The sequence below is a fragment of the Burkholderia sp. 10_S31 genome (genome assembly GCF_056930375.1).
Map to the genome: position 1 here is coordinate 57,672 of NZ_JBXOWK010000001.1, position 113,377 is coordinate 171,048.

At 66.0% G+C, this 113,377-nt stretch carries 103 protein-coding genes and 4 pseudogenes (2 of these 107 only partly in view); 56 read left to right on the forward strand and 51 right to left on the reverse strand.

Annotated features, from left to right (window positions below; all coding sequences use genetic code 11):
- Positions 1-69, reverse strand: the beginning of a protein-coding gene (locus tag AC1Z3W_RS00250; RefSeq protein WP_057925676.1) for an alpha/beta hydrolase. The gene continues 792 nt to the left of window position 1, outside the view; the window shows 69 of its 861 coding nt (coding positions 1-69); the start codon lies at positions 67-69; its stop codon lies beyond the left edge, outside the window.
- A 173-nt stretch (positions 70-242) separates the two neighbouring features.
- Here AC1Z3W_RS00250 and ceoR point away from each other — a divergent pair, with 173 nt between their 5' ends.
- From ceoR to AC1Z3W_RS00270, 4 genes are all read left to right on the forward strand, one after another.
- Complete coding sequence (gene ceoR, locus AC1Z3W_RS00255) at positions 243-1,247, forward strand: putative multidrug efflux transcriptional regulator CeoR (protein WP_057925675.1); 1,005 nt, start codon at positions 243-245, stop codon at positions 1,245-1,247.
- Between the two features lie 406 nt (positions 1,248-1,653).
- On the forward strand, positions 1,654-1,950 hold the full coding sequence (locus tag AC1Z3W_RS00260) for a DUF4148 domain-containing protein (protein WP_057925674.1): 297 nt from the start codon (positions 1,654-1,656) through the stop codon (positions 1,948-1,950).
- Between the two features lie 675 nt (positions 1,951-2,625).
- Positions 2,626-3,237 carry a M35 family metalloendopeptidase gene (locus tag AC1Z3W_RS00265; protein WP_244104918.1) on the forward strand — a complete coding sequence of 204 codons (612 nt, stop codon included), beginning with the start codon at positions 2,626-2,628 and terminating at the stop codon, positions 3,235-3,237.
- A gap of 13 nt (positions 3,238-3,250) precedes the next feature.
- Positions 3,251-4,009: a hypothetical protein gene (locus tag AC1Z3W_RS00270; protein ID WP_483506594.1), complete on the forward strand. Its 759-nt coding sequence runs from the start codon at positions 3,251-3,253 to the stop codon at positions 4,007-4,009.
- A gap of 111 nt (positions 4,010-4,120) precedes the next feature.
- Here AC1Z3W_RS00270 and AC1Z3W_RS00275 read toward each other — a convergent pair whose 3' ends face one another.
- Positions 4,121-5,200, reverse strand: coding sequence for a purine-nucleoside phosphorylase (locus AC1Z3W_RS00275; RefSeq protein WP_483506595.1), 1,080 nt, complete (start codon positions 5,198-5,200; stop codon positions 4,121-4,123).
- Between the two features lie 381 nt (positions 5,201-5,581).
- Complete coding sequence (selD, locus tag AC1Z3W_RS00280) at positions 5,582-6,646, reverse strand: selenide, water dikinase SelD (RefSeq protein WP_483506596.1); 1,065 nt, start codon at positions 6,644-6,646, stop codon at positions 5,582-5,584.
- Between the two features lie 115 nt (positions 6,647-6,761).
- Between selD and AC1Z3W_RS00285 the strand changes: the two genes are divergently transcribed.
- Positions 6,762-7,598, forward strand: coding sequence for a DMT family transporter (locus AC1Z3W_RS00285; RefSeq protein ID WP_124832692.1), 837 nt, complete (start codon positions 6,762-6,764; stop codon positions 7,596-7,598).
- A gap of 101 nt (positions 7,599-7,699) precedes the next feature.
- On the opposite strand, the gene pdxR is transcribed toward AC1Z3W_RS00285, so the two are convergent.
- A complete protein-coding gene (gene pdxR / locus AC1Z3W_RS00290) occupies positions 7,700-9,208 on the reverse strand; it encodes a MocR-like pyridoxine biosynthesis transcription factor PdxR (RefSeq protein WP_057925670.1) in 1,509 nt (502 codons plus the stop codon).
- A 126-nt stretch (positions 9,209-9,334) separates the two neighbouring features.
- Between pdxR and AC1Z3W_RS00295 the strand changes: the two genes are divergently transcribed.
- The 6 genes from AC1Z3W_RS00295 (at position 9,335) to AC1Z3W_RS00320 (ending at position 15,021) form a co-directional block, all read left to right on the forward strand.
- Complete coding sequence (locus AC1Z3W_RS00295; RefSeq protein ID WP_483506598.1) at positions 9,335-10,618, forward strand: 4-aminobutyrate--2-oxoglutarate transaminase; 1,284 nt, start codon at positions 9,335-9,337, stop codon at positions 10,616-10,618.
- Positions 10,619-10,707: 89 nt separating this feature from the next.
- Positions 10,708-12,177 carry an NADP-dependent succinate-semialdehyde dehydrogenase gene (gene gabD / locus AC1Z3W_RS00300; protein ID WP_057925668.1) on the forward strand — a complete coding sequence of 490 codons (1,470 nt, stop codon included), beginning with the start codon at positions 10,708-10,710 and terminating at the stop codon, positions 12,175-12,177.
- A 732-nt stretch (positions 12,178-12,909) separates the two neighbouring features.
- A complete protein-coding gene (locus AC1Z3W_RS00305; RefSeq protein ID WP_124832690.1) occupies positions 12,910-13,446 on the forward strand; it encodes a PAAR domain-containing protein in 537 nt (178 codons plus the stop codon).
- 4 nt (positions 13,447-13,450) lie between these two features.
- Positions 13,451-14,098, forward strand: a complete 648-nt coding sequence (locus AC1Z3W_RS00310) for a M35 family metalloendopeptidase (RefSeq protein WP_124832689.1) — start codon at positions 13,451-13,453, stop codon at positions 14,096-14,098.
- A gap of 70 nt (positions 14,099-14,168) precedes the next feature.
- A complete protein-coding gene (locus AC1Z3W_RS00315) occupies positions 14,169-14,549 on the forward strand; it encodes an OmpA family protein (RefSeq protein WP_124832688.1) in 381 nt (126 codons plus the stop codon).
- A 25-nt stretch (positions 14,550-14,574) separates the two neighbouring features.
- Positions 14,575-15,021 carry a hypothetical protein gene (locus tag AC1Z3W_RS00320; protein WP_124832687.1) on the forward strand — a complete coding sequence of 149 codons (447 nt, stop codon included), beginning with the start codon at positions 14,575-14,577 and terminating at the stop codon, positions 15,019-15,021.
- Between the two features lie 70 nt (positions 15,022-15,091).
- Here AC1Z3W_RS00320 and AC1Z3W_RS00325 read toward each other — a convergent pair whose 3' ends face one another.
- Positions 15,092-16,636, reverse strand: coding sequence for a methyl-accepting chemotaxis protein (locus AC1Z3W_RS00325; protein ID WP_124832686.1), 1,545 nt, complete (start codon positions 16,634-16,636; stop codon positions 15,092-15,094).
- Between the two features lie 398 nt (positions 16,637-17,034).
- Positions 17,035-18,579: a methyl-accepting chemotaxis protein gene (locus AC1Z3W_RS00330; RefSeq protein WP_483506600.1), complete on the reverse strand. Its 1,545-nt coding sequence runs from the start codon at positions 18,577-18,579 to the stop codon at positions 17,035-17,037.
- A 288-nt stretch (positions 18,580-18,867) separates the two neighbouring features.
- Between AC1Z3W_RS00330 and AC1Z3W_RS00335 the strand changes: the two are divergent.
- Positions 18,868-19,014, forward strand: a pseudogene (locus tag AC1Z3W_RS00335) (2-thiouracil desulfurase family protein); the annotation flags it as partial.
- 99 nt (positions 19,015-19,113) lie between these two features.
- Here AC1Z3W_RS00335 and pcaF read toward each other — a convergent pair.
- Entirely contained in the window at positions 19,114-20,316 is a 1,203-nt protein-coding gene (gene pcaF, locus AC1Z3W_RS00340) for a 3-oxoadipyl-CoA thiolase (RefSeq protein WP_124832683.1), read from the reverse strand.
- 227 nt (positions 20,317-20,543) lie between these two features.
- Between pcaF and AC1Z3W_RS00345 the strand changes: the two genes are divergently transcribed.
- The gene (locus AC1Z3W_RS00345) at positions 20,544-21,332 is read left to right on the forward strand and encodes an IclR family transcriptional regulator (RefSeq protein ID WP_057925726.1); all 789 of its coding nucleotides are present in this window, start codon (positions 20,544-20,546) and stop codon (positions 21,330-21,332) included.
- 278 nt (positions 21,333-21,610) lie between these two features.
- On the opposite strand, the gene AC1Z3W_RS00350 is transcribed toward AC1Z3W_RS00345, so the two are convergent.
- Both AC1Z3W_RS00350 and AC1Z3W_RS00355 read right to left on the reverse strand, forming a co-directional pair.
- Positions 21,611-22,726: a succinylglutamate desuccinylase/aspartoacylase family protein gene (locus AC1Z3W_RS00350; protein ID WP_175826397.1), complete on the reverse strand. Its 1,116-nt coding sequence runs from the start codon at positions 22,724-22,726 to the stop codon at positions 21,611-21,613.
- A 45-nt stretch (positions 22,727-22,771) separates the two neighbouring features.
- Positions 22,772-23,554: a transporter substrate-binding domain-containing protein gene (locus tag AC1Z3W_RS00355; protein WP_483506602.1), complete on the reverse strand. Its 783-nt coding sequence runs from the start codon at positions 23,552-23,554 to the stop codon at positions 22,772-22,774.
- A gap of 136 nt (positions 23,555-23,690) precedes the next feature.
- On the opposite strand from AC1Z3W_RS00355, the gene AC1Z3W_RS00360 reads away from it, so the two are divergent.
- Positions 23,691-24,611 carry a LysR family transcriptional regulator gene (locus AC1Z3W_RS00360; RefSeq protein ID WP_124832679.1) on the forward strand — a complete coding sequence of 307 codons (921 nt, stop codon included), beginning with the start codon at positions 23,691-23,693 and terminating at the stop codon, positions 24,609-24,611.
- A 34-nt stretch (positions 24,612-24,645) separates the two neighbouring features.
- On the opposite strand, the gene AC1Z3W_RS00365 is transcribed toward AC1Z3W_RS00360, so the two are convergent.
- Both AC1Z3W_RS00365 and AC1Z3W_RS00370 read right to left on the reverse strand, forming a co-directional pair.
- On the reverse strand, positions 24,646-25,977 hold the full coding sequence (locus AC1Z3W_RS00365) for an MFS transporter (protein WP_057925662.1): 1,332 nt from the start codon (positions 25,975-25,977) through the stop codon (positions 24,646-24,648).
- Positions 25,978-26,033: 56 nt separating this feature from the next.
- Positions 26,034-27,224 carry a M20 aminoacylase family protein gene (locus AC1Z3W_RS00370; RefSeq protein ID WP_057925661.1) on the reverse strand — a complete coding sequence of 397 codons (1,191 nt, stop codon included), beginning with the start codon at positions 27,222-27,224 and terminating at the stop codon, positions 26,034-26,036.
- Between the two features lie 229 nt (positions 27,225-27,453).
- Between AC1Z3W_RS00370 and acuR the strand changes: the two genes are divergently transcribed.
- The 3 genes from acuR to AC1Z3W_RS00385 all read left to right on the forward strand — a co-directional run bounded on the left by acuR (position 27,454) and on the right by AC1Z3W_RS00385 (position 29,785).
- Complete coding sequence (gene acuR, locus AC1Z3W_RS00375) at positions 27,454-28,092, forward strand: acrylate utilization transcriptional regulator AcuR (protein WP_057925660.1); 639 nt, start codon at positions 27,454-27,456, stop codon at positions 28,090-28,092.
- A gap of 45 nt (positions 28,093-28,137) precedes the next feature.
- A complete protein-coding gene (acuI, locus tag AC1Z3W_RS00380; RefSeq protein WP_057925659.1) occupies positions 28,138-29,121 on the forward strand; it encodes an acrylyl-CoA reductase (NADPH) in 984 nt (327 codons plus the stop codon).
- An 85-nt stretch (positions 29,122-29,206) separates the two neighbouring features.
- A complete protein-coding gene (locus AC1Z3W_RS00385) occupies positions 29,207-29,785 on the forward strand; it encodes a peroxidase-related enzyme (RefSeq protein WP_483506605.1) in 579 nt (192 codons plus the stop codon).
- 130 nt (positions 29,786-29,915) lie between these two features.
- Here the strand turns inward: AC1Z3W_RS00385 and AC1Z3W_RS00390 are convergent, their stop codons facing one another.
- Positions 29,916-30,791 (reverse strand): SDR family NAD(P)-dependent oxidoreductase, encoded by an 876-nt coding sequence (locus AC1Z3W_RS00390; RefSeq protein WP_483506607.1) that lies wholly within the window; start codon positions 30,789-30,791, stop codon positions 29,916-29,918.
- A gap of 188 nt (positions 30,792-30,979) precedes the next feature.
- Entirely contained in the window at positions 30,980-31,558 is a 579-nt protein-coding gene (locus tag AC1Z3W_RS00395) for a TetR/AcrR family transcriptional regulator (protein ID WP_057925656.1), read from the reverse strand.
- A gap of 203 nt (positions 31,559-31,761) precedes the next feature.
- On the opposite strand from AC1Z3W_RS00395, the gene zwf reads away from it, so the two are divergent.
- Positions 31,762-33,237: a glucose-6-phosphate dehydrogenase gene (zwf, locus tag AC1Z3W_RS00400; protein WP_124832676.1), complete on the forward strand. Its 1,476-nt coding sequence runs from the start codon at positions 31,762-31,764 to the stop codon at positions 33,235-33,237.
- Between the two features lie 143 nt (positions 33,238-33,380).
- Here zwf and AC1Z3W_RS00405 read toward each other — a convergent pair whose 3' ends face one another.
- Positions 33,381-34,325 carry a LysR substrate-binding domain-containing protein gene (locus tag AC1Z3W_RS00405; RefSeq protein WP_057925654.1) on the reverse strand — a complete coding sequence of 315 codons (945 nt, stop codon included), beginning with the start codon at positions 34,323-34,325 and terminating at the stop codon, positions 33,381-33,383.
- Between the two features lie 109 nt (positions 34,326-34,434).
- Here AC1Z3W_RS00405 and AC1Z3W_RS00410 point away from each other — a divergent pair, with 109 nt between their 5' ends.
- From AC1Z3W_RS00410 to AC1Z3W_RS00445, 8 genes are all read left to right on the forward strand, one after another.
- Positions 34,435-35,637 (forward strand): MFS transporter, encoded by a 1,203-nt coding sequence (locus AC1Z3W_RS00410; RefSeq protein ID WP_057925653.1) that lies wholly within the window; start codon positions 34,435-34,437, stop codon positions 35,635-35,637.
- Between the two features lie 29 nt (positions 35,638-35,666).
- Positions 35,667-35,990: a MoaF-related domain-containing protein gene (locus tag AC1Z3W_RS00415; RefSeq protein ID WP_483506610.1), complete on the forward strand. Its 324-nt coding sequence runs from the start codon at positions 35,667-35,669 to the stop codon at positions 35,988-35,990.
- A 16-nt stretch (positions 35,991-36,006) separates the two neighbouring features.
- Positions 36,007-36,969 carry an LLM class oxidoreductase gene (locus AC1Z3W_RS00420; protein WP_483506612.1) on the forward strand — a complete coding sequence of 321 codons (963 nt, stop codon included), beginning with the start codon at positions 36,007-36,009 and terminating at the stop codon, positions 36,967-36,969.
- A gap of 148 nt (positions 36,970-37,117) precedes the next feature.
- Positions 37,118-37,924 (forward strand): 2,5-didehydrogluconate reductase DkgB, encoded by an 807-nt coding sequence (dkgB, locus tag AC1Z3W_RS00425; RefSeq protein WP_483506614.1) that lies wholly within the window; start codon positions 37,118-37,120, stop codon positions 37,922-37,924.
- Between the two features lie 69 nt (positions 37,925-37,993).
- On the forward strand, positions 37,994-39,109 hold the full coding sequence (locus AC1Z3W_RS00430; protein WP_124832671.1) for an alkene reductase: 1,116 nt from the start codon (positions 37,994-37,996) through the stop codon (positions 39,107-39,109).
- A gap of 20 nt (positions 39,110-39,129) precedes the next feature.
- A complete protein-coding gene (locus AC1Z3W_RS00435; protein WP_483506615.1) occupies positions 39,130-40,092 on the forward strand; it encodes a cyclase family protein in 963 nt (320 codons plus the stop codon).
- Positions 40,093-40,132: 40 nt separating this feature from the next.
- A complete protein-coding gene (locus AC1Z3W_RS00440; protein WP_483506617.1) occupies positions 40,133-41,137 on the forward strand; it encodes an aldo/keto reductase in 1,005 nt (334 codons plus the stop codon).
- Between the two features lie 255 nt (positions 41,138-41,392).
- Positions 41,393-42,175 (forward strand): SDR family oxidoreductase, encoded by a 783-nt coding sequence (locus tag AC1Z3W_RS00445; RefSeq protein WP_057925646.1) that lies wholly within the window; start codon positions 41,393-41,395, stop codon positions 42,173-42,175.
- 80 nt (positions 42,176-42,255) lie between these two features.
- Here AC1Z3W_RS00445 and AC1Z3W_RS00450 read toward each other — a convergent pair.
- Positions 42,256-42,582 (reverse strand): annotated as a pseudogene (locus AC1Z3W_RS00450) (O-methyltransferase); the annotation flags it as partial.
- A gap of 592 nt (positions 42,583-43,174) precedes the next feature.
- Between AC1Z3W_RS00450 and AC1Z3W_RS00455 the strand changes: the two are divergent.
- From AC1Z3W_RS00455 to AC1Z3W_RS00470, 4 genes are all read left to right on the forward strand, one after another.
- Positions 43,175-44,563: an NCS2 family permease gene (locus tag AC1Z3W_RS00455; RefSeq protein WP_057925645.1), complete on the forward strand. Its 1,389-nt coding sequence runs from the start codon at positions 43,175-43,177 to the stop codon at positions 44,561-44,563.
- Positions 44,564-45,055: 492 nt separating this feature from the next.
- Positions 45,056-45,976 carry a LysR substrate-binding domain-containing protein gene (locus AC1Z3W_RS00460; protein WP_057925644.1) on the forward strand — a complete coding sequence of 307 codons (921 nt, stop codon included), beginning with the start codon at positions 45,056-45,058 and terminating at the stop codon, positions 45,974-45,976.
- Between the two features lie 226 nt (positions 45,977-46,202).
- Positions 46,203-46,985, forward strand: a complete 783-nt coding sequence (locus tag AC1Z3W_RS00465) for an ABC transporter substrate-binding protein (RefSeq protein ID WP_057925643.1) — start codon at positions 46,203-46,205, stop codon at positions 46,983-46,985.
- A 258-nt stretch (positions 46,986-47,243) separates the two neighbouring features.
- A complete protein-coding gene (locus AC1Z3W_RS00470) occupies positions 47,244-48,359 on the forward strand; it encodes a succinylglutamate desuccinylase/aspartoacylase family protein (RefSeq protein WP_057925642.1) in 1,116 nt (371 codons plus the stop codon).
- Positions 48,360-48,495: 136 nt separating this feature from the next.
- Here the strand turns inward: AC1Z3W_RS00470 and AC1Z3W_RS00475 are convergent, their stop codons facing one another.
- Positions 48,496-49,302 carry a MetQ/NlpA family ABC transporter substrate-binding protein gene (locus AC1Z3W_RS00475; protein WP_483506618.1) on the reverse strand — a complete coding sequence of 269 codons (807 nt, stop codon included), beginning with the start codon at positions 49,300-49,302 and terminating at the stop codon, positions 48,496-48,498.
- Between the two features lie 307 nt (positions 49,303-49,609).
- Between AC1Z3W_RS00475 and AC1Z3W_RS00480 the strand changes: the two genes are divergently transcribed.
- From AC1Z3W_RS00480 to AC1Z3W_RS00495, 4 genes are all read left to right on the forward strand, one after another.
- Positions 49,610-50,764, forward strand: a complete 1,155-nt coding sequence (locus AC1Z3W_RS00480) for a porin (RefSeq protein WP_057925640.1) — start codon at positions 49,610-49,612, stop codon at positions 50,762-50,764.
- A 217-nt stretch (positions 50,765-50,981) separates the two neighbouring features.
- Positions 50,982-51,242 carry a DUF2866 domain-containing protein gene (locus tag AC1Z3W_RS00485; protein ID WP_011548992.1) on the forward strand — a complete coding sequence of 87 codons (261 nt, stop codon included), beginning with the start codon at positions 50,982-50,984 and terminating at the stop codon, positions 51,240-51,242.
- Between the two features lie 123 nt (positions 51,243-51,365).
- The gene (locus tag AC1Z3W_RS00490) at positions 51,366-51,749 is read left to right on the forward strand and encodes a DUF6232 family protein (protein WP_483506620.1); all 384 of its coding nucleotides are present in this window, start codon (positions 51,366-51,368) and stop codon (positions 51,747-51,749) included.
- A gap of 70 nt (positions 51,750-51,819) precedes the next feature.
- Complete coding sequence (locus AC1Z3W_RS00495; protein WP_057925725.1) at positions 51,820-52,047, forward strand: hypothetical protein; 228 nt, start codon at positions 51,820-51,822, stop codon at positions 52,045-52,047.
- Positions 52,048-52,339: 292 nt separating this feature from the next.
- Here AC1Z3W_RS00495 and AC1Z3W_RS00500 read toward each other — a convergent pair whose 3' ends face one another.
- Positions 52,340-52,951, reverse strand: a complete 612-nt coding sequence (locus AC1Z3W_RS00500; protein ID WP_057925638.1) for a trimeric intracellular cation channel family protein — start codon at positions 52,949-52,951, stop codon at positions 52,340-52,342.
- Positions 52,952-52,959: 8 nt separating this feature from the next.
- A pseudogene (locus AC1Z3W_RS00505) lies at positions 52,960-53,496 on the reverse strand (penicillin-binding protein); the annotation flags it as partial.
- Between the two features lie 391 nt (positions 53,497-53,887).
- Between AC1Z3W_RS00505 and AC1Z3W_RS00510 the strand changes: the two are divergent.
- On the forward strand, positions 53,888-54,682 hold the full coding sequence (locus AC1Z3W_RS00510; RefSeq protein WP_483506621.1) for an aminoglycoside phosphotransferase family protein: 795 nt from the start codon (positions 53,888-53,890) through the stop codon (positions 54,680-54,682).
- A gap of 105 nt (positions 54,683-54,787) precedes the next feature.
- Here AC1Z3W_RS00510 and AC1Z3W_RS00515 read toward each other — a convergent pair whose 3' ends face one another.
- The 5 genes from AC1Z3W_RS00515 to AC1Z3W_RS00535 form a co-directional block, all read right to left on the reverse strand.
- Complete coding sequence (locus tag AC1Z3W_RS00515; protein WP_057925635.1) at positions 54,788-55,624, reverse strand: bifunctional allantoicase/(S)-ureidoglycine aminohydrolase; 837 nt, start codon at positions 55,622-55,624, stop codon at positions 54,788-54,790.
- 708 nt (positions 55,625-56,332) lie between these two features.
- On the reverse strand, positions 56,333-56,773 hold the full coding sequence (locus AC1Z3W_RS00520) for a hypothetical protein (RefSeq protein WP_057925634.1): 441 nt from the start codon (positions 56,771-56,773) through the stop codon (positions 56,333-56,335).
- A gap of 376 nt (positions 56,774-57,149) precedes the next feature.
- The gene (locus tag AC1Z3W_RS00525; RefSeq protein WP_483506623.1) at positions 57,150-57,809 is read right to left on the reverse strand and encodes a methyltransferase family protein; all 660 of its coding nucleotides are present in this window, start codon (positions 57,807-57,809) and stop codon (positions 57,150-57,152) included.
- 166 nt (positions 57,810-57,975) lie between these two features.
- The gene (locus AC1Z3W_RS00530) at positions 57,976-58,140 is read right to left on the reverse strand and encodes a hypothetical protein (RefSeq protein WP_162840550.1); all 165 of its coding nucleotides are present in this window, start codon (positions 58,138-58,140) and stop codon (positions 57,976-57,978) included.
- Between the two features lie 255 nt (positions 58,141-58,395).
- Complete coding sequence (locus tag AC1Z3W_RS00535) at positions 58,396-58,815, reverse strand: HIT family protein (protein ID WP_124832667.1); 420 nt, start codon at positions 58,813-58,815, stop codon at positions 58,396-58,398.
- Positions 58,816-59,100: 285 nt separating this feature from the next.
- Here AC1Z3W_RS00535 and AC1Z3W_RS00540 point away from each other — a divergent pair, with 285 nt between their 5' ends.
- Both AC1Z3W_RS00540 and AC1Z3W_RS00545 read left to right on the forward strand, forming a co-directional pair.
- Positions 59,101-60,279: an NHL repeat-containing protein gene (locus AC1Z3W_RS00540; protein WP_175826405.1), complete on the forward strand. Its 1,179-nt coding sequence runs from the start codon at positions 59,101-59,103 to the stop codon at positions 60,277-60,279.
- A gap of 206 nt (positions 60,280-60,485) precedes the next feature.
- Positions 60,486-61,889: a serine hydrolase domain-containing protein gene (locus AC1Z3W_RS00545; RefSeq protein WP_483506625.1), complete on the forward strand. Its 1,404-nt coding sequence runs from the start codon at positions 60,486-60,488 to the stop codon at positions 61,887-61,889.
- A 64-nt stretch (positions 61,890-61,953) separates the two neighbouring features.
- On the opposite strand, the gene AC1Z3W_RS00550 is transcribed toward AC1Z3W_RS00545, so the two are convergent.
- From AC1Z3W_RS00550 to AC1Z3W_RS00565, 4 genes are all read right to left on the reverse strand, one after another.
- Positions 61,954-62,577, reverse strand: coding sequence for a glutathione S-transferase family protein (locus AC1Z3W_RS00550; RefSeq protein ID WP_483506626.1), 624 nt, complete (start codon positions 62,575-62,577; stop codon positions 61,954-61,956).
- A 141-nt stretch (positions 62,578-62,718) separates the two neighbouring features.
- Complete coding sequence (locus AC1Z3W_RS00555) at positions 62,719-63,189, reverse strand: DUF2269 family protein (RefSeq protein ID WP_057925629.1); 471 nt, start codon at positions 63,187-63,189, stop codon at positions 62,719-62,721.
- Positions 63,186-64,439, reverse strand: a complete 1,254-nt coding sequence (locus AC1Z3W_RS00560; RefSeq protein ID WP_057925628.1) for an SDR family oxidoreductase — start codon at positions 64,437-64,439, stop codon at positions 63,186-63,188. Before AC1Z3W_RS00560 ends, AC1Z3W_RS00555 begins: the two co-directional genes overlap by 4 nt.
- Positions 64,440-64,580: 141 nt before the next feature.
- Positions 64,581-65,114 carry a GbsR/MarR family transcriptional regulator gene (locus AC1Z3W_RS00565; protein WP_006760784.1) on the reverse strand — a complete coding sequence of 178 codons (534 nt, stop codon included), beginning with the start codon at positions 65,112-65,114 and terminating at the stop codon, positions 64,581-64,583.
- A gap of 204 nt (positions 65,115-65,318) precedes the next feature.
- Between AC1Z3W_RS00565 and fabV the strand changes: the two genes are divergently transcribed.
- On the forward strand, positions 65,319-66,521 hold the full coding sequence (gene fabV / locus AC1Z3W_RS00570) for an enoyl-ACP reductase FabV (protein ID WP_124832664.1): 1,203 nt from the start codon (positions 65,319-65,321) through the stop codon (positions 66,519-66,521).
- A gap of 55 nt (positions 66,522-66,576) precedes the next feature.
- Here the strand turns inward: fabV and AC1Z3W_RS00575 are convergent, their stop codons facing one another.
- Positions 66,577-67,281: an SDR family oxidoreductase gene (locus AC1Z3W_RS00575; RefSeq protein ID WP_057925626.1), complete on the reverse strand. Its 705-nt coding sequence runs from the start codon at positions 67,279-67,281 to the stop codon at positions 66,577-66,579.
- Between the two features lie 338 nt (positions 67,282-67,619).
- Here AC1Z3W_RS00575 and AC1Z3W_RS00580 point away from each other — a divergent pair, with 338 nt between their 5' ends.
- On the forward strand, positions 67,620-68,204 hold the full coding sequence (locus AC1Z3W_RS00580) for a TetR/AcrR family transcriptional regulator (RefSeq protein WP_483506628.1): 585 nt from the start codon (positions 67,620-67,622) through the stop codon (positions 68,202-68,204).
- A gap of 42 nt (positions 68,205-68,246) precedes the next feature.
- On the opposite strand, the gene AC1Z3W_RS00585 is transcribed toward AC1Z3W_RS00580, so the two are convergent.
- Both AC1Z3W_RS00585 and AC1Z3W_RS00590 read right to left on the reverse strand, forming a co-directional pair.
- Complete coding sequence (locus AC1Z3W_RS00585; RefSeq protein WP_057925624.1) at positions 68,247-68,825, reverse strand: hypothetical protein; 579 nt, start codon at positions 68,823-68,825, stop codon at positions 68,247-68,249.
- 187 nt (positions 68,826-69,012) lie between these two features.
- Entirely contained in the window at positions 69,013-69,543 is a 531-nt protein-coding gene (locus tag AC1Z3W_RS00590) for an N-acetyltransferase family protein (RefSeq protein WP_483506629.1), read from the reverse strand.
- Positions 69,544-69,739: 196 nt separating this feature from the next.
- Between AC1Z3W_RS00590 and AC1Z3W_RS00595 the strand changes: the two genes are divergently transcribed.
- From AC1Z3W_RS00595 to AC1Z3W_RS00605, 3 genes are all read left to right on the forward strand, one after another.
- Positions 69,740-70,117, forward strand: a complete 378-nt coding sequence (locus AC1Z3W_RS00595; RefSeq protein ID WP_057925622.1) for an ArsR/SmtB family transcription factor — start codon at positions 69,740-69,742, stop codon at positions 70,115-70,117.
- Positions 70,080-70,565 carry an SRPBCC family protein gene (locus AC1Z3W_RS00600; protein WP_057925621.1) on the forward strand — a complete coding sequence of 162 codons (486 nt, stop codon included), beginning with the start codon at positions 70,080-70,082 and terminating at the stop codon, positions 70,563-70,565. Before AC1Z3W_RS00595 ends, AC1Z3W_RS00600 begins: the two co-directional genes overlap by 38 nt.
- Positions 70,566-70,697: 132 nt before the next feature.
- Positions 70,698-71,174, forward strand: coding sequence for an SRPBCC family protein (locus tag AC1Z3W_RS00605; RefSeq protein WP_057925620.1), 477 nt, complete (start codon positions 70,698-70,700; stop codon positions 71,172-71,174).
- Positions 71,175-71,211: 37 nt separating this feature from the next.
- On the opposite strand, the gene AC1Z3W_RS00610 is transcribed toward AC1Z3W_RS00605, so the two are convergent.
- The 4 genes from AC1Z3W_RS00610 to AC1Z3W_RS00625 form a co-directional block, all read right to left on the reverse strand.
- Entirely contained in the window at positions 71,212-72,336 is a 1,125-nt protein-coding gene (locus tag AC1Z3W_RS00610) for an amidohydrolase family protein (protein WP_057925619.1), read from the reverse strand.
- Between the two features lies 1 nt (position 72,337).
- Positions 72,338-73,645: an MFS transporter gene (locus AC1Z3W_RS00615; protein ID WP_483506631.1), complete on the reverse strand. Its 1,308-nt coding sequence runs from the start codon at positions 73,643-73,645 to the stop codon at positions 72,338-72,340.
- 81 nt (positions 73,646-73,726) lie between these two features.
- On the reverse strand, positions 73,727-75,076 hold the full coding sequence (locus AC1Z3W_RS00620) for a CaiB/BaiF CoA transferase family protein (RefSeq protein WP_483506632.1): 1,350 nt from the start codon (positions 75,074-75,076) through the stop codon (positions 73,727-73,729).
- Positions 75,073-76,059 (reverse strand): hydroxymethylglutaryl-CoA lyase, encoded by a 987-nt coding sequence (locus AC1Z3W_RS00625; protein ID WP_175826410.1) that lies wholly within the window; start codon positions 76,057-76,059, stop codon positions 75,073-75,075. Before AC1Z3W_RS00625 ends, AC1Z3W_RS00620 begins: the two co-directional genes overlap by 4 nt.
- 174 nt (positions 76,060-76,233) lie before the next feature.
- Between AC1Z3W_RS00625 and AC1Z3W_RS00630 the strand changes: the two genes are divergently transcribed.
- Positions 76,234-77,055, forward strand: a complete 822-nt coding sequence (locus AC1Z3W_RS00630) for an IclR family transcriptional regulator (RefSeq protein ID WP_057925615.1) — start codon at positions 76,234-76,236, stop codon at positions 77,053-77,055.
- 139 nt (positions 77,056-77,194) lie between these two features.
- The gene (locus AC1Z3W_RS00635) at positions 77,195-77,833 is read left to right on the forward strand and encodes a 2-hydroxychromene-2-carboxylate isomerase (protein ID WP_057925614.1); all 639 of its coding nucleotides are present in this window, start codon (positions 77,195-77,197) and stop codon (positions 77,831-77,833) included.
- An 18-nt stretch (positions 77,834-77,851) separates the two neighbouring features.
- On the opposite strand, the gene AC1Z3W_RS00640 is transcribed toward AC1Z3W_RS00635, so the two are convergent.
- Positions 77,852-78,835, reverse strand: a complete 984-nt coding sequence (locus AC1Z3W_RS00640; RefSeq protein WP_057925613.1) for a LysR family transcriptional regulator — start codon at positions 78,833-78,835, stop codon at positions 77,852-77,854.
- Positions 78,836-78,935: 100 nt separating this feature from the next.
- Here AC1Z3W_RS00640 and AC1Z3W_RS00645 point away from each other — a divergent pair, with 100 nt between their 5' ends.
- Together AC1Z3W_RS00645 and AC1Z3W_RS00650 are read left to right on the forward strand one after the other, a co-directional pair.
- Complete coding sequence (locus AC1Z3W_RS00645) at positions 78,936-80,168, forward strand: MFS transporter (RefSeq protein ID WP_057925723.1); 1,233 nt, start codon at positions 78,936-78,938, stop codon at positions 80,166-80,168.
- A gap of 427 nt (positions 80,169-80,595) precedes the next feature.
- On the forward strand, positions 80,596-81,291 hold the full coding sequence (locus AC1Z3W_RS00650) for a phosphatase PAP2 family protein (RefSeq protein WP_483506634.1): 696 nt from the start codon (positions 80,596-80,598) through the stop codon (positions 81,289-81,291).
- 136 nt (positions 81,292-81,427) lie between these two features.
- Here the strand turns inward: AC1Z3W_RS00650 and AC1Z3W_RS00655 are convergent, their stop codons facing one another.
- The 9 genes and pseudogenes from AC1Z3W_RS00655 to AC1Z3W_RS00695 all read right to left on the reverse strand — a co-directional run.
- Positions 81,428-82,087, reverse strand: a complete 660-nt coding sequence (locus AC1Z3W_RS00655) for a glutathione S-transferase family protein (RefSeq protein ID WP_124832654.1) — start codon at positions 82,085-82,087, stop codon at positions 81,428-81,430.
- A gap of 128 nt (positions 82,088-82,215) precedes the next feature.
- Positions 82,216-83,286, reverse strand: a complete 1,071-nt coding sequence (locus tag AC1Z3W_RS00660; RefSeq protein WP_057925610.1) for an MBL fold metallo-hydrolase — start codon at positions 83,284-83,286, stop codon at positions 82,216-82,218.
- Positions 83,287-83,893: 607 nt separating this feature from the next.
- A complete protein-coding gene (locus tag AC1Z3W_RS00665; RefSeq protein ID WP_124832653.1) occupies positions 83,894-84,703 on the reverse strand; it encodes a hypothetical protein in 810 nt (269 codons plus the stop codon).
- A 329-nt stretch (positions 84,704-85,032) separates the two neighbouring features.
- On the reverse strand, positions 85,033-85,293 hold the full coding sequence (locus AC1Z3W_RS00670; protein WP_124832652.1) for a PAAR domain-containing protein: 261 nt from the start codon (positions 85,291-85,293) through the stop codon (positions 85,033-85,035).
- A 17-nt stretch (positions 85,294-85,310) separates the two neighbouring features.
- On the reverse strand, positions 85,311-85,709 hold the full coding sequence (locus AC1Z3W_RS00675; protein WP_124832651.1) for an alpha/beta hydrolase family protein: 399 nt from the start codon (positions 85,707-85,709) through the stop codon (positions 85,311-85,313).
- Positions 85,710-85,728: 19 nt separating this feature from the next.
- Entirely contained in the window at positions 85,729-87,423 is a 1,695-nt protein-coding gene (locus AC1Z3W_RS00680) for a type VI lipase adapter Tla3 domain-containing protein (protein ID WP_483506636.1), read from the reverse strand.
- Complete coding sequence (locus AC1Z3W_RS00685; RefSeq protein WP_483506638.1) at positions 87,420-89,759, reverse strand: DUF3274 domain-containing protein; 2,340 nt, start codon at positions 89,757-89,759, stop codon at positions 87,420-87,422. The genes AC1Z3W_RS00680 and AC1Z3W_RS00685 overlap by 4 nt, the downstream gene beginning before the upstream one ends.
- A 19-nt stretch (positions 89,760-89,778) precedes the next feature.
- Positions 89,779-92,565, reverse strand: a complete 2,787-nt coding sequence (locus AC1Z3W_RS00690) for a type VI secretion system Vgr family protein (RefSeq protein WP_483506640.1) — start codon at positions 92,563-92,565, stop codon at positions 89,779-89,781.
- A 306-nt stretch (positions 92,566-92,871) separates the two neighbouring features.
- A pseudogene (locus AC1Z3W_RS00695) lies at positions 92,872-93,476 on the reverse strand (DNA adenine methylase); the annotation flags it as partial.
- A gap of 54 nt (positions 93,477-93,530) precedes the next feature.
- Between AC1Z3W_RS00695 and AC1Z3W_RS00700 the strand changes: the two are divergent.
- From AC1Z3W_RS00700 to AC1Z3W_RS00715, 4 genes are all read left to right on the forward strand, one after another.
- Entirely contained in the window at positions 93,531-93,887 is a 357-nt protein-coding gene (locus tag AC1Z3W_RS00700) for a hypothetical protein (RefSeq protein ID WP_483506642.1), read from the forward strand.
- Positions 93,888-94,375: 488 nt separating this feature from the next.
- On the forward strand, positions 94,376-95,425 hold the full coding sequence (locus AC1Z3W_RS00705) for a tyrosine-type recombinase/integrase (protein ID WP_483506643.1): 1,050 nt from the start codon (positions 94,376-94,378) through the stop codon (positions 95,423-95,425).
- Between the two features lie 72 nt (positions 95,426-95,497).
- The gene (locus AC1Z3W_RS00710; RefSeq protein WP_175826412.1) at positions 95,498-96,403 is read left to right on the forward strand and encodes an HTH-type transcriptional regulator ArgP; all 906 of its coding nucleotides are present in this window, start codon (positions 95,498-95,500) and stop codon (positions 96,401-96,403) included.
- Positions 96,404-96,562: 159 nt separating this feature from the next.
- A complete protein-coding gene (locus AC1Z3W_RS00715) occupies positions 96,563-96,775 on the forward strand; it encodes a DUF1059 domain-containing protein (protein WP_057925608.1) in 213 nt (70 codons plus the stop codon).
- Between the two features lie 114 nt (positions 96,776-96,889).
- Here AC1Z3W_RS00715 and ltaE read toward each other — a convergent pair whose 3' ends face one another.
- Entirely contained in the window at positions 96,890-97,903 is a 1,014-nt protein-coding gene (ltaE, locus tag AC1Z3W_RS00720) for a low-specificity L-threonine aldolase (RefSeq protein ID WP_124832648.1), read from the reverse strand.
- Positions 97,904-98,022: 119 nt separating this feature from the next.
- Between ltaE and AC1Z3W_RS00725 the strand changes: the two genes are divergently transcribed.
- The 4 genes from AC1Z3W_RS00725 to AC1Z3W_RS00740 all read left to right on the forward strand — a co-directional run bounded on the left by AC1Z3W_RS00725 (position 98,023) and on the right by AC1Z3W_RS00740 (position 102,148).
- Positions 98,023-99,075 carry an RNA-guided endonuclease InsQ/TnpB family protein gene (locus AC1Z3W_RS00725; protein WP_124832647.1) on the forward strand — a complete coding sequence of 351 codons (1,053 nt, stop codon included), beginning with the start codon at positions 98,023-98,025 and terminating at the stop codon, positions 99,073-99,075.
- Between the two features lie 460 nt (positions 99,076-99,535).
- Positions 99,536-100,957: a cytochrome ubiquinol oxidase subunit I gene (locus AC1Z3W_RS00730; RefSeq protein ID WP_124832646.1), complete on the forward strand. Its 1,422-nt coding sequence runs from the start codon at positions 99,536-99,538 to the stop codon at positions 100,955-100,957.
- Between the two features lie 29 nt (positions 100,958-100,986).
- The gene (cydB, locus tag AC1Z3W_RS00735; protein ID WP_057925604.1) at positions 100,987-101,994 is read left to right on the forward strand and encodes a cytochrome d ubiquinol oxidase subunit II; all 1,008 of its coding nucleotides are present in this window, start codon (positions 100,987-100,989) and stop codon (positions 101,992-101,994) included.
- The gene (locus AC1Z3W_RS00740) at positions 101,966-102,148 is read left to right on the forward strand and encodes a hypothetical protein (RefSeq protein WP_057925603.1); all 183 of its coding nucleotides are present in this window, start codon (positions 101,966-101,968) and stop codon (positions 102,146-102,148) included. Before cydB ends, AC1Z3W_RS00740 begins: the two co-directional genes overlap by 29 nt.
- A 91-nt stretch (positions 102,149-102,239) precedes the next feature.
- Here AC1Z3W_RS00740 and AC1Z3W_RS00745 read toward each other — a convergent pair whose 3' ends face one another.
- The 4 genes from AC1Z3W_RS00745 to AC1Z3W_RS00760 all read right to left on the reverse strand — a co-directional run bounded on the left by AC1Z3W_RS00745 (position 102,240) and on the right by AC1Z3W_RS00760 (position 106,003).
- A complete protein-coding gene (locus AC1Z3W_RS00745) occupies positions 102,240-102,527 on the reverse strand; it encodes a helix-turn-helix domain-containing protein (protein WP_057925602.1) in 288 nt (95 codons plus the stop codon).
- A 15-nt stretch (positions 102,528-102,542) separates the two neighbouring features.
- A complete protein-coding gene (locus tag AC1Z3W_RS00750) occupies positions 102,543-103,859 on the reverse strand; it encodes a type II toxin-antitoxin system HipA family toxin (protein WP_483506645.1) in 1,317 nt (438 codons plus the stop codon).
- A gap of 102 nt (positions 103,860-103,961) precedes the next feature.
- Positions 103,962-104,156, reverse strand: coding sequence for a YqaE/Pmp3 family membrane protein (locus tag AC1Z3W_RS00755; RefSeq protein ID WP_014900862.1), 195 nt, complete (start codon positions 104,154-104,156; stop codon positions 103,962-103,964).
- A gap of 170 nt (positions 104,157-104,326) precedes the next feature.
- Positions 104,327-106,003 carry an alkaline phosphatase family protein gene (locus AC1Z3W_RS00760; protein WP_124832643.1) on the reverse strand — a complete coding sequence of 559 codons (1,677 nt, stop codon included), beginning with the start codon at positions 106,001-106,003 and terminating at the stop codon, positions 104,327-104,329.
- 251 nt (positions 106,004-106,254) lie between these two features.
- Here AC1Z3W_RS00760 and AC1Z3W_RS00765 point away from each other — a divergent pair, with 251 nt between their 5' ends.
- Positions 106,255-106,476 (forward strand): hypothetical protein, encoded by a 222-nt coding sequence (locus AC1Z3W_RS00765; RefSeq protein ID WP_057925599.1) that lies wholly within the window; start codon positions 106,255-106,257, stop codon positions 106,474-106,476.
- 65 nt (positions 106,477-106,541) lie between these two features.
- Here AC1Z3W_RS00765 and AC1Z3W_RS00770 read toward each other — a convergent pair whose 3' ends face one another.
- Entirely contained in the window at positions 106,542-110,351 is a 3,810-nt protein-coding gene (locus tag AC1Z3W_RS00770; protein WP_483506647.1) for a DUF748 domain-containing protein, read from the reverse strand.
- A 152-nt stretch (positions 110,352-110,503) separates the two neighbouring features.
- Complete coding sequence (locus AC1Z3W_RS00775) at positions 110,504-111,943, reverse strand: DUF1254 domain-containing protein (protein ID WP_124832639.1); 1,440 nt, start codon at positions 111,941-111,943, stop codon at positions 110,504-110,506.
- 378 nt (positions 111,944-112,321) lie between these two features.
- Between AC1Z3W_RS00775 and AC1Z3W_RS00780 the strand changes: the two genes are divergently transcribed.
- A protein-coding gene (locus AC1Z3W_RS00780; RefSeq protein WP_175826812.1) for a heavy metal translocating P-type ATPase crosses the window boundary here: on the forward strand, positions 112,322-113,377 show its 5' end (the start). Its footprint extends 2,007 nt past the window's final position; the window shows 1,056 of its 3,063 coding nt (coding positions 1-1,056); it begins with the start codon at positions 112,322-112,324; the stop codon falls past the right edge of the window.

The following is a 113,377-nucleotide window of genomic DNA, read 5'->3' on the forward strand; positions in this document are numbered from 1 at the left end:
TGCCGCGCCTGCTCTGGCTTCGGCGGGCAATGCGGCTTTCAGGAATTTGCTGAATTCAGAAGCGTCCATGACGATGCAGCATCCATTTCGAGATGGAACGAATTCTGGGTCCGGCAGACATTGGGATAAATGCCTATAATCCGGCAACACAATTCAACGCCCCCGAACAATCGCAGGCTGCGTCGCCTACAAAGCGACGCAGCCTCTTTGTTCCGGCGGCTCATTAGATTGCGGAGGTTGTGATGGACCGGCTTCAGGCCATGCAGGTGTTTACTCGCGTCGTCGATACAAGCAGCTTCACCAAGGCAGCGGAAACGCTCAGCCTGCCGCGGGCGTCCGTCACGACGATCATCCAGAATCTCGAAGCATTCCTCGGCGTGCGCCTGATGCACCGGACCACGCGCCGGCTGTCGCTCACGCCCGACGGCGCCGCGTACTATGAACGGTGCGTGCGGATCCTCGCCGATGTCGAGGAAACCGAAGCAAGCTTCCAGAACAACAACCGGAAGCCGCACGGAAAGTTGCGTATCGACATGCCGGGCTCGATCGGGCGGCTGCTCGTGATTCCGTCGCTGTGCGAGTTCCACACGCGCTATCCGGACATCGACCTGCAGCTCGGCCTGTCCGACCGGCCTGTCGACCTGCTGCAGGAAGGCGTCGACTGCGTGATCCGCGTCGGCGCGCTGCAGGATTCGTCGCTCGTCGCGCGCCGCGTCGGCCTGTTCGAGTGCGTGTCGGTAGCGGCACCCGCGTATCTGGAGAAGTACGGCGAACCGCACACGATCGAGGACCTGAGCGAGCACAAGGCCGTCAACTACTTCTCGAGCCGGACGGGCCGCACGATCGACTGGACGTTCCTGACCGACGGCAAGGAAGTCGAGGTCAAGATGAACGCGATCGTGTCGGTCAACGACGCCGATGCGTACGTGACGTGCGGGCTCGAAGGCTTCGGGCTGATCCAGCCGCCGCTGTTCATGGTGCTGCCGCACCTGCGCGACGGCCGGCTCAAGGAAGTGCTGCCCGGCCTGAAGCCGCTGCCGATGCCGATCTCGGTCGTTTATCCGCACAGCCGGCACCTGTCGCCGAAGGTGCGCGTGTTCGTCGACTGGATCGCCGAAGTGTTCGACCGCTGTCCGCTGCTGAGCGGCAAGGGCAGCCTCGACGCGACGTGCAGCAAGCGCACGTTCGAGGAAGCCGAGCGCGCACCGGCGCTCGACACGCCGGTCATCAACGAGTGGGTCGCTTGAGCCTCTGAACCGCCTCTGAACCGCGGCGCGCGGGCTGTCCGGCCCGCGCGCCGTCCCGCCTTCGTGCCGCCTGCGCCTCCGCGCGCAAGCGTCTTTCCTGAATCCGCATCACACCTTTTCACCACGCGCGGCAATCGTCCGTGCGCATCGTCGCGCGTCGCCCCTCATCGCCGCGAGCCCCGCCGCAGGCGGCTTTGCGCGAATCTCGAATACCCCTGCCGACGTTACGGAGGGCGATTGTTCCTCGATCGTGACTATTCAATTCGCGTCAGCCGCATTTATCGCGACGGAACAGACACCTAGAGTAAACCCTGTCGCGCACCTCGTTGCGCATCGAACAGCCCCCGTTTGACGGGACCGGAGCACGCGCTCATGCGCCGACTCCGACCAACACAGGAGTTACGTCATGAACCGCCGCCATCTTCTCTCCGCCGTCGCCCTCGCACTCGCCGTGTCCGCACCGGCCTTCGCCGATACGAACGCTCCGCACGCGGGCGAATACGGCAACACGTCGTGGTACACGCAGCACAGCAACGGCCCGCGCACCCGCGCCGAAGTCCGCGCGGAAGTCGAGCAGGCCCGTCGCGACGGCACGCTGGCCTGGCTGCGCAAGGCAAATTCGTATCCGCAAGGGCTCGAACTCGCGCAAGGCCCGTATCGCTCGATGCCGGAGAGCAACCAGCTCGCAGGCGGAGGCCGGTAAACGTGCAACGCCGCGCATCGGATGATCCGGTGCGCGGCGTCGCGATACCGCTGTCGAACACTCTATTAGTCAGTTAGTTGCAGGAGCCTGTGATGAACGATCAACTTCCTTCGCCGCTCGATCATTGGGACGACACGACGCCCGTCTGGACGCCGTTCCGTTCCATGCCGCAATCGCACTGACCCGTGCGTTGACCCGTCGACGGGATCGTCCGGCCATCAACGGCGCGGCACCCCGTCGCGCCATTCGCTCCAGTACGTGACGATGCCCTGTACCAGGGGCGATGCCGCCGGCCAGTACGGCATATCGTGCGTTAGTTGCAGCAATGGGCGTAGCGGCACAATTGGCAACGTTCTCCGAAGTAAATCCAGTGGACGAGTCCCATCAGGGACGGTCACATCGATTGACACCGGCCAATAACTCAGCCGCGTTGCGCTCGCCATCATTCCCGATGTTCCATTGGCCACCGTGCCCAAGCTGTTTCAATCTCGATCGTTCACGCCGGTTGAGCAGGCGCAAGAACACGTGTGCGCCACGAAAAACCGCGGCCTTTCCCACCTCTCCTTCACACTTCCCAATATTTGTTCGTTCCGTCCACCGCAATTGGGCGCATCATCGGGCCGCTTCGGGCACTTAGCATCGGCACTCCAAAGGATGTCCCTATGGAGCGTGCCTATGAATGCGTCGCCACAGCTCGATGTATCGCTCGACGAACCGCCAATCTGCCCGAACATGACGGATTCTGCGTTCAGGAAACGGTTGCTTGAATTGCGGGACGAAGCCGTCGAGATCACACTGCAACGGCGCCGGGAACTGATGCGATGGAATCCAGCCACCGAAGCTCGAGTCATCGAGTGGTTCGGCTCGGCAAACATGGATACACGACGCAAACTCACGACGGGGCTCGACGCCCTTGCCAGAGTAATGGCTCGCCTCGGCCCAAGGAACTTCGTCCGCGTCGGTTCCGATGCCGACCGAGCAACAGAATGTCTGCCGAACATGGAAAATGTCGACATCGAGGTTGCGCATGTCTGTCGCCCCGACACGGCAACTCATACGATCGCCATCAGTCTCCCGTTCTGCTCGCTACCAGAGCGATCGGCTGGAAACCTCTCCTCGCAGCAACTAACGATTGTTCATGAATGCGCCCATTTTGCGGACACCTTCGACGCCGGGGATCACCCGGCGGCATACGGTCGCCGGGCCTGCGCCCAGTTCGCCAAACGCTATCCGGGCATGGCGATCGGCAACGCAGACAACATCGCGTGGTTCATTCTGGCGCGGTGAACTGGAGCGACCGATGAAACATGCCCTCGCCGTCATACTCGGCGCCTTCCTGTCACTTCCGATCCAGGCCGATGCGTGCAAGGTCTTGTTGACCGACAGCATGGAACTGCCACTGAATTCGGCCGAGATCGCCAATAGCGACAGGCTCGCCGTCGCCAGGCACTACCTGACCGCCCGAGAATGGACTCGCGAAGGGGCGACGGCCTCGATCGACGCGGCCGCCTACGATTGGGAAAACCGGCCCAAGGAGCTCGCGCGACAACGCGGTGCGCAGATGAAATCCTTTCTCGTGCAACTCGGTATGTCGCCCGATGACATTTATGTCGACGAGCGAATCGTATCGGGCAGGAACGGCAGGCTCGATTCCGACGACAAAAAGCAGCTTTGGATCCAGTTCGTCCCGAAATGCCCGCCAGCAGGCTGTCAATATCTCTGCAGCTCGGCAGGTACACCGGGTGTCGCGAGTCATGCACTGACACCAGCAACGCCCGGGCCTGAGCCCGACTCGATCCGCTTTTCGTGCGGCGACATCCGAGAGCCCGCACCGGCACGTTTTGTGACGATGGAACGCTGGACTGCACGCACACGCAATCAGACATTGCTTTTTCGTGATCGAGACCGGAAGCCGTTGATGCACACCTGCTACCGGGTCAGCACCAGTGCAACGCAATACATCGGTATGACGGACGAGCACGGCGAAACGGCGACCATGCAGTTATTGGGCCCCGAATACACGCGCATCGAACTCAAGCTGGCCCAACCCGGGCGGTGATCCTCAGCACGGTTCCCACAAGCCTCAATCCGATCGCTCCGGGCAATATCGACGCGCCCGGAGCCCCGCTATGCGTGGATGACGGAATAACTTCGGCGCGTCGCCACACCGTTACCGGCGCGGCACCCCGTCGCGCCATTCCCCCCAGTGCGTCACGATGTCCTGCACCAGCGGGTTGCCTGCGCGATAGAGGTTTTCGGTTGCCGGGGCGAAGCCACCCTGATCCGCGTAGTTCAGCAGGTTGTCGGCACTCGTCTGCCCCGCATACGGCCGATCGAAATCGGAACCCGTGCGCAGCACCGCGACGCGCGACAGGTCGACCCGCTTCACGCTCGCCGCGCGCTTGAGCGCTTCATACGTCGCGTTGTCTTCCTGCGCGGTCATGCAGTAGGTGCCCTTGCCGTCAGTCAGGATCTTGGTCCACTGGCGCGCACGCTCGCCGATCAGCGTACCCGAGAACCATGTATTGCCCGACGACGTGTCGCACTGGATCACCGTCGGCGGCCGGTTCGCCGGCGCATACGTGAACTTCGCGCGTGCGGCCTGGGCCTGCGCACTGTCGGCAAGCACGACGTTGCGCGACAGCGCATATGCGGCATCGGTCAGTTGCGGATTGAGCTGGAACACTTCGGTGCGATAGTCGAGCGGCGGCTTGTCGTTCGGGCTCTTCGTATTGATGCCGAGATAGCCGGTGTTCCAGCCGGCCGGAATCTCGCGCGCATCGAGCTCCCACTGCAGGCTGAAGTCGACCAGGTATTTCGACCATGCGGCGGAACCGACCGTGCCTTGCGCGGGGTCGACGCCCGCGATGCCGGACACGAGGAAGTACGTGCGGCGCAGGTCGAAGCGCTGCGAGAACGTGAGTGCCATGATCGTCGCCGACGCGTTCGCGTAGCCCATGCCGGTCGTCACCACGCACACGTCCTGCTTGTTGCAGTGAACGGCCGGATAGTCGGGCGACAGGCCGGGCACGGTGATGTCGCGCCACGGGCCGAGCCGGTCGAGCCACGCCTGGCCTTCCGGACCGAACATCGTGACGATCATGACCTTGACCGGGCAGCCCGGTGCACCGGTCTCGGCAAATGCCGCATTGCCCGCATTGCTGCCCTGGTTGTCCTGCGCGATCGACGGCGCGGTCGCACAGGCGGCAAGCGAGAATGCGGCTGCGGAAAGAATGGAGCGAGTCAGCATCGGCGTTCCTTGTTTCGGTGATGTTGGGTGAGAACGGCTCTCGGAGACTGCGCGAGGGAGTATAGAACGCACGTACTGGATGCGGAACCCGACTACGAAACGGCCGGAGCGGTGTTCGAGTGTGCCTGTGGCACGCATGAATGCACGACGGCATCGACATGCGCGTCGCGCAATAACATCAGGAATACTATTGGATCGACCGACATACACGCCGATGTCGGCACACGCACCGTCGACGTGAATGACTCGATATGGACACGACGCGCATCGCCTGGTTCGCGATCAGCGGCACGAACAGGCAATCGTTCATTGGTCGTCGATGCCTTCGGGGAAAGGCATCGACTTTGGCCACCGACAGCGATCCGGCGTGAGAAAGCCGCGTCAGGCGACGTCGACGCGCGAAGGCCCGTCCACCATCTCGCCGATCACGGCCGCGCGGTCGAAACCGTCGGCGCGGAAGCACGCGAGGACTTCGTCGACCGCTTCCGGCGCGCACGCGACCAGCAGGCCGCCGGACGTCTGCGGATCGGTCAGCAGCGCCTGCGCGACAGGTGGCAGGTTATCGGCGAGCCGCACGTCGGTGCCGTACGCGGCCCAGTTGCGCCCCGATGCGCCGGTAAACACGCCGTCGGCGACGAACGCCTCGACGCCCGCGAGCCACGGCAGCGATGCGTAATGCACGCGTGCGGTGAGGTTCGCGCCGCGTGCGAGCTCGAGCGTATGGCCAAGCAGCCCGAAGCCCGTGACGTCGGTCAGCGCATGCACGCCCGGCAGCGCGGCAAGCTCGGCGCCCGGCCGGTTCAGCTTGGTGGTCGTCGCGACCATCTGCGCGTAGCCCGCATCGTCGAGCTGGTTCTTCTTCAGCGCGGCCGACAGCACGCCCACGCCGAGCGGCTTGCCGAGCACCAGCACGTCGCCCGCACGCGCGGCTGCGTTGCGCTTCACGCGCGACGGATGCACGACGCCGATCGCCGCGAGCCCGTAGATCGGCTCGACCGAATCGATCGAATGGCCGCCCGCAACCGGAATGCCCGCATCCGCGCACACCGATTCGCCGCCGCGCAGCACGGCCGCGATCGTCTCGTGCGGCAACACGTTGATCGGCATCCCGACCAGCGCGAGCGCGAGAATCGGCTTGCCGCCCATCGCGTAGACGTCCGACAGCGCATTGGTTGCCGCGATGCGGCCGAAGTCGAACGGATCGTCGACGATCGGCATGAAGAAGTCCGTCGTCGCGACGATCGCCTGCTCATCGTTGAGCCGATAGACGGCCGCGTCATCGGAGGTCTCGGTGCCGACCAGCAGATCCGGGAACAGCGCCGGCGGCGTCGCCCGCTTCAGCAGCTCGGACAGCACGCCCGGCGCGATCTTGCAGCCGCAGCCGCCCCCGTGCGACAGGCTCGTGAGGCGCGGAACGGCGGGCGGGGTGGGGGTGGCTTCGGTCATCGTCGGCATCCGGTGAATAACAACGTTCCATTATCGACAATTCCGCGCGAATCTGCCCGATACCCACATAATTGACGGCGCTTGCCCGCTCCCGCCTTCGCCCGCACCTTCATTGATGGACCATCTCTTCATCGGCCTCGTGCTGTGCTCCGCCCTGCTGCACGCGATCTGGAACGCGTTCCTGCATGTCAGCGAGGACCGGCTCGTCCAGCTCGGCACGATGTCGCTGCCGTATCTCGCGTTCGGCGCGGCGGGCGCCGCGCTGCTGCCCGCGCCGGTGCCCGCCGCGTGGCCGTACATCGCCGCGTCGGCCGTGCTCGAGGTCGCATACTGCTTCACGCTCGCGCGCGCATACCGCAGCGGCGAGTTCGGACAGATCTATCCGATCGCGCGCGGGATATCGCCGCTGCTCGTATCGGTGCTCGCGCTGGCGATGCTGCACGAGCAGCCGACGCCGTTCGGCTTCGCGGGCATCGCGCTGGTGTCGTTCGGGATCATGTCGCTCGCGCTGCGGCGCGGCTTCCGGTTCTCCGCGGAAGGCGTGCCGTATGCGCTGCTCACCGGCGTGTTCATTGCCGCGTATTCGATCTGCGACGGGATCGGCTCGCGCGTGTCCGGCAGCGCGCTCGGCTACATCGCGTGGGTGTACCTGCTGTGGAGCGCGCCACAGCTCGTGCTCGTCTGCGCGGTGCGCGGCGGCCCGCGCGCGGTGCTCGGATCGCGCGCGGCGCTCACGCAGGGTGCGATCGCCGGCACGATCTCGCTCGCCGCATACGGGATCGTGATCCTCGCGTACCGGCACCTGCCGGTCGCGACCGTGTCGGCGCTGCGCGAGACGAGCTCGATCTTCGCGGTCGCGATCGGCTGGTTCGTGATGCGCGAGCGGCCCGGCGCGCAGCGGCTCGTCGCGTGCGCGCTGGTGGTCGCGGGTGCGGCGTTGATCCGGCTGTAACGCACGCGAATGCCTGGCTCCGCATCGCGGAGGGAGCCGATCATCCTTTCCCCTGTCGACCGCGCGCATCGCATCGCGGTCACGCCGTCGCCCCCTTCCCGTCAAACCGTCGCCACGACCTTGTCGAACGCGCGCTCGTCGATCGCTTCCGCGAGCGTCGCGAACGCCGTCGCGATCTCGTCCTCCGGCACGCACGCATAGCCGAGCAGCAAGCCCGATGCCGCGCGTTCGCGCTCCGCGTAATAGCCGGACAGCGGGCGCACGACGATGTTGCGTTCGAGCGCGGCCTGCGCGACCGCGCGATCGTCGACACCGTCCGGCAGCCGCGTGACGAGATGCAGCCCCGCATCGCTGCCGAGCGCCTGCAGCGTGTCACCATAGCGGCGCGCAACCGCATCGAGCAGGACCTCGCGGCGCTGCCCGTACAGCGTGCGCATCTTGCGGATATGCGACACGAAGTGCCCTTCCGCGATGAATTCGGCGAGCACGGCCTGCTGCAGCAACTGCCCTTCGCGATACAGCTCGGCGCTCGCGGTCGCGAAACTCTCCGCGAGCGGTTCCGGCGCGACCAGATACCCGACCCGCAGCCCCGGAAACAGCGTCTTGCCGAAGCTGCCGACGTAGATCACCTGCCCGGCCGTGTCGAGCCCCTGCAGCGACGCGAGCGGCCGGCTGCCGTAGCGGAATTCGCTGTCGTAGTCGTCCTCGATGATCCAGCAGCCGTGCTGGCGCGCATATTCGAGCAGCATCCGGCGCCGCGCGAGGCTCATCACCATCCCGAGCGGATACTGGTGCGACGGTGTGACGAGCATCAGCTTCGGCGGCTCGGCGAGATCGGCGGCCGACGGCGCGATCCCTTCGTCGTCGACCGGAATCGGCCGCGTGGTCAGCCCCGACACGTTCAGCACGCTGCGCACGCCCCAGTAGCACGGATCCTCGGTCCAGATCGCGTCGCCCGGATCGGTCAGGAGCCGCACCGCAAGGTCGATCGACTGGTGGATCCCGGTCGTGATCACGATCTGCTCGGGCGTGCAGCGCACCGAGCGCGACGTGCGCAGGTAGTCGGCCAGCGCCTCGCGCAACAGCGCGAGCCCGCCGCCCGGCGCGTAGGTCAGCAGGTCCGGGCGCAGGCGCCGCCAGTACTTGTTGTGCAGCCGCGTCCACACGCGCGCCGGAAAGCGCGACACATCGGGCACGCCGGGCATGAACGCGCCGCCCTGACGCTTCGACACGCCCGCGCCTTCGACGAGCCGCGTGCCGCGCGCGGACAGCCGCCGCGCGGGCGACGGCACGACCGCCGGGCCGGCCGCCGGGTCGGTCGGCGCGCCGACGATCTCGTCCGGTGCGCTGTCGGCGACGAACGTGCCGCGCCCCGTCGCCGAGTTCACATAGCCCTCTAGCGCAAGCTGTTCGTAAACCTGCGTGACCGTGTTGCGGGCGATCCCGAGCTCGGCCGCGAGCAGCCGCGACGACGGTACGCGCGTGCCGGCCGGCAGTTCGCGCGACAGGATCGCCTGCTGCAGCAGCCGGTGCAGCTGCCGGTAGATCGGCTGTTCGCCGCCGCGCACGAGGCGCTGCGCCAGCCAGTCCGACAACACGCTTGCGCGCATGATTGGCTCCTGAATATTTATTGAAATGGCTCTGATTGCCAGAGCCAAATGTGATTATAGTCGCCTCCATGGGCTGCCAATGCGGCCGATTTTTATCCCACCGGACAGAACATCAAGGAGATGACCGTGAAGAATGCCGACCTGCAGGCCCGCAAGAACGCCGCCACCCCGCGCGGCGTCGGCGTGATGTGCGATTTCTACGCAGCCCGCGCCGAGAACGCGGAGCTGTGGGATGTCGAAGGCCGCCGCTTCATCGATTTCGCCGCCGGCATCGCGGTGCTGAACACGGGCCACCGTCACCCGAAGATCGTCAAGGCGATCGCGGACCAACTGAACAGCTTCACGCACACCGCTTACCAGATCGTCCCGTACGCGTCGTACGTCGAGCTGGCGGAAAAGATCAACGCGCGCGCGCCGGGCGACTTCCCGAAGAAGACCGCGTTCTTCACGACCGGCGCCGAAGCCGTCGAAAACGCGATCAAGATCGCGCGTGCCGCGACCGGCCGTCCGGGCGTCATCGCGTTCTCGGGCGGCTTCCACGGCCGCACGATGATGGGCATGGCGCTGACCGGCAAGGTCGCCCCGTACAAGCTGAACTTCGGCCCGTTCCCGGGCGACGTGTTCCATGCGCCGTACCCGAACGCGCTGCACGGCGTGACGACGGCCGACTCGATCAAGGCGATCGAGATGCTGTTCAAGGCCGACATCGATCCGAAGCGCGTCGCTGCGATCATCTTCGAACCGGTCCAGGGCGAAGGCGGCTTCAACCCGGCGCCGGCGGAATTCGTGCGCGCGCTGCGCAAGATCTGTAACGAGCACGGCATCCTGCTGATCGCCGACGAAGTGCAGACGGGCTTCGCGCGTACCGGCAAGCTGTTCGCGATGCAGCACTACGACGTGCTGGCCGACCTGATCACGATGGCGAAGAGCCTGGCAGGCGGCATGCCGCTGTCGGGCGTCGTCGGCCGCGCGGACGTGATGGACGCAGCAGCCCCCGGCGGCCTCGGCGGCACCTACGCGGGCAACCCGCTGGCCGTCGCGTCGGCACACGCGGTGCTCGAGATCATCGACGAAGAGAAGCTGTGCGAGCGCGCGACGCAACTCGGCGACGTGCTGAAGGCGAAGCTGAACTCGCTGCAGGCCGACGTGCCGCAGATCGCCGACGTGCGCGGCCCGGGCGCGATGATCGCGGTCGAATTCCTGAAGTCGGGTTCGGGCGAACCCGATGCCGAGTTCACGAAGCGCGTGCAGGCGCGTGCGCTCGAGCGCGGGCTGCTGCTGCTCGTGTGCGGCGTGTACTCGAACGTCGTGCGCTTCCTGTTCCCGCTGACGATCCCGCAAGCCGTATTCGACGAAGCGCTCGTGATCCTCGAGGAAGTGCTGAAGGAAACGGTCGGCGTGCCGGCCTGAGTTCCCGTCACCTTCCACTGAATGCGCCGCCGCCGTCTTCATGACGGCGGCGGCCGTTTCATCCGTCCTTTTCAAAGCAGGTGATTCACATGAGCACTGTTCAGGAAACCCTGGCACTGAAAGATCCGTCGCTGTTCCGCCAGCAGGCGTACGTCAACGGCGAATGGCAAGGCGCGGCGAACGGCGAGTCGTTCGACGTCCGCAACCCGGCAACCGGCGGCCTGCTCGGCACCGTGCCGGCGATGGGCACGGCCGAGACGCGTCATGCGATCGAAGCCGCGAACGCCGCATGGCCGGCATGGCGCAAGAAGACCGCGAAGGAACGCGCGGTCATCCTGCGCAAGTGGCACGACCTGATGATGGAAAACGCCGACGACCTCGCGCTGATCCTCACGACCGAGCAGGGCAAGTCGCTGGCCGAAGCAAAGGGCGAGATCGGCTACGCGGCGTCGTTCCTCGAGTGGTTCGCCGAGGAAGGCAAGCGCGTGTACGGCGACACGATCCCGACGCCGGCGAGCGACAAGCGCATCGTCGTGACGAAGGAAGCGATCGGCGTGTGTGCGGCGATCACGCCGTGGAACTTCCCGGCGGCGATGATCACGCGCAAGGTCGGCCCGGCGCTCGCCGCAGGCTGCCCGATCGTCGTGAAGCCGGCCGAAGCGACGCCGTTCTCGGCACTCGCGATGGCCGTGCTGGCCGAGCGCGCGGGCGTGCCGGCCGGCGTGTTCAGCGTCGTCACGGGCGACCCGAAGGCGATCGGCGGCGAACTGACGTCAAACCCGATCGTGCGCAAGCTGTCGTTTACCGGCTCGACGCCGATCGGCCGCTTGCTGATGTCGCAATGCGCGGCGACGGTCAAGAAGGTGTCGCTGGAACTCGGCGGCAACGCACCGTTCATCGTGTTCGACGATGCCGATCTCGATGCGGCCGTGCAGGGCGCGATCGCGTCGAAGTACCGCAACAGCGGCCAGACGTGCGTGTGCACGAACCGCTTCTACGTGCACGAAGCCGTGTACGACCAGTTCGCGCAGAAGCTCGCGGCAGCCGTCGGCCAGCTGAAGGTCGGCCGCGGCACGGAGCCGGGCGTGACGCAGGGTCCGCTGATCAACGAAGCGGCCGTGCTGAAAGTCGAGGCGCACATCGAGGACGCGCTCGCGAAGGGTGCGACCGTCGTGACGGGCGGCAAGCGCCATGCGCTCGGCCACGGCTTCTTCGAGCCGACCGTGCTGACGGGCGTCACGCCGGCGATGAAGGTCGCGAAGGAAGAGACGTTTGGGCCGCTCGCGCCGCTGTTCAAGTTCGGCAGCGACGACGAAGTGATCCGTCTCGCGAACGACACCGAGTTCGGTCTCGCCGCATACTTTTACAGCCGCGACATCGGCCGCGTGTGGAAGGTGGCCGAAGCGCTCGAATACGGGATGGTCGGCGTGAACACGGGCCTGATCTCGAACGAAGTCGCGCCGTTCGGTGGCGTCAAGCAGTCGGGCCTCGGCCGCGAAGGCTCGCACTACGGCATCGACGATTACGTCGTGATCAAGTACCTCTGCCTGGCCGTCTGACGGTTCGGAGCCTGGCGCCGCTTTGGTGACAGGCCCTGACCGCCCGGCCGGAACCGGGCGGTCACGACGCGGGCCGGTGCCCCTCTCCGCCGTGCCCGCGTCATCTCTACGCATCCGAGCCGACGTCGGCACATTCCGAGTGCGTAACTGCGATGCTCCCTTCTGCCGAACGACATCGCGCACGCGAACGTCGTTCAAGTCTCATTTCTCGTTCCGCCTCGATCCGGTTTGCCCGCACATGAGCACTTCACCGCACGGCCCGGTACGCGAAGACCCTGCGCGCACCGGCGCCGATGCAGCCGGTACTGACTCGACGCCCGTCATCGGTCACCGCCACGACGCATGAGCCGACGACCTCCCGGTCGCGCATGTGCCGTCTCCTTGCATATTCAGCGAAAAACACGTTCGTCGCCTCCACCGCCACATCACCTATTGCTCCGGGTGTCTCCGACGCCACTACCCTCCGCTCGCCTCCTCTCCTCGATCTCGCTGATCGCATCAAAGCTTCTTCTTAAGTTGGAATCCGAATTAAAAATCATAATCATCCTATATACAAAGTTAATCTTGCCGGCCACTGTCTATGACTCATCCATGCACAAGATATCTGAGTCGAGTCATTGGCGTGCAGGCCGCCGACCATCGCCATTGAAGATGCCGTGATCGATCAATGCGCGGTTTATGACCCGGAGTCAGTCGCTTGGGTACTTTCCAACTTCGATCGAGAACATGATCATGAGCCGACGAGCGATCAGGAACGGCGACGCAACGACAACAGGTGGAATCGTCATCGCGGGCACCGCAAGCATATTCGTGAACAACAAGCACATTGCCTTGGACGGTGACAAAGCGACATGTGGAAATTGCGAGGGCACGTTTCCGATAGCAGGAAGCGCAACATCCGTCGTCGGACGCGGACGTGCCGTAGCGGTGGAAGGTGACGCGGTACTTTGTCCATGCGGGCAAAACCATTTAGTCGCGGGAAGCGACTGTACGTTTTTCATCGGAGGGGGCGGCGGCCATTGCTCGGCGAATCCCTTCCCCAGATATTCGGGCCTCGCACCGACGCGATACGCGCCGGCGTCGGACATTCATGACGATCAATTTGTGATCCGCGACGTGAGGACAAAACAGCCGTTAAGCAACGTGCGCTATTGGATCAAGGATCGATCCGGTAACGTGCTTGCATCTGGCGTTAGTGATCGGCGCGGCTGTACCGTGCGCGTGCGGACCGACTGCGCACAGACATTGACGCTTGTAGTCGAGGACTGAAACGATGGCAAACCAAACGACTGTCGCCGAGACGACAACAAATACCGTCGCAGGATCGCAGACATTCGCGGATGTTGACTTGCGACCGATCTGCGAAAACATGACCAACTCGGAATTCCGCAAGGTTTTTGCAGTGGCGCAAGGACGAGCGGTTGACCGATTGACGACCCGCATTGCTGATTTGCAAAAGTGGTCGAAGGTTGATAAGGATCGGGTATTCAAGTGGTTCGGTCGAAACGACGAGCGCACGCGTATGCACCTACTCACCGGCCTGACGAAAGTGCTTACCGTGGTTCGCGCATTCGACGAAAACAACGTAGTTCGAAGCGGCAGCGCTGGCGATCTTGCGACGGGTTGCACCCCTCACCCACGAGGAACGACAAACGAAGCCGCCCACGTATGCGCGCCGGACACGGCAACACATACCATCGCCATCAGTGAACGATTCTGCACGATGCGCCCATGGACGGCGAACGCTGATTCGCACGTGTCAACTATCATTCACGAAGCCACTCATTTTCACGACACGATGTCGTCAACCGATGACCAATACACGATTACACCGTTGCTCCCCGGTTGGGGCCGATCAAACCCTGACTTGGCAATCAACAACGCCGACAGCATCGCGGGGTACGTCATTGACATTGACTAAGTTCATAACTGCCATCACGCTCGCATTGAGCTGCGCACATACGGCGTCCGCATGTGATGGTCCGTCGAACATGCCCGGTTGGGATTTTGATGTTCGATTCGACAACAACTCAAGCGACATATCTACCGCCGAATTGGCGAAGCTCTCCGTATGGTCAAACGACATGCGCGATCGCTTCCCCATTGTCGATGTGGTGTCGATCGTTGGACTAGCGGAACCAACAGAGAGAAAGCCGGCAGCTCTTGCGCACCAACGTGCTGCGAATGTTAAGGCCGCGTTAGATCAATTTGCGATTCGAGGCGAACGCAACTCCATGATCGCGCGCATCTACAAGTTACCGTTTCCCGCGAGCGAATTTGACGATACAGGGCGGCGTGTCGAAATCACGTTCGGCCCAGGGTGCCCTAATCACTGTTGCCCGAACCTAAACCCGGTGCCGAAGGCGCAGTGACGTAACGCGGAGTACGTTGTCAACGGTGACCAAGCTCCTAACAGCCGCCGCGCTCGCATTGAGCTGCGCACGCGTGGCATTCGCATGCGACGGCGCGTCGAACATGCCGGCCCATTACATCGCTATTGTTTTCGACGCAAATTCAAGCGCGATTTCTTCGACCGAACTGTCGCGGCTGTCGGCATGGTCGAACGATATGCACAAGCGCTTTCCGATCATTGATACGGTGTGGCTTATCGGACTGGCCGAACAAGCCGAACGCGGCGCGCAACAGCTTGCAACGCAACGAGCGGAAAACGTGATGGCGGTCCTGAATCAGTATTCGATCCGTGGCGAGAAAAATGCCTTGGCGGGGAAGATCTTCAAGCCGGACGAATTCGGCCAATCGGGGCGACGCGTCGAAGTGAACGTCAGTCCGGGATGCCCGGACCACTGTTGCCCGAACCTGAATCCCATACCCAAGGCGCAATGACGTAGCAGCCATCCCCTCGCCGGCCCGCACAATGCGGGCCGCCCTCCTCTACCTCACCCGTTCCCGCCCTTCACCGAAACACGTTCACCGCATCCACCAACCGCGTCGCCTGCTGCTTCAGGCTTTCCGATGCCGCCGCACTCTGCTCGACCAGCGCCGCGTTCTGCTGCGTGATGTTGTCCAGGTGCACGACCGCCTGATCGACTTGTGCGACACCGGTGCTCTGCTCCGCCGTCGACGAGCTGATCTCCGCGATCAGGTCCGACACGCGCTTTACCTGCGTGACGATGTCCTCCATCGTCTTGCCGGCACCGTCGACGATCCGTGCGCCCGATTCGACCCGTTCGACGCTCGCGCCGATCAGCGTCTTGATCTCCTTCGCCGCGTTCGCGCTGCGCTGCGCGAGCGCCCGCACCTCGCCCGCGACCACCGCGAAACCGCGCCCCTGATCGCCCGCGCGCGCCGCTTCGACCGCCGCATTCAACGCGAGGATGTTGGTCTGGAACGCGATCCCGTCGATCACGCCGATGATGTCGGCAATCTTGCGCGAACTCGCCGTGATGTCGTTCATCGTCGTGACAACCTCGCTCACCGCCTGCCCGCCGCGCTCGGCCGCGTCGCTCGCGGACACCGACAACTGGTTCGCCTGCAGCGCCGTCTCCGCATTGCTCGACACCGTGGCCGTCATCTCGGCCATCGACGCGGCCGTCTGCTGCACGCTGGTCGATGCCTGTTCGGTGCGCGCGCTCAGGTCGTTGTTGCCTTGCGCGATCTCGTTGCTCGCGCGCTGCACGTTGTGCACCTGCTCGCTGACGTCATCGACGAGCCAGCGGAACATCAACCCGAGCTGGTTGATCGTGCGCAACGTCATGCCGATCTCGTCCACCCGGTTCATCGCGACGCCGGTGCGGCTTTCGCCGGTCGCGACGCGCAACGCCTGGTCGCGCAATTGCGTCAGCGGACGCGCGATCTGCGCATCGAGCCACAGCCCGGCCGCCACCGACACGCCGGCCGTCGCGGCAGCGAACGCCGCAAACCCGCCGCCGGCCAGCCCGCACGCCCAGCCCGCGCCGACGACGGCCGGCGCCAGCACGCACAGCGTCGAATGCAGCCGCGCGCGCACCGACATCGTCTGGAACAGCGACACGACGCGCAGCAGCCCGGTCCTGACAATCAACCCCTTGTGGAAACGGCGGTTACCCGCCTTGCCTTCGCGGAACGCGCAGTACAGCGCATCGGCGGCCGCGATCTCGTCGCGCGATGCCTTCGTGCGTACCGACATGTAGCCCGTCGGCTGCCCGTTGCGCATCACCGGCACCGTATTCGAGCGCACCCAGTAGTGATCGCCGTTCTTGCGGCGGTTCTTCACGAGGGCCGTCCACGGCTCGCCGCTCTTCAGCGTCGCCCACATGTCGGCGAACGCCTCCTTCGGCATGTCCGGATGCCGCACGACGTTGTGCGGCTGACCTTCGATCTCTTCGGGGGAAAATCCGCTGACCTGGATGAATGCGGCGTTCGCGTACTTGATGTAACTGTTCGCGTCGGTGGTCGACATCAGCGTTGCGTCGTCGGGAAACTCGAATTCGCGTTGCGTGACAGGCTGGTTATTGCGCATGGTGTGGAGTTCCGGGTTGCGGATCTTGCGTCCGCTTGTGGATTGGATCGGGACCGTCCGCATCGCGGTCGGCCCGCATGCGTTCGATCACACTCCTGCGCTTTCGGCAAATTCGGCGAAAACATTATGCCGCCAACAGGTAAATATGCATTAATTTTGCATCATCTTGATCTATCTGAAAACTTTGTTCATGGATGAATGGAAATCGGTTTTTATCAAATATCCGGGCGACAATTCCCTGATTATTCGACACGATTTTTTTGGCCAGATTGGCGAGTCAATCCGGAATCGTGAATGCGAATTCCTGTCATTCGATTCGTCGAATCGAACCCGCTCGGAACCGGAGATTCGCCGCCTCGCTCCGACGGGGCGCGCAAGCTCGCGCGCGCTCCCGGCGATTACCGAAACACGTTGACCGCATCCACCAACCGCGTCGCCTGCTGCTTCAGGCTTTCCGATGCCGCCGCACTCTGCTCGACCAACGCGGCGTTCTGCTGCGTGATGTTGTCCAGGTGCACGACCGCCTGATCGACCTGCGCGACGCCGGTGCTCTGCTCCGCCGTCGACGAGCTGATCTCCGCGATCAGGTCCGACACGCGCTTCACCTGCGTGACGATGTCCTCCATCGTCTTGCCGGCGCCGTCGACGATCCGCGCACCCGACTCGACCCGGTCGACGCTCGCGCCGATCAGCGTCTTGATTTCCTTCGCCGCATTCGCGCTGCGCTGCGCGAGCGCCCGCACCTCGCCCGCGACTACCGCGAAACCGCGCCCCTGTGCGCCCGCGCGCGCCGCTTCGACCGCCGCATTCAACGCGAGGATGTTGGTCTGGAACGCGATCCCGTCGATCACGCCGATGATGTCGGCAATCTTGCGCGAACTCGCCGTGATGTCGCGCATCGTCGTGACGACTTCGCTCACCGCTTGCCCGCCGCGCTCGGCCGCGTCGCTCGCGGACACGGCGAGCCGGTTCGCCTGCAGCGCGGTCTCCGCATTGCTGTCGACGGTGGCCGTCATCTCGGCCATCGATGCGGCGGTTTCCTGCACGCTCGACGCGGCCTGTTCGGTACGCGCGCTCAGGTCGTTGTTGCCTTGCGCGATCTCGTTGCTCGCGCGCTGCACGTTGTGCACCTGCTCGCTGACATCATCGACGAGCCAGCGGAACATCAACCCGAGCTGGTTGATCGTGCGCAACGTCATGCCGATCTCGTCCACCCGGTTCATCCGCACCCCGCGACGACTCTCGCCGGTCGCGACGTTCAGCGCCTGGTCATGCAACCGCTTCAGCGGACGCACGATCTGCGCATCGAGCCACAGCCCGGCCGCCACCGACACGCCGGCCGTCGCGGCGGCAAACGCCGCGAGCCCGCCGCCTGCCAGCCCGCACGCCCAGCCCGCGCCGACGACGGCCGGCGCCAGCATGCACAGCGTCGAGTGCACACGCGCGCGCACCGACATCGTCTGCGGCAGCGACGCGATACGCAGCAGCCCGGTCCGGATGATCAAGCCCTTGTGGAACCGGCGCTGACCCGCCTTGCCTTCGCGGAACGCGCGATACAACGCGTCGGCGCCCGCGATCTCGTCGCGCGGCGCCTTGGTGCGCACCGACATGTAGCCGTGCGATGCGCCGTTACGCATCACGGGTATCGCGTTCGCGCGCACCCAGTAGTGATCGCCGTTCTTGCGGCGGTTCTTCACGAGCGCCGTCCACGGCTCCCCGTTCTTCAGCGTCGCCCACATGTCGGCGAACGCCTCCTTCGGCATGTCCGGGTGCCGCACGACGTTGTGCGGCTGGCCGACGAGTTCGTCGGTCGAGAAGCCGCTCACATATGCGAACGTCGTGTTCGCGTACGTGATGATGCTGTCGGCATCGGTGGTCGACATCAGCGTGACGTCGTCGGGAAATTCGAATTCTTGTTGGGTGACAGGCTGGTTGTTGCGCATGCAGGGCTCCGAAAGGCGGATCCGGATGCTGGATCCGCGCGGCGCGGAAATCACGCTCAGTAGCCGAAAAACGGTTTATCGCTTTACGACGGTCTCGCCCCTGCTGTCGGCAATTTCCGGGAAAACCTTAATCCGGGAGCACATAAAATATCGAATTCGGTCGTCGGGATGATTTCGATCAAATAATCGGCCGATAATCGAGCCCGGCGCTTTGCGGATGAAGCCCAATGCTTTATGGGATTACGCCAGACGACGTGCCAATCCAGGCGGCCGTTGCACGCGGCGAAACTCTACGACGGAAGTTTTGCGGGCCGTCGGCATGCCGGCACGGGCGTGACGGCGGCGCTACTGCCCCAGCATGGCGTCGAGGTATTCGCACACACCGAGATCGACGCACTCGCCGCGCGCCTCGCGCAACATTCGCAGGCTGAATGACAATATGGCCGGCACGAAGCGCTCGTGCCGGCCATATCGCCCGGAAGGGAACACGGCGAAGCGGCGCGCATCCCGCGCACGCTTCACCGCATGACGCGATCAGACGCGTTCGATTGCGATCGCGATGCCCTGACCGACGCCGATGCACATCGTGCACAGCGCGAAGCGGCCGTTGGTGCGATGCAGCTGGTACATCGCGGTCGTCACGAGGCGCGCGCCCGACGCACCGAGCGGATGGCCCAGCGCGATCGCGCCGCCGTTCGGATTCACGCGGGGATCGTCGTCGGCAACACCGAGCATGCGCAGCACCGCGAGGCCTTGCGATGCGAATGCTTCGTTCAGCTCGATCACGTCGAACTGGTCGATCGTCATCCCGAGCCGCGCGAGCAGTTTCTGCGTGGCGGGCGCCGGGCCGATGCCCATCACGCGCGGCGCGACGCCGGCCGTCGCGATGCCGAGCACGCGCGCACGCGGCGTCAGGCCGAAGCGCTTCGCGGTGGCCTCGTTCGCGAGCAGCAGCGCGGCCGCGCCGTCGTTGACGCCCGACGCGTTGCCGGCCGTCACCGAGCCGTCCGGGCGCACGACGCCCTTCAGCTTCGCGAGCGTCTCGAGCGACGTTTCGCGCGGATGCTCGTCACGCGAAAAGACGACCGGATCGCCTTTCTTCTGCGGAATCGTGACCGACACGATTTCCTCGGCAAGCGTGCCGTCCTGCTGCGCACGCGCGGCCTTCTGCTGGCTGCGCAGCGCGAACAGGTCCTGGTCGGCGCGGCTGATGTTGTAGTCGACCGCGACGTTCTCGGCCGTCTCCGGCATCGAATCCACGCCATGCAGCTTTTTCATCAGCGGATTGACGAAGCGCCAGCCGATCGTCGTGTCGTGGATGTCGGCCTGACGCGCGAACGCGCTCGCGGCCTTGCCCATCACGAACGGCGCGCGCGTCATGCTTTCGACGCCGCCGGCCACCATCAGCGCGGCCTCACCCGACTTGATCGCGCGCGCGGCCACGCCGACTGCGTCCATCCCGGAACCGCACAGGCGGTTGATCGTCGAACCCGGCACGCCTTCCGGCAGGCCCGCGAGCAGCGCCGACATGCGCGCGACGTTGCGGTTGTCCTCGCCGGCCTGGTTCGCGCAGCCGTAGATCACGTCGTCGATCGCCGTCCAGTCGACGTCGCGGTTGCGCTCGACGAGCGCCTTGAGCGGCACCGCGCCGAGGTCGTCGGCGCGCACGCCAGACAGCGCGCCGCCGTAACGGCCGATCGGGGTACGAATCGCATCACACAGAAAAGCTTCGGTCATCAGTGTCTCCGGTCTCATGCAAGGCTGGGAAGTGAAGAAAACGCGCCCCTTGCATTGCCCGCCGGGATGCGCTTAAATGTTCTATATACGAACATAAGATCGTGTATCGAACGTTCAACGCATCATAGGGAGTGCGGGGACGACCTGTCAAGCGCCCGGTCCGCGGGGCGGTTGGCGTGTCAGGCCCCATGCGCTATCTTCTCGGCTGCACGACAATCCGACCGTTCATGACAACCGAAGACATCCAGACGAAACCCGGCGACTCCTATGTGCAGTCGTTCGCGCGCGGCCTCGCGGTGATCCGCGCGTTCGACGCCCAGCGCCCGGAGCAGACGCTCACCGAGGTCGCGTCGGCCACCGGACTCACGCGCGCGGGCGCGCGCCGGATCCTGCTGACGCTGCAGACGCTCGGCTACGTCGAGGCCGACGGCCGGCTGTTCCGGCTCACGCCGAAGATCCTCGAGCTCGGCTTCGCGTATCTCACGTCGATGCCGTTCTGGAATCTCGCCGACCCGGTGATGGAGCAGCTGTCCGCGCAGATCCACGAAAGCTGCTCGGCCGCCGTGCTCGACCGCACCGAGATCGTCTACGTGCTGCGCGTGCCGACCCACAAGATCATGACGATCAACCTGTCGATCGGCAGCCGCCTGCCCGCGTACTGCACGTCGATGGGCCGCGTGCTGCTGTCCGCGCTCGACGACGCCGCGCTCGACGAAACGCTCGCGCAAAGCGGCATCCGCGCGCACACGCCGCGCACGATCACCGACCTCGGCGAACTGAAGGCGACGATCGCACAGGTGCGCCAGCAGGGCTGGGCCGTGGTCGATCAGGAACTCGAAGTGGGCTTGATGTCGATCTCCGCGCCGATCCGCAACCGGCGCGGGCAGGTGATCGCCGCGATGAACATCAGCGGCAATGCGCAGCGGCACACCGCGAAGCAGATGGTGAAGGAGTTTCTCGGGCCGCTGCAGCAGGCCGCGCAGACGGTGTCGGAGCTGGTGGCGCGACGCGGGTGAGGGGCAGGCCGGCGGACCAGCAGCAGCCGGCGGCTGGGCATTCTCCCCAAAGCCGGCGCGCCGCGGCGTCAGCTTCGATTGTCGTGTCGGCGATACGATAATTCACGCATAAAAAGACGGGCGGCACCGGGCCGCCCGCTCAACTCTGACTCTGCTGTAACGCCTTCTCACGGAACGCGGAGCGAACTCCGCACCGCTCAATTTAGTGACGCGGCACAGCCCGGTCAATTTGACGAGAACGAAATTGCACGGCGCCTCTCGGACACCGTACCCGCTGCTCACGCGCCGAGCAGCATCCCCTTGCGCACCGGCACCATGCCCGTCACGCGGCCGAGCGGCGCGCCGGCCGTCACGAAGCGGATCGCGCGGCGCATGTAGAACACGCCGTCGGTGCCGCTCGACACCGTCGTGATCGCGTCGGTCAGCGGATCGACGATGTCGAACAGCGGATCGCCGGCGCGAATCGTCGCGCCGATCGCCGCGCGGTGCACGAGAATCCCGCTCACCGGCGCGTAGAACTGCTCGCTGCCCGCGAGCGGCGTGGCCGGCGCGGCGAGCGGCGGCAGCGGCGGGCGCTCGCCACGCACCGCGCCGCACCACACCAGATAGTCGACGAGCGCATCGGCGTCACGCGCCGCGTATTCATGCGTCACGTCGCGCTGGCCGCGGCATTCGACAGTCACGGCCACCGTGCCCGCCGCCATCGGCGTGCGTTCCGGCAGATGCTGCCGCAACTGCGTCCACAGCAGGTGATGCGCATCGTCGAACGCGTGGCCGCCGGAATCCTCGGCGAGCAGCGACACCTCCGCGCCGAGATAGCGCGCAAGCGGCTCGACCTGCGGCCACGCGGTGTCGCTCGTGTACAGATGCATCACCGCTTCGAGCGAGCAATGCAGGTCGATCACGATATCGGCGTCATGCGACAGCTTCAGCAGCGCCAGCTGCAACGCATCGAATTCGGTGCGCGGTGCGATCTCGTCGAGCGCCGCGCCGACGCATTCGCGCACGATCGCGCGATTGCGTTCGGGATCCGCGCCGAGCCGGTCGCGCGCCCGCGCGGCGATGTCCGCGAGCGGCAGGAAGCCGCGATTGAAGTTGCGCCCGCTCGCGAGATCGAACCGGCCGATGAATTGCCCGAGCAGATGGTGATTGAGACCGACCGGGTTCGCGACCGGCACCAGCACGACCTCGGCCGCGAGCCGGCCGTCCGCGTCGAGCCGCGCGAGACGCTGTTTGAGCACGACGGCGGCAAGCATTGCGGGCGTCTCGTCCGCGTGCAGCGCGGCTTGCAGGTAGATCTTGCGGCCGGCGTCGGCCGGCCCGAAATGAAAGCTCGTCAGCGTGCGCTGCGTGCCGATCGATGGCGACAGGAGCGGCGTGGTGCGAATCTGCATCGGTGGTCTCGAATAAAGGAAACGGGGAGAAGCGGCGCGCGCGGCTCAATCGCCGTACGGGTTGAAATCGAAGTACTGCTTCGCGATCCGGTCGTACGTGCCGTCCTTCAGCATCGATGCGATCGCGCCGTCGATCGACGCCTTGAGCGCCGTGTCCGACTGGCGCATCCCGATGCCGACGCCGCGATCGCCCATGTCGAGCGGTGCGCCGACGAACGCGAAACCCTTGCCCTTCGGCTGGCGCAGGAATCCGTAATCGGCCTCCACCGAGCCGAGCAGCGCGGCGTCGAGCCGGCCGTTGACGAGATCGGCGAACACGTCGTCCTGGCTCTTGTACGGCATCACGCTGACGCCGGCCGACGCCCAGTGCGCGAGCGCCCACGATTCGAACTGCGTGCCCGACTGCACGCCGACGCGCTTGCCGGCCAGCGACGCGGTCGTGCTGCCGAGCCCGCGCTCGGGACGCGCGACGAGCCGCGACTTGAAGCGGAACAGCTTCGACGAAAACAGGATCTGCTTCTCGCGCTTCTCGGTGATCGCCATCGACGACAGGATCGCGTCGATCTTGCGCGCCTGCAGCGCCGGAATCATCCCGGAGAACTCGAGCTCGACCCACTGGCAGCGCAGCTGCGCGCGGCGGCAGATCTCGTTGCCGAGATCGACGTCGAAGCCCTTCAGGCTGCCGTCGGGCGCCTTCGAATCCATCGGCGGATAGGTCGGATCGATGCCGAGGCGCACCACATGCGCGTCGAGCGCATGCGCGGACGTCGCCGCGAAGCCGATGCACAGGGAAACCAGCGGAACGAAGAAGCGGCGGAAGCGTTTCATGGTCGACGAAAGGCAGGAAGAGGGGCAAACGGCATGAGCCGGACTGCCTGCGATCGTAGTGCGCGCGCGCCGCCGCCGGAATCGCCCGCTGCCTTATCATGATCAGTATTTCCGATCACCGGCCTCGCGCTCGATCATGGCGTTCACGCTGTCCCAGCTCCGCATCTTCCAGGCCGTCGTCGAACACGGCAGCCTGCGCGCCGCCGCACGCGCGCTCGATCTCGCGCAAAGCGGCGTCACGCAGCAACTGCAGAGCCTCGAGGCGACGCTCGGCGCGACGCTGTTCACGCGCACCAATCGCGGGATCGTGCCGACCGCCGTCGGCCAGCGGCTGCTCGCGCGCTCGGGTGCGATCCTCGGCGAATGCGAGCAGGTCGAGCACGAGATCCGCCAACTGAGCGGCGCCTTCGAAGGCACCGTCACGCTGGGCCTCGTGACCGAACCGCTGATCGATGCGTTCGCGCCCGTGCTGAGCGCGTTCCGCGCGCGTTTCCCGAAGGTCGACGTGCACCTGCGCACCGGCACGTCGCGAATGATGATCGGCTGGCTGCGCGAAAACGCGGTGGATTTCGCGATCGCGCTCGTCGCGAAGCAGACCGACACGACCGATCTCGCGGTCACGCCGCTGCATGCGTCGGCGCCGGTGGTCGTGTGCCGCAGCGACCATCCGCAGCGGCACGCGCAATCGCTTGCCGAGCTGGCCGACTACGCGTGGGTGTCGACGCGTTCGCCGAACCTGAGCGCCGATCCGGTCGTCAACCGGCTGCTCGCGTACTTCGACGCGCACGGCCAGCCGGCGCCAAAGATCATCGCCACCGTCGAAGGCATGTTCGAGACGCTGCAGCTCGTCACGCAGACCGACTGTCTCGCGCTCGAATCCGAAGCCGTCACGCGGCACGGGCCGTTCGCAAGCGCACTCGCGAAGGTGCCGGTGCGCGAGCAGGCGGAATCGCAACAGGTCTGCCTGCTGCAGCGCGCGGCCGTGCCGTTGACGCCGGGCGCGCAGGAACTGGCGACGATGCTCGCGTCGTACCTGCGGACCGTGCGCGGGCGGTAATCCCGGTGCAGATCGCCGCACGCGGCGCGGCCCGTCAGTCCATCGACTCGCGCGCCGTCTCGCGCAGCCTCGCGACCGCGATCAGCGACAGCACCACGCACGCGGCCACGTAACCGGCCGGCGCGAGCTTGCTGCCCGTCGTCTTCACGAGCCAGGTCGCGATCAATTGCGCGGTGCCGCCGAAAATCGTCACCGCGAGCGCATACGCGATCGAGATGCCCGTCGCACGCACGTGGCGCGGCAGCGATTCGCACATCAGCGCCATCTCGGATGCCGACCCGAGCGAATAGAACAGCAGCATCAGCGCGGTCAGCGGCAGGATCACCGACAGCGTCGGATGATGGTTCATCAGCCAGAACGCCGGGAACAGCAGCAGGACGAGCACGCCGCGCCCGACGAAGATCGGCATGCGCCGGCTGCCGAGGCGGTCCGACAGCCAGCCGAACAGCGGACACGTCACCAGCATCACGCAGCCCGACGCGACGCCAACGAACATCGACAGCTTCATCGGCAAGCCGAGCGTATGGATCGCATAGGTCGGCATGTAGAAGGTCAGGATGTAGGTCGACACCGTGCCGCCCATCACCGTCAGCATCAACAGCAGCACCGTGCGCGTGTGCCGCGAGAACAGCTCGCGCAGCACGCCGCGCTCGATGCCGTGATGGCTGTCGCCGGGCGCATCGTCCGCGAGCCGGCGGCGCAAAACCATACCGACGGGTGCGATCAGCACGCCCACAAGGAACGGCAGGCGCCAGCCCCAGCTCTCGAGCGCATCCTTCGTCAGCGTGTTCGACAGCAGCGCCGCGAAACCCGAGCCCATCAGCGCGGCGCCGCCCTGCGTCGCGAGCTGCCAGCTCGCGCGAAACGCGCGGCGCGATGTGCCGCCCTGCTCGATCAGCGTGGAAGTCGCCGCGCCGAACTCGCCGCCCTGCGAGAAGCCCTGCATCAGCCGCGCGCAGACGACCAGCAACGGCGCGGCCACGCCGGCCTGCGCATAGGTCGGCGCAATCGCGATCAGGCCGGTGCCGAGCGCCATCAGCATGATCGTCAGGTTCAGCGCGGCCTTGCGGCCCTTGCGGTCCGCATACACGCCGAGCACGACGCTGCCGAGCGGCCGCGTGAAGAAGCCGGCGGCGAACGTCGCGACCGACAGCAGCAGCGACGTGGTCGGGTCGCTCGACGGGAAGAACAGCTTGCCGATCAGCACCGCGAAAAAGCCGTACACGGTGAAATCGAAGAACTCCAGCCAGTTGCCGATGACGGCCGCCGCGATCGCGCCGCGCTTCGTGACGGCCGGCGCGGCGCGCGTGTCGGTTTCGACGGCCTCCGTCGACGCGGGGTGCAGCGCGAGATGGTCTTTCTGCATCGTTCGTTTCTCCTCTCAATGCGGCCGGAAGCGCCGGCCGCGCGCCGCTGCGGGGGTTACTGCCCGAGGTAACGCTCCACGAGACGCGTCCAGAACGCCGCGCCGATCGGCAGGTTGCGATCGTTGAAGTCGTACTTCGGGTTGTGCACCATGCAGCCGTCCTCGCCTTCGCCGTTGCCGAGCCGCACGAACGAGCCGGGCCGCTGCTGCAGCATGAACGCGAAGTCCTCGCTGCCCATCAGCAGGTCGGCCTGCTCGACGACATGCGCGTCGCCAACCAGCTCGCGCGCGACCTGCGCGGCGAAATCCGTTTCGGCATCCGTATTGACGACGACCGGATAGCCTTCGATGTATTCGACATGCGCGGTCGCGCCGTAGCTCGCGGCCTGCGATTCGGCCAGCTCGACGATACGGCGCTTGAGCAGCGCGCGCACGTCGGGGCTGAACGAGCGCACGCTGAGTTCGAGGCGCGCGCCGTTCGGGATCACGTTGTTCGCGGTACCCGCGTGCATCGAGCCGACCGTGACGACCGCCGGCTGCGACGGGTCGACGTTGCGCGCGACGATCGTCTGCAGCGCCATCACGATGCTCGCGGCGACGACCACCGGGTCGACCGTCAGATGCGGCCGCGCCGCATGGCCGCCGACGCCCTCGATCGAGATGATCGCCTTGTCGCCGGCCGACATGAACGGGCCGCGCCGCGTGAGGAACACGCCGGGCGCCGCGCCCGGATGGTTGTGCATGCCGAACACCGCATCGCACGGAAAGCGTTCGAACAAGCCGTCGTCGATCATCTTCTTCGCGCCGCTGTCGACGCCGTGCTCTTCCGCCGGCTGGAAATACAGGTGCACGGTGCCGGAGAAGTTGCGCGTCTTCGCGAGGTGTTGCGCGGCGCCGAGCAGCATCGTCGTGTGGCCGTCGTGGCCGCATGCGTGCATCTTGCCGTGCGTGCCGCTCGCATACGGCAGGCCGGTCGCCTCGAGGATCGGCAGCGCGTCCATGTCCGCGCGGATGCCGATGCTGCGCGTGCCGTCACCGACGCGCAGCGTGCCGACCACCCCCGTCTTGCCGACCCCGCGCGTCACCTGCCAGCCCCATTGCTCGAGCTTGTCCGCGACGAGCGCGGCCGTCTCGTGCTCCTCGTACGCGAGTTCCGGGTGGTGGTGAATATGATGGCGAATCTCGCGCAGCCCGCCGGCGGCGGGCATCAGATCCTCGATTTCGGTGAATCGGACGTCGGTGGTCATCAAGCGGCTCCTGCTGATCGTCAGCGTGTCAGCCGCACGCGGACGATTGCGTGCGGGAAAGCGAGCCACTATAGCGAGCCGATATCGGTTCAATAAGATGCGGAATTTTTCACCGCGATAAGCTTTGTTAATCAGGGTTAATACGGTCACGGGTCGCCGGCATGCGTTCGTCCGACGCACTCGCCGCGCGAACCCTTGATTTTTGAGACGAACGGTCTATTATTCGCCCATGGACGTTCGAACTGATCCGCCTCGCCGCCGCGGCAGGCCACCGAAGCAGCACGAAGACCTCGTCGCGACGCGGGACATGCTGTTGCGCACCGGGCTGGAAGTGCTCACCGAGAAGGGCTTTTCGGCCACCGGGCTCGACGAGATCCTCGGGCGCGCCGGCGTGCCCAAGGGCTCGTTCTATCACTACTTCGACAGCAAGGAGGCGTTCGGCCTCGAGCTGATCGATCGCTATGCGGAGTTCTTCGCGCGCAAGCTGGACCGTCATTTCAGCCAGTCGGAGCAGTCGCCGCTGGCGCGCGTGCGCGCGTTCGTCGACGATGCGCGCGACGGCATGGCGCGTTACGAATACAGCCGCGGCTGCCTGATCGGCAATCTCGGCCAGGAAATGGGCGCGCTGCCCGAGAGTTTCCGTGCGAGCCTGCGCACGACGTTCGAGGACTGGCAGCGCCGGCTGGCCGACTGCCTGACGGCCGCGCAGCAAGCCGGCGAGCTGGCAGATTCGGCAGACCCCGCCGCGCTGGCCGCGTTCTTCTGGATCGGCTGGGAAGGCGCCGTGCTGCGCGCGAAGCTCGAACGCAGCGATGTGCCGCTCGCACTGTTCGCGCAGTTCTTCTTCAATGGATTGCCTCGCCGCTGAATTTTTTTGCCATTAACTAGACGATCGGTCTAAAAAGGAGGACGGATGTTCCAGGGCATCGTGATCAACAAGGACGAAACCGGCCAGCACGCGCGGCTGCAAACGCTGGACGACACGCAGTTGCCCGCGGGCAACGTGACGATCCGGGTCGGCTATTCGACGTTGAACTACAAGGACGGGCTGGCGATCACCGGCAAGAGCCCGGTGGTCCGCAAGTTTCCGATGGTGCCGGGCATCGATCTGGTCGGCGAAGTCGAGCACAGCTCGCATCCGGATTACCGCGCAGGCGATCGCGTCGTGCTCAACGGCTGGGGCGTCGGCGAAACGCACTGGGGCGGCCTGGCGCAGAAGGCGCGCGTCGACGGCGACTGGCTGGTGCCGCTGCCGTCCGCGTTTTCGCCGCAACAGGCGATGGCCATCGGCACGGCCGGCTATACCGCGATGCTGTGCGTGATGGCGCTGGAACGGTATGGCGTGCGCCCGGACGACGGCGAGATCGTGGTGACCGGCGCGGCAGGCGGCGTCGGCAGCGTCGCCACCGCCCTTCTCGCGCGGCTCGGGTATCGCGTCGTCGCCGTAACCGGCCGCCCGGCCGATGCCGACTACCTGCGACAGCTCGGCGCGGCGGAGATCCTCGACCGGTCGCAATTCAGCGCACCCGGCAAGCCGCTCGGCAAGGAGCGATGGGCCGGCGCGGTCGACGTCGCGGGCAGCCACGTGCTCGCCAACGTGTGTGCGACCACGCGCTATCGGGGCGTGGTGACGGCCTGCGGCCTGGCCGCCGGCATGGACTTCCCCGCCACCGTCGCGCCGTTCATCCTGCGCGGCGTGACGCTCGTCGGCATCGACAGCGTGATGTGCCCGCGCGCCGAGCGGCTGGAGGCCTGGCGTCGGCTCGCATCCGATCTCGATGTCGAGAAGCTGGGGGCGATCAGTCATCAGGTCGGCCTCGCAGACGTCATCCCGCTTGCCGAGGAACTGATCGGCGGCAAGGTGCGCGGCCGCATCGTCGTGGACGTCAACGCATGACGCCGGCAACGGCACCCCGTCGTTTCATTTTCGGCCGGCGGCTCGCGCATCGCGTTCGCCCGTGCCACTTTATCCAGGAGACCTCATGACCGCTGCAGACAACGCGCCCGTCAGCCGCTTTCCGGTGCCGGCGCTCGACGACCTGCCCGACGACATTCGCGAACGGATCGCGGCCGTCCAGGAAAAGTCGGGCTTCATCCCGAACGTGTTCCTCACGCTCGCGCATCGCCCGGACGAGTTTCGCGCGTTCATGGCGTATCACGATGCGCTGATGGACAAGCCGGGCAACCTCACCAAGGCCGAACGCGAAATGATCGTCGTGGCGACCAGCGCGGTGAACCAGTGCCAGTACTGCGTCATCGCGCATGGCGCGATCCTGCGCATTCGCGCGAAGGATCCGCTGATCGCCGACCAGGTCGCGACCAACTACCGCAAGGCCGACATCACCGTCCGGCAGAAGGCGATGCTCGACTTCGCGATGAAGGTTTGGCAGACCGCGCACCAGGTCGGCGAAGCGGATTTCGACACGCTGAAGTCGCATGGCTTCACCGAAGAGGACGTCTGGGACATCGCGGCGATCGCGGCGTTCTTCGGGATGTCCAATCGCATCGCGAACGTGACGAACATGCGGCCGAACGCGGAGTTCTACGCGATGGGGCGTTGAAGCCCTCCGTAACGGTGATGGCTGTCGAAGACCGGGCATGCATGGGCCCGGTCTTCCGCCGGTCGCCGCGCGCGCCCGCGGAAGTCCGGCGCGGCACTCACACGCGCCCCCGATACCGCCGTTCCCGGGCCTATCCGACCTTCTTCAACGCCGGGAGCCCGTCCGGCAGCTTCGCGTCCGGGAACATCGTCGACAGCGTCGTGTCGCGCCACCGCGCCGCCTCTTCGGCGCGCTGCGTTTCCGCCTGCTCGCACACGAACAGCGCATCGCCGCCGAGCAACAGGCGCATCGGCACGTCGTCGCGACGCGACAGCTCGACGATCAGCGCCGCGATCCGTGCGGGATCGCCGACCTCGTGGCCGCCGTACGCGCCGAGCAGTTCGAGAATCTTCCCGACCGACGGCTGATAGTCGGGCAGCAGCCCATCGACGTCACGCTTCGCCCGCGCGGCCCATTCGGTGCGCATGCCGCCCGGCTCCAGCGTGCACACGCGCACGCCGAACGGCGCGACTTCCTTCGACAGCACGTCGCTGAACCCGCCGACCGCCCATTTCGCGGCCTGGTATGCGGACAGGCCGGCCGTCGACGTACGCCCGCCGACCGACGACACTTGAAAGATGTGGCCCGCGCGCTGCGCGCGCATCGCCGGCAGCACCGCGCGCGTCAGGTTGACCACGCCGAACAGGTTCGTTTCGATCTGGTCGCGGAAGTCGTCGGCGCCCATCTGCTCGAACGGCATGGTGTGGCCGTAGCCCGCGTTGTTCACCAGCACGTCGATGCGGCCGAACGCGTCGCGCGCGGCCGCCACCGCATGCGCGCCCGCCGCCGCGTCGGTCACGTCGAGCTCGATCGGCAGCAGCCGGTCGCCGTACCGCGCCTCCAGATCCGCGAGCCGCTCGGGATCGCGCGCACCGGCCACCAGCCGGTCGCCCGCCGCCAGCACCGCTTCCGAGATGGCACGCCCCAGGCCGCGTGCGGCCCCTGTCACCAGCCAGACTTTCGACATTTCCCACTCCTCGACAAAGTTGAAACCACAAAATGAATGATTACTCACTCATTAATATGAGCGTCGAAACGGTCGATTTCACCGTGCGTCGCCCTGCCTGAAACCACCTTCCATCGCCGCGGCGACGCCCGAAACGGACGCGCCGCCGATCACCCGGCCACAAACTTTCGGCCAGGCCAGCCGCTCGCTCACACTGCGTGCAACACGGCCCACAGCGCACGAAACCCGGCTTCCCGGTACGCATCCGAGCGCGCCGGATCGCGTGCGATCGACTCCATCGCCGTTTCCGCGATCGACGTGAACAGCGCCGCGCAGAACGCATGCGCGTCGTCGGCCTCGAGCCCGCCCGCCGCAGCGACCTGCGCGCGCAGCAACGCGCTGATCGCGCCGAACCCTTCGGCCCCGGCCGCGCGATGCGCGTCGTCGATGCGACCGCTCACGCCGAGCTGCTGCAGCGCGCGCCGCCCGTCCGGATTCGCGACGCCCCACGACACGTAGCCATTCCACGCATGCCGCATTGCCTGCTCGGCCGGCGCGCGCTCCGGAAACCCGGTCATCATCGCGTCGCGCATGTCGCCCTTCAGGCTCAGGTACAGCGCGTTCAGCAGCGCATCCTTGGTGTCGAAATAAGTGAACACCGTGCCTTCCGCAACGCCGGCAAGCCGCGCGATGCGCGCGGTGGTCGCGCTCGCGCCGTCCTCCGCGAGCGCACGGGCGGCGGCCGCGAGAATGGCATCATGCTTGTCGGGACTGCGCGGTCGGGCCACGTTCGACTCCTTTAATGAGTGAGCACTCAATCATAATCGTGCCGACAGATGGAGTGCAAGCCCTGTTACATACGCGCGAACCCATCCGCAATCGCTCAAAACCGTGCACTATTAGTGTTTTCACGTACTGGCACGCCAATGCACCGGCGGCCGGCGCTTCGACGTTCGTTCCACGCTCACCCGTTTCAGACCGCGAACCACTCATGACGAATCAGCCCAACCAGACCGAAGCCGACCAGCCCGTCGACATGATCATCTTCGGCGGCGGCGGCGACCTGGCCGCCCGCAAGCTGTTGCCCGCACTCTACATGGCGCACCTGCACTGCAACCTGCCGCCCCAGACGCGCATCATCGCGGTGGGCCGCCGCGACTGGGGCATCGACGGCTACCGCAAGTTCATGGACGAGCAGTCGCGCCCGTTCATCGACGAGAAGGCGTTCAACGCCGATGCGTGGGCCCGCTTCCTCGACCTGTTCAAGTACGTGCTGATCGACGTGAACGCGCCGGAAGACTATGCGCGGCTCGCCGAAGCGGCGCGCAGCGACGCGATCCACGTGTTCTACCTGTCGACGTCGCCGGAGCTGTTCACGACGATCTGCGACAACCTGTCGGCCGCGCACCTCGTCGATGCGCGCTCGCGCGTCGTCCTCGAAAAGCCGCTCGGCCACGATCTCGCGTCGGCGAAGGCGATCAACAATGCGGTCGGCAAGCATTTCGCGGAATCGCAGATCTACCGGATCGACCATTACCTCGGCAAGGAAACCGTGCAGAACCTGATGGTGCTGCGTTTCGGCAACCCGATCTTCGGGCCGCTGTGGCAGGCGCCGAGCATCCGCAGCGTGCAGATCACGGTGGCGGAGACGGTCGGCGTCGGCAGCCGCGCGGGCTTCTACGACCATACCGGCGCGTTGCGCGACATGGTGCAGAACCACCTGCTGCAACTGCTGTGCATCGTCGCGATGGAGCCGCCGGTGTCGCTCGACCCGGACGCGGTGCGCGACGAAAAACTGAAGGTGCTGCGCTCGCTGCGGCCGATGGCGCTGTCGGACGTCGCGCGCGACACGGTGCGCGGCCAGTACACGGCCGGCGCGGTCGACGGCCAGCCGGTCAAGGGCTATCTCGAGGAAGACAACGTGCCGGCGGACAGCCACGCGGAAACCTTCGTCGCGCTGCGCACGCACATCAACAACTGGCGCTGGGCGAACGTGCCGTTCTTCCTGCGCACCGGCAAGCGGCTGCAGCGCCGCCAATCGGAAATCGTGATCGAGTTCGCGGACATGCCGTTCTCGATCATCCCGAGCGGCCCGCGCCACTACAGCAACCGCCTCGTGATCCAGCTCCAGCCGGAAGAATCGATCCAGCTGCAGATGCTCGCGAAAGAGCCGGGCAGCGGAATGAAGATGGTGCCCGTGAGCCTGAACCTCGACCTGCAGCAGGCGATTCCGGAACGGCGCGCGGAAGCGTACGAGCGGCTGCTGATCGACGTGATCCGCGGGCGTCTCACCCACTTCATGCGCCGCGACGAACTCGAAGCCGCGTGGTCGTGGGTCGAGCCGATCCTCGACGGCTGGAAGCAGCTCGGCGACCGTCCGCGCCTCTATACGGCCGGCACGTTCGGGCCGGCGGCATCGTCGGCGCTGCTGGCGCGCGACAACATGTCGTGGTCCGAGGAAGCGTAATCACGACACGGCGGTATGCCCGCGGCGCAAGCGCCGGGCGGCATGCCGGATCACACCGGGCGCCTGATCGGGTGCCCGCCACCCGTCGCCCGCTGCCGGTCGCCCGCTGCCGGTCGCCGGCCGCCGATCCCGGCACTCCGCCGTTACAGCGGCCCCATCCACGCCGCCTTGCGCCGCGCCGGTGCACCGCTACCGCCGCTCCCGCCACCCAGCACCTCGATCATGTAATCGACGAACGACGCGATTCGCGACGAAATCGCGGTGTTCCGGTAATACACCGCGTTGATCGGCTGTTCGACGTCGAGCGTCTGCCGCGCGAGCACCTGCACGAGCCGACCGGCCTCGCGATCCTGCGCGGTCATGAAATCCGACAGGCATACGACCCCCGCCCCCTCCAGCGCGAGCTGCCGCAGCGTCTCGCCGCTCGACGACCAGATGCCGGGCTCGATGCGGCACGGCTCGCCGTCCGTGCCGAGGATCGGCCAGACGTTCAGCGATTCGGGCTGCGTGAAGCCCAGCAGCGTGTGCCTGTCGAGATCCTCGACCTTGCGCGGCTGGCCGTGCGCTTCGATATACGCGGGGCTCGCGAGCATGCGCAGCCGGCTGTTGCCGATCCGCCGGCTGTGCAGCGTCGAATCCTTGAGCCGGCCGATGCGGATCGCGACGTCGGTACGCCGCTCGAGCAGATCGATGATCCCCTCGTTGCTGTTCAGTTCCAGGTCGACCTTCGGGAACCGTTCGCGGTAGCCGCGCACGAGCGGCACGATCACGTGCAGCATGAACGGCGTCGCGGCATCGACACGCAGCCGCCCCGACGGCATCTCGCGCCGCGCGAGCATCTGCTCCTCGGCGTTCTCGACCGACTCGATGATCGCGCGCGCGTCCTGCAGGAACGCACGCCCTTCCTCGGTCAGTTCGAGCCGGCGCGTGGTCCGGCGCAGCAGCGTGGTCTTCAGCTTCTCCTCGAGCCGCGCGAGCGTGCGGCTCGTGGCCGACACGGTGAGGTCGAGCTGCTGCGCGGCAGCGGTGATCGAACCGGAGTCGACCACGGCGGCAAAGGCCTGGAGTTCGTCAAGCGTGATCTTCATCGCGTCATTGTTGACTTCAAATCAAAACAATTTGATTTATAGACCCGTTTTTCCGCAAAAGTAAAGCCGGCACACTGCGATCCATCCTAACTGGAACCCGGATCCCATCATGCCACTCGCCCTGCTGGCGCTGACCATCAGCGCCTTTGCCATCGGCACGACCGAATTCGTGATCGTCGGGCTGATCCCGACGATCGGCGCCGATCTCGGCGTCAGCCTGCCGTCGGCCGGCCTGCTCGTCAGCCTCTACGCACTGAGCGTCGCGATCGGCGCGCCGCTCCTGACCGCGCTCACCGGCCGCGTGCCGCGCAAGACGCTGCTCGCCGCACTGATGGCGCTGTTCACCGTCGGCAACCTCGTGGCCTGGCAGGCGCCGAGCTACGAATCGCTGATCGTCGCGCGCATCCTCACCGGCCTCGCGCACGGCGTGTTCTTCTCCGTCGGCTCGATCATCGCGACCACGCTCGTGCCGAAGGACAAGGCCGCCAGCGCGATCGCGACGATGTTCAGCGGGATGACCGTCGCGTTCGTCGCCGGCATTCCGCTCGGCACCTTCATCGGCCAGCACTTCGGCTGGCGCGCGACGTTCCTGATCGTCGCGCTGTTCGGTCTCATCGCGTTCCTCGGCGCAGTGGCGTTCGTGCCGCGCGGCCTTCCGCAGACACCGCCGGCACCGCTCGCCCGTCAGTTCCGCGTACTGGCCCAGCCGCGCCTGCTCCTCGTCTACGCGATGACGGCGGTCGGCTATGGCGGCTCGCTGATCGCGTTCACCTACATGGCGCCGCTGCTCGAGCAGATCGCCGGCTTCACGCCGTCGCAGGTCAGCCTCGTGCTCGTCGGCTACGGCGTGTCGGTCGCGTTCGGCAACGTGTGGGGCGGCAAGCTCGCCGACAGCGTCGGCCCGATCAAGGCGCTCAAGCGGATCTTCCTGCTGCTCGCGATCGTGCTGCTCGCGCTGACCTTCACGGTGCACGTGAAGTGGCTCGCGGTGCTGACGATGCTCGCATGGGGCGCCGTCGCCTTCGGCAACGTGCCCGGCCTGCAGGTGTACGTCGTCAAGCAGGCGCGCCACTTCGCGCCGGACGCCACCGACGTCGCGTCGGGCTTCAACATCGCCGCATTCAACCTCGGCGTCGCCGGCGGCTCGTCGCTCGGCGGCCTGATCGTCGCGAACGTCGGCCTCGGCCATACGCCGTGGATCGCCGCCGTCGTCACGCTCGGCGCGTTCGCGCTGACCGCGCTGAGCGGCCGTCTGGACCGCAGCGAAGGCTTGCCGGAACGCACGGCCGAACCCGTCGAACTCGCACATTGAGCGTCACTTTCTCGCAGGAGCCCATCAGCATGAACGCATCGACCCAACGTCCGCCGTTCGCCGGCAAGACTTTCGAAGTCCGTTACGACGGCCTGGCCGCCCTCAACGCGTATGACGAGGACGGCCTCCACATGCGCTACGAGATCACCGAAGGCGCATACGCCGGCGCGAAGGGCGAAGTCTCGTACACGTGGCAGCACGTCGCCGGCGAAACCTACGCGATCTCGTGGCAGGAAGCCGACCGCGCGACGGTCGTGCACATCGACGATTTCGCCACCGGCACGTCGCGCTCGTTCTTCACCGCGGCGTCGCTCGATTTCTACCGGCTCGAAGGCAGCCTGCGCGCGGTCTGAACGGAGGCGCCCGATCATGTCCACTTCACTCGACAGGCTCGCCGACGGCGGCTTCAGCATCGGCATCGAGCTGCCGCTCGACAACGACTGGTCGCCGGCCGGTGACGCGAAGCGCCAGCATGACGGCCGCCGCCCCGGCGTGCCCGACCTGGAAAGCCATGCGGAACTCGCGCGACTGGCCGATACGCTCGGCTTTCGCGCGCTCTGGGTACGCGACGTGCCGGTGTACGACCCGTCGTTCGGCGATGCCGCGCAGGTGTTCGAGACGTTCTCGTATCTCGGTTACCTCGCCGGCATCACGAACGACATCCTGCTCGGCACGGCGGCCGTCGTACTGCCGCTGCGCGAACCGCTGCTGACGCTGAAATCGGCCGCGACGATCCAGGAACTGAGCGGCGGCCGCCTGCTGCTCGGCGTCGCGAGCGGCGACCGGCCGGTCGAATATCCGCTGTTCGGCCGCGACTTCGCATCGCGCGGCGCGAATTTCCGCGACCAGATCGCGCTGCTGCGCGACGGCGCGCGCGGGCACCTGCCGCCCGGCCTGGAAGTGCTGCCCGCCGCACGCTCGCCGGTGCCGCTGCTCGTCGCGGGTCTCGCGCAGCAAACGCCCGCATGGATCGGCGAACACATGGACGGCTGCCTCGCCTATCCGGGCGCGCCGGCCGATCACCTGCAGCGCGCCGCGAACTGGCGCGCGGTGGCCGGCAACAAGCCGTACGTGAGCTTCATCCACCTCGACCTCGCGGAAGACCCGCACGAACCGCTGCAGCGGCACCGCTTCGGCGCCCGCGCCGGACGCATCGCGCTGACGGAAGAACTCGCGGCGATGCGCGACGCGGGCGTGCAGCACATCGGCCTGCATTTCCGCCGCAACCGCCGCCCGCTCGACGAGACGATGTCGGAGATCGCCGCGGACGTGCTGCCGGTGTTCCACGCGAACGCCGCCGCGGGCACGAACGCGCGAACGGGCACCGCCTGAGACCGGCATGCCGGCAGCCGGCCGGATTCACGACGCATATTTGAATTTTAATCAAATATTTTTGACCTCTAACGGCGTTTATCTCATCAGTCTCGAGCGCCAGAATGACCTCCATACCGCAACCGTTCCCCTCTCCCAGGAGCCCACGATGAGCAACATTCCCGCATTCGGCCTCGGCACGTTCCGCCTGCAGGGCCAGGTCGTCATCGACTCGGTCCGCAACGGCCTCGAAGTCGGCTACCGCGCGATCGACACCGCGCAGATCTACGGCAACGAAGCCGAAGTCGGCGAAGCAATCGCCGCATCGGGCGTGCGCCGCGAAGACCTGTTCCTCACGACGAAGATCTGGGTCGACAACTACGCGCCGGACAAGCTGGTCGCGAGCCTCGAGGAAAGCCTGCGCAAGCTGCGCACCGACACCGTCGACCTGACGCTGATCCACTGGCCGGCGCCGGACAACGGCGTGTCGATCCGGGCGTTCATGACCGCGCTGGCCGACGCGCAGGCGAAGGGCCTCACGCGCCAGATCGGCATCTCGAACTTCAACATCGAACTGACGAAGGAAGCGATCGCGGCCGTCGGCAAGGATGCAATCGCGACGAACCAGATCGAACTGAGCCCGTACCTGCAGAACCGCAAGCTGGTCGACTTCCTGAACAGCGAAGGCATCCACGTGACGTCGTACATGACGCTCGCGTACGGCAAGGTGCTCGGCGACCCGGTGATCGGCGCGATCGCGCAACGTCACCACGCGACGCCGGCGCAAGTCGCGCTCGCGTGGGCGCTGAAGCTCGGCTATTCGGTGATTCCGTCGTCGACCAAGCGCGAAAACCTCGCGAGCAACCTGCTCGCGCAGACGCTGCGCCTCACCGACGAAGACATGGCGCAGATCGCCGCGCTCGAGCGCAACGGCCGCGAAGTCGACCCGGCCGGCCTCGCGCCGAAGTGGGACTGAACGCACCGCCCGCCCTTCGCTATCCGATTCGCCGCGGCCCGACAGCCGCGGCACCGACAGGACACCACCATGACCCAGGACCCGCTTTTCCAACCGCTGCAATTCGGCGCGCTGACGCTGCCGAACCGCATCGTGATGCCGCCGATGACGCGCTCGCGCGCCAGCCAGCCCGGCGACGAAGCCAACGAACTGATGGCCGCGTATTACGCACAGCGCGCGAGCGCCGGCCTGATCGTCAGCGAAGGCACCTACATCGCGCCGCTCGGCAAGGGCTACGCATGGACGCCCGGCATTCATACGCCGTCGCAGGTCGCCGGCTGGCGCAAGGTGACGGACGCCGTGCATGCAGCACACGGCCGCATCTTCGCGCAGCTCTGGCACGTCGGCCGGCTGAGCCACACGAGCCTGCTCGGCGGCCGGCAGCCCGTGTCGTCGTCGCCGATCCAGGCGAAGGGCGTCAACGTGTTCATCGCCGGTGAAGACGGCAGCACACCGGGCTTCGTGCAGGCGTCCGAGCCGCGCGCGCTGTCCGTCGACGAAATCCGCGAGGTCGTCGATCAATACCGCGCCGCCGCCCGCCACGCGATCGAAGCCGGCTTCGACGGCGTCGAGCTGCACGGCGCGAACGGCTACCTCGTGAACCAGTTCATCGACTCGAACGCGAACACGCGCACCGACGCGTACGGCGGCTCGCTCGAAAACCGGCTGCGCTTCCTGCGCGAAGTCGCGCAGGCGCTGATCGAAGGCACCGGCGACGCATCGCGCGTCGGCATCCGCCTGGCACCGCTGACCACGCTGAACGGCTGCGTCGACGACGATCCGGAAACGACCTACCTCGCCGCCGCGAAGCTGCTCGGCGAACTCGGCGTCGGCTACCTGCACATCGCGGAAGCCGACTGGGACGACGCGCCGCTGATGCCGGTCGAATTCAAGCGACAACTGCGCGCCGCGTACCCCGGCGTGCTGATCTACGCCGGTGCGTATACCGCCGAGCGCGCCCGCGAAGCGATCGCCGCCGGCTGGGCCGACCTCGTCGCATTCGGCCGCCCGTTCGTCGCGAACCCCGACCTGCCCGAGCGCCTGCGCACCGGCGCCGCGCTCGCGCCGCACGATCGCAACACGCTGTTCGGCGGCGGCGCAGCAGGCCTGACCGACTATCCGACGCTCGCGCAAGCCGCGGCCTGACCCACCCACGGGAGTCCGGAATGAAAGCAATGCTCGCCCGGCTCGCGCTCGCCGCGATCCTGCCGTTCACGGTTGCCCAGACGGCGCACGCCGCACCGGCCGCCCCTGCGGCCGACTGGTATCCGTCCGCGTATGGCGCGAACGACGAGATCGGCGCGGCCAACCTGCTGACGCCCGACGTGATCAGGCAGGCGGTCGGCCTCGTGAAGGCCGGCAAGACCTATCCGCTGGCCGTGCCGGTCGACAAGGACCTGCCGGCGTTCCGCCATCGCAGCTTCCGGCTGTACAACGTGCAGGTCGGCCAGCAGGCCGGCAAGAGCCTTGGCCCGAACAAGTTCACGTTCAACGACGAACTCGTCAACGCATGGACGGGCGTCGGCACGCAGCTCAACGGCATCGGCCACATCGGCATCGACAACGTCTACTACAACGGCAACAAGGCGGCCGATTTCGTGACCGTCGACGGTGTGAAGAAGCTCGGCGTCGAGAAGGTGCCGCCGATCGTCACGCGCGGCGTCGTGCTCGACATGACCGCTTACTACGGCAAGCCGATCGTGCCGGGCGGCACCGAGTTCACGGTCGCGGACATCCAGGCCGTGCTGAAGAAGCAGGGCCTGACGCTGCGCAAGGGCGACGTGGTGCTGTTCAACACCGGCTGGCTCGAACTGATCGGCAAGGACAACAAGCAGTTCCTCGACGTCGAGCCGGGCATCGGCATGGAAGCCGCGAAGTGGCTCGCCGATCAGGGCATCGTCGCGTTCGGCGGCGACACATGGGCGTCCGAGGTCTATCCGAATCCGCACACGAAGGACGAATTCCCGATCAACCAGTACATGCTCGCGAAGCGCGGCATCTACAACCTGGAGCTGATCGACAGCCGCGCGCTGGTGCGCGACAAGGCGTGGGAATTCCTGTTCGTGCTCGGCCAGCCGCTGTACGTCGGCTCCACGCAGGTCAACATCAACCCGGTCGCGATCCGCTGATCCCGCGGGCCGTTCGTCTACCGGTTGCCGGAGAATTCACATGAGAATCACGCTCCCTTCCCGCCTGGGTTTCGGCACAGCGCCGCTGGGCAACATGTATCGGGACATCCCGAACGAAGAAGCACTCGCCACGGTCGACGCGGCCTGGAATAGCGGCATCCGCTACTTCGACGCCGCGCCGCTGTACGGTGCGGGCCTCGCGGAGTTGCGCCTCGGCGAAGCACTCGCTGGACGCCCGCGCGACGAATACTCGCTCGGCACAAAGGTCGGCCGACTCGTGCTCGACGAGCACGAGGATGCATCGCAACGCGATCTCGGCGAGAAGGGTGGGCTATTCCGCCACGGCCGGCCAAACAAGATCGTCTACGACTACACGGAAGACGGCACGCTGCGCTCGATCGAAGCGAGCCTCGAGCGACTGCGCACCGACCGCCTCGACACCGTGTGGATCCACGATCCGGCAATCGACTTCCACGGCGAGCGCTGGCTCGACGTGTTCGACGTCGCGATGTCGGGCGCGGCCAAGGCGCTCACGCGGCTGCGCGACGAGAAAGTCATCAAGGGCTGGGGCCTCGGCGTGAACCGGATCGAACCGTGCGAGCTCGCGCTCGAACGTTCGGACCCGGACGGTTTCCTGCTCGCCGGCCGCTACACGCTGCTCGACCATGCGGACGCGCTCGAACGGCTGATGCCGGAAAGTGTCGCGCGCGGGCTCGGCATCATCGTTGGCGGACCGTACAACTCCGGCGTGCTCGCCGGCGGCACCCACTTCGAATATCAACCTGCAACGCAGGAAATGCTCGATCGAGTTGCACGCCTCAGGCAGCTCACCGAGCAGTTCGGCGTCGATGTTCGTGCGGTGGCGCTGCAGTTCTCGCTCGCGCATCCGGCCGTCGCGGCCGTGATCCCCGGCGCGAGCCGGCCCGATCGCATCGACGAGAACCTGCGGCTCGCGTCGTCGCCGATTCCGGCCGGCCTGTGGGACGCACTGAAGGCCGAACGCCTGATCGCGGAACACGCACCGACGCCGGCCGGCGCGGCCTGAGCGTGAACCCGAGCCGCACGATGCCCGTGCCGGCCACACGCATCGTGCGGTAACCCGCGGTATCCGGCACGCAGGTCCGGTTGGTTCGCGCGGCGCCGCCGGTTGCGGCGACGCGCGGCCATGGCCGACCACGAACGACACGCCATCGCGCCCGCATCCTGCAACGTGCCCGGCGAACGGCCCGCAGCAACGGTTTCCCTTTCCGGCGCCGCCGGCCTCGGTCGGTGGCACCGCCCTTTTTTTCAGGAACAGAGCATGAGCACGCAAGCATCGAAACTCGCCCTCGTCACCGGCGGCTCGCGCGGCATCGGTCGCGCAACATCGTACGAACTGGCGCGACAGGGCTACATCGTCGCGGTTCACTATCGCGCCGACCGCGCGGCGGCAGAGCAGACGCTCGCCGGCATCCGCGAGCTCGGCGGCCGCGGCTTCGCGATCCAGGCCGACCTCGACGCGCCGGACGGCGTCGCCACGCTGTTCGACGCGTTCGACCGCGCCGTCGCGGAACAAAACCTGCCGGCCACGCTCGACGTCCTCGTCAACAACGCCGGCGTCGCCGACGGCGGCACGCTGGACGACACGTCGGTCGAACTGTTCGACCGTCAGTTCACGCTGAACGTGAAAGCCGTGTTCTTCGCAACGCAGCAGGCCGTGAAGCGCATGCCGCGCGGTGGCCGGATCGTGAATCTGTCGAGCGTGCTGTCGAGCCGCGTGTTCGAAGCCGGGGGCAATTTCAGCGCGATTTCCGCGTATGCCGCCTCGAAGGCGGCCGTCGATACGCTGACGCGTCACTGGGCCGTCGAGCTCGGCCCGCGCGGCATCGTCGTCAATGCCGTCGCGCCCGGCCCGGTCGATACCGACATGAACGCGAGCTGGCTGCGCACCGACGACGGCCGCGCGACGATGACGTCGGCCAGCCCGCTCGGCCGCGTCGGCACGCCGGAAGACATCGCGGGCGTGATCGGCTTCCTCGCGAGCCCGGCGTCGCAATGGACGACCGGCCAGGTCATCGACGCGAGCGGCGGCTACCGCCTGTAACCCCGTTGCCGCCGGTTCGATCGGCGGCACGGATCGGTGCGCCCGCAGCGGGCGCCGCACGTTCAATGCGTTTCGCAGGCTCAGCCGATCCGCATCGACAGCTCGACATCGCCGCCGAACGGCACCGACAGGTAGCCGTTGCGCGGCGCACGCACGTAAGCAAGGTGGTCGGGGCTGACTTCCGCGTTGTCGGCGACGACAAACGCGCCGGGCCGCAGCCGCGGCTCGACCCGCGCGAGGATCTCCGGATACAGTGCCTTCGCGCCGTCGAGCAGCAGCAGGTCGACCGTATCCGGCAGATCGCCGGTCAGCGTGTGCAACGCCTCGCCTACGCGGATCTCCACCAGATCGGCCAGCCCGGCCGCCTCCAGATTGGCATGCGCCCGCGCGACCTTCGACGCTTCGAAGGCGTTTTCGGAAACCGAACGCACGTCTGCGGAAATCGACGCGTACTCGAGCGCGGTGGCCGACATGTTCTGCGCGCATCTCGCGCAGCACGCGCGCGGCACCGGTATCATCCGGATGCAGGTTGCGCGCGGCGGCGCATCGCGTCACGCGCGGCCGTTCTCACGCGCCTGCGCGGCCCCGACGAAAGACATCAGTAAGCTTCAATGCATCACCCCGCCCCGCCCTGCCCGCCAACCCCGCATTCAAATAATCGCCTTAACGGATTCGAACTAGGCGTATACACGCGTTCCGCGACGACGAAGCCCCGTTGCACGCCGATATAAGCGCTGCGACATGCGCTGCATGCTCTTCCCCCAATGGGACGTGATGAGCCGTTCGCCTAACCTTCGCTACGGCAAAGCACACGTGACGGGGTCGACCACACCACGCGTCGTACGACGCGACACCCTCGCGTCCTTCGGCGCGCGTACGACGACACGAATCACGCGTCATGCGTCCCCACGACGTTGCCGATTATTTCAACCAGATACGAGACACCCTGACGACGGTCCGCTACAGGCCGTTTCAGCATGCTGATAAAGGAGCAAGCTCATGAGTGATACCCCGGTGCAGCCGACGGTCGGCGTCGGCGCGGAAGAAACGGACCTCGGCACCACGGGAGTCATCGACCGGTACTTCGGCATTTCGTCGCGCGGCAGCACGCAGCGCCGCGAGATCGTCGCGGGCGTGACCACCTTCCTCGCGATGGTCTATTCCGTGTTCGTCGTGCCCGGCATGTTCGGCAAGGCCGGCTTCGACACGAGTGCCGTGTTCGTCGCGGTCTGCCTCACCACGGCCTTCGGTTCGCTGCTGATGGGCCTGTGGGCGAAGCTGCCGATCGCGATCGGCTGCGCGATTTCGCTGACGGCGTTCACCGCGTTCGGCCTCGTGCTCGGCAAGGGCCTGCAACCGACCGTCGCGCTCGGCGCCGTGTTCCTGATGGGCCTCGTGTTCACGGGTATCTCGGTCACCGGCGTGCGCTCGTGGATCCTGCGCAACCTGCCCGCGGGCGTCGCGCACGGCACCGGGATCGGCATCGGCCTGTTCCTGCTGTTGATCGCGTCGAACGACGTCGGCCTCGTGATCAAGAACCCGGGCGCCGGCCTGCCGGTCTCGCTGGGCCAGATCACCGCGTTCCCGGTCATCATGTCGGTCGTCGGCCTCGCCGCGATCTTCGGGCTCGAGAAGCGTCGCGTGCCGGGCGGCATCCTGCTCGTCGTGGTCGCGATCTCGCTGATCGGCCTCGCGTTCGATCCGGCCGTGAAATACCGCGGCATCTTCGCGCTGCCGTCGCTGAGCGCGCCGGGCCATGCATCGCTGATCGGCGCAATGGACATCAAGGGTGCGCTGTCGATGGCCGTGCTGCCGAGCGTGCTGGCGCTCGTGATGACCGCCGTGTTCGACGCGACCGGCACGATCCGCGCCGTCGCCGGCCAGGCGGGCCAGCTCGACGAGAACGGCCGCATCATCAACGGCGGCCGCGCGCTGACCGCCGATTCGGTCAGCTCGATCTTCTCCGGCTTCCTCGGCGGCGCGCCGGCGGCGGCCTACATCGAGTCGAGCGTCGGCGTGGCCGCCGGCGCGAAGACGGGCCTCGCCGCCGCGGTGGTCGGCCTGCTGTTCCTGGTCGTGATGTTCTTCTCGCCGCTCGCGGGCCTCGTGCCGTCGTACGCCACCGCACCGGCGCTGATGTACGTCGGCCTGCTGATGCTCGGCAGCGTGAGCAAGCTGCACATGGACGACATGGTCGACGCGATGTCGGGCCTCGTGTGCGCGGTGTTCATCGTGCTGACCGCGAACATCGTGACCGGCATCATGCTCGGCTTCTCGACGCTCGTGATCGGCCGCATCGCCAGCGGCGAATTCCGCAAGCTCAACGTCGGCACCGTGCTCATCGCGGCCGTGCTCGTCACGTTCTATCTCGGCGGCTGGGCGATCTGATCGAGGATCATGCGCGACGTCGCTGGCGAAAAGGGCGGCGCGCATCGGGACGACAACGTCTCCTCCACCATCGTCATTGATGGTCTCCAGGCCTGGGAACGCATGTTTCCAGGCCTTTTTTGTCGGTAAGGCAGGGTGCGACGAACCGTCCGTCGGCGCTGCGCCGGCCGCCCGACGCATGATCGTCACTTCATGCGGATCGACGGCGGACGACACGACATGGCGCGCACGCTACGGGTTGCGCACGCAACCGGTTCGGCGTACGTCCGCACGCAGATCGTCGGTCGGCCGGCACGTCGGGGCACAACGCAGCAGCGCGCGCCGGCAGCCCGACTCCGCCGAGAACACGGCGGCACGCCGCCGCCGCCGGGACGATCGGCCCCTACGCCCGGCCGGGCACTTTTGCTGCGCGTGCAGCGTCCGCCGTCGCGGCGCGCTACCCTATCGATCTTCGCGCCGGCGCCCCGCCCGCCGCCAGATCCGAACCGATCGATGACCCGCATCCGAAACCACCTGAACATCGCGCAGCTCCAGGCGTTCGTCTCCGCCGCGCATCACAAGAGCCTGCGCGCCGCCGCGCGCGAACTCGGCGTCACGCAGCCCGCGATCACGCATACGATCCGCGAACTCGAGACGGCGCTGAACGCGGAACTGCTCGTGCGCAGCGTGCGCGGCGTCGAGCTGACCGCGTGCGGCCATGCGCTGCTGCCGCGCGCAGAGCAGCTGCTCGGCGACATGCGCCGCACCGTCGAGGCCGTCGAGCAGGTGAAAGGGGAAATGTCGGGGCGTGTCGCGGTCGGCACGATGCCGTCGATCGCGCTGACCGCGCTGCCGCATGCGGTCACCGCATTCCGCCGGTCGATGCCGAACGTCAGCCTGCATCTCGAGGAAGTGACGGTGCCCGACGCGCTCGCGCAGCTGCGCAACGGCACGCTCGACATCGCTGCAATGCACCATGTGCCCGCCCTCGACCGCGATTTCACGCAGGTGCCGCTGCTGTCGACCGAGTTCACCGTCGTGATGCGCGAAGGCCATCCGCTCGCGCACGCGCGCCGATTAGAGGAATTGCTCGACGCCGAGTGGATCGTCACGGTCGGCGCCGAGCAGTTCCCGCACAGCGTGATGATCGCGATGTTCGAGGCGCGCGGGCTGCCGCTGCCGAAGCGCCTGCTGCGCTCGCCGATGTCGTTCGCGGTGACGCTCGGGCTCGTCGCGCGCTCCGACGTGATCGGCTGCTTCACGCGCCCGCTGGCCGCGATGGTCGCGCCGCTCGGCATCCGCACGGCCGAACTCGACGAAAGCATGCCGCGCTTCGACCTGTCGATCATCGCGCGCCGCGACCTGCTGCCGACGCCCGCCGTCTCGCAATTCGTCACCTGTCTGCAGCGCGCGGTCAACGAAACGCTCGGTTGAATCGTTCCTTCGTCTGAAACGGTCGCGCGGCGCACGCGCGGCCGTCGGGTCCGGTATCGGGGCTTGTCCTAGGCGCCCTGCCGGTATTTTGTCTTGATAATCTTGCGCACGTCGCGCGCCCGCATCGGGCAGGCGAAACGGACAGTCCGACGCGAAGCCGCGCCGGACCGAAAGCTTACGGCGCGGCACAACCGCGCACCCATCGAACAAAACGAGGAGTCACCGAGTGAAAAAGATTCTTGCGGCTGTGACCGTGGCCCTGCTCGCCGTATCGGCCGGCACTGCCTACGCGAAGGACTGGACGACCGTGCGCTTCGGCGTCGACGCGAGCTACCCGCCTTTTGAATCGAAAGACGCGAGCGGCAAGGTGGTCGGCTTCGACGTCGATCTCGGCAACGAGATCTGCCGCCGCATGAACGCGAAGTGCGTGTGGATCGAGAACGACTTCGACGGGATGATCCCGGCACTGAAGGCTCGCAAGTTCGACGGCGTGCTGTCGTCGATGTCGATGACGCCGGCGCGCCAGGAACAGATCGCGTTCTCGTCGAAGCTGTTCAACACGCCGACGCGCCTCGTCACGAAGAAGGGCACGGGCCTGATGCCGACGGCCGAATCGCTGAAGGGCAAGTCGGTCGGCGTCGAGCAGGGCACGATCCAGGAAACCTACGCAAAGACCTACTGGGCGCCGAAGGGCGTGAACGTCGTGCCTTACCAGAACCAGGACCAGGTCTACGCCGACCTGATCTCCGGCCGTCTGGACGGCGCGCTGCAGGATGCGGTGCAGGCTGAAATCGGCTTCCTGAAGACGCCGCGCGGCGCGAACTTCGATTTCGCCGGCAAGGACATCGACGATCCGAAGACGCTCGGCAACGGCGCCGGCATCGGCCTGCGCAAGGAGGACACCGACCTGAAGACGAAGATCGACGGCGCGATCGCCGGCATGCGCAAGGACGGCACGTACGAAAAGATCGCGAAGAAGTACTTCGATTTCGACGTGTACGGCAAGTAACGCCGCGCAACGCGCGCTTCGCATCCGCGCAGACGGGCTCCGCAAGGAGCCCGTTTTTTTTGCGTACGTGCGACGCAAAGCTGCGGAAAACGCCCGCCCGAGGGGCTGCGGGAACGTTATTTTTTACGCGCCAACCTGATGATTCGAAAAGGAAAACGATAGACCGTGCGCGTGGTTTGATAGGTTCGCGGAAGGCAACGTACAATCGATCTTCCACGCATACCGGATCACTCGCGGCTGCGCCGCCCTCCCCTCATCATGCAAACGCAGACCCATCCGCTGATTTCCCCCGCCGTCGGCACCGAACGCCAGATCACGAGCTTCCACTACGGCCCGCGCGGCGGCAAGAAGGTCTACATCCAGTCGTCGCTGCACGCGGACGAACTGCCGGGCATGCTGGTCGCCACGCTGCTGCGCCGCAAGATCGCCGCGCTCGAGACGGCCGGCAAGCTGCGCGGCGAAGTGGTCATCGTCCCTGTGCCGAACCCGATCGGCCTGTCGCAGCACGTGTTCGGCGACCACCTCGGCCGCTTCGAGCTCGGCTCGATGCAGAACTTCAACCGCAATTTCCACGATCTCGCGGCGCTCGTGCTGCCGCGCATCGAAGGCCGCCTGACGAACGACGCACAGCGCAACCTCGCCGCCGTACGCGCCGCGATGCGCGAGGCGCTCGACGAGCAGAAGCCGCGTACCGAACTCGAATCGCAGCGCCTCGCGCTGCAGAAGCTGTCGTTCGACGCCGACATCGTGCTCGACCTGCATTGCGACAGCGACGCGGTGATGCACCTCTACACGAACCCCGACCTGTGGGAAGACGTCGAGCCGCTGTCGCGCTACCTGGATGCGCAGGCTTCGCTGCTCGCGCTGAATTCGGTCGGCAATCCGTTCGACGAGATCCACAGCTTCTGCTGGTCGGATCTGCGCAGCCGGTTCGGCGATCGCTTCCCGATCCCGAACGGCGCGATTTCCGTCACGGTCGAACTGCGCAGCGAGCGCGAGGTGTCGTACGAACTCGCCGAGAAGGACTCGCAAGCGATCGTCGAATACCTGACCGAGCGCGGCGTCATCGACGGCACGCCGGCACCGCTGCCGCCGCTGGCTCACCCGGCCACGCCGCTCGCGGGCACCGATCCGCTCGTTGCTCCGGTGTCCGGCGTGATCGTGTTCCGTACGCCGGTCGGCGCATGGATCGAGGCCGGCCAGGAAGTAGCCGACATCGTCGATCCGCTGACCGATCGCGTGATCACGCTGAAGAGCAGCGTGTCGGGCGTGCTGTACGCGCGCCAGATCGTGCGCTTCGCAACCGCGGGAATGGAAGTCGCGCGCATTGCCGGCGCGACGCCGATCCGCACCGGGTCGCTGCTGTCGGCCTGAGCGGCCTGCGCTGCCGGCCCGCGCGCCGCATCACGGCGCGCGCCAACGAAATCGCCCGCTTGCGCGGGCGATTTGCTTTTCGGCCGGGCGGACTGCCCGGCGATGCGGCCGGGCAACGGCCTGCTTGCGCCGTCGTTCAGAACGCCGGCACGATCGCGCCGCCGAACTTCCGGTCGATGAACTTGCGCACGTCGTCCGATTCATACGCCGCGACGAGCTTCTTCACCCACGGCTTGTCCTTGTCCTGCGCGCGCACCGCGATCAGGTTCGCGTACGGCCCGCGCAGATCCTCGATCGCGATCGCATCCTTCTCCGGCGTGAGCCCGGCCTTCACCGCATAGTCGGTGTTGATCGACGCGGCATCGAGATCGGGCAACGCGCGCGGCAGTTGCGCGGCGTCGAGCTCGACGATCCTGATCTTCTTCGGATTCTCGGCGACGTCGAGCGGCGTCGCGTTCACGCCGTTCGTGCCGGCGCCCGCCTTCAGCTTGATCACCCCGTATTTCTGCAGCAGCAGCAGCGCGCGGTTGCCGTTCGACGGATCGTTCTGGATCCCGACCTTCGCGCCAGCCGGCAAGTCCTTCAGCGACTTGAACTGCTTCGAATAGAAGCCCATCGGCGCCGTGTAGGTCAGCCCGACGTTCACGATCCGGTAGCCGCGCTGCTTGATCTGGCTGTCGAGAAACGGCTGGTGCTGAAAACCGTTCGCATCGAGGTCGCCCGCGTCGAGCGCCGCGTTCGGCTGCACGTAGTCGTTGAATTCGATGACCTTGATCGCAAGGCCTTCGCGTGCGGCGACTTTCGTCACCTCGGTCCAGATCTGTGCGTCGGGGCCGCTCATCGTGCCGATCTTCAGCGTCTGCGCTTCGGCATGCGCGCCGGGTGCGGCAAAGGCCAGCGCCGCGGCAAGCGCGCCGAGGCCGGTCAGGATCGAACGTCGCATGGTGTCCTCTTGTCCCGTGTCGTGGTCGAAGCGCGCATCGTGACACGGGGCCGGAACGGCACCAACGAAGCTTGTTTCATGTGCATATTCCGGATCCCGATCGAATCTCAGGCGGAATCGGTATAACTCCCCGCTATACAACCGTGCAAAATCCAATGTCGCATCGGCACCACAGATTCGTCATATGACAGAGGCTGTCACATTCATTACGTGGCCCGCCGATAAAGTTGCCGCCGGTCCGTGAAAGCGCCCGCAGAGAGCGCCGGAACCGCAACTGGACACGCCATTTACTCGCTCGGAGAATCCTTTGAACAAGAAACTGTTGACCATCGCCATCCTCGCAGCAACGGCCGGCACGGCACACGCACAAAGCAGCGTCACCCTGTACGGCGTGATCGACGCCGGTATCAGCTACGTGAACCACAGCAAGACCGCAAACGGCGGCAGCGGCAAGATGTTCAAGTACGACGACGGCGTGGCCCAGGGCAGCCGTTGGGGCCTGCGCGGCACCGAAGACCTCGGTGGCGGCCTGAAGGCGATCTTCGTGCTCGAAAACGGCTTCAACAGCGGCAACGGCACGATCGGCCAGGGCGGCGCGATCTTCGGCCGCCAGGCTTATGTCGGCCTGAGCCAGTCGCAATACGGCACGCTGACGCTTGGTCGTCAGTACTCGTTCTCGACCGACGTACTCGGCTCGAACTACTCGACGGGCGGCAACACGGTCGCGGGCAACTACGCGTACCACGTGAACGACGTCGACCAGCTCACGTCGAGCCGCATCAACAACTCGGTGAAGTTCCAGAGCGCGAACTACGCCGGCTTCACGTTCGGCGCGTTGTACGGCTTCTCGAACTCGACCGACTTCGCCGGCGCAGCGGGCACGGGCACCACGAACACCGGCGGCTCGTCGCGTGCATACAGCTTCGGCGTGAACTACGCGAACGGTCCGTTCGCACTCGGCGCGGCCTACACGGACATCCGCTTCCCGAGCCAGTCGTCGCCGGCATTCTCGACGACGATCGCGAACATCAGCACGGGTAACATCCGCGACCTGCGCACGTACGGCGTCGGCGGCCGCTACATCTTCGGCCCGGCAACGGCATGGGCCCTGTGGACGCGCACGCAGTTCACCCCGGTCGCAGCCGGTGCGTCGGGCACGTTCTACAACGCATACGAAGCAGGCCTGAAGTATGCGATCACGCCGGCCCTGTCGGCAGCTGTCGGCTACACGTACACGAACGCAACGCAAAGCGGCAACTCGGCGCACTGGAACCAGGGCAACCTGGCGCTGGACTACGCGCTCAGCAAGCGTACGGACGTGTATGCCCTGGTCATCGGTCAGAAGGCATCGGGCAACAACGTGCAAGCGCAGATCGGCTCGAGCACGAGCTACTTCAGCACGTCGGGCAACGGTGCGCAGAACCAGATCGCTGCTCGCGTCGGTATCCGTCACAAGTTCTAAAGCATCCGCTTAACTCGCGGATCACGACGGCAAGAACGGCAAGAAGCGCCCCGCTCCACGCGGGGCGCTTTTTTATGGGCTTTTAAGTTTCGCTTAATTCTGGGCTGAGAGGATGCTCTCACCCCCCCTGTTGGCCGCCTGAGCACCGGCGGCTTTTTTTTTGAGACCTACTACGGCACCGCCATCAACTGCCCACAAGACAGGATCGGAGGCCAAGATGATCGAAGATACCGTTTTCAGCCATCTGCACGCGATTCTGACGTGCCAACATTCGCTACCGGTCCAGAGCTGCCGCGTGTCGGTGGAAATGCAGCGTCCCTGGGGCCGCCCGTACCGGCTCGTCGAATGGACGATGCATCTCGACGCGCCCGCGCGGCGTCAGATCGTGCCGGCCGAATCGACCGACGAAGAGATCGCCGAGGTCGTCGCGTCGCACGTGCCGGGCCGCCTGTACGGCGACGGCCGGCTGCAGTTCTGATTCCCTTCCACGCGCGTCGCTGCCCGCGTCGCAACCGGCCCGCACGCATCGTGCGGCACTCGGTCTCGTTTGACGCGGCAACGAAGTCTGCTACGCTGCGCGTTTTCGTCCACGTAACATACGATGGAAAACGCATTCAACGAACGCGGCGTGATGGTCACGCGCAACGGCCTGTCGGCCGCCGGGCAAGTCTTCCCGCTGCGTGACATCCGCAACGTCGACGTCGTCAAGATCCCGAAGAATCGTCTCGTGCCGTCGCTGATCTCGCTGATCGGCGTGGCCACCGCCATCGCCGGCGGCATCGGCGCATCGAGCGGCGCGCTGGTCGTCGGCGTGATGCTCGCCGTCGTCGGTTATCTCGCATGGACCACGCAGGACATCACGTACCGGCTGATGGTCGAGATGCCCGACGGCAAGCGCGAAGCGCTGTCGAGCGTCGACCCCGAGTTCGTCGAGCGCGTCGCGCAGGTCGTGCGCAATGCACGGACGGCGACGGCTGCCGGCTGATTTCCGCTGTGCGCGCCAACCTCCTAGTATGAAAGAGCGGCACGCCGCCGCATCGTTCGAGGAGGTCGGCATGAACGCCCAATCGCTGTCCGGCATGCTGCGCGCGCAGGAACTGCTGCTCGTCTCGATGATCCGCACGATGCCGCCCGACGAACGCTGCGCACTGGTCGACCTCTACGCCGAACAACTCGCGTTTGCCGAACAGGCCGGCTTCGAAGGCCACGGCGATCGCGCGACGCACGACGCGTTCCTTGCACATGCGCGCAACCTGCTGATTCGCATCGAATCGCTGGCTTAGGGCCGGCCCGCTTCTCCCGAATTTGTCCCGCGCGGCTCGCCCGATCCGCGCGGACAGTGCGCGTCCGCACACGCCGCTTTCCGTCCCCATATTGATAATAATTCGCATTTGTAATGACGAATTTATCAATTCCCTTTCAATTCGCCGTTCGTCGCTTGTTGTGCGCGAACGGACCAACGTGACGACACTCTGGGGCGGCGAGCTCGCCCGCGTGCAGTTCGTGCGCACGGTCGCGCGCGAGCGGCGACGCGGCGTTCATCCGCACATGGCGGCGCGCCAGGCGCCTCGTCGCTCAATGCTCGACGTCCGCCGCGCCGAACGTCCGCATCTTCCATCCGAACCGCACGGCAAGCATCCGCATCGTGAAGCCCGCCGCCAGCGCGACCACCGTCGCAAGCCCCGCATCGATGCCGAGATACAGCATCCCGACATACAGCGCGCCCGTGAAGAACGCGACACTCGCGTACAGCTCCTCGCGCAGGATCAGCGGCATCTCGTTGCACAGCAGGTCGCGCAGCATCCCGCCGCATACGCCGGTGATCGCACCGGCCAGCACGACGATGATCGGCGCGGTGCCCGTCGACGCGCCGATGTCGCAGCCGATGATCGTGAACGCCGCGAGGCCGATCGCATCGACGGTGACGAACAGCGTCTTCATCCGCGCGACGTGCCGTGCGGCCCACGACGCGACCGTCGCCGCGACGAGCGTGATCACCAGGTACTCGGGATGCGCGATCCAGCCGAGCGGATAGTGGCCGAGCAGCACGTCGCGCACGGTGCCACCGCCGAGCGCGGTCACCGCGCCGACGAGCGCGAGCCCGAAGCGGTCCATCCCGCGCCGCATGCCCATCAGCGCGCCCGACATCGCTTCCGCGACGATCGCAATCAAGTAGAGCGTATGCATGGTGCGCGTCAGTCATCCGTCCGGAACAGGTCGAGCACGCGTTCGCGCTCAGCCGCATCGACAGCTGCGGGCATCGGCTCGCCGGACTTGTCGCTATCGCCAGGCGTGCCGGATGCACCCGTCACCACCACCGCACCGCCGCACGCAAAGCGGCTATGGATATACGCCGGTACGTCGGCCGTGCACGTGCCGCGCGTGTATTCGGCGTATCCGAAATCGCCGTCGACGAGCGCGACGTCCTGCGGCGGCGTTGCCTCGACCGGCGTGCGTCCGTCGGCAGCCGTCCCCATGTAGTCGAACCAGACCGGCAGCGCGAGCGTCGCGCCGGTCGCGCGCCCAATCGGGTGCGGCGTGTCGTAACCGAGCCATGCGACCGCGACGATGCCGGACGAATAGCCAGCAGACCACACGTCCTTCGAGCCGTTCGACGTGCCCGCCTTGCCGGCCGCGTCGGCGCGGCGCAGCGCAAGCGCGCCGCGCGCGGTGCCGGCCTTCACGACGTCGCGCAGCATGCTGTCCATCACGAACGCGTTGCGCGCCGACGCCAGGTGCCCGACGGACGGCAACTGCGTCCAGATGCGCTGGATCGTCCATGCGCCGATGCCCGCGCATGCGAGCGTCAGACCGAGCAGCGCGCCTGCGAGCGTGCGCCATGCACGGCGGCGCGATGACGTGTGAGGCGGCGCCGGTGACGGCGGAGGGTTGGCGGTGTGGTCGGTCATGCGGGCTCCTTCTTCGATGCGGCGACAGCGGGCGCTCGAGTGGCGCCCATCGGTCACGGAAGGCGCGCATTGTCGAAGGGATGACGCGAAACCGGAACATTCTTTAGCCAAAGTTTGGTTGGCTAAATTCTATTTAGGAAAGGATGGGCACGCGGGCGGCAGCGCCGCCCGAACCGCGCTGCGGACGAGCCGGTTCGCCTGTACCATCGTCCGCATGTTCGACACGTACCTGCGCCTGTGGGACCTCGTTCCCGACGGCGGCCCGATCCTGACCGCGAGCGGCGGCGTGCTGCCCGTCGTCTGGCACGCACGTCCCGCGATGCTGAAGGTCGCCACCTGCGACGAAGAGCGTCGCGGCAATGCGCTGATGACCTGGTGGAACGGGGATGGCGCCGCCCGCGTGTGGTTGCACGACAGCGACGCGGTGCTGCTCGAACGCGCGCAGCCGGCGCCGACGCTCGCCGGCCTGTCCGCTGCCGGCCACGACGACGATGCGATCCGGATCGCGTGCGATGCCGTCGCGCGGCTGCATGCGCATCGCGCACCGGCGCCGCCCGCGGTCGTGCCGCTGCACGACTGGTTCTACGCGCTGCTGTCGCTCGACACGGACGACGACGTGCTGCGCCGCTCTGCCGCGACCGCGTACCGGCTGCTGGCCGTGCAACCCGTCGACGACGCCGTGCTGCACGGCGACATTCATCACGGCAACCTGCTGCACTTCGGCGATCGCGGCTGGCTCGCGATCGATCCGAAGGGATTGCGCGGCGACCGCGCGTTCGACTACGCGAACCTGTTCTGCAATCCCGCGCACGACATCGCGGTCGATCCCGCGCGCTTCGCGCGGCGTGTGATGCTCGTCGCCGAGACGGCGCAACTCGACCGGCGCCGGCTGCTGCAATGGATCCTCGCATGGGCCGGCCTGTCGGCGGTCTGGCTGATGGAAGACGAACTGCCGCCCGATACGCGGCTGCAGGTCGCGATGCTGGCCGCCACCGCGCTCGGCGAGTAGCGCGCGACGCACGCACGCCGTCACGCCGGTTGCATCGAACCACGTCGCCAACAAAAAACCCGCCGGCATACACCGGCGGGCTTTCGGGTCCGACGCGCGCAACGCTTAGCGCGCGGGATTCAGCGTCAGGTTCATGTGACGGTTCACATCCTTGTACAGCAGGTAGCGGAAGCGGCCAGGGCCACCCGAATAGCATGCCTGCGGACAGAATGCGCGCAACCACATGAAGTCGCCCGCTTCCACCTCGACCCAGTCCTGGTTCAGGCGATAGACGGCCTTGCCTTCGAGCACGTACAGGCCGTGCTCCATCACGTGCGTCTCGGCGAACGGAATCACGCCGCCCGGCTCGAACGTCACGATGTTCACGTGCATGTCGTGGCGCATGTCGCTCATGTCGACGAAGCGCGTCGTCACCCATGCGCCGTTGGTGCCCGGCATCGCGATCGGCTCGACGTCCTGCTCGTTGGTCACGAACGCTTCCGGCAGCGCAATGCCGTCGACGACCTGATAGTGCTTGCGGATCCAGTGGAAACGCACGGCCGCATCGCTGACGTTGTGCAGCGTCCAGTCGGCGCCCGGCGGAATGAATGCGTAGCCGCCCGGCTTCAGCGTGTGCTTCTTGCCCTGCAGCGTCAGCTCGGCCTCGCCTTCGACCACGAACAGCACGGCTTCGGCGTTCTTGTCCTGCTCGGGCTTGTCGCTGCCGCCGCCCGGGTTCACTTCGACGATGTACTGCGAGAAGGTTTCGGCGAAACCCGACAGCGGACGCGCGATCACCCACAGGCGCGTGTTGGTCCAGAACGGCAGCCAGCTCGTGACGATGTCGCGCATCACTCCCTTCGGAATGACCGCGTACGCCTCGGTGAACATCGCGCGATCGGTCAGCAGATCGGTCTGCGGCGGGTGGCCGCCATGCGGCGCGTAATACGTTGTCTTAGACATAAAGCATCCAGGCAATGGGTTGGTCCGGCCCCGGGTAGCAACGGCAGGCGCGGCACGCGCGTGGGGCACGCATGCGGCGGCGGGACATCGTTGCCGGGGTGGCTTGAAAGCGCGGGCGCCTTCTTTCGGTCGGCCAGGCTTCGCGACGGGTCCGCCCGGTTCAGCGGGCGGGGCGACCCATGCCTGTGGGTCCGGCGGCCGGGCCGCGGACACTCGGGGTCATGCGGCGGGGCACGGGGGACGGCACGGTTCGATTCCGTACGCGGGCAGCGTTGACGATAGCGAAGTCGATCCTGATCGACCAATTAAATGTTGCGATGACATCCATTCGATTTCGCACTACCCGCCGGCGCCCGCGATGGCCGGTGCACGCGTGTCGCAAACGGTCGGCGCATCAGGGAAATCCTGATGACCGGAGGACAACGCGTCGATCAGCGATATCGCGTGGTGTCGGCCAAACCTGCCCGGCTGCATGTCAGTGCAACTGGCGATGTGGTCTGCAAGCGGGAAAGGTAAAGCGGGAGGGAGCGTGCCGAGCCGTCGAGCGGGGCCGGGCTTGAACTGCCGAAGGGGATGAAGGCGATGAAGGCCGCCGGTCTTGCCGGCGAAGGCGGCCCGGCTGAGGCTGCCGGGCCGGCTGTCGGATCGGGTGCCGACGCGTCGGGCGCGCCGGTGCGCAGGCCGCGCACCGTGCCGCGCCCGCGGCGATCAGTCCCAGTCGCGGTGATGGCGATGCTTGCGGTGACGATAACCGCGACCGCCGTGATCGCCGCGGTCGTACGAGTTGCGCGACAGGTTGCCGCCGAGCGCCGCGCCGGCGCCGCCGCCAACGGCTGCGCCCAGCAGGCCGCCCGTGCGGCCGCCCATCGCGTTGCCGGCCGCGGTACCCGCGCCGCCGCCGAGTGCGCCGCCGATGATCGCGCCGGTGCGCTCGTGACGGTTCGCCGTCACTGCGCCGCCCGCGCCGCCGCCGATCGCGCCGCCGATCACGGAGCCCGTGCTGCCGCCGACCGCGCCGCCGACCGCTGCGCCGGCAACCCCGCCGAGCGCGCCGCCGAGCGCGTTGTTCAGGTCACCGGCCATTGCCGGCAGTGCGGTCGCGCCGGTCAGCACGGCGACGACGAGAGTGGGGGCAATTTTCTTCCACATTCCCGTATTCTTCCTTGTTCGCAATCTGGTTATTGAAAGTCCGCTCGATACGACGATCTGAACCGATCGACGTCGATGCCGGCATTGTGCCGAATCCCGGACCAATTCATTTCAATGAGCTTGCGGCGAAGAATAGCACCGGTCGAGCCCCGCTGCCGTCGACATTCTGGTAACAAGTTGTTTACCGGAAGGCGACTCGGAAAGGCTTGCCGAATCGTCCGGCAACGCCCGCCGGCAAAGGCTTCGACGACGATCGGCCGGTCGGGATGACGGTGCGGGAAGCGTCCGCATCGCGAGTTCGGACACAGGTGGCAACACATCGGCGAGCGCAGCGGGGCCAGATCGACGCGCGCCGCCCGTTCGAAGCAAACGAGGGTCAGTACACGCCGGGAAGCAGCCGCCAGGTGTGCGCGCAGTACGCGTCGTATTCGGCGCCGAACTGCGCGCGCAGCAGCGCTTCCTCGGAACGGATGCGCGCCACGAGCGGCACCATCGTCAGCGCGACGAGCAGCAGGCCGACGCCCGAGCGGAACGCGAACGCCCAGCCGATCGAATTGACGACCAGGCCCAGATAGCTCGGGTTGCGGATGCGCCTGTAGATGCCGCCCGTCACGAGCGTATGGCCCGGCTGGATCGCGACGAGCCCGCTGAAGCGCTTGCCGAGCACGAATACGGGCCAGATACGCAGCACGCCGCCCGCGACATACAGCACGACGCCGATCCAGCGCACCGTGTCGCCACCGAAGGTCCATACATCGAGCCGGTCGGTCAGCGCGGGCAGATAGGCGAGCAGGAAGCCGCTCGCCGCGAAGGCCGCGAGCACCCAGCGGTTGTCGCGGTTCTCGCGTTCGCCGGCGCTCAGGTTGCCTTCGGTAAACAACGCGGCGACGGCCAGCGCGAACGTCGCGACGACGATGACGGTCAGTTGCGGATGCGAGAAGAAGGCTGCGAACCCGCCGATGCCGAGCACGGCGAGCCCGAGATAGACGAGCGTGGAGACGCCCGACACGATTGCGACCTTGCGCGTAACGGCCATGGCTGCCTCGCCGGAGTGGACTTTCCTGTGAAGTATAGGAACCCGGGCGAGCGATGCGCAGACGCGCCGTCATGCGGCGCGCGAATCTTCCCTGCGGGAAGCGGCGGCGGAACGTCGAACGACGCGGTCGATCGACGTGCGGGGCAAGCCCGCGCCCGCCGCGTGGTCAGCGAATACGGAAGTGCCCGCCGATCCCGACACTGACGGGCGGTGCGTAATACGCGGGCGCATAGCCGTAATAAGCCGGCGCGGGGGCGTAACCGTAAGGCGGCGCGACGTAACAGCCGGACAGGCCGGCGATCAGCGCAAACGTGATGAGGACTTTGTACATGGCTCGATTCCCGGCGAAGAGGACACATGACACCTTGCGAACACCGGGCCGTCGCATCTTGCGACGGCCGGCACGAAGGGGTCGCACGCCCTTCCTGTCGCTCGATGAAGCAATGCGCGGAGTCTAGCGCCGGGGCGGCCGAGCCGAGTTTCTCGGGCGGTTACACGTGTTACCGAGCGTGACTGCTGAAACAGATGCGAACGGCGTCGCGGCGCGCGCCCGCTGGCGCCGCGGGAACCACCCGCCGTGCACGCGTTACACGAAATGTGCGCGGATGCGCTGCGCGACCGATTCGAGCGTGGCCGCATCGGCGATGTCGCGCGCGTGCAGCCGCAGCTCGACGCCTTCCCAGCGCGGGATCACGTGGAAATGCACATGCGGGACCGTCTGGCCCGCGGCCGCGCCGTTGAACTGGCCGATGAACACGCCGTCCGGCCCGAGCGCCGCGCGCACGGCCGCCGCGACGCGCTGCGTCATGCGGATGCCGGCCGCGGCCGCATCGCCGGACAGCTCGAAGATCTGCGCGGCCGGCTCCTTCGGGATCACGAGCACGTGACCGTCGGCCTGCGGCATGAGATCCATGATCGCGAGGGTTGCGTCGTCTTCGGCGACCTTCACGCACGGCAGTTCGCCGCGCAGGATCCTGGCGAACGGGTTGTTGTTGTCGTAGGACATGGCGTTTTCCGATTTTTCCGATTGCGGTTTGACTGGGAACGATGCCGGACGATTATCGGCCGATGGCGGGTCGGATTTCAACTTGTCAGGACGTGTCGCGATTGCGGTGAACAATGCACGCCGGCTCGCATGCGATGTCCGTCGACTGAGGGAATATTCGGCCGTCGCGATCCGTTTATTCCGAGCGTGGATTCGCGCACGATCGCGAACCCGCGCCGGACACCCGTCGGCTGCGCAGGCCGGCAGCCGGGATGACTGATTGCGATCATCAACCGGAGTCATGCCATGAACCCTCTCCCTTCCTGTCGTTCACCCGCCCCGCCCGTCCTCGCGATTCACCCGCCGCTCTTTGCCCACGCCCGTCGCACGTTGGCGCGCACGCTATGCCACGCGGCTTGCGGCGCCGGAGTGGTCGCATTGTCGTCGGCTTTCGCGTGGGCCGGCGACAGCGACATCATCCTGCCGGTCGTCTCGTCGGTCACCGCGTCGACCGTGCCGGCCAACGGCGACGTCAATCCGTACGGCATCGCGTTCGTGCCGCGCGGCGTGCCGAGCTGGAGCACGCTGAAATCGGGCGACGTCGTCGTGTCCAACTTCAACGCGGCGTCGAACGCGCAAGGCACCGGCACGACGATCGTGAAGCTGTCGCCCGGCAAAACGCCGGCAACGTTCTTCCAGGGCAGCAATCTCGGCCTGACGACCGCGCTCACGGTGCTGCGCAGCGGCTTCGTGCTGGTCGGCAACGTCCCCGCGCCGGACGGCAAGACCGTGGTCGCACCGGGTTCGCTGCTCGTCATCGGTCCGCAAGGCAATCTCGTCACGCAACTGGTCAGCGCCACGCTGCTCGACGGGCCGTGGGACATGACCGTGATCGATCACGGTCCGCGCGTGACCGCGTTCGTGTCCAACGTGCTCAATGGGACGGTCGCACGGATCGAACTGGTGATCGGCCCCGATGGCGTCACGATGCTGCCGAGCTCGCGCATCATCGCGTCGGGTTACGTGAACCGGACCGATCCCAACGCGCTCGTCGTCGGCCCGACCGGTCTCGCGTACGACCCGAAAGTCGACGTCCTGTACGTCGCGTCCACCGGCGACAACGCGGTGTTCGCGATCCAGAACGCCGCATCGACGAACCGCAACGGTGGCGTCGGACGGATGATCTACTTCGATGCCGCACACCTGCACGGCCCGCTCGCCCTGGCGCTCGCGCCGAACGGCCATCTCGTGACCGCGAACGGCGATGCGGTCAATCCCGATCCGCAGCATCCGAGCGAGATCGTCGAATTCACGGTGGACGGACGCTTCGTCGCGCAGATGCAGGTCGACACCGTGCCGGGCGCAGCCTTCGGCCTCGCGTTCGGGCAAGGCAGCAAGGGTCATCCGGAATTCGCGGCCGTCGACGACAACACGAATACCGCGACGGTCTGGACACTGCGTTCGGACAACGACAACGCACAATGACGCACCGTATGAACGGGCCGCATGCGGCCCGTTCGAACCTGCGCGATCGACACATGCGATTCGCACACGCCGGGCACCATGCCGCCTGGGCGATGCCGCCTGGGCGATGCCGTCCGGCGTCGCTCCCCCGCGATTGCCACCGCTTGCCCGAACCTGCGACACTGCCGGATCGTTGCCGGCCGGCACGCCACCGAGGACGCTCGCGCATGACGCCCCCCTTCAAATCGCTGATCCGACGCGGCGTCGCCGTCGCGCTCGTCGCCGCGGTCGGCTACACCGGCTACATGCTGTCGCGGCTCGCCCCGATCGCGACGGGCTATGCCGCGAAGGCGCTGTGTTCCGGCGTATTCGTATCAGGCCGTCCGGCCGCGTCGGTGATCGATGTCGACATCATGGCCGGCGTGCATCCGCTGCTGAAACTGGTGCGTCCGTCGATCGATCCCGAGCATCATCGCGCCGTCGCGACCTTCGCCGGCTTCGCGCAACGCGAGGCGGACTTCCGTCCCGGGCTCGGCTGCACGCTCGCGCTCGGGCCGTCGCCCGGCGTGCTGCCGGCCGCGCTGCCGCCCGTCGCCGACCCACCGCCCGCGAAGGAAGCGGCGCCGGCCGCCCCGCCCACCGGCATCGACACACGCAAGCTGCAGGCCGCACTCGACCGCGCGTTCGACGAACCCGATCCGGCACGGCCGCGGCGCACCCGTGCGGTCGTCGTGATGTGGCGCGGGCAGGTGATCGCCGAGCGCTACGCGCCCGGCTTCACGGCCGACACGCCGCTGCCCGGCTGGTCGATGACGAAGACCGTGACGGCCGCACTGGTCGGCGTGCTCGTCGCGCAGCACAAGCTGTCGCCGGATGCGTCGGCGCTGCTGCCCGAATGGCGCGACAGCGGCGACCCGCGCGCGGCGATCACGCTCGACGAACTGCTGCGAATGACGAGCGGCCTGCAATTCAACGAAGACTACGACGACCCGCTGTCCGACGTCGCCGTGATGCTGTTCACGCAGCCCGACACCGCGCGCTTCGCGTCGGCCAAGCCGCTCGCCGCAAAGCCCGGCACGCAGTGGCATTACTCGAGCGGCACGAGCGCGATCGTCGCGCGCGTGATGCGCGAAGCGATGGGCGGCACCGAGGACGATTACCTTGCATTTCCGCGCCGTGCGCTGTTCGCGCCGCTCGAGATGCGCAGTGCGGTGTTCGAGCCCGATGCGGCCGGCACGCTCGGCAGCGCGTCGTTCATGTATGCGAGCGCGCGCGACTGGGCGCGCTTCGGGCAGCTTCTGCTGCAGGACGGGGTGTGGAACGGGCAGCGACTGCTGCCGCAAGGCTGGGTGCGCTACCTGACGCGCGCGACGCCGCAATCGACGCGGCAGGAATTCGGCGCGCAACTGTGGGTCAAGGTGCCGGAGCCGTTCAACGATCGCGATCCGCATGCGCGCGCGATGCCGGCCGACGCGTTTCACGCGGTCGGCCATGAAGGCCAGTTCGTGAGCGTGGTGCCGAGCCGCGAGCTGGTGGTCGTGCGGCTCGGGTTGTCGCGGCCGGAATCCGCGTGGAATCACGAGGCGTTTCTCGCACGCGTGCTCGAGGCCGTACCGGCATCCGGTACGTGACATGCCGCGGTGCGGCGGCGGCAGTCGAACCGCCGGCCCTGCACCGCGCGCGACATGCGATGCGTTACGGGTTCGCGCTGCCCGCGTATCGCTTGAAGCCTTCGCGCGTCGCCAGACGCTCGATGTAGCGCGTCACCGCCGGGAAGTCCGGATGCTCGAACGGCGTGCCGAACCAGCGGTTCACCGACAGGCCGATCGGAATGTCGGCGAGCGTGAAGTGATCGCCCGCCACGAACGCTTCGGTCGCTTCGAGCTGTGCGTTCAGCACCTTCATGTGCTTCGTCCAGCCCGCGATCGACTGCGCGATCGCCGCCGGGTCCTGGTGATCGGGCGACTTGCGCACGAGGCCGAGGAACGCGCCGACCCACGAACGGTTCAGGTCCGCGCCCTGCCAGTCGATCCACTGATCGACCCGTGCGCGCGCCTGCGGCTCGGCCGGATAGAGCGCGTCGCCGCCATAGCGGTTCGCGAGATAGCGGATGATCGTGTTCGACTCCCACAGCACGAAGTCGTCGTCCTTGACGACGGGCACGAGACCATTCGGATTCAGCGCGAGATAGGTCGGGTCGTTGGTCGTGCGAAAGCCCGAGCCCCAGTCTTCCTGTTCGAACGGCAGGTTGAGTTCGGTGCACAGCCACAGCACCTTGCGGACGTTGATGGACGGGATCTTGCCGAGGATGTGCAGCATGCAGGCTCCTTGTGAGGTCGAGTGCGAAGCGTCAGGCGTGCTCGAGGCGAGCCCGAACGCGCTCCCGTCGAATTTATACACGAGCGCACGGAAATCGACAGGGCCCGCACGCGAAATCGGTGTGCCGGCACGCTGCCCCGCTTACATCGGCTTGAGCACCATCAGGAAATAGACGGCCAGCATCGCGAAGAACGCCGGATAGCCGAGCCGTTCCCAGCGCTTCGCATACTGCCAGTAGCGCGCCGGCAGCGCGGCGTCGCCGTTTGCATGCGCGAGCTTCGCCATCCCGGCGAGCTCGATCTGCAGCCATACGACCGGCAGCCAGCACGCGCCCGCGATCGCATACAGCACGATCGACGCGACGAGCCACGGCGTCTGCCATGGCCAGCCGGCCGTATGCGCGAGCCACAGTCCGGACGCCGGCTGGAACAGCACGGCCGGCGTCGTGAACCACCAGTCCGCGCGCACCACGAGGCGCGACACGGCGGCGATCGCCGGCACCGAGCGTGTGCGATTCGCGAAGAACAGGTAGAACGCGGTGCCGAAGCCGGTGCCGACCATCAGCACCGAGGACAGGATGTGCAGCGTCTTGATGACGAGATAGGTGTTCATGCTTGTTCTTCTTCAGAAAACAGGATCGACAGGATCGCGAGAATCGGCACGTTCTTGAGCACGGGGCCGAACGGCTCGGCGAGCAGGCCGGGCATCGTGACCGCGATGACGGCCGAATACGCGACGATCAGCGCGCCCTGCGCGGCCCACAGACGGCGCGACGGCGCGGCAACGGTCGCCACGCCGAACGCGAAGTCCAGCGCGCATGCCGCGTAGAGCGCGATCAGCGCGGGCAGCCCGCTCAGGTGTACGCGGGCGAGCATCGCGAGGCTGTCGCTCAGCGGGTGGACAAAGGCGCTCACGATGGCCGTCCAGATCCAGACGATCGCAAGCGCACCGAGCAGCAGCGGCCGATGCCACATCGCGAGCGCGTCGCGGCGCAGCATGATCGCGTCCGCGCCGATGAAACTGCGCAGCCCGCGCGGCGGCCGGCCGAGCACGGCCGCAAGCGCCGCGGGATCGCCGGTGTTGCCGCCGCGCAGCATCGTCCACGTATCGCGGGTCAGCATCGCGCCCGGCATCGTGCCGAGCAGCGCGGCTGCCGCGCCGACCAGCGGGCCCGGCAGCGCAATGCGGGCCGCCGGCGGGAAACCCAGCGCGGCACGATAGACGCCCAGCATCTCGCGATACTCGACTTCATCGGCACCGACCGCGTCGATGACCGGGTTGCCGGCCTCCGGCGAATCGACGAGCCGCGCGACGAGCTCGGCGAGATCGTCGACATGCACGGGGCGCAGCCGCTGATGGCCGCCCGCCGGCAATGCGTGCACGGGCAGGCTCGCGAGCATCCGGAAGAACCGTGCCGACGTGCCGGCCGCCCCGTAGACGAGCGCGGGACGCACGATCCGGTAATCGAGCGGCAGCGTCTGCAGGAAGGTGTCGGCGGCGTACTTGCTGGCGAAATACGGCGTATCGCCGCGCTCGACGCCCAGCGCCGAGATCTGGATCACGCGTCGCACGCGGGTGCGGCAGCATGCCGTGAAGAGCGCGCAGGGCGCCGCACGATGCACGGAGTCGAACGTCGCATCGCGCCGGTCGGCGAGCATCCCGACCGCATTGATCACGACGTCGACGCCATCCAGCCGGACGAGCCACGCATCGGGATCGACATCCTTCGCGAAATCGATCGCGACGTCGTGCGGGCCGACCGCATGCCGCACGCCGCGCAGCACGCGATGGCCGCCAGCTTCGAGCCGCGCGCCCAACGCCCGCCCGATGAACCCGTTCGCGCCGCAGACGAGGATGTTCATGTCGCACTCCGCGATGCGGCATGCCGGCGGATCGACAGCATGGGCCTGTTCATTTTCATCCTCTATTTACAGTTATTTCTGTAACGACAGAAATAACAACTCCAAAAAAAGCGGGCTGCGTGCCCGCACGTCCGATACCGCTTACTTCGACGACTTGCGCCTGACCGTCTGGCTGATCTTCGCGCCGATGCCGAGCGCCTTCATCAGCGTGTCGGGCTTGAGCCGCAGCATCTCGTCCGACCAGGTCGTGAGCGTCTCGACGAACTGCAGCGTGTCGCGGATGCGCTGTTCGGTCTCGCGGCTTTCATCGGCGATCTCGGGACTCGTCAGGCAGTCGCGCAGCACCGTGAGCGTCGGTTCGATCTCGCGCTGCCGCCGCCCTTCGACGATCAGCTTGAACAGTTCCCAGATGTCGGTGGACGTCTCGAAATGGTCGCGGCGATCGCCCAGCACGTGCACGACCTTCGCGAGCCGCCACGCCTGCAGTTCCTTCAGGCTCGTGCTGACGTTGGAGCGCGCGACGTTGAGCGTCTCGGCGATCTCGTCGGCCGCGACCGGCCGCCCGGCCAGGTACAGCAGCGCGTGAATCTGCGAGACGGTGCGGTTGACGCCCCATCGCGAGCCCATTTCGCCCCAGTGGAGGATGAATCGTTCGGCAATCGGTGTGAGTTCCATGTCGGGAAATTTAGTTTTTTCAGTTATTTCTGTCAAGAGAGAAATAACTGGCGTCCATGCGAATCGCCACGTTGGCGGTCCGCCCCCGGGCGATCGCGACCGCCGTCACCGCCCGCCTTTCCCGCCGTGCCCGCCCGCATCCATTACAATGCGCGGGATTTTTCCGATTTCAGGCCGTCCGCGCCTTTCTGACTAGAGGTTTCCATGATCATCAAACCGCGCGTGCGTGGCTTCATCTGCGTGACGACTCATCCGGTCGGCTGCGAAGCCAACGTCAAGGAACAGATCGACTACGTGACTTCGCACGGCCCGATCGCCAACGGCCCGAAGAAGGTGCTCGTGATCGGCGCGTCGACCGGCTATGGCCTCGCCGCCCGGATCTCGGCCGCATTCGGCTCGGGCGCGGACACGCTGGGCGTGTTCTTCGAGCGCGCCGGCAGCGAAACGAAGCCGGGCACGGCCGGCTGGTACAACAGCGCCGCGTTCGAGAAGTTCGCCGCGGAAAAGGGGCGCTATGCGCGCAGCATCAACGGCGACGCATTCTCCGACAAGGTCAAGCAGGTCACGATCGATACCATCAAGCAGGATCTCGGCAAGGTCGACCTGGTCGTCTACAGCCTCGCGGCACCGCGCCGCACGCATCCGAAGACGGGCGAAACCATCAGCTCGACGCTCAAGCCGGTCGGCAAGTCGGTCACGTTCCGCGGCCTCGATACCGACAAGGAAGTGATCCGCGAGGTGTCGCTCGAGCCGGCGACGCAGGAAGAGATCGACGGCACCGTCGCCGTGATGGGCGGCGAGGACTGGCAGATGTGGATCGACGCGCTCGCTGAAGCCGGCGTGCTGGCCGACGGCGCGAAGACGACCGCGTTCACGTACCTCGGCGAGCAGATCACGCACGACATCTACTGGAACGGCTCGATCGGCGAAGCGAAGAAGGATCTCGACAAGAAGGTGCTGTCGATCCGCGACCAGCTGGCCGCGCACGGCGGCGATGCACGCGTGTCGGTGCTGAAGGCCGTCGTCACGCAGGCAAGCTCGGCGATCCCGATGATGCCGCTCTACCTCTCGCTGCTGTTCAAGGTGATGAAGGAACAAGGCACGCACGAAGGCTGCATCGAGCAGGTGTACGGCCTGTTCAAGGACAGCCTGTACGGCGCGACGCCGCACATCGACGAAGAAGGCCGTCTGCGCGCGGACTACAAGGAACTCGATCCGCAAGTGCAGGGCAAGGTCGTCGCGATGTGGGACAAGGTGACGAACGAGAACCTGTACGAGATGACCGACTTCGCCGGCTACAAGACCGAGTTCCTGCGCCTGTTCGGCTTCGAGATCGCCGGCGTCGACTACGACGCGGACGTGAACCCGGACGTGAAGATCCCGGGCATCATCGACACCACGGCCTGACGGCCGGACCCGCCGCGCGCAGGTGCGGGCGGCGGGCCGTCTTTCACAGGCGACGTCAGAGCGGCGTCGCCTCGTCCAGATACACACCGGCCGACAGCGTGGCCTTCACCTCCCGCGTGAAGTCGTCGGTGGACACCTCCTCCGCCCCGGATTCGATCGCGTCGTACGCCTGGCGCACGACGTCGGCCGGCGTCGCCTTCGGCACGTCGAGACCGCGCGTCAGATCCGTATCGATGAAGCCGGCATGCAGCCCGACCACCTGCGTGCGCTGCTCGCGCAGCGAATGCCGCAACCCGTTGGTCAGCGCCCACGCGGCCGACTTCGACACGCCGTAGCCCGACAGGATCGGCCGGTTCACCCAGCTCGCGACGGACAGCACGTTCAGGATCGCGCCGCCGCCGTGGCCGGCGAGCGTGCCCGCAAATGCGCGCGACATCGCCAGCATCCCGAACACGTTGGTTTCGAGGTGATCGCGCAACGCGTCGACCGCGCCGTCGTCGGTCAGGCTGCCGAGCCGCGCGATGCCCGCGTTGTTGATCAGCAGCGTGACGTCGCGGGCGGCATCGGCAGCCGCGGCGACCGCCGCCGGATCGGTCACGTCCAGCTTCACGGGCACCACGCCCGGCAGCGTCACGCTGGCCGGATCGCGCGCACCCGCATAAACCTTCCGCGCCCCGCGTTCGAGCGCCTGCTTCGCGAACTCGAGGCCAAGCCCGCGGTTCGCGCCCGTGACGAAAACGACTGCACCTTCGATCTTCATGATCGTTCCTTTCGAGTAGGGATTCCGTTCGCGCCGGTTCGCCGCGCACTCGGGATCCGGTGAAAAACCACGCTGCCATCGCGTACCGAACCGTTGCTCCGACGGTGCCGGAAGACTGGCTGGACCGCCGCCCGCCCCCTTCGCACCCAAGACCCGGACCGACGTCCATCCGTGCCGCGCCGGTCGCTTCGCTTCGTTCGCGAAGTCGGCTACACTTGATGTCAATGTCGATCACCATTGTCTTTGCGATGCATTGTGTCAGCGCGATTTCGGCACGTCAATGGTGATCACCATTGTGTTTTTCAATCGACGCAATTACCGGAATGAGGGAGGAATCGATGGGCGTCTCGAGACAACAGGCTGCCGAAAACCGCAACGCGATCGTCGCGGCCGCCGAGCGGCTGTTCCGGGTGCGCGGCGTCGACGCGGTGGGGTTGACGGAGCTGATGAAGGAAGCCGGCTTCACGCAGGGCGGCTTCTACAACCACTTCAAATCGAAGGATGCGCTGGTCGCCGCGGTGATGGAGAAGGCCATGCAGGACCGCGCGGATTCGCCGAGCGGCGGCAGCGTCGCGCAACAGGTGACGTCGTACCTGTCGACCGCGCATCGCGACAACGTCGAAGCCGGCTGCCCGCTGTCCGGCTTCGCGGGCGACGCGCCACGCCTGACCGACGCGGCACGCGCCTGCTACGCGCACGGTGTCGCCGCGTATCTCGACCGGCTGGAACGGATGGTGGCCGCGGAAGGCCCGGCCGCGGCCGACACGCGCCGCGACGCGATCGCCGCCTTCAGCCAGATGGTCGGCGCGCTCGTGCTGTCGCGCGCGATCGCCGGCACCGATCCGGCGCTGGCCGACGAGATCCTCGACGCGGGGCGGCGCACGCTCGTCGGGCAGCCCGACGATCCGGCCGTGTCGGCATAACGACATAGCGGCACGGCGGCAGACGCCCGCCGCGCGCGATCGCTATTCCACGGCCCGCGCGGCGTCCCACAGCGGCTGCTGGCCCAGCGCGGCATGCCACGCTGCGAACTGCGTGCGCCACGACTCGAACGGTTCCTTCAGCGGATGGCGCGGATCGTCGCTGAGCGCATACGCCATCCCTTCGATCAGCCAGCGCGGCTTGGTCGCGACCGCGAGGTTGCCGAGCACTTCCGCCTGACGGTGATGGATCAGTTCGTGCGCGAGAAAGTAGGTCTGCCAGCCGCGCGGCGCGACGACCACGCCGAAATTCCCGAGCGTCAGGGCCGCGCGATCGCCGAGACCGAACTTGTCGGCGCATTCGCGCGTCGAGCAGAACACGACGCGCGGTGCGTCGCGAAACGCGCCCACGGCCGCCGCCGCGCGCGCGTAGCCGTCGCGATAGAGCTGCTGCGCGGCGCCGAGCTTCGCCCCATCGTCCGTGCAGATGTCCGCGCTCGGGCATGACACGCCGGGCAGCAGCGCGGGCGCGACGACGCGCAGCGGCTTGACGAGCGCGTACGCGGCGATCGGCAGCGCGACGAGCAGGCCCGTGAGGGCAAAGGCGACATGGGAGCGTTTCATCGAGGCGGCGATTCCGGTGGCGTTTTTGTGGCGTTGTGCTGGCTTTTAGTCGTGCTGTGGCGGCGCGTTCCAGCACGAATATATCGGAGCCGCACTGCCGCCGGCCGGCTTTTCCTTTCCGCGCGGCTTCGGGCCTGCGGCCCCGCTCCGCCTCACGCGTGTCGATCGCGAGCCGGATCGCGACCCGTTACACGAGCTGCTTGTGGAAATACGTCGTCGCACACAGCGCGCCGTCGGGCATCAGCGCATAGTTCGGCACGACGCCCACGCGCTGCCAGCCCGCCCGCTCGTACAAACGCTCGGCATCGCCGCCCGTCACGGTGTCGAGCACGAGCACCGTCTTGCCGGCGTCGCGCGCGGCTTCATCGGCGGCCGCCATCAGCCGCGCCGCGACCCCCTGGCGCCGCGCATGGCGGGACACGAGCATCTTCGCGATGTCCGCGCGATGCGGCTGGTTCTCCGGCTGCGCGGTCACGACCTGCACGGTGCCGACGATCCGGCCGATGGCGTCCTCCGCGACGAGCAGGATCCGCTCGCCGCTCGCGACGCCGTCGGCCACGCGCGTCCAGAACGCGACGGCCGTCGAACGCGCGATCGGCAGCATGAAGCTGACGGACGCGCCGCCTTCGACGCAATCGATCAGCACGTCGGCCAGCGCGTCGATGCACGCATGCGCTTCGCTCGCGTCGACACGGCGAACGGTCACGGATTCGGTCATATCTTCTCCGGCAATCAGGCGGGCGGCACGCGTTCGGTGGCATGCGCCTGCCGGGATCCCAAAGGAACACCGGCGTGCGCGCGATGCGTGTGCAACGACGGCCGGTGCCAGGCAACGCGGCGCCGGGTCGGCGCGCGTTACCGCCCCATCATGCTACGCGGTGAAAATTCCCGCTGCATTGCCTATACTTAGCCGCATGGCTAACTTTCAACCCGGCATCGACGACGTATTTCACGCACTCGCCGATCCGACGCGCTGCGCGATCGTCAGCGCGCTCGGCGACGGCGGGCGGACCGTGTCGGAACTGGCAGCGCCGTTCGACATGGCGCTGCCGTCGTTCATGAAGCATGTTGCGGTGCTCGAGCGCAGCGGCCTCGTCCAGACCCGGAAAGACGGCCGCTCGCGCACCTGCGAGCTGGTCGGCAGCCGGCTGGCGGAAGCCGAGCAGTGGCTCGCCGCGCAGCGCGCGCTGTGGGAAGCGCGCACCGATCGTCTCGTGGAATTCGTCGAACGCCGCCACCAGGAGGAGCAAGCCCATGTCAGCCAGCCACGTCGACCCCGCCGAAGCCCATGACCTCGTCATCACCCGCACGCTGCGCGCGCCGCGCCAGGCGCTCTGGCGCGCGTGGACCGACCCCGAACTGCTGAAGGAATGGTGGTGCCCGAAACCGTGGATCACCGAAGTACGTGCGTTCGACCTGCGCCCGGGGGGCGCCTTCCACACGTTCATGCGCGGCCCCGACGGCGGCACGAGCGACAACCCCGGCTGTTTCCTCGAAATCGTGCCGCAAGCGCGGATCGCGTTCACGTCGATGCTCACGGGCGGCTGGCGGCCGCAGGTGCCCTGGATGGGCTTCACGGCGATCATCACGATGGCAGACGACGACGCCGGCTGCCGCTACGAGGCGCGCGTGATGCATCCCGACGCGGCGACGCGCGAGCGTCACGAGGCACTCGGGTTCTTCGAAGGCTGGAACATCTGCATCACGCAGCTCGACGAATTCGCGGCTGCGTTGGGTTGAATCCGAGCGAGTGTTCGGTCCGTGTTCGGTCCGATTGCATGCCGCCGCGCGCGCGCCTAGGATTCCTGAAGGAAGCGTGACGACACGCCCGCACCCGCCGTGCACCGTCGCGCGCGTTCCGCGGGAGGCGACATGCTGCACATGCACACGCATTCGACCCGGGTCAGCCGGCACCTGAACGCGCCGCGCGGGCGCGTCTACCGCGCGCTGCTCGACCCGCATGCGGTCGAACAATGGAAGGTGCCCGACGGCATGACGTGCCGCGTCTACGCATACGACGCGCGCGAAGGCGGCGCGCTGCGCGTGTCGCTGAGCTACGACGAATCGTCGGACGACACGGGCAAGACCACCGCGCACACCGACACCTATCATGGCCGCTTCGTGACGCTCGTACCCGACGAGCGGATCGTCGAAATCGACGTGTTCGAAACCGACGATCCGATGCTGCGCGGCGCAATGACGATCACGATCACGCTGTCCGACGAAGCGGGCGGCACACGCGTCGATGCGGTGCACGACGGTGTGCCGCCCGGCGTGCCGGCCGCCGACAACGAGACCGGCTGGCGCATGGCGCTCGCCCGGCTCGCGGCGCTGGTCGAGACGGGTTAGGGCCCGATGCGCCGCAACGCGACGCGCACGATACGCGTCAGCCGAGCCGGTACACGCGCGAGACGGTCCCGCGGAACAGCGCGTCGCGCTCGTTCGGGCTCGCATGCGCGGTCAACCGCTTGAACGCATTCCAGCCGTTCACGTACGAATACGACCCCTTGTCGACCGGGAAATTGCTCTCGAACATGCAGCGCTCGGCGCCGAACGCGTCGATGCAGGTATGCATCCACGGCTTCCATGCGTCAGCGAGCTGTGCGGACGACGGCGGCCGCGCACCCTTCTCGAAATCGAAACCGTTGATTCGCATGCCGAGGCCGCCCACCTTCACGAATACGTTCGGCAATTGCGCGAGTTCGCGCATCGACGCCGACCAGCGCTCGAACACTTCCGGCCGCTGGTCCGCATAGCTCGCGATCCGCACGACGCCGCCGCAGTGATTGACGACGATCCGCGTGTCGGGGTTCGCCTTCGCCAGATCGAACAGCTCGGGCAATTGAGGAAAGAACAGCCACGCGTCGTACGACAGTCCGAGCGGCGCGAGCTGCGCGACGCCGGCCCGGTACGCGGGATCGAGCAGCAACCCGCGCGGCACCGCCGACAACGGGTTCGCGAGCGACGGATCGGCGTCCCACGTGCTCAGGTGGCGAACGCCGCGGAAGCGTCCGCGCCCCGCGTCGAGATGCGCTTCGAGCACGTCGCGCACACGCTCGCCGAGCCGCAGGTCCGCATGCCCGACGATGCCTTTCGCGACGGCCGGACCGCTCCGCTGCAGCGGCTCGGTCACGCCGGCCACGTAAGCCGTCTCGCCGACCGGCTTCAGTTCGGCCGGCCCCGCGTCGCGATAGCGCGTCAGCGCCTGCATGTAGACGGATGCCTGGATGTTGTGGCCGGATCGCGCATCCTGCAGATAGTCGTCGAGCATGTAGATCCAGCCCGGCCGCTCGTAGAAGTGGTGATGCGCATCGACGATCGGCAGATCCGGTTCGAGCGCGGGTTCGAGCGCGGAGGCGAGCCAGTCGTTTCGTACCGCGAGATAGTTGCTTTGCGTCGTCATGCGGGTAGCTCCGTTTTCAGCCGGCGTGCGCGTATCGGCAAATGCGGGGAGCGCGAGCGATGCGGCGGCTGCGCCGAGCAGCCGGCGTCGTTTGATCGAAAGGGTCATGTCATTCGCTCCGGTCGAACGCGTACAGCGACAGCGTCAACAGCGTCGTGATCGCCAGGACGATCGCGAGGCCGAGCATCCCGGCCGTGAAGGTGCCGAAGCTGTCCTTCAGGTAGCCGACGAGATAGGGGCCCGCGAATCCGCCGAGCGCGCCGATCGAATTGATCAGCGCCAGCCCGCCGGCCGCGGCCTGGCCGGACAGGAAGCGCGAAGGCAGCGTGTAGAAGATCGTGCGTCCGGCAATCGTGCCGATCAGCGCGAGCGTGATGCCGACGAGCGCGGGCCCGAGCGTCAGGAAGTGGGTCGATACCCCCAGCGCCACCGCGCCGATGGCCAGCCCGATCGCGAGGTTCGCGACGGGTCCGCCGCGGCGATCCACCCGCTTCGCCCACCACAGCAGCGCGATCGTCGCGAAGAAGTAAGGCACCGCGGACAGCCACCCGGTCTGCATCGTCGACATCCGGTGCGCCTTGAGCATTTGCGGCAGCCAGATGCCGATTCCGTACGAACCCATCGTGAAGCCGAACGAGATCAGCGCGAGCAGGTACACGCGTACGTCGCGCAGCGCGACGCCGAAGCGCTTCTTGCGGCCTGTGGCGGCGCCTTCGCGCTCGAACGCACGCTGCAACGCGGTACGCTCGTCGTCCGACAGCCACGCAGCCGTGGCCGGCGAGTCGGACAGGAGCTTCAGCACGAGAAAGCCGAGCGCGCACGCGGGCAGCCCTTCGACGATGAACATCCACTTCCAGCCGGCAAGACCGAGCGCACCGTCGAGCTGCAGCAGCCACGTCGACAGCGGACCGCCGATCAGCGACGACAGCGGTGTCGACACCGTGAACCAGGCGAGCACGCGCGTGCGGTAATTCGCCGGAAACCACACGGCGAGGAAGAAGATCACGCCGGGGAAAAAGCCGGCCTCGCCGATGCCGAGCAGCAGCCGGATCGCATAGAAACTGGTCGGCCCCGTCGCGAGTGCGGTCGCCGCCGCCACGAGCCCCCACGTGATCATGATGCGTGCGAGCCAGCGCCGCGCGCCGAAGCGGTACAGCGCGAGATTGCTCGGCACTTCGAACACGCAATAGCCCGCGAACATGATCCCCGCGCCCCAGCCGAACTGCGTCGCGGTCAGGCCGAGATCGCGGTTCATCGTCAGCGCCGCGAACCCGACGCTCGTGCGGTCGAGATAGTTGAAGAAGTACGCGAGCGCGAGCAGCGGAATGAAGCGCCACGCGGCCTTGCGCACGGCTCGTTGCTCGATCGACGCGTCGGTCTCGCGATCGGCGGCCAGCGCCGGGGAAGCGGATGTCATGGTTGTCTCCGTGGATGCGGCAGTCCGCGCCCGCGCGATCGCGGGCGGGATGCCTTGTTCGTTCGTTGGATCGCAGCGGCGCTACGCGCTCGCCACTTCGTTCGGCGAAGGCGTATCGCCCGATGCGCCCGATGCGCCCGATGCGCCCGGTAAGCCCGATATGCCCGATATGCCCGATATGCCCGGCGTCAGCCCGTTCGCATCGTGTTCGTGCCGCCCCGCGACGACGCCCGCTTCGATCAGCGCCCGCGCGTCGTCCGCCGTATAGCCGAGCTCGCCGAGCAGCGCGCAGGTGTCCTGACCGAGCGCGGGCGGCGCTGCACGCAACCGCAGGCGCTCGCCCGCGAGCGTGAGCGGCAGCAGCGCGGTGCGCGTGTCGACCGGCCGGCCGGCGCTGCTCGCATCGGCCGGCAGCGTCACGGCTTCGAGGCCACCGGTCGCGAGCAGATGCGGATCGTCGAACAGGTCCTGCGGCTTCGTGATCGGCGCATACGGCAGGCCGATCGATTCGAAGGTCGCGCCGATCTCCGCAGCCGAATGCGCGGCGAGCCGCGCGCGCAGTTCGGGCAGCAGCCAGTCGCGGGCCTGCACGCGAAGATTGTTCGTTGCGAGGCGCGCATCGTCCTTCAGCGCGGCCAGGCCGAACGCGTCGCAGAACAGCGCCCACTGCGTGTCCGACACGACCGCGAGAAAGATCTGCTCGCCGTCCTTGACGGAGAACACGTCGTACACGGCCCATGCGGAAATGCGGCTCGGCATCGGCGACGCGGCCTGCCCCGTCACCGCGAACTGCATCATGTGCTGCGCGACGAGGAACACGTTGTTCTCGAACAGCGAGCTCTGCACCTGCTGGCCGCACCCGGTGCGTTCGCGCTGCGCGAGCGCGGCCATCGCGCCGATCGCGCCGAACATCCCGCCCATGATGTCGTTCACGCTCGAGCCCGCACGCAGCGGCCGGCCTTCGGGGCCCGTCATGTACGCGAGGCCGCCCATCATCTGCACGACTTCGTCGAGCGCGGTGCGATGTTCGTACGGCCCCGGCAGGAAGCCCTTGTGCGACACGTACACCAGGCGCGGATTCAGCGCGGACAGCGCCGGATACCCGAGGCCGAGCCGGTCCATCGTGCCGCTCTTGAAGTTCTCGCTGAAGACGTCCGCCGTCGCGACAAGCCGCCGCACGATCTCGAGCCCGCGCGGATCCTTCACGTCGACCGCCAGGCTCTTCTTGTTGCGGTTGAACATCCCGAAGAAGCCCGCGCCGGAACCGCGCAGCGCACGCGTGCTGTCGCCCGCGATCGGTTCGATCTTGATGACTTCCGCGCCGAGATCCGCGAGCAGCATCCCGCAGGTCGGGCCCATCACCATGTGCGTCATCTCGATCACGCGCACGCCTTCGTACGGCAGCGCCGAAGCCGGTTGGCGATCGTTCATTGCGCGGCTCCCGTCAGGCAGCCTTCCGGCTGGGCCGCGGTCGGCACGCGGCCGTCCGCATAACGGAAGCCCTTCGGCAGCCCCGCGTCCGGCACGTGGCCGTACAGCGCCTCGGCCGGCAGCGCCGCGTGCAGGATCGCGCGCGCGGCGAGCAGCGCGTCCACGTCGACGCCCGTGTCGTACCCCATCGACTCCAGCAGGAACACGAGATCCTCGGTGACGATGTTGCCGGTCGCCCCCGGCGCGTACGGGCAGCCGCCGAGGCCGCCCTGGCTCGCGTCGATCGTCGTCACGCCGGCGTCGAGCGCCGCGACGACATTGGCAAGCCCCTGCCCGCGCGTGTTGTGGAAGTGCGCGCCGCCGGCCTTGTCGCCGACTTCGCGCTGCAGCCGCCTGAACAGCCGGCGCACCTGAGCCGGGTTCGCATAGCCGCTCGTATCGGAGAGCCCGATCTCGTCGACGCCGCATTCGGCCATCGCGGCCGCCATCGCGATCGTCTCGTCGTCGCTGACGGCGCCCGCGATCGTGCAGCCGAACGCGACCGACACGCCCGCCTCGATCTGCACCGACGGAAACCGCGCATCGCGCAGCGCGACGATCGCGCGCACCTCGTCGATCATCTGCGCCGGCGTCTTGCGGATGTTCGCCAGCGAGTGCGCTTCGGTCACCGATACCGGCAACGTCAGCTTGTGGACGCCCGCCTCGAACGCGCTTTCGGCGCCCCGCAGGTTCGGCGCAAGCGCGGCGACGTGCAGCCCGGGAATCGCCAGCGCATGCGCGACGACTTCCCGCACGTCGGCCATCTGCGGCAACAGCCGCGCGGGCACGAACGACCCGACCTCGATCTCGCGCAGGCCGGCCGCGGCAAGCGCCACGATCCAGCGCAACTTGTCGGCCGTCCGCATCACGGCCTTGATGCTCTGCAGGCCGTCACGCGGCCCGACCTCGCTGACCAGCACCTTCGGATATTCGGAAACGCTCATTCGTCACCTCATAGTTCTATCTGAAAGAACATTGTTCTGTTAGACGGAACTTTAGACACGCGTCGATCGTGAGGTAAGCGGGGTATACCCGTGAAATTGCGATTTTTTGGAACTTGAGTTCTGTCAGGCAGAACGATATAGTCGATCGACCGTCATCCACAGGAACAGCAAGCCGTGCCCCCGACCTCGACTCCCGCCGATCACCCCGACGAAGCGCCCGATTCGTCGGCCGACACCTCCAGCGGCGTCGCCGTCCTCGATCGCGCGTTCGCGATCCTCCATGCTTTCGGGCAAACCGACGACCGGCTGTCGCTCGCGGAGCTGTCCCGCCGCACCGGGCTGTACAAGAGCACGATCCTGCGCCTGCTCGCCGCGCTCGAGCATGGCGGCTTCGTGCGCAAGCTCGACGACGGCCAGTACGCGGTCGGACACGAGCCGTTGCGGCTGGCCGCGCTGTATCAACGCTCGTTCCGGGTCGGCCCGGTCGTCGAACCGCTGCTCGAGGCGCTGAGCCGCGAACTCGGCGAAACGGCATCGTTCTACGTGCGGCACGGCGACATGCGCTCGGTGCTCTACCGTGTCGAACCGACGCGCACGGTGCGGGTGTCGATCCGGGTCGGCGAGGAGTTTCCGGTTCGCCAGGGGGCGTCCGGGAAAGTGCTGCTCGCGTTCACCGACCCGCACGATGCGCAGTGGAACGACGTACGCGAACAGTTGTGGGCCGCGTCGTACGGCGAGCGCGACCCGGAGACGGCGTCGGCGTCCGTGCCGGTATTCGGCGCGGCCGGCGATTGCGTCGGCGCGCTGACGGTGTCCGGCCCGAAATCGCGGCTTGCCGCCGCGCCGGCGATGGCCGCGGCGCTCGCGATGTTGCTGCCGCTCGCGCAGAAGGCAACCGTCGCGCTCGGTGGTGCAGGCGCGCGCTACGACGCGCAGGCCGTGCGCGACAGTCTCGCGCGGTTCGCGGCGGCGGCGGACGACACCGCGCAGCCCTAGCCGGCCACGCGCATCCGGCGGCGCGACGGACAGCACAAAAGGCGGCCGCATGCGACACTGGCCGCAGCGCATGCACCGCGCCGCGCGCCGGCACGGTACACGCAACCGCCGTCCGGACACGTACAAGGGAATCCCCACGATGAACGCCGCGCGCACCGCCACCTGGTATTTCGATTTCGTTTCGCCGTTCGCCTACCTGCAGCAGGAACGGTTCGATCAACTGCCGCCTGCCGCCGCCTACGAGCCGAAGCCGATCGTGCTCGGCGCGCTGCTCGCGCACTGGGGACAGAAGGCGCCTGCCGAGATCGCGGCGAAGCGCATCTTCACGTATCGCCACGCGCAATACCGCGCGGACAAGCTCGGCATTCCGTTCCGGATGCCGCCCGCGCATCCGTTCAACCCGATCCGGCCGCTGCGTCTCGCGATCGCGATGGGCAACTCGCCCGATGCGATCCGGCGGATCTTCCGGCACATCTGGCGCGACGGCCAGGACGTGTCGACGCCGGAGGGTTTCGCCGCGCTGTGCGAGGCGGTCGGCTTTCCCGAAGGCGTGACGGCCGTCGACGCGCAACCGGTGAAGGACGCCCTGCGCGCGAACACCGACCACGCGATCGCGCACGCCGTGTTCGGCGTGCCGACCTTCGAACTCGACGGCGACCTGTTCTGGGGCGACGATGCGACCGACATGTTCGTCGACTGCGCCACGTCCCGTGCGTGGCTCGACTCGCCCGAAGTGCGTCGCATCAGCGCGCTGCCCGAAGGCATCCGGCGCGGCTGACGGCACGCGCGACGGCGCCTACCCGTCGCGCCCTTCGACGAGCGGCGGCACGGCCTCGCGCATCATCGCGACGAAGCGCACGAGCCGCGACGGATAGAACTGCGCGTGCGGGTAAGTGAGGTAGACCGGCAACGGCGCGGCGTGCCAGTCGGGCGCGAGATGCACGAGCTCGCCGCGCGCGAGATGGTCGGCCAGCATCCACGACGAACCGACGCACGCGCCGACACCGAGCAGCGCCGCGCTGCGCAGCGCGTAGAGATTCGCGGTCGTAATGCGCGGACGAATCGCGATGCGTCGCGTATCGCCCGTGACGGCATGCGTCAGCGTCAGTTCGGTCCGGTAATACGTGCGCAGTGCGAGCCACGGCAACGCGGCGAGCGCGTCGGGATCGACGGGCACGTCGGCACCGTTCAGCACGGACGGCGCGGCCACCACGAAGCGCGGCACCTTGGTCAGCCGGATCGCGACGACGGACGGATCGGTCGGCTCGCCGACCTGGATCGCGCAGTCGATCCCGCTGCCGACGAAATCCCGCACCTCGTCCTGCAGCAGCCACTCCACCGAGACACGCGGGTAATCGCGCAGGAACCGCGCGAGCGGCCCGACGAAGCGCTCCTGCCCGAACGCATGCGGGACCGCGACCCGCAGCAGGCCTTCGGGCTCCTCCTGCGCGCCGCGCAGGTCGGCCTCGAACGCCGCCCAGTTGGTCAGCAGCTCCTTCGCGCGCGTGAAACATCGCTCGCCATCGACGGTCAGCCGCATCGTATGAGTCGTCCGCTGCAGCAGCCTCACGCCGAGCGAGCGTTCGAGCGCCTGCAGCCGCCGGCTGATGGTCGGCTGCGTCGTGTGCAGTTGCGCGGCGGCGGCCGACAGGCTGCCGGCCTCGGCTATGCGCACGAAGGTTTCCATCAGCTCGAAACGATAGCCGGCGCCGCCGACAGGCACGGCCTGAACACGCGGAGACCCGCCAGTGGCGGGCACGCTGGGGATTTTCTCGGTCATTCGCCAAGCGTATAACAAATCTGCGCCGGACGGCACTACCGTGGCCGGCTGCCCGTCGGCACACTCGCGTCCATCCGTTACCCAAACAAGGATGTACGCGATGTCCACTCCGACCCGTTTCGACGCCGCGCCCCGCGCGGCCCATGCACCGGCCCACGCGGCCGCCTCCTCGATGCCCGATCGCCGGCTCGTGCTGCTGCTCGCCGCGGCAGCCGGTCTCGGCGTCGCACCGCTCTACTATGCGCAGCCGATGCTCGCCGCGCTCGGTCCCGATCTCGGCGCGTCGGCGCGTGCGATCGGCTTCGTGCCGACGCTCACGCAGCTCGGCTATGCGCTCGGCATCCTGCTGCTCGCGCCGCTCGGCGACCGCTTCGACCGGCGCCGCGTGATCGTGACGAAAGCCGCCGCGCTGGTCGTCGCGCTGCTGCTCGCGGCGGTCGCGCCGTCGCTCGGACTGCTGCTGGCCGCGAGCTTCGCGATCGGCCTGACCGCGACAATGGCGCAGGACGTCGTGCCGGCCGCCGCGACGCTCGCGCACGACACGCATCGCGGCCGCATCGTCGGTACGGTGATGACGGGGTTGCTGCTCGGCATCCTGCTGTCGCGCGTCGTCGCCGGCTTCGTGGCGGAAACGGCCGGCTGGCGCGCAATGTTCGCGCTCGCGGCCGCCAGCGTCGCCGCCATCGGCATCGTGGCCGCCCGCGGGCTGCCGCGCTTCGAGCCGACCACGCAGCTGTCGTACCGCGCGCTGATCGGGTCGCTCGGCGAACTGTGGCGCCGTCATCCCGCGCTGCGCCGCGCCGCGCTCGCGCAAGGGTTGCTGGCCGTCGGGTTCAGCGCGTTCTGGTCGACGCTGGCGGTCATGCTGCACGGCGCGCCGTTCCACCTCGGCAGCGCAGCCGCCGGCGCATTCGGCCTCGCGGGCGCTGCCGGCGCACTGGCCGCGCCGATTGCCGGACGCCTCGCCGATCACCATGGTCCGGAGCGCGTCACGCGTATCGGCATCGGAATCGCGACGGTATCGTTCGCCGCGATGGCTGCCGCTCCGCTGATGACGCCGCATGCGCAACTCGCGCTGCTCGCCGCCGCGACGATCGGCTTCGATCTCGGTGTACAGGCCACGCTGATCGCGCACCAGGCAATCGTCTACCGAATCGATCCCGCGTCGCGCAGCCGACTCAACGCGGTGCTGTTCGTCGGCATGTTCATCGGGATGGCGGCCGGTGCCGCGATCGGCAGTTCGTTACTCGCGCAACTGGGCTGGAATGCGGTGATCGTGCTGGCCGTGGCGACGTCGCTGGCGGCGCTGGCCGTGCGCATGTGGCGTCGGTAATTTTCGGCATCGCGAGTGCGAGGCGGGCAGGCAGCAGGGCTTGCCCGTCTTTTCTTTTATTTTTCGTTCGGTACTGCGCGGTGCAGCGCAGCGCGGCAGATCCGTGCGAGACGCGGAACGCATTCGGTCATCCGGCGCAAGGTCCGCGACGACTCAACGTATTGCCTAGGTCAACCGATTATTTTTCGCCGGTGCCAAGGGATCCGCGCGCAACCGTCAGATGATTCGACACGCCCGCGCCGCACGGCACGCTCCCATCCGGCCCCGCCAGGAAATCGCGTTTTCTCAGGGGATTCCCGGTATTTTTTCCCATTTTCTTCGAAATTACCGATGACATACTTGCCCCCCATTGCGCTCCGGTACGAGCGCGCTTCCTGATCCTGCCGGCCGCACGTCATGCGTCGTGCGTCCGCCGGGGTCCCAGAACATGAATAATTTCGACACCACGATCCAGATCTTCCTCACCCACATCACGTTCGGACCGCTGATGAATCACGCGATCCGCGTGATCGCCGGCCTCTATACGTTCAAGGGCTTCGTGCTCATCCCCGTGCTCTGCTGGCTGTGGTTCCAGCCGGGACCGGAGCGCGAACGGCAACGCGAGCTGGTCATCGCGACGGTCGCGAGCGGGCTCGTCGCGCTCGCGTTCGGCCGGTTGCTCGCGAAAGTCCTGCCGTTCCGCGTGCGGCCGATCTACAACCCCGACCTGCACCTGCACTTTCCGTCCGAGGAATTGCGTGCGGCCACGCTGCAGGCCTGGAGTTCGTTTCCGAGCGATCACGCGATGCTGTGGATGGCGATCGCGACGGGCATCTTCATCATCGCGCGGCGCGCCGGCGTACTCGCGCTGCTGTATGCGGTCGTGTTCATCTGCGTGCCGCGTGCGTATCTCGGCTATCACTACCCGACCGACCTGATAGCCGGTGCCGCGATCGGCATCGTGATCGCGTGGCTGCTAACGCGCGATGCGATTCGATCGCGCTTCGCGCCGCAGGTGCTCGCGGCGATCCGGCGCTTCCCCGCACCGGCCTATACGCTCGCGTTCCTGCTGTGCTTCGAGTTGATCACGCAGTTCGACGAACTGCTGACGCTCGCGCGGTCGGTCAAGCACACGACGATGTAACGGGACGGCGCCGCGATGCATCCGCTGCTGTCATCACGACGTCCGGGCACACGCTGCCGGCCCTGCGCGGCGGCATCGCGCCATGCGCAGGCCGCCGCCCGCGTCGTCGCTGCCGCGACGATCGCGGCTGCGCACGTCAGTCGCGATCGGGCGCACCGAGCGGGAAGAACGGACGATACGGCCGCGCTTCGTCGACCGCACGCGCGAACGACGGCCGCGCAAGCAGCCGCTTGCGATACGCGATCACGTTCGCGAACGACGGATCGATCCGGTGCGTCCAGTCCGCGTAGAACAGGAACGGCGCCGCGCCGCAGTCGGCGAGGCTGAAGTGGTCGCCGGCCGCCCATTCGCGATCGGCCATCGTGCGGTCCAGCCACGCGTACGACGTTTCGAGCATCGCCCGTGCATCGGCGACACCGCGCGCATCGCGCTCGTGCTCCGGCCGCAGCGCATCGAACACGACCTTCTGCTGCGGCGTCGATACATAGTTGTCGAAGAAACGATCCATCGTCCGCACTTCAAGCGCCGCGCGCCGGTCGTCGGGTACCAGCCGCACGGGGCCCGGATGATAGAGGTCGAGGTACTCGACGATGATCGCCGCCTCGATCACGGTGCGGCCCGCGTCGACGAGCACCGGGAAGCGCTTCATCGGCCACAGTGCGGCCAGTTCCTGCATCGGCTTCGGATCGTCGTGTGCGAGCACGCGATATTCGAACGGCGTGCCGTTCTCGTACAGCGCGGTCAGCACCTTCTGGCAATAGGACGAAAAGGGGTGGGCGTAAAGCGTCGGCGTCATCGCGTGGTCTCTCGAGGTGTCGGCGCCGCGTCATGCCGCGCCATGTGAGCGGATACCTTGACGACGAACGGCATCGTGCCGATTCGACAACCGGTCCGAACATTTTTTCGCCGCACGATATCGCACCGCTACGACCGGCCGTCCATCACGACGCGGCCCTCGCCGCGCCAGCGCAGCATCCCGCCGCCGAGGTTCGCGACCGCACCGAAACCGGCCTTCAGCAGGATCACGGTCGCCTGCGCCGAGCGGCCGCCGGCCCGGCATACGGTCACGATCGGCCGGTCGCGCGCGAGCTCGCCGGTGCGCGCGGTCAGTTCGCCGAGCGGAATCGGCGTCGCGCCGGGCAAGTGGCCGAGCGGACCGGTGAATTCATCCGGCTCGCGCACGTCGACGACCTGCACCGCCGGCAGGTGATCCTCGAGCCACTGCGGATCGATTTCCCAGAAACCGGCGAACGTATAGACGAGCGGCGCCCAATCGGGCACCGCCTGCGTGTCGGGCGCGTTCGCGGCGACGCCGCACTGCAGGTTCGCGGGCACCGCCACGTCGATCTGGCGCGGATGCGCGAGCCCGAGATTGCGCATGTAGCCCGCGAAATCGTCTTCGCTGAGATCGCCGCCGAGGCGCGGATTGAAGCGCCGTTCCTCGCCGACGCTCGTCACCGTCAGCCCGCGATAGTCGTGCGCGGGATACAGCAGGCAGGCGGCCGGCAGCGTGAAGAGCCGGCCGTGCACCGCGCGATACAGCGCGCGCGGGTCGCCCTGCTGGAAGTCGGTGCGGCCGGTGCCGCGAATCAGCAGGCAGTCGCCGGTGAACGCCATCGATTCGTCGTCGAGCACGAGGCTGATGCAGCCGCTCGTATGGCCCGGTGTCGCGCGTACGGTCAGGTAGCGCGTGCCGAATGCACAGCGATCGCCATCGTTCAGGTAGCGGTCGGCGCCCTGCGCGCCGCTCGCGGCCGAAATCGCGATCGCGCTGCCGGTGCGCTGCTTCAGCAGCCACGCCCCCGTCACGTGATCGGCGTGCACGTGCGTATCGATGGTCGCGACGAGCCGCAGCCCGAGTTCGTCGAGCAGCGCCGCATCGCGGCGCACCTGCTCGAACACCGGGTCGATCAGCAGCGCTTCGCGTGATGCGCTGTCGGCGAGCAGATACGTGTAGGTCGACGATTGCGGGTCGAAAAGTTGCCGGAAGATCATGGCGAAGTCGCTCCGTCGGCTGGGCGGGTCGGTTGGGCGATGGGTGCGGGTTGTGCAACCCGCACCGCGGGTATCGCCGGCGTGCGGGCACACATTCATACAGCGTAGTTCAAAACACGCGCACCACCGTCATCGTTGCACGCGGCGAGACGTCATGCCGCGCCCGGAGCGTCGCGCGCACTGTCTTACACTACCGCCTGCTCTCGTCTTACGTTCACAGGAATTGCGCCGCCATGTCGATGACGATCGATTGGACGAAATTACCAGTCGGGACAAAGCGCCATGACCAGTCATTCGGATGCCACGATGGAGACGACTGACGCAGGACAACAGCGCTGTTGCTTTCGACCAATCCGATACAACGACAGGGGCAGCTTAGGGATGTAAAACAGTCTGTCGACTATCCAATCACCCCTTTACAGGTCTGCCAGGGCCGCAAAGAAACAGTGACGAGGCATCTCGCGCGCCCACAGTCCGCCCCGTAGTTCAGGGGATGGAATGATAAGCGCAAGGCCTTTCCAGCAAGGCTCCCGCCCTGTGCTGTAGCAAATTTGTAGCATCCATCCACAGCGGATCGACTGCCCTACAAACACGCTTATACAAGCGCTCATTCTGCCGCCGGCACTGCTTCCCACCGACCCCGACGACGCGTCTCGTCACGCGTGATTTGCGAAAGGTACTGACACTGTGCGCACCAGCTCCCCGACGTGATTACCCTTGGCCGCGCCCACCATCGATGGCCGCGCATGCACTCCCATTCAAGCTTGGTGTTGTTGTCGATATACGTATCGGACACGCACGTTCCGCCACGCTCGGCGGCGATTGCACGCATTGCTTCCAGTCCACGCTGCCGCCGCTCTTCCGTGCGGCATGTCGCACACCAGCCGCCTTCGAGGATCTGGATACCTCGCATCGACCATTGGTGGCCCCTTGCGCATTGGAACGGATATTCGTGCGTCACGCCCGAATATTCGGTCGCGAGACATGCGCCGCCCTGACGTTCGGCAGCTTGCTGAAGCTCCTCCATCCCTTCAGGCCGACGCCGCCGCTCGACAAAGCACTGGTGACACCACGCCTTGCGCATCACCTCGATCCCAGTAACTTCCCATTCGTGGTCGTGAGCACATCGGAATCGATATTTCGCGGTTTGCCCGTGGTAAGCCGTCGACAGGCATTCCCCGCCTCGCTCTCGCGCACGCTCCTGTATCGGCGCCAATCCCCCCTCGTAGCGACGACGCTCGGCTCGCCTCTCGTTCGAGCATTTCGAGCACCATGAGCCGCCCAACACGATAGCAGCCGTCGTCTCGAACTCATGGCCGACCGCACACACGAATCGACAGCGGCCAGCTTTTCCGCAAAACGTTTCAGTCAGACACCGACCGCCGGATTGATTGGCGATGTCGTGTAACCGCTTCATGACGTTTTCGGTCCAACAACGATTGCAACATAGCGAAGTGCCCCGTTGCCCTCGCACCAATCGCATCAGGCTAGAGCCCCACTGGGACGACACATGCCCTCGCTCACACCGGAATCGATACTGCCCTCCCATGCCGCGCCATTCGTCGTCCAGTAGCGTGAGGCTTGCCTCAGCGAGCTTGCAACGGATCCGCACGATACTTTCCTCGGCGGTCAACATTCGCGTCCTCGTATATTCGACTCTGTTTCGCTATTCACCATCATCAATCGGCTCAGCCGACAAAGGTACTTTGCTCACGCCGAGCCGCATAACCTCTTCGAAGCGGTTGCCTATATTCGACCAGACGTCGATACCGACGAAATCAGAACGGCACCGCATGATGTCCGGTGACCGTCGAAGGTAACTGCTCGCCCGTCAATCTGAACGTGTTCATCGCCTTCGAGAATTTCGCATTCGCCAAGCCCCAACTGACAAGTACAGCGATCGCCGACCCGAGCAACTGCGCGCCCCATCACCACGGATCGTTCGCTACCAGTCTGGACCTGACAACCATGATCCGTCGAATCGCCCACTCGAATCACGCCTCTCATCGACTTACTCTCCGAAGTTACTCAAAACCATACCGAGGATCGAACGCCGCCGCGACTACTTCCGGTCCCGTCCAGACGAGGGAAACTATGCCCGCCATCAGTGCAACGCTGTTGACTACATAGCCTCGGTATCCGGGACCGCGCTTTTCCCAAGGTGACGTGATAAAGGCATACACGCAGTGAAGCGCAAGCAACAACGCCGTGCTTCGAAAGGTCCATACCCACCACCAATCTGCACCGTTGACACCGGCCATGCCATGAATCAGCCCCGCGCAAACCCCAAAGGGGTAGAACATCCAAAAGCCGATGAAGGTCACCATAAACAAGACAGAACGCACTGGCGAAGGCGGCATCCATTCACGAACGTCGTCAGGTTTCGCATCCGTGGATTGGATCTGATGGTCGCGTTCTTTCATGGAGTTCACGATACAGCCATCATTTGAACGGATTCGCGCCGTTGTTCGCCTGAGCCCACGCCGCTTTACTCGTCGCGTCGGGCGGGCTAATCATGATGATGCTCGCCGTACCATTAGAGCGCCGGTTGACGGTCGCACTCGCTCCTCCATCCTGATAGCCTGCGATCAGTCCCAAACCGACTTGTACAAGCGGCGAACTCACACCAGTGTTGCCAATGCGTGCGCCGATATCGTAACCATCCTTGACGTCGCTCAGGCTTGGGGCAGCCGCGCCTGCTTGCGCGAGCGCCTGATTCAATGGGACAGCCCACAGCCGATCGCCGGTTGTATCGTAAAACACGCGTTTCGGCTCCTTCCCGTCGGGCAACGTTGCAATGGCCTGCTCCCAGCCCGCCTTCAGCACTGCCGCTTGGGCCGCAGTCTTGAGCAGTTGCCCATGATCGTCGGTCAATTTCACGTCTACCGGGCGATGGAGATAACCGAGCAAGGGCGCATCATCAAATTGCTTGACCTGCCATGTCGTCCAGCGCACCGGAATGTACGGCGTCGGCGTAAACTGGCCCGGCCCCTTGTTGCCGATGGTTTTCCAGAACCGCGGCAATTGCGCCTGCCACCAAGTAGACGACATCACGCCGATCGCTCCCGGATACAGAACGCCAGCCTGCTTTTCCTGCTCGATGTAATGCGCAGTGAAGCTGTCAGGGCCGCGATCGTCGTTCTGCTCCCAAAAGAAATTCCACAACCTGATGATGTCGTATTCGGTACTATTCCGGTCGATCTGAGCAGTCTGCTCGACGGCGTACGGACGAATAAGTTTGTCCACTCGATCCGAACGGGATACGAGGATGGCACCCATACTATCCGGCAGTTCGGGAATGATGTGTCCCGCGCGAGATGTTCCGCCACTACCCGGCGCAACAAGAAGCGAGCGCAACATCGATCCGTCCTGACTGACCACCAAGGCCGCCGGAACATCCGGATGCGAGTCGAAGAATGCGAACAGCTTTTCGATCATTGCCGCACCATCGCTAGTATTGGCGTCCGCCTCCCAAAGGAAAAGCGTCACACCAAGACTTGCTTGTTGCCTACCATCAGCAATACTCTTTGCCGCACGAAAACCATTCCCCTTGTCTTTCGGTGGCCCCCAGACAATCGTTGGCACCGGCCAGTATTCGACGGCATGACGACCGCCTTCCTTGAATGACAAAGTAGTTGACACACGAAGATTAGCCATCCGGATATCGTCACTATCCGGATAGTCTTCCGGATTTGCCGATACATACGATGCGTGGTTATCAGCCTTTTTCTCGATCTCGTGCCAGATTTCCTCGTCGGCATATTCACCAACCACGATCCCCATTCCACGAACCTCAAGCACGTACTTCTGTCCGGTCTGTGACAACATCGTGGAAGAGCCGTTGAAGCCGTGCGCTACGACTGCACTGCTCTCTTGATTGCCCGGAACCGGACGGTCGGATGTGGCGGCAGTCGCCACCGGAGTTCGATGCAACCACGCGACGCTCGCGCCATACGCCAAGGCGACCAAAGCCAAGACCACAAGCACACCATTCCGAATGCTACTTCCCATTTGCGGCATCTCCTGCCCTGTCGTTTGCCAATAACTGTAGTGTCGCGCCATCACAAAGATGGTCCAGACTATCGCCACCACAACAAACGCGGCAGCATACGGCCAAATTCGCGGTCTCGCGATCATCGCGGCATCCCTTGGAAGACTTCCCCGATCGTCTTATTCCCATACATCATCTGGGCTTTCTGCGCCTCTTGTTTGTAGTAATCGGCCTGAGCCTTCTCTTGTGCAGCGATGGCCGCTGATGTCAATTCACTGGTTACCAATGGCGGTGGGGTCGAAGACACGTGCGCCTCAGGAAAAGTCCCATACATATAATAGTCGGAACAGGCTTGAATAAAATCCCGCATCTTGGAATCAAGACGACCATAATTTGCATTTTTCTGAATCTTGGCGAGTGACGCCGGAGCCATTTTCCAGTCCGCCATCAGGATCAGCAATTCTCGCCAAACCGGATCATCGAGCGTGACTGCTTGGCCGATGGCCACGTCCATCGCGGTAACCCACCGATGATTCTCCGTACTGTGCAGCACACCCGAATGGTAGTTATTCGCTTCTCGAGCGTCCGGATCCTGCTGCATGCGCGCGCGAGCTTCGTTGGGAGTTTCTTCTCGTTGAATAAGTTGCTGGGGCGGCACGACTGGAAGCAGCGCATTTTTGATGAGCGACGTCGCCGAGGTGTTCGGGACCACCCGCCAGTTCTGCGACTGGTCGTTGATCGCCTTGCCCTGATTGAAAGCAGTCTTGTAAGACTCGATACTAGCCAGCGGATTACGTGTCGTCTCGACGGTAATCCATTTGAATGACGCGTATTGATTACCCAACGAGACATCCTTCGTGACATCGTCTGGCGTCATCATCCCTGCCACGTCGGCGTGGCCGGGACGTGGACCACCTTTCTTGATTTCGCCACCGTACAAGTCGGGTTCGCACGGCGGCTTCAGTTCCTCACCGTTAATAAAGCGGATATCGTTACGAGTAAATGACGCCTGCAGAGCAGCATTCTTGCTCGATTCAAGCACCGTGCCCAGCATGGATCCGTCCGTATCAGGTCCAGGTGTAAGTCGCTCGAACCGGTCGCGCACGGGCACCCGCGCAGGTGATACGCCGACCAGCACCTTCTGGAACTTGCCTTTGCCGTTATCATCGCGCTCCATCCGCGTCCACATGCGCTGGTGGAATCGCTTGGGCGCAAGGGCCGTCATGGCCTGCATGGTCTTACCATGTTTGGCGGCAGCCCCATCAGCTGGCACTTCATCGGGCACACCAAACGTTCCGATCCCGCGCACTTTCTTGAGGCCTACCACCGTGTCTTCAGGGCAAAAGTACAGATACACCTTACCGCGATTGTCTCGCTCGTCAAACGTAATCCAACTCTTACCGTTCTTGTCCAGCCGCTTTCCGCAGGTCTTGCTCCAGTTCGTGCCTGCCCGGCCACCTGATCGCTCCGCAGTAATCAGCAGATCTGCCAGATCGGGAACGGTATGCGGCTCGCTCGTGACCACATTGACGATATCGATCAGGGTTTTCAGCTTTCCGTGGCCGGTCTGGTTGCCGTCGTCTTCCGTTGCATAGAGGCTGTAGGGTGTATCCACCATGATGATGCAATCAACGCAACGCTGCCCCTGTTGCTTGAGTATCGCCTGTGCCAGCAGAGTAATGATCGTCCCCTGACTGTGGCCCAACACTGTAATGGTTTCATGCCGAGGGTCTATGCCGTGCTCAGAGGCCAATGCCTTCGGCTGGATCGCGCGAATCGTCTTGATGAGATTCGCCAGTCGTGTCGCTGCCAGTACGAAATAACGCCGGTCAGGTGCCCTTCCGGGATACACGCTGTTTCCACCTAATGCGTGGGACGCCACTTGCTGAGTTTTCCAGTCTGGCTCAAAGCCTTTACCGTACATTTGCGGAATATTGTTGGTCGCGTTGGCAAAGAATCCGCCGGCCTTTGCAAAGTGTGCATCGAGCCGATTTCCGTTGACATCCTGATACTGGCCACGTGTCATAAGGTTGCCGCGGTCGTCTGCTACCCGACTGTTGATGATGCCGGGATTATTCAATTTGGCAATATCCCGATTGTCGACACGCAACCCCCAATAAAACGGAATAAAAAAACTTTTCGTGATATTGGGGAGTTCGGCACGTTGATATAGATACATATCAGGATCGGACAAAATCTCCGCTTGCCGCTTGCTTGGATTTTTTTGAGTCTTTGCTCGTTGATAAAGGGCACCGTAGCTGCCCTCCTTCAAATCGGTCCGTGACAAGCGCTCATTGAGCCCTTGACACAGCCCTTGCTCGACAACGGAATACACGGCCCCCGGATCGTTCACCCCATGAATAAAGATCACGATGCCCGGCAAGTCACCCGGCAACTGCACGTTGCGGGCATCGGGACGATTCGAAGTCGTGATGCCCGCGCCTTGAGCGTGCACACGATAGTCATTATTGGTCTCGGCCATAGGATTCTCCCCGGTCGCCTCAGAGCGACGGCTTCAAAATGTCGATCTTGGCGATGCGCATCACGTCGTCCTTCACCAGATCAGTCAGCCCACTGGCATCGGACTTGCCTTCTATGATCCGTCCATCGTTGAGCGCAATGCGATACCGCTGATTGGCCGCGAGTGCAGGCGTTTCCTGCGTATGCCCCGGAAAATGCAAACGGAATTGCTGATCGGTCGGCTGATTCGCAAAAGACGTTTTCGAAGCCTGTTCCGTCGACGGCCCGCCCCACTGATGCGACGCCGACAGCAATTTGATATCGCCGTTCGTGCCGAGCGTGACGCCATCACCGATCTTGATATAGCTGCCATCCTCAGCGACAAGCCGGATTGTTGGCGCAGTCACCAACACCTCGTTTTCGTTCGTCGCGATCTTGACGCCCTTCTGCGCATTCGCCGTCAGGGTGTCGGCCTGCGCCTGCAGCAACATCGGGCCTTCGCCCGCCACGGCCTGCACACCCGTGCCGCGCGCGAACAACTGCATTCCCTGCCCCGCCGTTGCATTGAAGCGCTGGCCGCTCATCAACTGCAGATGCTGCTGCGCGACCTGATCGATGTTCTCGCCTGCATACGTCACGTGAGTCTTCGGCGTCACGTTCATCGACCCGGCCTGCGCGCCGAACGCCATCAGCGCCTGCGAGCCGGCCGCAGTGGCAGCACCGCTGTCCGAGGCTCCAACGCCCGGCGACCACCCCTTGAACGCCTGTGCAACCGCCGCTTGGCCTGCTGTGTCCGCTGCCTGCCCGCCGTGTTGACCGGCATAATCGCCAAGCGACTTGAAAAGTTCGGTACACTCGCCGAGCAATTGCAGCAATTCGTCGCGATCAAGCTGTCCACCGGTTGCCTGTGAGCGGGCGTACGTCGTCAGCAAGATGCCCTGCGCTGCTCGCAACGCTGCCGCCGCGTCCGTACGCAGCTCGGCGCCTTCGCCGCGATCCTGTCCCACGCCGTTATTGCGTGGCTGCGTCAGATACCCCAAATTCAGTTGAGTATGCGCATGTTCGCTGGCTAACTGTGCGCTTATCTGCGACGGCGTATCGTCGAACCGGATCTGGTTATATTTCCGACCCTTAATTTCCTTCGTCTTGATCCCGGACACATTGCGATTTCCCGGCAGCGAGCCTGTATGCGTGAATGCAGCCGGCGGATTTGCGCCGTTGCTCAGGACCCCGATGATGATCAGACGGTCAGGATCTCCACCGATACTACCCAGCAGAACCTCCATGCCGGCGCGAGGCAAGAACGAACCACCGAAATTCGCGCCGGCTAGATTCGAGACCACGCGAATCGGGGCGCTGTCGCCCGCATTACCATTCGTGCCAGCCCCCTGCGCGTGCGCGTGATCGTCCGGGTCGAGACCGTGGATTCGCACGTAGACCCGGCCAAGTTCGTCGCAGACCACTTCTTCGCCATCGCGCGTCACAATCTCGCCAGTCATCAGGTGAACAGGCGGCAGGTCGACCTTCGGATCGTAGGCCGGCGTAAGTGGCACGCCGCGTCGCACGCAGGTAAAAGCGTTCTCGTAACGGGTATCCGGCTCGTCAGCAGATGCCGGTTGCTGCGCCGGTAACGGATAGGTGAGGTGTCGACTCGCCGCAAACAGGGACAGCACGCGCTCGGTGAGCCCTTTCGGGAGGTTGTTCCAGATATCGTGATCGATCGATGTGATCACGAACTGCCGCTTGTCGCTCGACATCATGTCCCATTCGGGATCCCCCGTCAGCGTGACCCATGCACCAACAGCCATATCTCGAACGCTACTCGTACCGTCGTACCGCTCGGCCTCGAACTGATGCGCGAGCATTCGAGCGCGCGTGAGACGTTCATGATCGTTCCATGAGTCGCCGACGTGCGGAATGTCGATTGCGACGTCGGTCAAGAGCTTGGCCAGATCGTTGCCTGACTCGCCTTGATCGATGCCCGCATCAACGACCGACTCGTCGATTCGCGCCTTCTTGTAGTCCCACGACGGGCGACCGGCCTTGCTCGGAATCAAGCGCTGGTGCAATGCGAAGAGCGTGACTGTATCGCGCTCTTCGGTGCCAGCATCACGCGGATGCAGTCGAATCGTGCCGGCCGGCGCTTCCGGCAAGGACAGCGGGTCGTCGCAGCACACCAGCGTATGCACGGGCGTGTCGTCGTGAATATTGTTCGACGCCTTGGCGGCCCCCGCCTTCGCGAACACCGTAATCCCTTCACGGCGCAACAGGCGGCGCACGAACTTCGCGTCCGATTCGTTGACCTGCCGGGTCAACTCGCGCGACGGATATCGTTCACGCCTCAAACCGGACAGGTCGAATTCGAAAGCACGGGCAAGCGCCGGGCTGCGCTGCCGCCATTCGTTGAACAATGTCGTGAGGATGTCGATCACGCTCCGCTGACGGAAAACGCGTGAATTGGTGCGCTTGTCCATCAGCGATAGAGCATCGCAAACCGTGAGCTGGTACACGCACAGTTCGCCGTCGCTCTGACCGATCTGCACATCCTGCACGATCGCGTTGACGAAATGGAGCTGCCCCCGGTCGGTTACGAGCCGCACCGAGACGGGAACCCCGATAAACAGTTGAGGAGGCAGATTGTGCCGGGGCGATACGCACGTCAGATGCCCGTGGATTCCGGTCATCAGCCCTTCGTGCAGACAGGCGTGCTGAAGGGCAAGCAAGTGCCCCAAGCTACTTTGTAATCGCCCGAAATTCAGCGCGACCGGGCGCCGGTTCCAGTCAACCGCCCCCGCAGCGAAGCTGCTTATTGTTTCGGATAATGACACGATCGCCCTCTCGATCTTTGTTGAATTTGTATTGATTCAGGCGATCGGGCCGCGTATCGAGACGGGCAAACCGCCGATTTCTGGTCAGAGGATACCAAATTCGACCGCGGGAACAGGAAAATGCCGGTGGCAGGGTGCGCCGAACGGCACGCGTTTAATCACAAGATTGACATGCAACGGCCACCGATTTTGTCGTATCTTTCCAGCGGAAGGATTTGTAACGTCTGATTCTTCCAACGCAGTAAATCGGCCCATGCAGTACCCGACCTGCCGTCCTTCTCGACGGCAGGTCGTTTTCTTATCGAATCAGAAAAACCCGACGGGCTGCGCAGCGTCGTCCCAGCTAAAGATGATCAGCTCGTTACGATCGACGCCCTTCCCGCCTCCGACCGTGTACTGGATCGGCAAGGTCTCGATGTGAAACCCGGAGAACACACGCCGAATATCCGGATGGTCGTTCAGGCTTACGATCGCTCGGCCCTTAAGCGAACGCAACCGCTCGGCCATCTTCTCGTATTCCGCGAACGGGAACGCCACACCGTAGCCTTCCGTCTCGTAATACGGCGGGTCCAAATAGAACAGCGTGTGCGGTCGGTCGTACCGATCAATGCAGGCGGCCCAATCGAGACGTTCGACGAACGTGTTCGCGAGCCGCAGATGGGCGGCCGGCAGATCCTCCTCGATACGTAGCAGGTTGAGGCCCGATGGCGTTGTCGTCGCTGTCCCAAACGTCTGCCCTTCCAGCTTTGCCCCAAAGCAACTTTTCTGCAGGTAGTAGAACCGTGCCGCACGTTGGATATCTGTGAGGTTTCCGGGACCGTTTGTTTGAGCCATTCGAACACCTGCCGGCTCGTCAGCGCCCATTTGAACTGCCGCACAAACTCCTCCAGGTGATGTTGCACGACACGGTATTCGGCAGACTATCTCCCGGAACGATTTGCGCCGTTCATGCGGCACTTTTACCGATGGCCGACCTCCTCGACTCTCCGAAGAAGGCACGGATTTACCCGGTAACGACACCAGATCAAGACGGCCGCTGCGTTCCTGCCGATACCCTTCGCTCACCCATCAGCATCAGCAAGCGGACGAAAAAGCCGATCGCGGAAATATACGTGGCCCAACCGAAAGCCGATCAGTGGATCTGCGCGGCGATGTACAACTTCGGGGACAGCTTCGCATCAACGCCACTGAAGTTCGGCGCAGGCACCACGACATACGCAACGCGAATGCAAGCGGCACAGGAAGGCACTCGATGGCTGAGAAAAACGCTCGACCGCGAGAACATCAAGCGCCAGAAAGACCTTCCGCTCGTCCTGCAATAGCTGGATGAGATCCTGCAGTCACCCGATCCCGACTGGACGCCGAATATGGCGCAGGCGGCAGTGAAATGACCTCGCGCCCGGCCTTTCTACCCCACGTCCGCTGCCGCGAAAGCGGGAACACGCGAAGAAGCGCCCGGCTATCTCGCTGGCGAGCGTCAACGGCACTTCGATGCAGCCGAACAGCAGCGGGCAGACGCCCGCAAAAACAATCCAGAAAGACGAAGCGCCGCTCGCGCGGCGCTAACCAAACGTCCGCATGCCCCCACAGGTAAAAGTGAGATGACGACACCCATCGCTCGGGCATTAACCCTCAAAGAAGCTGCGGACCTGCTAGCTGTTTCGTACTCGACCGTTTATGCCAATCGCCAAGCCCTCGGATTCTTCAAGATCGGTGGCATTTGGCGAATCTGGCCTGAAATTCTGAAATCGAAATCGTCCGGTTACAATGCCGATCGACCGGCGCGGGCGGAAGGAAAGGAGAGTTTTCAATGTCCATCCGAAAGCGCGGCGGCGTCTATTACCTCGATCTCCGTACGCCAAGCGGAGAAAGAATACGCCGCTCTTGTGGGACTTCCGACCGGAAGGAAGCTGAGGAGTATCACGACAAGCTGAAAGCGGAACTGTGGCGTGTGCATAAGCTCAGTGAGCGACGCCGCTACGTGTACGAAGAGGCCGTAGTGAGATACCTCAAAGAGCAGACCCTGAAACGGAATTACATCAACTTCGTGGGTCACTTGAGACACTTCGGCACGTATTTCCAGGGGCGGCACATTGACTCCCTGACTTCTGCCGAGATCATCGAGGCTCTTCCGGAAAAATGTGGCCGCTGGAGCGCCGACAAACCCGCCTCCGTAGCAACGCGAAATCGATATCTCGCAACGATTCGCGGAATGCTTAACGCTGCCGTGAGGTGGGAGTGGAGCGACCGCGCACAAATGCTGAAATGTTCCAAAGAGTCAAATAGGCGGATTCGCTGGATCACGAAGGAGGAGGCGCAGCGGCTGCTTCGCGAGATCAATCGTGACTGGATGCGTGATGTTGCAGCATTTGGATTTGCGACCGGGCTTAGACAAGCCAACATTCTCGGCCTCGAATGGTCGCAACTCGATTTGGTTGCCCGGCGCGCATGGATTCATCCAGATCAGGCAAAAGCAGGCAAGTCGATCGGCGTCCCTCTGAACAGCGAGGCGATCGCACTGATCCGCAAGCAGATCGGCAAGCACCACCGGTTTGTATTCGTCCGAAACGGCAAGCGGATCACGTCGTGGGATCGAGAACAATGGCTCGCCGCGTGTGCGCGCGCGAACATCGAGAATTTTCGATTTCACGATGTGCGGCACACGTGGGCTAGCTGGCACGTTCAGAGTGGCACACCGCTTGAGCGTCTGAAGGAATTGGGTGGATGGTCGAGTTACGACATGGTTCTCCGATATGCGCATCTTGCGCCAGACCATCTGGCACATCATGCCGAATCGGTCACAGTTTGGTCCCAAGGTGTGACCGATTTCCATGCCACACTTGATCGTCAAGCATCATGATCGGCCCCAATGCCATGACTACCAAGGCTTCATCGTTTTAAGTATGACAACCTGTCTCGGTCTATCTGGTACATGTCTCTGACGATCGATCCGAAGCAGGCCGCCGCGCTGCTGGCCGTCGCCGACACCGGCAGCTTCGAGCAGGCCGCCGTGCGCCTGCACGTGACCGCGTCCGCCGTCACGCAGCGGGTGCGCGCGCTGGAGGCAAGCCTCGGCGCGCCGCTCGTGCTGCGCACGCGGCCGTGCCGGCCGACGGTGGCCGGACAGCGCGTGCTGCAACACCTGCGCCGCGTCGCGCTGCTGCAGGCCGACCTGCAAAGCACGCTCGCGACCGAGCGCGAATCGCCGATCTCGGTCACGATCGCGCTGAACTCCGACAGCCTCGGCACGTGGTTCCTGCCCGCGCTGACTTCGGTGCTCGCGGGCGAGCGCATCCTGTTCGAGCTGATCGTCGAAGACCAGGACCACACCTTCGCATTGCTCGAAAGCGGAATGGCCGTCGGCTGCGTGACGACCGAGCCGAAACCGATGCGCGGCTGCGTCGCGACGCCGCTCGGCACGATGCGCTACCGGCTGCTCGCGGCCGCCGCGTTCGCGGGGCGCTGGTTTCCGCGCGGCCTGAACCGCACGAGCGCGCGCAACGCGCCGGTCGTCGCGTATTCGCGGCGCGACACGCTGCAGTCGACATTCCTGAAGGAGAAGTTCGGGTTGCCCGAAGGCGCGTATCCGTGCCACTACGTGCCGGGCACGCACGCGCATTTCGCGGCGGTGCGGCACGGGCTCGGCTACGCGATGGTGCCGGAGCCGCTGACCGGCGGCGCGCCGCTCGACGCGCAAGGGCTCGTCGATCTCGCGCCCGTGCATCCGACCGACATCACGCTGTACTGGCACGCGTGGGCCGTGCAGTCGCCGACCATGGCGTCGCTGTCCGCACGGGTGGTCGAAGCGGCGCGCCGGTTGCTCGCGCCGCTGCCGTGACGCGCGGGTGATCGACATCGCCGGCGCGGCACGTGGCGTGGTGCGCGTGGCGGCGAGAAACCCCGCCGCGCCGCCTATACTTTTTTCATCGGCCTCGCGAACGCGCGGCGCGGCCGATCATGCAAATCCGGCCGTTCCCTTTCCCGTGAGGAGAACATCATGTCCCGCCGCTATATCGATTGCCGCGAGTTCCCCAGCGCGATGAATTGCTCCGTCGCGATTTCCGCCGACTCAGACAACGAACTGCTGGAAGCCGCCGTGCAACATGCGGTCTCGGTGCACCAGCACACCGACAGCGCCGAACTGCGCACGCAACTGAAATCGCTATTCCGCGACGGCACGCCGCCGGTCGACACGCCCCGGCAAGCGTAATCCGCCGGCACGCCAGATATCGACAGACGGGTTGCAGCGTCGCCCCGATCGCCTCCCCACTTCCTGCTTCGCGCCACGACGCGCCGGCGCCCCCGCCGGCCGGCGCATTCCGCCTTACGCGCGCCGTTGCGCGAAATACGCGCCGACCGCGTCGATGAAGGTATCGATGTCCGCACGCGACACGTCGCAGTGCGTGACGAAGCGCGACGCGTACAGCATCTGCGTGAGGATCCCGCGCTCCTTGAGCCACGCCTCGAGCGGCGCGCAATCGGCTTCGGGGAATTGCGCGAACACCATGTTCGTCGCGTGCGACAGCACCTTCACCGGCTCGATGCGCGCGAGGCCTGCCGCGAGATGCGCGGCATTCGCATGATCGTCGGCGAGTCGTTCGACGTTGTGGTCGAGCGCATACAGGCAGGCCGCCGCAAGGATGCCCGACTGCCGCATCCCGCCGCCCAGCACCTTGCGCCAGCGCTGCGCGCGCTCGACCAGCGCGCGATTGCCGACCAGCACCGAACCGACCGGCGCGCCAAGCCCTTTCGAGAAGCAGATCGACACGGTGTCGAACGGCGCGCACAGCTCGGCGATCGGGCGCCCCGACGCGACCGCCGCATTGCACACGCGCGCGCCGTCGAGGTGCGCGGCCAGCCCGCGGCTGCGCGCGAACGCGACGGCTTCCTGCGCATAGCCTTCCGGCAGCACCAGGCCGCCGATGGTGTTTTCGAGCGCGAGCAGGCGCGTGCGGGCGAAGTGATTGTCGATCGGCTTGATCGCCGCGGCGATCTTCGCGAGCGGCAGCGTACCGTCCGGCGCGTTCTCGATCGGCTGCGGCTGGATGCTGCCGAGCACGGCCGCGCCGCCGCCTTCGTACTTGTAGGTGTGCGCGAGCTGGCCGACGATGTATTCGTCGCCGCGTTCGCAATGGGCCATCAGCGCGGCCAGATTGCTCTGCGTACCGCTCGGGAAGAACAGGCCGGCTTCCTTGCCGGCACGTTCGGCCGCGACCGCCTGCAGGCGCAGCACGGTCGGGTCGTCGCCCCATACGTCGTCGCCGACTTCGGCGGCAGTCATCGCGGCCAGCATCGCCTGGCTCGGACGTGTCACGGTATCGCTGCGTAAATCGATCATCAGAATTTGCTCCGAGAAACCCCGCCATTTCCCCCAAGGGGACTTCCTTCGAGGTGGATGGCGGGAAGGAAAGGAGTGCTGTTGACAGGCAGCTTCTTCCACGGGTTAGGATCACCGGCATGATTCTTGTCTACCGCTACCGGGTGAGGTCGCTCAACGGACTGCTTTGCAAGCAGAGCCGTGCGGTGAACTATGTCTGGAACTTTTGCAATGACACGCAGAAGCATGCGCTGAAATGGAGCAAGAAATGGCCAACAGGCTTCGACCTGAATGGACTGACGAGCGGCAGCAGCAAGGCGCTCGGTATCCACTCCGGCACGATCAACGCGACGTGCGAGCAATACGCGAAGTCGCGTAGTCAACGCCGTCGGCCTTACCTGCGCTATCGCGGCAGGAAATCGCTGGGCTGGGTGCCGCTGAAGGGCCGAGACCTGAAGCGCGAGGGCGACGCGTTTCGCTTTGGTGGCAACACCTTTCGCGTGTTCAACAGCCGCCCACTTCCTGAAGGCAAGATCAAGGACGGAACCAACTTTGCGCAGGATGCGCGCGGCCATTGGTTCTTGAACATCGTGATCGAGATACCCGATATTCAGGCCCGACCGATCCGTTCCGGTGTCGGCATCGATCTCGGTCTGAAAGACTTCGTCACACTTTCGACCGGCGAGAAGCTGCCTAATGATCGGTTCGGCCGGCAAGCTGCGGAAAAGCTCGCGAAAGCCCAGCGAGCACGCAAGCACAAGCGGCATATCGCGAAGCTGCACGCCAAGGTCGCGAATGCCCGTGCCGATTTCCAACACAAGCTCGCGCTCGATCTGGTGCGGCGCTTCGATTACATCGCGGTCGGCAACGTGTCGGCCGCGAAGCTCGCCAGAACCAGGATGGCGAAGAGCGTCTACGACGCATCCTGGTCGTCCTTCCGAAACAAGCTCCGTTACAAAGCGATCGCGCACGGAGCCACGTTCGAGGAAGTCGACGAAAGCGGTTCGACCCAGTCCTGTTCGGCGTGCGGGTCGAAAGACAGCACGACGCGGCCGAAAGGTATCGCGGGACTGCGAATGAGAGAGTGGGCCTGCAGTGACTGTGGTGTCGAGCATGATCGAGATACCAACGCTGCCGTGAACATTCTCCGATGCGGACGTGCATCGCCAGCTGTGGGAATCCTCCGCCTTTAGGCGGAGGAAGACGTCAACTTCGTGCCCTGAGTAAACGCGGACCGGAACCGATGTGCCCGGCCCTGCCGAAACGAGACTCAGAGTGTACGCAATTCGCGCAGCACCTGCCGGTGGCCGGATGCGCGCCGCGTCGACCCGACGTCGGCCCGACCGGACGCCGGGCGACACCGCGGCGTGCGCCGACCTCGTTGCACCCGCCACATCGTTCCGATGACGCGACGCGCCATATTGCCGCACGTGCGGCAGACCGCCACGCCGCAGCCGCCTGCGCCACGAACGCCGTTCTTGATACGAATCAACGATTTATCCCGAAAATGCGCGCGGCGGGCTGGACATCTGCGACGAGTTGGCACATTTCGCGGCGCACCATCGCAACCCATACTCCAGCCAACCCCGACGCCCCATCGCCCGGGGGCCGCCGGCACCCGCCGGCGGGTATCGTCAGCCTCGGTCAACTGGTATGGACACCGCTCTTTCGGCCTTCGATCTGGCCCGCCTGCAATTCGCGTTCACCGTCTCCTTTCACATCGTCTTTCCGGCGCTGAGCATCGGCCTCGCCAGCTTCATCGCCGTGCTCGAATATCGCTGGCTGAAGACCGGCAAGCAGTACTACAAAACCCTCTGCCTGTTCTGGTCGAAGATCTTCGCGGTCGCGTTCGGGATGGGTGTCGTCTCCGGCGTCGTCATGAGCTATCAGTTCGGCACCAACTGGTCGGGCTTCTCGAGCTTCGCCGGCGCCGTCACCGGCCCGCTGCTGATGTACGAGGTGATGACCGCGTTCTTCCTCGAAGCCGGCTTCCTCGGCATCATGCTGTTCGGCTGGAATCGCGTGAGCCCGCGCGCGCACTTCGGCGCGACGCTGATGGTCGCGATCGGCACGCTGATCTCGACGTTCTGGATCCTCGCGTCGAACAGCTGGATGCAGACGCCGCAGGGCTTCGAGATCGTCGACGGCCGCGTCGTGCCGACCGACTGGTTCGCGATCATCTTCAACCCGTCGTTCCCGTACCGCCTGTTCCACATGGCGATCGCCGCATTCATCGTCGCCGCGCTGGTCGTGGCCGCGACGGGCGCATGGCACCTGCTGAAGGGCCGCCGCGACAAGGGCGTGAAGAAGATGTTCTCGATGGCGCTGTGGCTGCTGCTGGTGCTCGCACCGCTGCAGGCCGTGATCGGCGACCAGCACGGCATCAACACGCTGAAGCACCAGCCCGCGAAGATCGCCGCGATCGAAGGGCTGTGGGAAACCGAGAAGGGCGGCACGCCGCTCAACCTGTTCGGCATTCCGGACATGCAGGCGGAAACGACCCGCTACGCAGTGAAGGTGCCGCACCTCGGCAGCCTGATCCTCACGCACAGCTGGAACGGCGAGATCCGCGGGCTGAAGGACTTCGCGCCTGAAGACCGCCCGAACTCGACGGTCGTGTTCTGGAGCTTCCGGATCATGGTCGGCCTCGGCTTCGCGATGATCGGCCTCGCCGCGCTCGCGTGGCTCCTGCGCCGCCGCGGCCGCCTGTATGAATCGAAGTGGTTCCAGCGCTTCGCGCTCGTGATGGGCCCGACCGGTTTCGTATCGCTGCTCGCGGGCTGGGTGACGACCGAAGCGGGCCGCCAGCCGTGGGTCGTGTATGGCGTGATGCGCACCGCGAAGGCCGTGTCGCCGCTGTCGGTGCAGCAGGTCAGCCTGTCGATGATGACGTTCGTGATCGTGTACTTCCTCGTGTTCGGCACCGGCGTGTACTACATGCTGAAGCTGATGAAGGCCGGCCCCGCGCTGCCCGACGTCAAGCACGACGCGCAGGACGACATGCCCGACACGCGCCCCGATCACACCGCGCGCCGCCCGATGTCGGCCGTCGACGATCTGATCGAGACCGTCTGAGCCCACCCATTTCGCACACGAGAAAACCTATGGACGTCACCGTAATCTGGGCCGCGATCATCGCATTGGGGCTCTTCATGTACGTCGTGCTCGACGGCTTCGACCTCGGCATCGGCATCGTCTTTCCGTTCTTCCCGGACGAGAAGGAGCGCGACCTGATGATGAACACCGTCGCGCCCGTGTGGGACGGCAACGAGACGTGGCTCGTGCTCGGCGGCGCCGGGCTGTTCGCGGTGTTCCCGATCGTCTATTCGACGGTGCTGTCGGCACTGTACCTGCCGCTGATCTTCATGCTGGTGTGCCTGATCTTCCGCGGCGTGTCGTTCGAGATCCGCGCGAAGGCGCGGCGCACGAAGCAGCTGTGGGATCTCGCGTTCATCGGCGGCTCGGCCGGCGCGACGCTGTTCCAGGGGATCGCGCTCGGCGCGTTCCTGCAGGGCATCAACATCAAGGACGGCGTGTTCGCGGGCGACGCATTCGACTGGCTCACGCCGTTCAGCCTGCTGACGGGCCTCGGCCTGATCGTGACCTACGCGCTGCTCGGCTGCTGCTGGCTGGTCGCGAAGACGGAAGGCGACCTGCAGCGGCGCCTGCATCGCGTCGTGTGGCCGCTGACCGTCGTGCTGCTCGGCTTCATCGCGGTCGTCAGCCTGTGGACGCCGCTGCAGGATCCGGCCATCGCGCAGCGCTGGTTCGATTCGGGGCTGTTCTGGCGTCTGCTGCCGGTGCCGTTCCTGGTCGCCGGGTGCGCGGTATGGATGCGCCGCGCGGTGCGCGCCCGGCACGACATGACGCCGTTCGTGCTCGCGCTGGCGCTCGTGCTGCTCGGCTATGTCGGCCTGCTCGTCACGATGTTCCCGTACGCGATTCCTCAGACGATGACGATCTGGGAAGCGGCCGCGCCGCGTTCGAGCCAGACCTTCACGCTGGTCGGCGCAGCGGTTATCCTCCCGATCATCATCGCCTACACGACGATGGGTTACTGGGTATTCCGAGGCAAGGTGCGCCATGAAGACCAGCATTACTACCACCACTGATTCCGCCGCTCGCCAGCCCGACGCGCCGCCACGGTCGCGCATGCGCGGCTGGATGTGGTTCGTCGTGCTGTGGGCGGGCGGCGTGCTCGGCGCCGTCACGCTCGGCTATGCGTTCAAGATCTTCATGAACCTGACGCTGTTTGCGGTGAAGTGAGGCGGCCGGCCGACCGGCATCCACCCGCCGGACGCGTCGCGCATCCGTCGATCACCCGACGGATGCGCCGCCCCCGCCACCACCGTGCGGGTTATGGCGGCGCGCGCCGCACGACGCCGAGCTTCAATCCCAGCATGCCGAATATGCGGTTCATCGTCTGAACCGTTCCGTCGCTGCGCCCCTGTTCGATATCCTGAATCGTCTTCGTCGATACGCCGGCGAGCTTTGCCATTTCGGCGCTCGTCAGCCGCATCGTCTTCTTCAAATGACGCACCGACTCGTGCAACGGCCATTCGGGATGCGCGAGAACGTCTTCGATCGCCTGGCGCCGCAGCGCAAGCTGTTCGGGAAGCGACATCGCGTTGTAGCGTTTGTCCATGGTGTCGCGTCCCCGCTAGCGCAGCATCTCCAGCTCGCGCGCAAGCCGCTCGAGACCGGGTTTCAAAAAAGCGTGCACGTCGTGTTCCAGACCAAGATCGACACCGTGATCGGCGATCTCCTGCAAATGCGGCGCCATTGCATGCAGGCGTGTCTGCAATGCGTGACGATCCAGCGCGACATGCGTGTCCTCCGCCTGCGGTTCGCTTGCCCGGACGACGGCGTCGAGTACCCGCGCCCAGTCCGGTCGGCCATCGTCATTTCCTTCCCAACGGATGCGGCGCGCAATGCCGTCCGGATGAAGATACATCGGCGCGAAATCGTACAGCGGAGTCAGGGCGACGCGTCCGTCGAAGCATCGTTGCAGTGCCGTGTTTCGCGCATGATTGTCCTTGTTGCCAAGCGCAAGGTTTGCGACGTCGCGACACAGATACTCGGCCACCTCGGTTTGGGGATCCGTGCATTGACGAACGAGATGACGGCACACCTCATCGTGACTCGGCGCGACGCCGAAGCCGGCCTTGCCGGTCAACGAAGCGATGCTTTCCTGCCCGAACCGAACGACGCTGCCACCGTCACGCGCGCGATCGAATCTCGGAATGAACAGCGACCGATCCCGCAACATCAGCGGCGCATGCACGCGCAAGCCAAGACGCTGCGCCAATGCCATGTACGGCGCTTCGTGCCGCAGGATCTGCGCGAGCCGCTCGTTCGCGCCACGTCCGAACTTGACGATGTAGTGCTCGACCGCGCGCTCGTCAGGCAACGTGTGATCGAGATAGAGCAGCCCGTCGTCGGCGCGCGTCAGCAAGAGCTTTGGCCACTCGCCCTGCACGCCCGAGGAGCCCGCAACGAAAAATCCGTGTTCGGCGAGATATTCGCTGAATGCGTCACCGCGTGCGGCAACATCGTCGTCCGTAAATCCTTGCCGCGGGCCTCCGCGCTCCGCGAGCCACTGCGCGGCTTCCTTGACTCGCAAGTTGCCGATCGAGTTTCCGGCTCCCGCGAGCAGCAACGCCCAGTCGGCGCGCTCCTCTGCCGTTTCGGGGAGATCGAGTCGACGCAACAGTTCCCGCCGGCCGAACCCTTGCGGCAGCAAATCGATCAGAAACACGGGCCAGTGGAACGTCATCAGCGGCTCGAGGTCGACCGGAAAGGTGCACGACATCGCGCGCGCGTCGCGGGCGAACTGATGACGAACGATCCATTCGACGTCGTAGCCTGTATAGGCGCGGCCGCGCCACCCTTCGTCCGGCTCTCCGAACAGGGTGACGCCGCCGACGTCATGCCAGGTACCGTCGGCGTGAAGCTGGATCGTGCAGGAAGGCATCATTTGAGCAGAAATCTATATAAATTACATCACCGAACATCAGTGAATTATATAAATTTCTGCCGAAATGAAAACCACGCTGCTCGGCTGGCGTGGTGAGCCCGCCTACCGCCGCTCGCGCAGCGCCGCCTCGATCTTGCGGTCGGTCTTGTACTGGCTCAGCGCATACACCGACCAGATCGCGGCCGGCAGCCAGCCGATGATCGTAAGCTGCAGGATCAGGCAGATGATCCCGGCGATCGGGCGGCCGATCGTGAAGAACTGGAACCACGGCAACAGCAGGGCAAGCAGCAGGCGCATGAACGATCCTCGCGGTGCGTCGTTGAACGGGTGATGCGTGACGAATACGCCGGTGCACGCGCCCGAATTCAAGGCGTGCACCGGCATCGCGGCGCCGTCATCGGCCTGGCGCCGCCGTCATCGTCCGAACGGCCCGCGCCATGCCGCGGGCTCGATCCCGTTCCCCAGGCTCAGTGGTCGATGCCGAGCCCCGGCAGCACGTGCGTGTTCTCGGCCACGACCGCGTGCAGCAGCTTCGGATCGGCGCCGAGCAGCCCGAGAATCGTCGGCGCGACCTGCTTCGTGCCGACGACGTCGCTCACGGTGCGCGCGCGATGGAGGCCCGGATACGACACGAGCAGGCCGAGGTGGCTGTCGTCCGGCGCATTGCCGCCGTGTTCCTCGTCCTTCTTCGTGCTCGACGTATAGATCACGCCCGGATTCGGCTGGACGATGATGTCCGGCGTACGGCCGTTGGCCGGATCGCCGAACCGGTCGGCCAGCGCCGCGCCGTACAGGATGGTTGCCTGCGGGCCGTCGGCACAGATCCCCGGCGCGTTGCAGCCGAGGTTCGCCTTCAGCGTCTGCACCACCGCCGTGCGCTGGCTGCGGTCGCGCAGCCAGATCAGGCCGACGTCGTCGGTCTGCACGAAGCCCGTGCCGACCAGGCCCGAACCGTCGTTCAGGTTGCCCGTCGTCGTGCTGTTCTGGCCGAAGTTGCCGTTCGGGTCGAGATAGTTGTTCGCTTCGAGCAGCTTCGTCAGCGTGTCGCCGTTCTTCACGAGCTTCGTGTGGTCGGTCGGCGACTGCCCGTGCTTCGACGTGACGATCACGGCCGTCGACGTGTACAGGTTGGCCTGCTTCAGCGCCGCGACGATATGGCCGATCGAGTTGTCGACGTACGTGATCGCGTTCGCGACCTGCCCGTTCGGCGTGAAGTTCGCATCGAGATAGCCGCCGCCCTTCGTCACCACCGCCTTCTGCGCGACGCTCAACGTCTGGAAGTTGGCGCCGAACAACGTCGGCACCGGTGCGCGCTTCGTGCCCGTCGAGTCACGGCCATTGATCTGGTTGATCAGCGCCTGCACGTGCAGGTTGTCGAATTGCGCGGTATGCGAATAGACGTCCGTATAGTCGGTTTGCGTCGCCGGATCGATCGAGTTGATTTCGGTGCGTGCGAGATCGTCGACGCCCGTGCCCGACGGGCCGTTCAGCCAGTCGTAGCCCCACGCGTGCTTGTCGGCCCACGCGGTGGTCGCGTTCGGCACGCCGGCCTTCACGGCCTCGAACACCGTGTTGGTCTTCACGTAGTTGTGCGGATAGACCGGCACGCACTGGCCGTTGACCTTCGCATGCGGGATCGCCTGCGGGTTGAACGCACCGCCGCCGTCCAGGTGCACAAGCGCGCCGCCGTTGAACGCATCGATGCCCGTCGTCTCGTCGAACACGACGTTCCAGCCCTGCTTGCCCGAGCAGGTCGTGTCGCTCGGCGCGTACAGGTTGCGGTCGTACGACACGTCGTAGAACAGGCCGGCCGTCTTCGGCGAGCCGCCCGTCACGAGTGCCGCGAGGCCCGGAAACGAGTCCGACAGGCCCGGCGTATACGCGTTCGTGTACGTGACACCGCTTTGTGCGAGCACCGCGAGGTTAGGGCACGTGTTCGCGCCGATGCAGCGCGCAAGATCCTGCTCGTGCAGGCCGTCGACGCTGATCAGCAGCACGTGCTTCACGACGCGCCGGCCGTTGCCCACATCGTGGCCCTGGCTGTTGCCGTCCTGCTGCGCCGCGTGGGTGCCCACGCTTGCGAGCGCCAGCGCGCCCGCCACCATCACCGCCATTTTTCGTTGCTTAGCGAACCTGGAAATCATCACCCCACCTCATCGATTGACGTTGACCTGCACGACTTGCCAACAGGCGCGCAAAATATCGCCGCATCGTGCGGCGGTCCGATGAAGGGGCGCTTTCGGTTCTCTATCAAACGTAACCAATCGCAATTGACATCGCACGGTCGCAATGCGATGCATGCCCGGGCGCAGCCGCGTGCGTCCGTATTTATTTCCCGGTTGGCGTTCGACTATTGGCGTGTGATAAAGGGTTTTCCCTGACCCGGAGCACGAGTATGTCGACCCTGGAAGCTCTCCGGTTCGTGCTGGACGATGCACGCACCCCCGAAATCATTCGCCACCACGTCGTCGACGCGCTGCAGTACGCGTTGCGCAACTACGGCCAGGTATTCACCGCGAAGGAAGTCGAATGGCTCGCGCAGTGGGATGACGCCCGGCTGCCGCTGGCCGCGAGGAAGGAACTGGACAAGCGCGAACCGGAGATCGCGGCGCGCTGACGGGAAGCGCGCCGCCGCGCCCGATTTCCAGTCGAACGCGGCGGCGGATGATGGCGTAACGCGGCTTACTGCAGGCCGAAGTCGACGCGCGTCGTCGCGCCCTTGTCCTCGATGCCCTTCGCATCGAGCTTCGGCGCCACGACGAACATGCGGCTCGAATCGATCTTGCCGTCGAGGTACTGGCGCACGGCCTGCGCGCGTTGCTGCGCGAGCGTGCGAAGTGCGTTGTCGTCGGCCGGCGCGTGTTCGGCGAGCGCCTGCTTCATGTCCGCCTCGGGCAGCGTCTTCTGCAAGCCGACCAGGTTGCGCGGCTTCTTGAAGTCGGCGGCCTTGTACGCACGCTCGAGGTACTTGCCGTACTCGGCCGGATCGACCTTCACCGACATCGGATCGATGCTCTCGCCCTGGCCGATCACGTCCTTCAGCTTCTGCTGACGCACCAGCCGCTCGACGTACGCGTCGCGCAGCCCCGGCGCGTCCTTCGCGGGATCGACGCGACCGATCAGGTCCAGCCGGATCGACGGCTTCTCGGTCAGCATCTTCACGACGGTGTCGAGCTTCTTCTGCTGCGCGTCGGTCAGCTGGTACGAGCCCGGTGCGAACTCGACGTAGCCGAGATCCTCGCCACCGCTGCCGCCGAACGCATGCGCGAGCAGCGAGAACGGCGACGTGACGGCCTTCGCGATCAGGTTCAGCACCGCGCGCCAGATCAGCCCGCCCACGCTGAACTCCGGATTCGACAGCGAACCCGACACCGGCAGGTTCACGTCGATCTCGCCGCGCGTGTTCTTCAGGAGCGAGATCGCGAGCTTGACCGGCAACTTCGTCGCCGTGTCGTTGTCGACGTGATCGCCGAACGTGAGCTGGTCGATGAAGATGTGGTTGTTCGCCTGCAACTGGTCGTTCGCGAGCTGGTAGTGCAAGTCGACGTTGAGCTTGCCCTTCGTGATCGGATAGCCCGCGTACTTCGCCGAATACGGCGTCAGGTTGGTCAGCTCGATGTCGTGCGCGGTCGCCGTCAGGTCCAGCGCCGGCTTCTCGATCAGCGGGTTCACCGAACCCTTGATCGAGATCGGCCCGTTGCCCGCGAGGTTCGCCGCGACGTCAACCGGCGCGGAGGTCGTCGAATCCGTGCCGAACGCGCCGACCGTGCCCTTGATCGCGACGAGGTTCGCCGTGTAGTTCGGCTTGATGAAGTTGTCCGTGTACGTGACGCGGCCGTTCTGCAGCAGCAGCTCGCCGAAATGCATCCGAACCGGATTCTGCGGCGGCGGCGCGGCCTTCACGACCACCGGCGCCGACGCCTGCTGCACGGCCGCGGCCGATGCGGCCTGTGCGGCAGCCGGCGGCGTCACGCCCGGCGACAGCGGCACGGGCTCGCCCTTGCTCGCGTCGCGCGTGAGCGACTGCGCGGGGCCCGTCTCCTTCGCGACGACGTCCTTCAGGTTCAGTCGCCCTTGCGCATCGAGCAGCACGCGACCGTAGAAGTTCGAGAACGTCACGCGCGCGGCGTCGACGTCGGTGCCCTTCTCGTCGTAGTTCACCTTCAGGTTCGACAGCGCGAGCGAGCGCCAGCCCGCGAACGGATCGGACGTCGCCTTGTCGAGCATCCGCACGTCGACCAGCGCGACATCGCCGCGATAGGTCGCGCGCGGCGTGTCCTTCACCTGCGCGAACGTCAGGTTGCCTTGCGCGTTGAGCAGCGCGCTCGCGATGGTCGCGTTCAACGCGCTGCCGAAGTACGGCTCGAACGCGGCCGCGTCGAGGCGGTTGCCGTTGATCTTCAGGCCGACCTTCAGCGGCTGCGCGGTCACGTCGCCCGACACGTTCAGCGATCCCTTGCGGTTCAGCGTCGCCTTCAGCTGCACCGGCAGCGGCTTCGTCATGTCGTCGCTGATCTTCTGCACCGACAGGTCGAGCGGCTTGATCGCGAGCTTCACCGGGCGCGGCGTCGACAGGTCCGTGAAGTTCGCGGACGATTCCTTCACGTTCAGCGCGTCGATCCGGTAATGCCACGACGGCGCGGCCGCTTCGGCCTTGCGCGCGACGGTGCGCTTGGGCACCGCCGCCTGTGCGGGTTCGGCCAGCGCCGCGAGGTCGATCTTGCCGTCCTTCAGGCGCGTCACGTCGAGCGCGAGGCCGGTTGCGTCGACGCTCGCGATTTCCGCAGTGCGCGCGGCGACGTCGACCTTCGCGATCTTCGCGCTCGCATCGGGCAGCACGATCGCGGGCGCCTTCGCGTCCGGCGTCGCGAGCTTCAGCGACTTCAGGCTCACCGTGCTGTCGGCGATCTGTGCGTCGAGCGGCGTCTTGCCCCAGTCCGCCTTCGCGTTGACGGTCCCGCCGAGCGTGCCGTCGAGCACGCGCGCACGGGTCGCCTCGCCGAGATACGGCTGCAGCGCCGGCAGCGCCAGCGCATCGACCGTCAGCTTCGTGTCGGCCTGCTTCGCCGCCACGCTGAACGCGCCTTCGGCCTTCACGTCGCCGCCGCGCGACAGCGACGTCGACAGCGTGTACTTCGCGGGCGTCTTGCCCTGCAGCGTGAAGCCGTCGAGCGTCGCGGCGAGCTTCGTCAGCGACATCGCGGTCGGCGTCGCCGGCACGCGGTCGTCGACGTTGATCGTGCCGCCGTCGATCGCGAAATGACGGATCGTCAGGTCGAGCGGCGGCGCTTCCTTCGCCGTGGCCTCGGCCTTTGCACCGCTCGCAGCACTAGCGGCGGTGGCGGTGGTAGCAGCGGTGGCAGCCGCCGACGCGGCGGTGCCCGACGCGGCCGGGTGGGCGGCGGCAGCCTTCGGCGCGGCGGCCGGCTGGCCGGCGAGCTTCTCGACGTTCAGCACGCCCTGCTTGTCGCGCGACAGGTCGACGACCGGCTGGTCGATCCGGATCTCGTCGAAATGCAGCACGTTGCGCAGCGGCTCGAGGCCGGCGGCGGCCACGTGCACGCCGCGCGCGGCGAACAGCGGCTCGGACGCCCGGCCGGTCACCTTCGCGTCGTTCAGGTCGACGGTGCCCGACACGCGCAGCGTGGGCGTGTCGCCACTCATCACGAAGTTCAGCTTGAGGTTACTGCTCAGCAGGCCGCTCGTGACGATCACCGGCAGCTTCGCCGGCGCGTATGAAATCAGCTTCGGCACGTCGAGCCGATCGAACGTCAGCGCGACTTCCGACTCGCGCGACTGCGCGAACGGCTTCGTCTTGCCGTCGATCGCGATCGGGCTGCCGTCGAACCGCGCGCGCAGCTTCGGCTGCACGAAGATGTCGGTCTTCGACGGCAGCGTCGCGATGAACGGAATGCCGAGCGTCCAGTTGTCGACCACGTGCTTTTCGTTCAGCAGGCGGTCGTCGAAGTCGATCCGGCCGTCGTTGATCTGGATGTTCGACACCGAGAAAAGCGTCGGCTTGCTTTCGGGTTTGGGCGACGGCGTCGAGAACTTCTCGATCAGGTCGGTGAAGTTGAAGCGCTGCGCGTCGTAGCGGACGATATGAAAGCGCGGCGAGTCGACGCGCACTTCGTTGACGATCGGCGCGCCGCGGAACAGCGACGACCACGACGGCCTCACGACGAGCTTGCCGATGTCGATGAAGTCGCCCTGGCCGCCGCGCTCGCCGACGTGCACGCCGTCGGCTTCGAGGTTCAGCGTGTACGGGTTCAGCGCGATGCGCCGGATCGTGGACGGCCGGCCGAGCTGCTGGCTCAGTTGCTGTTCGGCGATGTGGCGGATCAGCGGCGGCGCAGCGAAGAATCCAAGCAGTCCGAATAAAACGAGGAAGATCAGCACGCAGAGGCCGATACGCCGGGTCCGGCGCGAGCGGGCAACGCCGCCGAGGGCATGGAGGGTCGAGGATACGGTTTCTTTGTCTGCGCTTGCCATGCTTGGATGCCTCGGGAATGGATGCCGGACCGCACCGGAAAACCGGCACGGCCGCGCACGCTGTCCCGAAAGTATAGGCTCAGGTGGTGACGGAACGGCGTTCGGGCGCGAGCGCCGCGTCCGCGGATCGGACAGCGGCGGCGCCTATCCGTTCACTTCCGGACGACGACGGGCGGCAGCCACGAGCCGTCGCTCGCTTGCGGCTTCGGTGCGTACAGGCGCAGCGCGAGCGCGAAATCGGTGCGCGGCGCCGGCAGCCAGTTGGCCGCGTGGGTGCCGCCCGGCGACGCCGATACGACCACGTCGATCGAACCGTCGTGGTTGCGGCGTAGCCGGTCGCGATCGCCGAGCGAGCGGCGGGCCGCGCCGACGTCGGGCAGCGCGCCGTTCGTCGCATACGGCGTCAGCGTCCAGAACCCGCGCACCGGCGGCAGCGCGCCCGGCGCGAAGTGCAGCACGTAGCGGTTCGCGCCGTTCAGCGGATGGCCATCGCTGTCGACGCGCACGAGCGCGAGCGTCTCGTCGTCGCGCGTCGCGGTGCCGAACTGCGTGTAGGCCGCGTACGCGCGCAGCGCGTAGTCCTGGCCGTACTTGCCGGCCGTATCGCCGATCCAGTTCCAGCCGTTCGCGTTCAGCAGGTTCGGCGGCGCCGCCGCGAGCCGCGCGCGCGCTTCGGCGACGCCGGCCGTCGCGGCGCTCAGCCGATCGCCCGTCCATGGCACCGGGTAGCCGGCCGACACGCCGATGTCTTTCAGCAGTTCCTGCGCATGCGCGTCGTCGTCGGGTGCCGGGTTGTCCTGCAGCGCCTGCGCGAAGCGCGTGAAGAACGCCTTCGGGTCGAGCGCGGCGACCTGCTCGGCCGGCGTGCCGCCGCTCACGGCTTCCGACGGCGCGCTGCCCGCATGGACCGCGACCGACGCGCCGCGCGCGCTGCCCGTATAGACGGACAGCGGCACCACGCGGATCGCCCGCTGGAGTTTCTTCGCGTTCGTGAGGTCGCGCCCGCCGCTCGTTTGCAGCCGCACTTCGAACCACGCGTTGGCCGACGGCACGTCGATACGCAATGCGCCCTTCGGCAGCGTGCCCTGCCAGTCCTTCGCGGCAAAGGCAATCGTTTGCGATCGCGCGACGCCGCGAGCGCCACGTGCAGCCACGCTCGGCGACGACCACAGCACGTTCGTCCACATGTCGAGCGCGCGGGCATCCCAGTAACGGCCGCGGGTGTCCGGCAGCGTGACGATCACCGGCTCCGCGCCGACGTCGAGCCAGCCGGTCGAGTCGAGCGTGTCGACGCCCGGCAGCGGCGGGTTGAGCGCGCCGACGGGCGGCAGCGCCTGCGCATGGCGCAGCGTGTTGAGCGGCGCCTGGCCCGGCTGCGCGCCATCGCCGCCCGTCGCGGCTTCCTTTGCGACGTCCATCAGCACGAGCGGATACGCATAGATATAGGAGTCGGCCACTTCGGCGCGCATCCAGCCGGTTTTCCGCTGGATCGCGTCCGGTTGCGACGCGCATCCCGTCAGCAGCGCCGCCAAGGCCAGCGACGCGCCTGCCGCACGCCGCAGAGAAATGGATTCTCGTAGGTTTTCAATCATTGAGTACTGGCCGAATATCGTTCTTGTCTGTCAACGCCCTGTTCGACTCACCACGGCGAACGCAAGGCACCCCAGCCTGCCCGGCCGCCGCTTCGCCAGGCGGGCGCTGATTGTCAGGCCGGTATCATAGCGCCTAAGGGCATCCCCCAATATGCCGAATAACGGGTGGAGCGGTAGCCGGCCCGTCGCCATTCCGGATTTCCGTTGATCCGGCACCACATCGACAAAAGCCCCCGCCTGCGCGGGCCGGCATGGCGGCGCGAATACATCGGCAACCGGCACGATCCTGCATTGCACCGCACCCCTTGACCTTCCCATCATGGGAATGTTGATACTGGAGTCATTCGCGGCACGAACCGCACTTTTGGGGAATCCGACATGACCGAACCACTCGTCTCCGCAAGCATGCAAACGATCGAACTGAGCGTCGACGGCATGCATTGTGGCGGCTGCACGGGCCGCGTGCAGCGCGCGCTGGCCGCCGTGCCGGGCGTCGTCGAGGCCACGGTCGATCTCGACGCGCATGCGGCAACGGTAATCGCGCAGGACACGGTCGAGCCCGAGCAACTCGTCGACGCAGTCGGCGCGGCCGGCTATCGCGCGACCGTGCGCGAAGCGGCGGTCGAGGCCGCTGCAGCCGCGCATGCGGAGCATGCACCACACGCCGAAGCACCGCCCGCAACGCCGACGGCGCCGCCACCGACCGCCGCCACGATCGAACTCGACATCGACGGCATGACCTGCGCGTCATGCGTGTCGCGCGTCGAGAAAGCGCTCGCGAAGGTGCCGGGCGTCACGCGTGCGTCCGTCAACCTCGCGACCGAACGCGCGACGGTCGATATCGCGCTGGGCGTTTCCGCGTCGCAACTGGCGGACGCCGTCAAGCAGGCCGGCTACGGTGCGACGCCGACGGCACCGGATGCCGCCGGCGCAGCCACCCGCGCGACGATGCCTGCCGCCCCCGCCACGATCGAACTCGACATCGACGGCATGACCTGCGCGTCATGCGTGTCGCGCGTCGAGAAGGCGCTCGCGAAGGTGCCGGGCGTCACGCGTGCGTCCGTCAACCTCGCGACCGAACGCGCGACCATCGACGCGGCACCGAACGTTTCCGCGTCGCAACTGGCCGAAGCCGTGCAGCAGGCCGGCTACGGTGCGACACCGGTCGCGGCGACGCCGCCGGCCGCTTCCCGCGATCTCGAATTCGACATCGGCGGCATGACGTGCGCATCCTGCGCCGGCCGCGTCGAAAAAGCGCTGGCCGCGGTGCCGGGCGTCGCGCGCGCATCGGTCAACCTCGCGACCGAGCGCGCGTCGGTGCATGGCGCCGGCCCGCTCGACGCCGCCGCGCTGATCGCGGCGGTCACGACGGCCGGCTATCGCGCATCGCTCGCCGCCACGCCGGACGCCGACGCTGCCGCTGCAGCCGAACCC

Bases quoted from the DNA above. Each gene is read 5' to 3' on its own strand.
- dkgB (WP_483506614.1), top strand. From the start codon at position 37,118: ATGAGCAACATTCCCGCATTCGGCCTCGGCACGTTCCGCCTGCAGGGC.
- ceoR (WP_057925675.1), top strand. From the start codon at position 243: ATGGACCGGCTTCAGGCCATGCAGGTGTTTACTCGCGTCGTCGATACA.
- AC1Z3W_RS00660 (WP_057925610.1), bottom strand. From the start codon at position 83,286: ATGATCTTCCGGCAACTTTTCGACCCGCAATCGTCGACCTACACGTAT.
- AC1Z3W_RS00385 (WP_483506605.1), top strand. From the start codon at position 29,207: ATGACCGCTGCAGACAACGCGCCCGTCAGCCGCTTTCCGGTGCCGGCG.
- acuR (WP_057925660.1), top strand. From the start codon at position 27,454: ATGGACGTTCGAACTGATCCGCCTCGCCGCCGCGGCAGGCCACCGAAG.
- AC1Z3W_RS00745 (WP_057925602.1), bottom strand. From the start codon at position 102,527: ATGGACAAACGCTACAACGCGATGTCGCTTCCCGAACAGCTTGCGCTG.
- AC1Z3W_RS00600 (WP_057925621.1), top strand. From the start codon at position 70,080: ATGTCAGCCAGCCACGTCGACCCCGCCGAAGCCCATGACCTCGTCATC.
- AC1Z3W_RS00460 (WP_057925644.1), top strand. From the start codon at position 45,056: ATGACCCGCATCCGAAACCACCTGAACATCGCGCAGCTCCAGGCGTTC.
- AC1Z3W_RS00610 (WP_057925619.1), bottom strand. From the start codon at position 72,336: ATGACCCTTTCGATCAAACGACGCCGGCTGCTCGGCGCAGCCGCCGCA.
- AC1Z3W_RS00525 (WP_483506623.1), bottom strand. From the start codon at position 57,809: ATGGCCGTTACGCGCAAGGTCGCAATCGTGTCGGGCGTCTCCACGCTC.
- AC1Z3W_RS00535 (WP_124832667.1), bottom strand. From the start codon at position 58,815: ATGTCCTACGACAACAACAACCCGTTCGCCAGGATCCTGCGCGGCGAA.
- AC1Z3W_RS00435 (WP_483506615.1), top strand. From the start codon at position 39,130: ATGAAAGCAATGCTCGCCCGGCTCGCGCTCGCCGCGATCCTGCCGTTC.
- AC1Z3W_RS00440 (WP_483506617.1), top strand. From the start codon at position 40,133: ATGAGAATCACGCTCCCTTCCCGCCTGGGTTTCGGCACAGCGCCGCTG.
- AC1Z3W_RS00285 (WP_124832692.1), top strand. From the start codon at position 6,762: ATGGACCATCTCTTCATCGGCCTCGTGCTGTGCTCCGCCCTGCTGCAC.
- AC1Z3W_RS00680 (WP_483506636.1), bottom strand. From the start codon at position 87,423: ATGATCGCGAGACCGCGAATTTGGCCGTATGCTGCCGCGTTTGTTGTG.
- AC1Z3W_RS00365 (WP_057925662.1), bottom strand. From the start codon at position 25,977: ATGCAGAAAGACCATCTCGCGCTGCACCCCGCGTCGACGGAGGCCGTC.
- AC1Z3W_RS00640 (WP_057925613.1), bottom strand. From the start codon at position 78,835: ATGACCGAGAAAATCCCCAGCGTGCCCGCCACTGGCGGGTCTCCGCGT.
- AC1Z3W_RS00520 (WP_057925634.1), bottom strand. From the start codon at position 56,773: ATGTGGAAGAAAATTGCCCCCACTCTCGTCGTCGCCGTGCTGACCGGC.
- AC1Z3W_RS00585 (WP_057925624.1), bottom strand. From the start codon at position 68,825: ATGAAACGCTCCCATGTCGCCTTTGCCCTCACGGGCCTGCTCGTCGCG.
- AC1Z3W_RS00605 (WP_057925620.1), top strand. From the start codon at position 70,698: ATGCTGCACATGCACACGCATTCGACCCGGGTCAGCCGGCACCTGAAC.
- AC1Z3W_RS00310 (WP_124832689.1), top strand. From the start codon at position 13,451: ATGGCAAACCAAACGACTGTCGCCGAGACGACAACAAATACCGTCGCA.
- AC1Z3W_RS00770 (WP_483506647.1), bottom strand. From the start codon at position 110,351: ATGGCAAGCGCAGACAAAGAAACCGTATCCTCGACCCTCCATGCCCTC.
- AC1Z3W_RS00675 (WP_124832651.1), bottom strand. From the start codon at position 85,709: ATGAAAGAACGCGACCATCAGATCCAATCCACGGATGCGAAACCTGAC.
- AC1Z3W_RS00635 (WP_057925614.1), top strand. From the start codon at position 77,195: ATGAACGCCGCGCGCACCGCCACCTGGTATTTCGATTTCGTTTCGCCG.
- AC1Z3W_RS00390 (WP_483506607.1), bottom strand. From the start codon at position 30,791: ATGTCGAAAGTCTGGCTGGTGACAGGGGCCGCACGCGGCCTGGGGCGT.
- AC1Z3W_RS00750 (WP_483506645.1), bottom strand. From the start codon at position 103,859: ATGATGCCTTCCTGCACGATCCAGCTTCACGCCGACGGTACCTGGCAT.
- zwf (WP_124832676.1), top strand. From the start codon at position 31,762: ATGACGAATCAGCCCAACCAGACCGAAGCCGACCAGCCCGTCGACATG.
- AC1Z3W_RS00625 (WP_175826410.1), bottom strand. From the start codon at position 76,059: ATGAGCGTTTCCGAATATCCGAAGGTGCTGGTCAGCGAGGTCGGGCCG.
- AC1Z3W_RS00355 (WP_483506602.1), bottom strand. From the start codon at position 23,554: ATGAAACGCTTCCGCCGCTTCTTCGTTCCGCTGGTTTCCCTGTGCATC.
- AC1Z3W_RS00650 (WP_483506634.1), top strand. From the start codon at position 80,596: ATGAATAATTTCGACACCACGATCCAGATCTTCCTCACCCACATCACG.
- AC1Z3W_RS00665 (WP_124832653.1), bottom strand. From the start codon at position 84,703: ATGAAGCGGTTACACGACATCGCCAATCAATCCGGCGGTCGGTGTCTG.
- ltaE (WP_124832648.1), bottom strand. From the start codon at position 97,903: ATGATCGATTTACGCAGCGATACCGTGACACGTCCGAGCCAGGCGATG.
- AC1Z3W_RS00490 (WP_483506620.1), top strand. From the start codon at position 51,366: ATGGAAAACGCATTCAACGAACGCGGCGTGATGGTCACGCGCAACGGC.
- AC1Z3W_RS00755 (WP_014900862.1), bottom strand. From the start codon at position 104,156: ATGCGCCTGCTGCTTGCCCTGCTGTTGCCGTGGTTCCAGTTCTTCACG.
- pcaF (WP_124832683.1), bottom strand. From the start codon at position 20,316: ATGACCGAAGCTTTTCTGTGTGATGCGATTCGTACCCCGATCGGCCGT.
- AC1Z3W_RS00410 (WP_057925653.1), top strand. From the start codon at position 34,435: ATGCCACTCGCCCTGCTGGCGCTGACCATCAGCGCCTTTGCCATCGGC.
- AC1Z3W_RS00315 (WP_124832688.1), top strand. From the start codon at position 14,169: ATGCCCGGTTGGGATTTTGATGTTCGATTCGACAACAACTCAAGCGAC.
- AC1Z3W_RS00565 (WP_006760784.1), bottom strand. From the start codon at position 65,114: ATGGAACTCACACCGATTGCCGAACGATTCATCCTCCACTGGGGCGAA.
- AC1Z3W_RS00775 (WP_124832639.1), bottom strand. From the start codon at position 111,943: ATGATTGAAAACCTACGAGAATCCATTTCTCTGCGGCGTGCGGCAGGC.
- AC1Z3W_RS00740 (WP_057925603.1), top strand. From the start codon at position 101,966: ATGAAGACCAGCATTACTACCACCACTGATTCCGCCGCTCGCCAGCCC.
- AC1Z3W_RS00485 (WP_011548992.1), top strand. From the start codon at position 50,982: ATGATCGAAGATACCGTTTTCAGCCATCTGCACGCGATTCTGACGTGC.
- AC1Z3W_RS00645 (WP_057925723.1), top strand. From the start codon at position 78,936: ATGTCCACTCCGACCCGTTTCGACGCCGCGCCCCGCGCGGCCCATGCA.
- gabD (WP_057925668.1), top strand. From the start codon at position 10,708: ATGAGCACTGTTCAGGAAACCCTGGCACTGAAAGATCCGTCGCTGTTC.
- AC1Z3W_RS00260 (WP_057925674.1), top strand. From the start codon at position 1,654: ATGAACCGCCGCCATCTTCTCTCCGCCGTCGCCCTCGCACTCGCCGTG.
- AC1Z3W_RS00330 (WP_483506600.1), bottom strand. From the start codon at position 18,579: ATGCGCAACAACCAGCCTGTCACCCAACAAGAATTCGAATTTCCCGAC.
- acuI (WP_057925659.1), top strand. From the start codon at position 28,138: ATGTTCCAGGGCATCGTGATCAACAAGGACGAAACCGGCCAGCACGCG.
- AC1Z3W_RS00555 (WP_057925629.1), bottom strand. From the start codon at position 63,189: ATGAACACCTATCTCGTCATCAAGACGCTGCACATCCTGTCCTCGGTG.
- AC1Z3W_RS00515 (WP_057925635.1), bottom strand. From the start codon at position 55,624: ATGTCTAAGACAACGTATTACGCGCCGCATGGCGGCCACCCGCCGCAG.
- AC1Z3W_RS00275 (WP_483506595.1), bottom strand. From the start codon at position 5,200: ATGCTGACTCGCTCCATTCTTTCCGCAGCCGCATTCTCGCTTGCCGCC.
- AC1Z3W_RS00350 (WP_175826397.1), bottom strand. From the start codon at position 22,726: ATGCAGATTCGCACCACGCCGCTCCTGTCGCCATCGATCGGCACGCAG.
- AC1Z3W_RS00580 (WP_483506628.1), top strand. From the start codon at position 67,620: ATGGGCGTCTCGAGACAACAGGCTGCCGAAAACCGCAACGCGATCGTC.
- AC1Z3W_RS00475 (WP_483506618.1), bottom strand. From the start codon at position 49,302: ATGCGACGTTCGATCCTGACCGGCCTCGGCGCGCTTGCCGCGGCGCTG.
- AC1Z3W_RS00615 (WP_483506631.1), bottom strand. From the start codon at position 73,645: ATGACATCCGCTTCCCCGGCGCTGGCCGCCGATCGCGAGACCGACGCG.
- AC1Z3W_RS00575 (WP_057925626.1), bottom strand. From the start codon at position 67,281: ATGAAGATCGAAGGTGCAGTCGTTTTCGTCACGGGCGCGAACCGCGGG.
- AC1Z3W_RS00540 (WP_175826405.1), top strand. From the start codon at position 59,101: ATGAACCCTCTCCCTTCCTGTCGTTCACCCGCCCCGCCCGTCCTCGCG.
- AC1Z3W_RS00725 (WP_124832647.1), top strand. From the start codon at position 98,023: ATGATTCTTGTCTACCGCTACCGGGTGAGGTCGCTCAACGGACTGCTT.
- AC1Z3W_RS00530 (WP_162840550.1), bottom strand. From the start codon at position 58,140: ATGTACAAAGTCCTCATCACGTTTGCGCTGATCGCCGGCCTGTCCGGC.
- AC1Z3W_RS00590 (WP_483506629.1), bottom strand. From the start codon at position 69,543: ATGACCGAATCCGTGACCGTTCGCCGTGTCGACGCGAGCGAAGCGCAT.
- AC1Z3W_RS00415 (WP_483506610.1), top strand. From the start codon at position 35,667: ATGAACGCATCGACCCAACGTCCGCCGTTCGCCGGCAAGACTTTCGAA.
- AC1Z3W_RS00430 (WP_124832671.1), top strand. From the start codon at position 37,994: ATGACCCAGGACCCGCTTTTCCAACCGCTGCAATTCGGCGCGCTGACG.
- AC1Z3W_RS00495 (WP_057925725.1), top strand. From the start codon at position 51,820: ATGAACGCCCAATCGCTGTCCGGCATGCTGCGCGCGCAGGAACTGCTG.
- AC1Z3W_RS00470 (WP_057925642.1), top strand. From the start codon at position 47,244: ATGCAAACGCAGACCCATCCGCTGATTTCCCCCGCCGTCGGCACCGAA.
- AC1Z3W_RS00445 (WP_057925646.1), top strand. From the start codon at position 41,393: ATGAGCACGCAAGCATCGAAACTCGCCCTCGTCACCGGCGGCTCGCGC.
- fabV (WP_124832664.1), top strand. From the start codon at position 65,319: ATGATCATCAAACCGCGCGTGCGTGGCTTCATCTGCGTGACGACTCAT.
- AC1Z3W_RS00655 (WP_124832654.1), bottom strand. From the start codon at position 82,087: ATGACGCCGACGCTTTACGCCCACCCCTTTTCGTCCTATTGCCAGAAG.
- AC1Z3W_RS00760 (WP_124832643.1), bottom strand. From the start codon at position 106,003: ATGATTTCCAGGTTCGCTAAGCAACGAAAAATGGCGGTGATGGTGGCG.
- AC1Z3W_RS00620 (WP_483506632.1), bottom strand. From the start codon at position 75,076: ATGAACGATCGCCAACCGGCTTCGGCGCTGCCGTACGAAGGCGTGCGC.
- AC1Z3W_RS00560 (WP_057925628.1), bottom strand. From the start codon at position 64,439: ATGAACATCCTCGTCTGCGGCGCGAACGGGTTCATCGGGCGGGCGTTG.
- AC1Z3W_RS00420 (WP_483506612.1), top strand. From the start codon at position 36,007: ATGTCCACTTCACTCGACAGGCTCGCCGACGGCGGCTTCAGCATCGGC.
- pdxR (WP_057925670.1), bottom strand. From the start codon at position 9,208: ATGCGCGCAAGCGTGTTGTCGGACTGGCTGGCGCAGCGCCTCGTGCGC.
- AC1Z3W_RS00550 (WP_483506626.1), bottom strand. From the start codon at position 62,577: ATGCTGCACATCCTCGGCAAGATCCCGTCCATCAACGTCCGCAAGGTG.
- AC1Z3W_RS00685 (WP_483506638.1), bottom strand. From the start codon at position 89,759: ATGGCCGAGACCAATAATGACTATCGTGTGCACGCTCAAGGCGCGGGC.
- AC1Z3W_RS00730 (WP_124832646.1), top strand. From the start codon at position 99,536: ATGGACACCGCTCTTTCGGCCTTCGATCTGGCCCGCCTGCAATTCGCG.
- AC1Z3W_RS00710 (WP_175826412.1), top strand. From the start codon at position 95,498: ATGTCTCTGACGATCGATCCGAAGCAGGCCGCCGCGCTGCTGGCCGTC.
- AC1Z3W_RS00700 (WP_483506642.1), top strand. From the start codon at position 93,531: ATGGCCGACCTCCTCGACTCTCCGAAGAAGGCACGGATTTACCCGGTA.
- AC1Z3W_RS00305 (WP_124832690.1), top strand. From the start codon at position 12,910: ATGAGCCGACGAGCGATCAGGAACGGCGACGCAACGACAACAGGTGGA.
- AC1Z3W_RS00265 (WP_244104918.1), top strand. From the start codon at position 2,626: ATGAATGCGTCGCCACAGCTCGATGTATCGCTCGACGAACCGCCAATC.
- AC1Z3W_RS00705 (WP_483506643.1), top strand. From the start codon at position 94,376: ATGTCCATCCGAAAGCGCGGCGGCGTCTATTACCTCGATCTCCGTACG.
- AC1Z3W_RS00545 (WP_483506625.1), top strand. From the start codon at position 60,486: ATGACGCCCCCCTTCAAATCGCTGATCCGACGCGGCGTCGCCGTCGCG.
- selD (WP_483506596.1), bottom strand. From the start codon at position 6,646: ATGACCGAAGCCACCCCCACCCCGCCCGCCGTTCCGCGCCTCACGAGC.
- cydB (WP_057925604.1), top strand. From the start codon at position 100,987: ATGGACGTCACCGTAATCTGGGCCGCGATCATCGCATTGGGGCTCTTC.
- AC1Z3W_RS00325 (WP_124832686.1), bottom strand. From the start codon at position 16,636: ATGCGCAATAACCAGCCTGTCACGCAACGCGAATTCGAGTTTCCCGAC.
- AC1Z3W_RS00370 (WP_057925661.1), bottom strand. From the start codon at position 27,224: ATGACCACCGACGTCCGATTCACCGAAATCGAGGATCTGATGCCCGCC.
- AC1Z3W_RS00715 (WP_057925608.1), top strand. From the start codon at position 96,563: ATGTCCCGCCGCTATATCGATTGCCGCGAGTTCCCCAGCGCGATGAAT.
- AC1Z3W_RS00500 (WP_057925638.1), bottom strand. From the start codon at position 52,951: ATGCATACGCTCTACTTGATTGCGATCGTCGCGGAAGCGATGTCGGGC.
- AC1Z3W_RS00455 (WP_057925645.1), top strand. From the start codon at position 43,175: ATGAGTGATACCCCGGTGCAGCCGACGGTCGGCGTCGGCGCGGAAGAA.
- AC1Z3W_RS00510 (WP_483506621.1), top strand. From the start codon at position 53,888: ATGTTCGACACGTACCTGCGCCTGTGGGACCTCGTTCCCGACGGCGGC.
- AC1Z3W_RS00270 (WP_483506594.1), top strand. From the start codon at position 3,251: ATGAAACATGCCCTCGCCGTCATACTCGGCGCCTTCCTGTCACTTCCG.
- AC1Z3W_RS00360 (WP_124832679.1), top strand. From the start codon at position 23,691: ATGGCGTTCACGCTGTCCCAGCTCCGCATCTTCCAGGCCGTCGTCGAA.
- AC1Z3W_RS00405 (WP_057925654.1), bottom strand. From the start codon at position 34,325: ATGAAGATCACGCTTGACGAACTCCAGGCCTTTGCCGCCGTGGTCGAC.
- AC1Z3W_RS00670 (WP_124832652.1), bottom strand. From the start codon at position 85,293: ATGAGAGGCGTGATTCGAGTGGGCGATTCGACGGATCATGGTTGTCAG.
- AC1Z3W_RS00345 (WP_057925726.1), top strand. From the start codon at position 20,544: ATGACAACCGAAGACATCCAGACGAAACCCGGCGACTCCTATGTGCAG.
- AC1Z3W_RS00765 (WP_057925599.1), top strand. From the start codon at position 106,255: ATGTCGACCCTGGAAGCTCTCCGGTTCGTGCTGGACGATGCACGCACC.
- AC1Z3W_RS00595 (WP_057925622.1), top strand. From the start codon at position 69,740: ATGGCTAACTTTCAACCCGGCATCGACGACGTATTTCACGCACTCGCC.